Origin of the sequence: Microterricola viridarii, assembly GCF_900104895.1 — a bacterium.
GTDB lineage: Bacteria > Actinomycetota > Actinomycetes > Actinomycetales > Microbacteriaceae > Microterricola > Microterricola viridarii.
Window position 1 is genome coordinate 112988 of record NZ_LT629742.1, and the last position, 113476, is coordinate 226463.

A 113476-nucleotide genomic window follows, 5' to 3' on the forward strand; every position below is an offset into this window, starting at 1 on the left:
TCTCGATCTCGCTCGCCGGATGGTGGAGCGACAAGATCGGGCGCCGCAAGGTCTTCATCTACGCCGCCACCGTCATCATGGTCATCTCCCTGGCCTTCCCGCTGCTCATGCCCACCGTCACCGGCATGCTCATCATGAACATCGTCAGCGGCTTCGGCTTCGGCTTCTACATGGCCTGCGACGCGGCCCTGATGACCGAGGTGCTCCCGGGCGGCGGTACCGCGGCCGGCAAGGACCTCGGCATCCTGAACGTCGCCACCAACATCCCGCAGGCGCTCAGCCCGGCCGTCGCCGGACTCATCATCACCTTCGCCGGCGGCTACCAGGCCCTGTTCGTCTTCGCCATGATCGCGGTCACACTGGCCGCGATCGTCCTGGCGCCCATCAAGAGCGTTCGCTAGGAGAACCAGATGACCACCACATCCCCGCTCGTCCAGACCACTGCCGGTGTCGTGCGCGGCTTCTGGCGCGAGCCAACGGATGCCGCGGGCGTCCCCTCCGCGGCGTTCCTCGGCATCCCGTTCGCCGAGCCGCCCGTCGGCGAGCTGCGCTTCGCCGCCCCTGTGCCGCACCAGGCCTGGGAGGGCGTGCGCGACGCCGTCGAGTTCGGTGCCACCCCGCACCGCGAGGTGCAGGGGGAGATCACGCTGATCCCCGAGCCCGCCTTCCCCGGCGACTCGACGCTGAACGTCAACGTGTTCACACCGGCCCCGCTCGCCCCCGGCACGGACGCGGCGGAATCCGCCGGTCTGCCCGTGCTCGTCTACATCCACGGCGGCGGCTACGTCAGCGGCTCCCCGTCGAGCCCCTGGTACGACGGCGCCCCCTTCAACCGCGACGGCGTCATCGTCGTGTCCGTCTCGTACCGCCTCGGCTTCCACGGCTTCGGCTACATCGAGGATGCCCCGATGAACCGCGGCGTGCTCGACTGGCTGCTCGCCCTCGAGTGGGTGCAGGACAACATCGCGGCCTTCGGCGGCGACCCGCGGCAGGTCACCCTCGCCGGCCAGTCTGCCGGCGGCGGCGCCGTGCTCACGCTGCTCGGCATGCCGAGCGCGCAACACCTATTCCGCGGCGTCTACTCGATCTCGGGCGTGCCCACCAAGGGCGGCATGGCCGAAGAGGCGGAGGCCGTCGGCCGCAAGCTCGCCGAACTCGGCGGCGTCCCGCCCACCCGCGCCGGACTCGGCACGCTGTCCGAGGCGCGCATCCTCGAGCTGCAGGCCGCGGCCTCCCCGATGAGCATGGAGGGTGACCCGAACGACCCGATCGCCGGCCTCGTCGGCCTGGTCAACGGCGGCCTCGTGCTCGGCCCGGTCGTCGACGGCGAGCTCATCCCGCTCTCGAGCCGGGACGCCTACGCCGCGGGCATTGGCGCCGACAAGGCGCTGATCCTCGGAGCCACCGACCAGGAGTTCAACATGATCCTGGCGGGCGCGAAGGAGGCCCTCGCAGCTGTTCCGCCCGCCGCCCTGCTCAGCCGCCTGGTCAGCTCGCCCGAGACGATCGAGGCCTACCTCGCCAGCCACGAGGGCCTCGACACCGCCGATGTCGTCGGCCAGTACCTGACGGACGTGATGTTCCGTGCCCCGAACGTTGAGGTTGTCGAGGCACGCACCGCGTACGCCGCGGGTGACGCAACCGCGGCCGGAACCTGGGTCTACCGCTTCTCCTGGGCCTCGCCGACCATCGGCAGCTCCTGCCACTGCCTCGACGTGCCGTTCTTCTTCGACCAGCTGGGCGCGGACCGCGTGGCCGATGTCGCCGGCGGCTCGCCCTCGCAGCTGCTGGCCGACGAGGTGCACGGCGGCGCGCTGGCGCTGATCAAGGACGCCGCGGGCAACTGGCCGGCGTGGAACAGCGCCGACCGCCAGGCGCGCGTCTACGACGACCCCGCCTCCTCTGTGGAGACCAATGCCTTCGCCGAGCTGCGGATGCTGCTGACCGAGAACGTGCCCGCCGCGTAACGAGTGGGAACATTGCCACCGGGTGAGCCCGTCGAGGTCCCGTGCGGATCTCGACGGGCTCGCTCGGCGGTAGTGCAGAATCAACACCAACTGAATCAGCAGTGAGCCAGAGGAAGCAGCCATGACTGAGCAAACCGATTTCGACATCACCGTCGCCCCCGAGGTGCGCACCACGGCCGGAACCGTGCGCGGCCTCTGGCGCGCCCCGCGTGGCGGCACCGGGCTGGCATCCGCGGCTTTCCTGGGCATTCCGTTCGCCGAGGCACCGGTCGGCCCGTTGCGCTTCGCTGCCCCCGTGCCGCACACGGCCTGGGAGGGCGTGCGCGACGCGCTGGAGATGGCACCGACCCCGCAGCGGCAGACCCTCTCCGAGATCACGCTCATCCCCGAGCCGTCGATCGAGGGCGAGTCCACCCTGAACCTCAACGTGTTCACCCCCGCGCCGGCCGCCGCGGCATCCGCCGGCCTGCCGGTGATGGTCTACATCCACGGCGGCGGCTACACGGCCGGCTCGCCGGCCAGCCCCTGGTACGACGGTGCGGCGTTCAACCGCGACGGCGTCGTCACCGTGTCGATCTCGTATCGGCTCGGCTTCGACGGCTTCGGCTGCATCGACGACGCCCCCGACAACCGCGGCGTGCTCGACTGGCTGCTCGCCCTGGAGTGGGTGCAGCAGAACATCGCCGCGTTCGGCGGCGACCCCGCCCGCGTCACGATCGCCGGCCAGTCGGCCGGCGGCGGCGCCGTGCTCACCCTGCTCGGCATGGAGGCGGCCCAGCACCTGTTCAGCGGCGTCTACTGCATCTCCGGCGCCGTCGGCGATGTCGAGCGCCCCCGCGCGCAGCAGCTGGCCCGCCGCCTGGCCGAGCTCGCCGGCGTGCCGGCGACCCGCGAGGGCTTCGCCAGCCTCAGCGAGGAGCGCATCCTCGAACTGCAGCAGAAGGCGCAGGAACCGGCCGATGGCCCCGGCAACCCGCTCGACATGCTGGGCCGGATGATCGCGGAGGGCCTCGCGCTCGGCCCGATGATCGACGGGGCGCTCATCCAGCGGCCGACCCTGGAGTCGTTCAGCCGCGGCGTCGGCGCCGACAAGCCCCTGGTGCTGGGCGCCACCGACGACGAGTTCTCGATGGCGCTGGACGAGGCCAAGGGCAAGCTGCGCTTCATCCCGAAGAGCTTCATGCTCGGCAAGGCCGGACTCGGCAAGGTCAAGCGCAAGGCCTACTTCGCAGCGAACCCGGATGTCGCCAAGCGCGACACCGCGGGAGCCGTCGGGCGCTACATGACCGACGCGATGTTCCGCACCGCCGTGCTGAAGGTGACAGAGGCGCGCGAGTCCGGCGCGGCCACCGGCACGAGCGCGGCATCCGCCCCCACCTGGGTGTACCGCTTCTCGTGGCCCTCCCCCGTGTTCAAGTACGCCATGCACTGCCTCGACGTGCCGTTCTTCTTCGACTGCCTCGACAGCGTGCGGATCGACGCCCTCGCCGGCGCCAACCCGCCGCAGGCGCTGGCCGACGAGCTGCACGCGGAGGCCGTGGCCTTCGTGAGCACCGGCGTCGCCCCGTGGCCGAAATACACCGAGAACGCCCGCGCCACCCGGGTCTTCGACCTGCCGTCGTCGGTCATCGCCGACGGTTACGGCGGCGTGCGCCCGCTGCTCGCCCAGCCAGCGCGGGAGACGGTCTCCGCCTAGCCGCGGCCCCGCCGCCGCACAGCCCCGCGCGCCCCGGCCCTACACTGGGGCGCGCGGGCGCTCGGGAGGGTTTCCCGTTGGCTCCCTCTCCCGTTGGCTCGAGGGAGCGCCAGCGACCGAAGCCAATGACGTGCACCGACCCGACCGCGGAGCATGGCACAGTGGAACCATGTTTGTGAAGATCTGCGGCCTGCGTGAGCCCGCGACCCTCGCCGCAGCGGTGCAGGCCGGGGCGGATGCCGTTGGCTTCGTGTTCGCGCCGGGCAGCCCGCGCACGGTCGACGCCGACACGGTACGGCAGCTGATCACGGCTGTTCCGCACAGCATCGAGACGGTCGGCGTGTTCCGGGGGCAGCCGCTCGACGAGGTCCTGCTGACCGCCACGGCGGCCGGAGTGAGCACGGTGCAGCTGCACGGCGGCGAGCCGGTGGCCGAGCTCGACCGGGTGAAGTCGGCGGGCTTCGGCACGATCCGGGCGCTCTCGCTGGACGAGTACCTGCAGCAGCTGGAGCGGGACCCGTCGGGGCTCCGCCGCCACCGGCTGCTGCTGGACGCCCCCGTTCCAGGAGCCGGCGAGCCCTTCGACACGAGCGCGCTGCACGCCCAACCGCCGCACGGCGGCTGGCTGCTGGCCGGCGGGCTCACCCCCGGCAATGTTCGGGAGCTGCTGGACGCGCTCGGCGGAGTGGGCTCTGCGGCCTCGCCCGCCGGGGTCGACGTGTCCAGCGGTGTCGAGAGCAGCCGCGGCCAGAAGGATGCTGCCCTGATCGAGGCGTTCGTGGCGGCGGCCCGCGCGCTCTAGTCGCGCCGGCGCCGACGTCTCGCCACACCCGCTGGTCGAGTAGCGAGGAACGAGCGTATCGAGACCCCGCACCAGACACAGCTCCCCGCCAGAAACCGGGTCTCGATACGGCCCTGGCGGGCCTACTCGACCACCGGGAGGGCGGCAGCCAGCGAAATCCGCCTGCACAGCGCCAACCGCGCGAGCGGGCGCGCGGCGTTGTTGGCTTCGGTCGCTGGCGCTCCCTCGAGCCAACGTGCATCTGCACGGCTGCTGCGGACTGCGCCCGCCGAAATCCCCGCCGCGCCGCGCCACACCCGCTGGTCGAGTAGCGAGGAACGAGCGTATCGAGACCCCGCACCAGACACAGCTCCCCGCCAGCAACCGGGTCTCGACACGGCCCGAGCGGGCCCACTCGACCACCGCGAGGGCGACAGCCTGCGACATCCGCCCGCGCGGCGCTGTTGGCTTCGGTCGCTGGCGCTCCCTCGAGCCAACGGAAGGGTCGCAACCCACCCGCTGGTCGAGTAGCGAGGAACGAGCGTATCGAGACCCCGCACCAGACACAGCTCCCCGCCAGAAACCGGGTCTCGACACGGCCCGAGCGGGCCCACTCGACCACCGCGAGGGCGACAGCCTGCGACATCCGCCCGCGCGGCGCTGTTGGCTTCGGTCGCTGGCGCTCCCTCGAGCCAACGGAAGGGTCGCAACCCACCCGCTGGTCGAGTAGCGAGGAACGAGCGTATCGAGACCCCGCACCAGACACAGCTCCCCGCTGGAAACCGGGTCTCGATACGGCCCTAGCGGGCCTACTCGACCACCGGGAGGGCGGCAGCCTGCGACATCCGCCTGCGCGGCGCTGTTGGCTTCGGTCGCTGGCGCTCCCTCGAGCCAACGGAAGGGTCGCAACCCACCCGCTGGTCGAGTAGCGAGGAACGAGCGTATCGAGACCCCGCACCAGACACAGCTCCCCGCTGGAAACCGGGTCTCGATACGGCCCTAGCGGGCCTACTCGACCACCGGGAGGGCGGCAGCCTGCGACATCCGCCTGCGCGGCGCTGTTGGCTTCGGTCGCTGGCGCTCCCTCGAGCCAACGGAAGGGTCGCAACCCACCCGCTGGTCGAGTAGCGAGGAACGAGCGTATCGAGACCCCGCACCAGACACAGCTCCCCGCCAGAAACCGGGTCTCGACACGGCCCGAGCGGGCCCACTCGACCACCGCGAGGGCGACAGCCTGCGACATCCGCCCGCGCGGCGCTGTTGGCTTCGGTCGCTGGCGCTCCCTCGAGCCAACGTGCATCTGCACGCCGGCTCGAGGGGGCCGCGCCGCGACGAAGGAGCAGCGCAGCCCCCGAAGCCCGGGAGCCAACGCACGGAGCGGCGCCGGCACACTGAGTGAAGCCCTGAGCGTCTCCGTGGAGACGCTCAGGGCTTCGCTCGTTCCTCGCTCAGCCGACGGAGAGGGGACTCAGCCGACGGGGACGGGCGACAGGGTCGCCGCGAACGGGTCCCAGTCCTCGGCGACGAGCGGCACGGCGTCGATCGAGCTCTCCACCGTGACGACTTGCTTGGTGTTGACGGCATCCTCGATCGCGGCCAGCGTGTCGAAAACGTGGTAGCCGACGTCGCCGGTGGCAATGTGGGCGCCGCCGGAGCGGATCGCCCGCGCCATGTCGAGCACGCCGAGCCCGCGCCCGGTGAGCACGCCGCCGAGCGGGATCGACTGCCATTCGGGCTCGCCGAACCCGGCACGTGTGATCAGCACCTCGCCGCCGAAGGTGTTCGGGTCGGGGATCAGCATGGTCGCCTCGGTGCCCGTGATCTCGACGTAGCCGGTCTTGGCCAGCGGTGAGTCGAAGCTGAGCACGCTCTGGGCGACGCCGCCCTCCTCAAACTCGGCGATCGCGCTGATGTGCGTCGGAACCTCGACCGGGAACGTGGTTCCCGCGCGGCCTCCAGTGGCGATGGTGCGCTCCGTGCGGCCCTGCGAGCCGAATGCGGCCACCCGGGCCACGGAGCCGAACACGTGCACCAGGGTGGTCACGTAGTACGGGCCCATGTCGAAGAGCGGGCCGGCGCCGTGGTCGAAGAGGAACTCGGGGTCCGGGTGGAACACGTCCGGGCCGATGTACTGCATGACCGTCTGCCCCGACAGCGGGGTGCCGATGTAGCCGCGGGCGATGGCCCGCCTGGCCGTCTGCACGCCCGGGCCGAGCACGGTGTCCGGCGCGACGCCGACGCGGAGCCCGGCGGCAGCCGCCCGCTCCAGCAGCTCGCGACCGCTGGCCCGGTCGATGCTGATCGGCTTCTCCGTCCAGACGTGCTTGCCGGCGGCGATCGCCTGCAGGCTGATCTCGGCGTGCACGGCGGGGATCGTCAGGTTCACGACGATCTCGACGTCCGGGTGGGCCAGCACATCGGCGGCCGAGCCCGACAGGGCGACGCCGTGCTTGGCGGCCTGCGCCGCCGCCCGCTCCTCGATCAGGTCGCCGAGGATGACGACACGGATGTCGGGGAAGCTGTTCAGGTTCTCCAGGTAGGTGTCGCTGATCATGCCGGTGCCGATGAAGCCGACGCCGACGGGCCCCTGCCCGGCCATCAGCGGATGCCGTTCTCGGCGAAGAATTTCACGCCGGTCTCGATGCCCTCGAAGATGTCTCCCTTGTACGCGTCGAACTCGATGATCGCGTAACGGACAGACGGCGCCGCCGCCAGCGAGGCCAGAATCGGGACCTCGCCGAGGCCGGCCGGGCGCTGGTCGAGCGCGGCCGGGTCGAACTCGGCCGCACCGGGGATGAAGGGGTTCACGCCCGGGACGCCGTCCTTGGCGTGCACGGCCACGACCCGCTCGCCGAGGCGGGAGAGCAGTGCGGGCACGTCTTGGCCGGCGGTCGCCGCCCAGAACAGGTCCACCTCGAGAACGACCGCGTCGTCCAGCTGGTCGGCGAAGTGCTCGAAGGCCGAACGGCCGCCGAAGCTGGCCACGAACTCCTGTGAGTGGTTGTGGTAGCCGACGCGCAGGCCGTGCTCGGCCGCGCTGCGGGCGGCGGCGTTCAGACGGGTGGCGATGTCGGCAACGCCCTCCTCGGTCTGCCAGCGCTCCAGCGGGATGAAGGCGTCGATGACGGTCTCGACACCGAGCGTCTTCGCCGCGGCGAAGATCGTCTCGTGGCTGTCAACCGGGTACACGAGCTCCCCGAGGCGGATCTCGTCGGAGAGCATGGTGGCGTGGCCGGTCGGTGAGCTCAACCCGTGCTTGGCGAACGCCTCGGCCAGTTCAGCGGGGCGGCGCACGAAGTCGAATGCCTCGACGCGGCGGAGGCCCATGCCGGCGAGGCGGCCCAGCGTGCCGTCAAGATCGGCGTCGAGTTGCTCCCTGACCGTGTACAGCTGAACGGAGAGTTCCGGTGTCGTCATGCAAGTGCTCCTTTGCGATTGCTTCTGCGTGCAGTCACGCTAACATGAAAACAGACAAGAGTGTCGGTTTTCGCTACTTCGATCGGCGCAGAGTCCACAGACGGGGCGGGCTAGGTCAGAATGGACGCGATGCACACATCGGATGACGGCCACGCCCCCCAGGGGCCAGCTGGCGCGAACACGCAGGCACGCGGCGCCTATGCCGCTGGGCGCGCCCGCAAGGCGGTCATCGTGCAGACCGCGACGGAGCTCTTCGGCAGCACCGGCTTCCACTCCGTCTCGATGCTCGACGTCGCCGCCGCCTGCGGCATCTCCCGCGCCGGACTGCTGCACCACTTCCCGAGCAAGGAGCTGCTGCTCACGGCCGTCCTGGCCGAGCGCGATGCTGCCGACGAGGCGCTGTTCCGCTGGAGCAACGCGGATGACGCGGACGGCCGCCCCTGGCTGGCCCGGCTGGTCGAGCTCGTCGAGTTCAACGCCACCCGCCCCGAGCTGATCCGCCTGTTCGCCGTGCTCTCGGCCGAGGCGACGGCCCCGCAGCATCCGGCCCACGACTACTTCGTCGGGCGCTACCAGGGCACGAGGCGCGGGGGCCGAGATGCCTTCCGCCGCGCGCAGCAGGCCGGGGTGCTTGCCGCCGGCGCAGACCCCGAGCGGCTCGCCATCGAGCTGATCGCGCTGATGGACGGGCTGCAGGTGCAGTGGCTGCTCGAGCCGGAGCGCGTCGACATGGCGGCCACCATCCGCGGCTGGCTTGACGGCGTGCTGACCGCGCCGCTCCCCTCGTCCGCATCCATGCCATCACCCTCGGAACAGAGGACACCATGAGCGCAGCAGAGCAGGAACCGCAGGGCGAGCAGGGGGGCTGTGGCTGCGGCTGCCAGCCGCCCAGCCGGGGGCCGCAGCCCGTGCAGCTCGGCGCCCTTCCGCCGGTTGAGCCTGTCGAAACCTTTCAACCACCCGTAACTGCCCAAGGGATTCCTGGGCATGGGCTGCCGCCTTTCGCGACGCTGCGCGTCGCGCACTCCATCGATCAGTCCGCCGTGCCCGCCCAGACGTTCCAGATGGGCGACCCGTTCCGCGACGGCAAGCCGGCCGACGGCGAGCACTACCTGCACGACGTCACGCTCGACGCCTTCGTGATCGACGCGACATCCGTCACCAACGCCGACTTCGCCGCCTTCGTGGACGCCACCGGCTACCGCACCGAGGCGGAGACGTTCGAGTTCTCGGCCGTGTTCCACCTGGCCATCGCGGCGCCGCAGAACGACCTGCTCTCCCGGGCCCCCGGCACCCCGTGGTGGATCGGCGTGCGCGGGGCCGACTGGCGGCACCCGGGCGGCAGCCTCTCCGGCCTGGACGGCCTGGCCGACCACCCCGTCGTGCACGTCAGCTGGAACGACGCCCTGGCCTACTGCCGGTGGGCCGGCCGCCGCCTGCCCACCGAGGCGGAGTGGGAGTGCGCCGCCCGCGGCGGGGCGCACGGCGAGCGCTTCCCGTGGGGCAACGAGCTGATGAGCGAGCAGGGCGACTGGCAGTGCAACATCTGGCAGGGCAGCTTCCCCCGGCACAACACGCTCGAGGACGGCTGGCTGACGACCGCCCCGGTGCGCAGCTTCACCCCGAACGGCTATGGGCTGTGGCAGTCCGTCGGCAACGTCTGGGAGTGGTGCTCCGACTGGTTCGGGGCGGACGCCTACCTCTCCGGAGAGAACACGAACCCGCAGGGCCCGCCCCGCGGCGGCGCCCGGGTGCTCCGCGGCGGCTCGTTCCTCTGCCACGACTCCTACTGCAACCGCTACCGCAGCGCGGCCCGCTCCTCCAACACCGCCGACTCGTCGATGTCGAACGCGGGGTTCCGCACCGTCGCGCTCACCGCGGGCTGAGCGCTGCGGCATCCGCCGGGGTGCGCGCAGAGAAATGGCCCGGGATCGCGTGATCCCGGGCCATTGCTGCGCGCTGCGCTGGGCGGCGTCGGCGGCTAGCGCACGCCGGCCATGAGCTTCAGCACGGGCTTCGTCAGCAGGGCGAGCAGGGCGCCGAGCACGATGGCGATGCCACCGAGGATGCCGAAGTACGCCGCCTCCGTCTCCGGCTGGTACAGCCCGGCCAGCTGGCCGGAGATCGCGGTGCCGAGGGCCACGGAGAGGAAGAACAGGGCGACCATCTGGGTGTGGAAGGCCTTCGGGGCCAGCTTGGTGGCCACCGAGAGGCCCACCGGCGAGAGCAGCAGCTCGGCGATGGTGAAGACCAGCAGGATGCCGATGATCGCCAGCAACGGGGTGCTGTTGGCCGCGCCGCCGGCGAACGGCAGGAACAGCAGGAAGCCGACACCCATCACCGCGGTGCCGAGGGCGAACTTGACCGGGGTGGACGGCTGCCGGGTGCCCATCTTCGTCCAGATCGCCGCGAACACGCCGGAGAGGATGATGATGAACACCGGGTTGATCGACTGCACCCAGGAGATCGGCATCTCCCAGCCGAGGATGCTGCGGTTCAGCTGCTTGTCGGAGTAGATCGTGAGCACCGTGAACTGCTGCTGGTAGAGCGACCAGAACGCGACGCTGGCGACGAACAGCGGGATGAAGCCGAGCACCCGGGAACGCTCCGTCTTGGTGATCTTGCGGCTGGAGAGGATGACGGAGAAGTAGGCGATCGTCGACGCGATTGTCAGGCCGATCACCAGGGCGGCCAGGTTCTCGGCCCGGATGAGGCCGGCGAAGATCAGCGCGAGCACCAGCAGCACGGCGGCCACGGCGATGCCGATGACGAGCGGGCGGCGAGCCCGAGGCAGCGGGTTCGCCACGGTGTGCGCGGCGGCCGGCAGGCGCTTGCGGCCGAAGGAGTACTGGGTGAGCCCGATCGCCATGCCGAAGGCGGCGAGCGCGAAGCCCCAGTGGAAGCCGACCGTGCTCTGCAGCAGGCCGGTGAGCAGGGCGCCGAAGAAGGCGCCGAGGTTGATGCCGAGGTAGAACAGCGAGAAGCCGGCGTCGCGGCGCGGGTCACTCTCCGAGTAGAGCGTGCCGACGACGCTCGTGGCGTTGGCCTTCAGGCCGCCCGATCCGACGGCGATCATGATGAGGCCGACGATGACACCGGCGAAGCCGGGCAGCAGGGCCAGCGAGAGGTGGCCGAACATGATCACGATGGCGCTGACGAAGAGCACCCGCTCCGAGCCGAACAGGCGGTCGGCCAGCCAGGCGCCGAGGATGGTGGAGAGGTAGACGGCGCCGCCGTAGGCGCCGACGATGCCGGCCGCGGTCGCCTGCGGCATCCCGAGGCCGCCCTGCGTTGCCGAGAAGTACAGGTAGATCAGCAAGATGCCCTGCATGCCGTAGAAGCTGAAGCGCTCCCACATCTCGACACCGAAGAGGGTGGCGAGGGCCCGCGGTTGGCCGAAGAATCTCCGATCGTCGGAGGATGTGGCTTCGGGGTGCGCGGCGGGATCGGGCATTGCGACGCCCTCCTGATGACTACTCATCTTTCAAGTGTGTCACTGCCGGGGGGCGCCGGCATAATATTGCCTCCGAGCTTTCAGCCGCAAGCCCCCACTCCGAGCTCCAGCCCCGCGCCATCCCTGCGCCAGTTCGCGGCCCTCTGCGCCCGTTGATGTGGCGCGGAGGCCCACGAACTGGCGCAGCGCACGGGCGACAGCGGGCGCGGACGCGGACGCGGGCGGGCCACGGCCGCCGGGAGGGCGGCGGCCGTGCGGTGGCGGGCTAGCCGGCGAGCTCCTCGAGCACGGCGCGCAGCTGCTCCACCGCCCAGTCGAGGTCGTCGCCGGAGACGACGATCGGCGGGGCCAGCCGGATCGTGGACCCGTGGGTGTCCTTGGCGAGCACGCCGCGCTCCATCAGCGCCTCGCAGACGGCGCGGCCACTGGCCAGTTCCGGGTCGATGTCGATGCCGGCCCAGAGGCCCGCCCCACGCACCGCCACCACGCCATGCCCGATCAACTCGGAGAGGCCAGCCTGCAGGCGGTCGCCGAGCAGGGCGGCGCGCTCCTGCATCTCGCCCGTGGCCAGCAGCCGCACCACGGCGAGGCCGACGGCGGCCGCGAGCGGGTTGCCGCCGAAGGTGGAGCCGTGCTGGCCGGGTTCCAGCACGCCGAGCACGTCGCGGTTGCCGACGACGGCCGAGACGGGCACGATGCCGCCGCCGAGCGCCTTGCCGAGCAGGTACAGGTCGGGCACGACGCCGACCAGGTCGCAGGCGAACGTCGCCCCGGTGCGGCCGAGGCCGGACTGGATCTCGTCGGCGATGAACAGCACGTCGTGTCGCGCCGTGATCTCGCGCACGGCGGGCAGGTAGCCGGCCGGCGGCACGATGATGCCCGCCTCACCCTGGATCGGCTCGAGCAGCACGGCGACCGTGTTCTCGTCGATGGCGGCCTCGAGCGCCGCCGCGTCGCCGTAGGGCACGGTGCAGAAGCCCGGCGTGAACGGGCCGAAGTCGGCGCGGGCGTCCTCGTCATCGCTGAAGCTGATGATGGTGGTGGTGCGGCCGTGGAAGTTGCCGGCCATCACGATGATGTTGGCGGCATCCGGGGCGACGCCCTTGACCCGGTAGCCCCAGGCGCGGGCGACCTTGATGCCGGACTCGACGGCCTCGGCGCCCGTGTTCATCGGCAGCACCATGTCTTTGCGGGCGAGGGCGGCGAGCTCGGTGACGAACGGGCCGAGCTGGTCGTTGTGGAAGGCGCGGCTGGTGAGCGTGATGCGGCCGAGCTGGGCGCGCGCGGCGTCCAGCAGCAGCGGGTTGGAGTGCCCGAAGTTCACGGCAGAGTAGGCGGCCAGGCAGTCCAGGTAGCGCCGGCCGTCGATGTCGGTCACCCAGGCGCCATCACCGGATGCCACCACGACGGGCAGCGGGTGGTAGTTGTGGGCGGCGTGCTCTTCTTCGAGCTCGATCGCGGCGGCCTGCCGCGGGGTCGTTGGCATCGTTGCGTTCGTCATCGTCGCAGCTCCAGGGTGCAGCACTTGACGCCGCCGCCGCCGAGCAGCAGCTCGGAGAGGTCGACGCCGATGGGGTTGTAGCCGTGCTCGATCAGCTGGCGCTCGAAGTCCTTGGCGCGGTTGGCGATCACGACGTTGAGGCCGTCACTGTAGGAGTTCAGGCCGAGGATGGCGGCATCCGTCTCGGTGACGATGATGGCGTCCGGGTAGCGCTCGGCCAGGATGGCGAGGCTGGCCTCGTCGAAGGCGCTCGGCAGGTAGGCGATGTGCTCCTGGCCGGGGGTCGAGTCGAGCACGGCGAGCGCGGTGTCGAGGTGGTAGAAGCTCGGGTTGATGAGCGTGAGGGTGACGACCTCGCGGTTGTAGACGCGGGCGATCTCCTGGTGCGAGCGGGAGTCGCTGCGGAAGCCGGTGCCGGCCAGGATCGTGTCGCCGACGAGCAGGAAGTCGCCCTCGCCCTCGTTGATCTCCTCGGGCACGGCCACCTCGAAGCCGTTGTCGGCGAACCACTCCATGTAGGCGGGGCCCTCCGGCTGGCGCTCCGGGTAGGTGAAGCTGGCGCCGTAGGCGATGCCGTCGATGACCATGCCGCCGTTGGCCGCGTAGACCATGTCGGGCAGACCGTCGATCGGGTCGATCAGCTGCACGTCGAAGCCGAGGCTGATGTAGACGTCGTAGAGGGTCTGCCACTGGCGCACCGCGAGGCTGGTGTCGGTGGGCAGCGCCGGGTCCATCCACGGGTTGATGCGGTAGACGACGGTGAAGTACTCCGGCTTGCACATGAGCACGGAGCGGGCGATGGCCTTGCGCTGCACGACGGCAGCGCTGGTGTCGCGAGCGGTGACGGATGCCGGTGCGGTGTCTATCGGCGTTGTGGCGGTTTCGGGCATTGGGGGCCTCCCTGTTCAACGGTGAGCAGAGCCCGCGGTGCGCGAAACGGCCACCGCGAGATCCGCAAGATTTTACGGATGGCGGACCAGGTCACTCGTTGAGCCTGCGGCGATCGACCGGGGTCGCTCGCTCCAGACGCCACCCTCAGTTTCACACGGCGTGAAGCTGCGATACTCGCTGCATTGCGCTGAATTTCTGCGCATATCTGCCGGTCAGCGCAATGAATCGGCGTAGAGTGACGGGATGGACAATCTGGACCGCGGCATCCTCGATCTCCTCCGCCAGAACGCCCGAGCGGGCTACGGCGACATCGGATCGGTCGTCGGGCTGTCGGCATCCGCCGTCAAACGCCGCGTCGACCGCCTCGTCGCCGACGGCACGATCCGCGCCTTCACCATCCAGGTCGACCCGGCCGTCGACGGCATGAGCACCGAGGCCTATGTGGAGCTGTTCTGCCGCGGAACGGTGGCCCCCGACGAGCTGCGCCGAATCCTCTCCGCCGTGCCGGAGGTCGTCGACGCCGGCACCGTCACGGGCAGCGCCGACGCCATCGTGCACCTGCGCTCCCGTGACATCCCGAGCCTCGAGGACGCCCTGGAGCGCCTGCGCATCGCCCCCAACGTCGACCACACCCGCAGCGCCATCGTGCTCTCGCGGTTGGTGCAGCGCAGCGGCGACTAGCCCGCAGCGCCACCCCGCGCGCCTCCCTCGCGGAACCACAACGCGCCCTAGCCGTCAGCGGCCGGTCGGCGCAGACTGGTGGAACCGTGTTCCCGAGGGAAGGTAAGTGCAGAGATGTATTACAGCAACGGAAACTACGAGGCGTTCGCCAGGCCCAAGAAGCCGGACGGCGTCGACAGCAAGTCCGCCTACCTCGTGGGGGCCGGCCTCTCCTCGCTCGCCGCGGCGGCGTTCCTGATCCGGGACGGCCAGATGAAGGGCGAACGCATCACCGTGCTCGAGGCCTCCTCGGTCGACGGCGGAGCGCTCGACGGGGCGGGCAACGCCGAGACGGGCTGGCTGATTCGCGGCGGCCGCGAGATGGAGGACCACTTCGAGTGCCTGTGGGACCTCTACCGCTCGATCCCGTCGCTCGAGGTCGACGGCTCGGTGCTCGACGAGTTCTACTGGCTGAACAAGGAGGACCCGAACTTCTCGCTGCAGCGTGCGACGATCAACCAGGGCCAGGACGCCCAGACCGGCATGAACTTCACGCTCGGCGCCCGGGCGACCAAGGAGCTGACCGACCTCGTGCTGGCCACGCACGAGCAGCTCTACGACAAGCGCATCAACGAGGTGATGGGCCAGCAGTTCTTCGACTCGAACTTCTGGCTGTACTGGCGCACGATGTTCGCCTTCGAGGAGTGGCACAGCGCGCTCGAGATGAAGCTCTACGTCGAGCGGTTCATCCACCACATCGACGGGCTGCCCGACTTCAGCGCCCTCAAGTTCACCAAGTACAACCAGTACGAATCCCTCGTGATGCCGCTGGTCGCCTGGCTGCGCGGGCAGGGGGTGAAGCTGCAGAACAACACCAGGGTCATGGATGTCACCTTCGACATCTCCGGCGCGGCGAATGACGCGAAGAAGGTGGCCAAGCGCATCGTCTGGATCAGGGACGGCGTCGAGGGCGGGCTGGACCTCACCGAGGACGACCTGGTCTTCGTCACCAACGGCTCCCTCGTCGAGAACTCGCAGTGGGGCGACCACAAGACCGCGGCGGCCTTCGACCCGGTCGTGCACGACGGCGGCAGCTGGCACCTCTGGCGCAACATCGCCGCACAGCACCCCTCCTTCGGTCGGCCAGACAAGTTCTGCACCAGCCCGGAGGAGTCGCAGTGGGAGTCGGCGAGCATCACGACGCTCGACGAGCGCATCCCCGCCTACATCGAGAAGATCGCCAAGCGGCCCACCCGCTCCGGCAAGGTCGTCACGGGCGGCATCGTCTCGGTCCGCGACTCCGCCTGGCTGCTGTCCTGGACGGTGAACCGGCAGCCGCACTTCAAGGCGCAGCCGGACGACCAGACCGTTGTCTGGTTCTACGGGCTCTTCACCGACGTCGACGGCGACTACGTGAAGAAGCCGATGCGGGACTGCACCGGCGAGGAGATCACCAGGGAGTGGCTCTTCCACCTCGGCGTTCCCGTCGACCAGATCGACGAGCTGGCCGCGACCGGCGCCATCACGAGGCCGTGCATGATGCCGTTCATCACCGCGTTCTTCCTGCCCCGCACCGCGGGCGACCGTCCGGAGGTGGTGCCGGAGGGCGTGGTCAACTTTGCCTTCATCGGCCAGTTCGCCGAGTCGACGCGCGACTGCATCTTCACGACCGAGTACTCGGTGCGCACCGGGATGGAGGCGGTCTACCAACTGCTCGGCGTCGACCGGGGCGTGCCGGAGGTGTTCGGCTCGATCTACGACGTGCGCCAGGTCATGAAGTCGGTGCATTACCTGCGCGACGGCAAGAACGTCCCGGTGCCCGGCTTCGCCAAGCACTATGTCGAGAAGACGATGATTGGCCAGCTGCTGGAGCAGTACAAGGTGATCTGACCCGCTCAGCTCCGGTGCGGCACCGGCTTCTGCCGCACCGGGCCGAGCGCGCTCACCAGGGTGACGGCGACGATCGCCCCGGCGGCCAGCACGGAGGCCAGCACGACGATCTGGAAGCGGCCGGCCTCCAGCGGGGAGAGCCCACCGAAGATGGCGCCGACGAAGGCGCCGGGCAGCGTGACCAGGCCGGTCGTCTTGGTCTGGTCGATCGAGGGCACCAGGGCGAAGTGGGCGGCCCGCCTGGCCAGCGTCAGGGTGGACTGCCGGGGCGTCGCCCCCAGCGCCAGCCAGCCCTCGACCTCCTCCCAGTGATCGATCACCGCCTCGCCGAAGCGTCGCCCGGTGAGCGTGGCCACGGTCATCGCGTTGCCGATGACAATGCCGCCGACGGCGAAGACGTAGCGCGGGGTGAACTCGATCGCCCCCGTCGCGAAGACCACGACGAGCGCGGTGGCGACGCCGATCCCCATGGCCAGGCCGACGTCGGCGAGGTGCCGCCGGGTGAAGCCGATGCGCCGGGTGCTGGTGGCCACGGCGGCGATGAACATGACGGCGAGGCCGGCCGCCACCCAGAGCGGGTTGCCGATCACGCCGGTGAGGATGAGGCTGACGGCGGCCAACTGGGCGGCGCCGCGCAGCACGGCCAGCACGGGGGCGAACGGGGCTGGCAGGCGGAAGCGCCACGCCACCACGGTGGTGATCAACACGAGCAGCCCGACGCCGAGCAGCGTCGGGGCAAGCTCCCTCAACCAGTCCACGCACCGAGCGTAGCCGGGGTGCGGGCGTTCGCGCCGGTAGCCTTGGCCTGAACGCGCCGCAGGCGCCCGAGCAAGGAGCCGCGATGGAGCTGCCGCTGAAGATCGACAAGGCCGGATCGACGCCGCCGTTCGAGCAGCTGCGGATGCAGCTTCTCGCCGCGGTGCAGAACGGAGCACTGCCGGCCGGCACCCGCCTGCCCACCGTGCGCGCCCTGGCCGGCCAGCTCGAGCTCGCCGTGAACACAGTCGCCTCGAGCTACCGCGCGCTCGAGAAGGACGGCGTGATCGAGACCCGCGGACGCTCCGGCAGCTTCGTCGCGGCCACCGGTGACCCGACCACGGCGCAACTGCAGCTGGCCGCGCGGGCCTTCGCCGAGCGCGCCGGGCAGTTGGGCGTCGCCCCGCGCGACGCGCTGGCGGCCGTGCGCGCCGCCCTCGACGCCGGCTGAGTCCGCGCACCGGCACAAAAACAGGATGAGAGCGGTGCGGGCCCTCCCTACAGGGCCCGCACCACTCTCATCCTGGGTTTTCTCCAGCGAACAGCTTAGATGACGCCCTCGCTGAGGGTGCTCGGGTTGCCGAAGCGGTGCGCGGTGATCGAGATCGCCTGCTCGCGCAGGAACGGCAGCAGCTCGACCCGACCGGCCTGGGTGACCTCGTGGTCGTAGATCGCGACGTCGGGGCTGCCGCCGAGTGCGGCGGAGAGGGCCGCGGAGGCGCCGCCGCCGATCGCGTCGACGAGGCGCACCCGCTCGGTGCCGATGCCGGCGGATGCCGCGCGCTCCAGCCAGGCGGCATCCGACTCGACCGCCACCGTCACGCTGCGCGACTCCAGCAGGGTGAGCACGCCGGCCGGCAGCGCGTGCGCCGTCGATACCTCGAAGCGCGAGCGGGAGAGGACGCCGGCCGCGATGACGCGCAGGGCGTGGCCGAGGCTGGCGGCCTCCGAGACGCGCACCGTGATGGGCAGTGCCCGGTAGCGGAACACGTTGCGCTCCAGCCCGAGCGCCGAGACGTCCTTCGCCGTGCCGAACTCGTCGGCCCAGGCGATCGCGTCGCTGAGCGCGGCGCGGCGCAGCACGTCGAACTCCTCGTAGCCGAGCACGGGCTGCGAGGCCTCGATGAGGGTGGTCACCCACTGGTCCAGCCCGCGCAGGTGCAGCGTCTGGCTGGTCGTGCCCGGGTCGTTGACCCAGGTGCCGAGCCCGAACAGGTAGTTCGGGCCGCCGGCCTTGGTGCCGGCGCCAACCGAGGAGCGCTTCCAGCCGCCGAACGGCTGGCGCTGCACGATCGCCCCGGTGATGCCGCGGTTCACGTACAGGTTGCCGGCCTCGACGGTGTCGAGCCAGATCGCGAGCTCCTCGGCGTCCAGGGAGTGCAGGCCGGCGGTCAGGCCGTAGTCGACGGCGTTCTGCATCCGGATCGCCTCCTCCAGCGTGCGGGCGTGCATCACGCCGAGCACCGGGCCGAAGAACTCTGTGAGGTGGAAGTAGGAGCCGGCCGCGACGCCGGTGCGGATGCCGGGCGACCAGAGCTGGCCGCTGTCGTCGAGCTGCTTGGGCTCGACCAGCCAGCTCTCGTCGGCGCCGAGCTGGGTCAGCGCGTGCAGCAGCTTGCCGGACGCCGGCTCGATGATCGGCCCCATCTGGGTCTCCGGGTTCGAGGGGTAGCCGACCTGCAGCGAGCTGGCGGCATCCACCAGCTGGCTCTCGAAGCGGCGCGAGCGGGCGACGGAGCCGACCACGATCACGAGGCTCGCGGCCGAGCACTTCTGGCCGGCGTGGCCGAAGGCGCTCTTGATGACATCGGACGCCGCGAGGTCGAGGTCGGCGCTCGGGGTGACGATCACGGCGTTCTTGCCGCTGGTCTCGGCCAGCAGCGGCAGGTCGGGGCGGAAGGAGCGGAACAGCTGCGCGGTCTCGTAGCCGCCGGTCAGGATGACGCGGTCGACGGACGGGTGCGACACCAGCTGGCGGCCGAGCTCGTGCCGGGCCTCGCCGGCGAAGTCGACGAGGGCGAGCAGCTCGCGCGGCACACCGGCCTGCCAGAGCGCCTCGACCATGATCGCGCCGGAGCGGCGGGCCAGCTTGGCCGGCTTGATGATGACGCCGGAGCCGGAGGCGAGCGCGGAGAGCACCGAGCCGGCCGGGATGGCGACGGGGAAGTTCCACGGCGGGGTGACCACCGTGAGCTTGGACGGCACGAAGCGCGCGCCCTGCACGGCGTCGAGCTCCTTGGCGCGCTCGGCGTAGTAGTGGGCGAAGTCGATCGCCTCGCTGATCTCGGGGTCGGCCTCCGCGATCGTCTTGCCGGTCTCGGATGCCATCACCTCGATGAGGCGGCCGCGGTTGGCGGCCAGCGCCAGCCCGGCCCGGTGCAGCACGGCTGCGCGCTCGGCGCCGCTGCGCTTGCCCCACTCGGCGCCGGTGTGGGCGACGGTGTCGATCACGCGCTCGAGCACGGCGGGGTCGCCGATCTGGGCGGCGTCGATGACGTCGGTGCCGAGGGTCGAGCCCTCGACCCTCGTCAGGATCGCGCGGCCCCAGGCCCGGTTGGCCGGCAGGGCCGGGTCGGTGTCCGGCTCGTTGCGGAAGCCGGTGTGCGCGGCGGCTTCCGGGGCAACGGCGGCGGCGACGGCGTGCGCGGCGGCCGTGACGGCCTCCGGCTCGTACGCGTCGATGGCCGCGGCCATCTCGCCCCGGCTGAGGCCGAGCACGACCTCGGTCAGGTTCGGGTCGGCGGACTCGCCGGGCTCGACGTTGGCGGGCGGGCGCAGCGCGTCGACCAGCTCGTAGCCGGCGAGGCCGGCCTTCTCGGCGGCGCGGTTCTGCAGGCGGTTCGGGCCGGGCACGACGGTGTCGAGCTCGGCCAGCGACGCCTGGAAGCGCGCGGTCTCGCGCTGTAGCAGCGCGGCGGAGGTGTTCAGCTCGAACACGGCCGACATGAAGTTCTCCTGGCTGGCGTTCTCCTCCAGGCGGCGGATCAGGTAGGCGATCGCCACGTCGAACTCGGCCGGGTTCACGACGGGCGTGTAGAGCAGCAGCTCGCCGACGTCCTTCTTCACGGCCTCGGCCTGGCCGGTGGCCATGCCGAGAAGCATCTCGAACTCAATGTTGCTCTGCACGCCGCGCTGGCCGGCCAGCAGCCAGGCGAAGGCGACGTCGAACAGGTTGTGCCCGGCGACACCGATGCGCACGGCATCCGTGTTCTCGTAGGTGAGCGCCCAGTTGAGCACGCGCTTGTAGTTGGTGTCGCTGTCCTGCTTGGTGGAGTACGTGGCGAGCGGCCACTCGTGCACGGCGGCGTCGACGTGCTCCATGGCCAGGTTGGCGCCCTTGACCAGGCGCACCTTGATCGGGGCGCCGCCGCGGGCCCGGCGGCGCTTGGACCACTCGGTCAGGCCCTGCAGGGCGCGGAGCGCGTCGGGCAGGTAGGCCTGCAGCACGATGCCGGCCTCGAGCTCCAGCAGCTGGGGCTGGTCGAGGATGCGCTCGAACACCGCGATGGTGAGGTCGAGGTCGCGGTACTCCTCCATGTCGAGGTTGATGAACTTGGTGCGGCCGTTGACCGGCGCCGAGTTCGCCGCCAGCTCGTAGAGCGGGGTGAGCCGCTCGACGGTGCGCTCGACCTCCTCGTCGAATGACCACATGGAGAGCTGGCTGGAGACCGCGCTGACCTTGATCGAGACGTAGTCGACGTCGGGGCGGGCCAGCAGCTCGCGGGTGCCCGCGAGGCGGCGGTCGGCCTCCTTCTGGCCGAGAACGGCCTCGCCGAGCAGGTTGAGGTTGAGGCGGTTGCCGCCGGAGCGCAGCTGCTCGATCACGGGGCCGAGCTTCTCCGGCGTCGCGTCGACGACGAGGTGGCCGACCATCTCGCGGAGCACGCGGCGAGCGGCGGGGATGACGACCCAGGGCAGCACAGGGCCGAGGATGCCGCCGAGGCCGACGGCGCCCCGCATGTACCAGGGCAGGAAGCGCGGTGTCTTGCCTGCGACGGCCTGCAGGTTGTGCCCGGCGACCATGAGGTCCTCCGGCCGCATCACGCCGTCGACGAAGCCGACCGTGAAGTCGAGGCCGTTGGGGTCTTTCAGCACGCCGGCCAGGCGCTCGGCGGCCGGGTCGGCCGGGGCGTTGGCGCTGTCGGCCAGCCACTTCTTCACGAGCGCGATGGTCGCCGTCTCGAGTTCGCGGGCGTCGGGGCCATCAGCCTGGAGTTCGGTGCTGGAGGAGTGCGGCATGGTCACGAGACTAGTTCTTTCGACGAAGGGTCAGAGCGGGCGCTGGGGCGCGCTGGCTGCAGATCTGCTGCGGGTTTCTCCAGTGTGAGGCCACGAAACACTTCGGTAAAGCAAATGTTTCTGACGGTTATCAGTAAGTAGAATCGAATCATTGAACGGATGTCGCGGCATCCGCCCAGCGCCTGCCCAACACCCGCCCAACGACTGCCCAGTTGCCGAATTTCGGGGGTGCGGCGGCCGGCGCACCCCCGAAATTCGGCAACTGGGGAGGCGGGGCGCGGGACGAGAGGAGAGCGCATGCTGGACGTGAGGCGGCTGCGGCTGCTGCGGGAAGTGAAGTTGCGGGGAACGCTCGCGGCCGTGGCCGAGGCGCTCGCCTACAGCCCGTCCTCGGTGTCACAGCAGCTCACCCTGCTCGAGAAGGAGGTCGGCATTCCGCTGCTGGCCAAGGCCGGGCGGCGCGTGCTGCTCACCCCGCAGGCCGAGCTGCTCGTCGCCCGCGCGGCGGAGGTGCTCGACACGCTGGAGCGGGCCGAGGGCGAGCTCGCCGCCTCGCTCACCACGGTCAGCGGCACGGTGCGCCTGGCCGTGTTCCAGTCGGCCGCCCATGCCGTGATCCCCGAGGCGCTCACGATCCTGGCGGCCGAGTACCCCGAGCTGCGGGTGGAGGTGACCGAGCGCGAACCGGATGCCGGCCTGTTCGACGTCTCCGCGCGCGACTTCGACCTCGTCGTCGCCGAGCAGTACCCGGGCCACACCCGCGAGCACCGGCCGGACCTGGACCGGGTGCACCTCGTCACCGACGTCATCCGGCTGGCGACCGGTCCGGCGGCGTCCCCCGGCCCGCTCAGTGATGCCGTGCCGGGCGGGCCTGCCGAGACCCGCATCGCGACGTTGGCGGACGCCGCGTCGCGGCCGTGGGTGATGGAGCCGAAGGGCACCGCCGCCCGGCTCTGGGCAACCCAGCTCTGCCGGGCGGCCGGTTTCGAGCCGGATGTGCGCTTCGAGACGGCCGACCTGATGACGCACATCCGGCTGATCCGCTCCGGCAACGCGGTCGGGCTGCTGCCGGACCTCGTCTGGGCCGGGGAGGCGCCGAGCGTCGAGCTGGTGGAGCTGGCCGGCAACCCGCACCGCGACGTGTTCACCTCCGCGCGCCGTTCCAGCGCCGGCCGGCCGGGCGTCGCCGCCTGCCGCGCGGCGCTCGCCCGCGCGATCGCCGGCACCGCTCACCCCTGAGCCCGCGCTCCTGCGCATCGCGCGGGAGGCGGAGGCGGATCGGGAGGCAAACGGGAGATCGGGCGGCAGCTGCCCGCTGATTCCGGCCTCCCGATCCGCCGTCGGCCTCCGAAACGGATGCCGGGGCCGGGGGCGCGGCCGGGATCCGCGGCCGGGTTCCGCGGCCGGAGTCCGCGGCCGGAGTCCGCGCTAGCCGATCGGCAGCGCCGAGGCGTTGCGCTTCTTCTCGACGCCCTTCTTCAGGAAGACCATCGGCAGGAAGAAGGTGGCCAGTGCGGTGACCATCCACACCAGCACGGGTGCCAGGACCCAGGTGCGCCAACCGTCGATGGTGAGGCCGCCGGGGAAGAGCGACGCCACGAACAAGGCGACGAAGGTCGAGACGATGCCGATCCCGCCGAGGAAGGCGGGCGCGTTGCGGGCCGCCACCTTGAGCAGGAACGGGCTGATCACGCTCTGGATGACGGCGAACACCAGCACCGCCACGATGCCGCCGCTCCAGCTCAGGTTGAACTCGGGCAGCAGCCACATGGCCACGAGCAGACCGAGCGCGGCGGAGACGACGAAGATACCGGACCGAATCAGAAAGCGGATCATGTGCTCATCGTAGGGGCGCCGCCGCGGCATCCGGGTCACTAACGCGCAACGAAATGCCCGGCCGCGGCTCGGAACGGCCAGATCGGCTCAGAACGGCCAGATCAGCGGCACGTAGAAGGTCGCGACGGCCAGGAAGAAGACGAGCAGCGGCAGGCCGAGCTTCCAGTAGTCGGTGAACCTGAAGCCACCCGGCCCCATCACCATCATGTTCGCCGGGGTGGCGATCGGGGTGAGGAAGGAGGCGGCGCCGGCGACCGTCAGCGCCATCAGGAACGGCAGCACCGAGACGTCTTTCGTCGCGGCCACCGAGACGGCCACCGGGATGACGATCAGCACCGTGGCCGTGTTGCTGATGAGCTGGCCGAGCACGACGGTGATCAGGCAGAGCGCGAACAGCGCCACCTGCGGGCCCGCGTCGCCGACCATGCCGAGCAGCCCGTCGGCGATGAGGTCGGCCGCGCCGGTCTGCATGAACGCGGTCGAGAGCGGGATCATGCCGGCCACGAGCACGACCGTCGTCCACGAGATGCTGCGGTAGGCCTGCGTCACCGACACGGCGCGGGTGAGCACCATGGCCATCGCCGCCACGAGGCCAGCGATGACCGCCGGCACGAGGCCCGTCGCCAGCGCGGCGATCATGGCGGCCAGGATGCCGATGGCCCAGCCGGCGCGCGGGCCGAGCGGCACCGTGCGGCGCAGCACATCCGGCGGGTCGACGACGAGGACATCGGGGTCGGCGGTGTGCTCGTCGAGCGCATCCCAGCTGCCCTCGAGCAGCAGGGTGTCGCCGGCGGCCAGCGTCGCATCCGGCCCCTCGACCTGCTCGCCCCCGCGCTGCACGGCCAGGATGACCAGAGAGCCGCTCGGCGTGCACATGCCAGGGAAGACCTTGAGCCCGATCAGGCTGGACCGCGGCGGGATGACGACCTCGGCGATGCCGCCCTCGGCGCCGATCAGCTCGTTCGGCGGCGTGGCGAGCTCGTACTGCGAGCGCAGCACGCGGGCGTGGTCACTCAGGTCGCGCGGCATGACGCTGGCCGCGCGCACGGGGACGAGCCTGCTGCCGAGGAGCATCGTGATCAGCAGCGTGCCGACGACAAGCGGCACCCCGACGAGGCCGAACTCGAAGAATCCGAACGCGCGATCGCCGGCCTCGACGGCCGCCTCGGAGACGATGATGTTGACCGGGGTTCCGGTGAGGGCGAGCAGCGAGCCCGCGTGCGCGGCGAAGGCCAACGGCAGCAGCAGCCGCGAGGGGGCGAGGCCGGCGCGCACCGCGACGACCACGACGACGGGCAGCAGCGCGGCGACGGCGCCGTTCACGCTGATCAGCGCGGTGAGCACCGCGACCAGCAGCATGATGTAGACGAGCAGCTTGCGGGTGCTCGTGCCCGCCGCGCCGATCACCTTCTGGCCGGCCCAAGCGGTCACACCGGTCGCGTCCAGTCCCTCGCTCACCACGAACAGCGAGGCGATGAACAACACCGTCGGGTCGGCGAAGCCGGCGAGCGCCTGACCCAGGGTGAGGATGCCCGTCGCCCAGAGCGAGATGGCCACGGCGAGGGCGACGATCCCGACCGGAACCCTGTTCGACACGAAGGCGATGACAGCAACCAGCAGGATGGCCAGCGTGATCGCGATGGGGTCCATGGCTCGAGAGTAGTGCTGGCGCTAACGTTTTGATCCCATTGCTCGCATACCCGCTGCGCACGGGCTACCGTGGAGCGCATCGGGCCCGGCCACGGCCGGCACACATCGCGAACGGACGCCACAGATGACGAGTACCCTCCCCCGCCACAGTTCAGGCCGACGGACCGTTGGCGCCCGCGCCGGCCGCACCCGCGCGGCGGTTGTCATCGCCGTCGCGGCTGTCGCGGCCCTCGGGCTCTCCGGTTGCGCGAACAGCGGCGCCGGCACGCCCGGCGGCCCGGACCCGGTCGGCACCTGGGGCACCGTCGACACGACGGGCGTTCCGTTCCTGACCTTCTCGGATGACGGCAGCTTCACCGGCTCCGACGGCTGCAACACCTTGAACGGCGGATGGCAGCTGGACGGCACCACGATCGACTTCGAGAACGTCGCGACGACACTGAAGGCCTGCGAGGGCGTCGACACCTGGCTGTCCGCGCTGAACACGGCGACGATCGAGGGCACGACGATGACGGTCTTCAACGACGCGGACGCCGAGATCGGAACCCTGGACAACGCCGACTCCAGCAACGGCGGATACTGAGCCGTCCGGGGCCGGGCTGGGGCGGCATCCGCAGCCTCTAGGCTCGATCCATGACTGAAGCTACTCACGACGTTGTGATTGTCGGCGGCGGGCACAACGGACTCGTTGCGGCCGCCTACCTCGCCAAGGCTGGCAAGAGCGTGCTCCTGCTCGAGCGCGAGGAGCGGCTGGGCGGCGCGGCCGTCTCGGCCGCGCCGTTCGAGGGCGTCAACGCCCGGCTCTCGCGTTACTCGTACCTGGTGAGCCTGCTGCCGAAGCGCATCATCGACGAGCTCGGCCTCGACATCCGCCTGGCCCACCGCCGCTTCAGCTCGTACACCCCGAACCCGGCCGATACCGAGACCGGCCTGCTCGTGGACAACAGCAACCGCCGGGCTACCCGCGCCTCCTTCGCCCGGGTCGGCGCCGCCGGCGACTTCGCCGCCTGGAACGATTTCTACGCCGACACCGCGCGCGTGGCGGAGGCCCTGTTCCCGACCGTGTGCGAGCCGCTGCCGACGCGCAGCGAGGTGCGCCGCCTGGTCGACGACGACGCGCTCTGGGCCAGCTTCTTCGAGCGCCCGCTCGGCCAGGTGATCACCGAGCGCTTCGACAGCGACCTCGTGCGCGGTGTCGTCGCCACCGACGGGCTGATCGGCACCTTCACCTCAAGCGACGACCCCTCCCTGGACGCCAACCGGTGCTTCCTCTACCACGTGATCGGCAACGAGACCGGGGACTGGCACGTGCCGATCGGCGGCATGGGCGCCGTCTCGGGCGAGATCGAGCGCGCCGCCCGACTCGCCGGGGCGCGGATCGTCACCGGCGCCGATGTGGTCAGCGTCACCGCCGACGGCGCCGTGCGCTACCTGCGCAACGGCCACGAGCGGGTCGCGGTCGGCACCACGGTGCTCGCGAACATCTCCCCCTACGTGCTGGACCAGCTGCTGGCCGCCGGCGGGGCATCGAGCGCCCGCGTCGGGGTGCCGGCCAACGCCCCGGAGGATGCCGTCGCCGCCCGCCCGGAAGGTGCGCAGGTCAAGGTGAACCTCATGCTGAAGCGGCTGCCGAAGCTGCGCGACACCACCGTCACGCCCGAGGCAGCCTTCGGCGGCACCTTCCACATCAACGAGCTGTACAGCCAGCTGGAGGGCACATACGCCGAGGCCGCGCGCGGCGAGATCCCCGACATCCTGCCGTGCGAGATCTACTGCCACACGCTGGCCGACCCGACGATCCTCGGGCCGGAGCTCGCGGAGTCCGGAGCGCACACGCTCACCATCTTCGCCCTGCACGCGCCGGACCGCTGGCTGACGGAGGAGAACAACGACGCCACCCGCGAGCGCCTGCAGGCGGCCGTGCTGGCCTCGCTGAACTCAGTGCTGGCCGAACCGATCGAGGACGTCGTCATGCTGGATGCCGCCGGCAACCCATGCATCGAGACGAAGACGACGCTCGACCTCGAGCACGCGCTGAACCTCTCAGGCGGCAACATCTTCCACGGCCCGCTGTCCTGGCCGTTCCTGGAGGACGACGCGCCCCGCGACACGGCGGCGGAGCGCTGGGGCGTCGCGACGGCGCACCCGCGCGTGCTGATCTGCGGCTCCGGCGCGGTGCGCGGCGGGGCAGTCAGCGGGCTGGGCGGGCACAATGCCGCCATGGCCGTGTTGGAGGAGTCGCTCTAGCTGCTCCTGCTGCGTGGGTGTGGGTGTCGGGCGATGTTGGCTTCGGTCGCTGGCGCTCCCTCGAGCCAACGGGAGGATCGCACCCCACCGCTGGTCGAGTAGCGAGGAACGAGCGTATCGAGACCCCGCACTCGACACAGTTTCACGCCCTGCCAGGGCCTCGATACGGCCCTAGCGGGCCTACTCGACCAACGGGAGCGGCGCTGTTGGCTTCGGTCGCTGGCGCTCCCTCGAGCCAACAGGAGGGTCGCACCCCACCGCTGGTCGAGTAGCGAGGAACGAGCGTATCGAGACCCCGCACCCGACACAGCCCCCCGCTGAAAACCGGGTCTCGATACGGCCCTGGCGGGCCTACTCGACCAACGGGAGCGACGCTGGCTTCGGTCGCTGGCGCTCCCTCGAGCCAACGGGAGAGAGGCCCCACCCCGCTGGTCGAGTAGCGAGGAACGAGCGTATCGAGACCCCGCACCCGACACAGTTTCACGCCCTGCCAGGGTCTCGATACGGCCCTAGCGGGCCTACTCGACCAACGGGGGCGGTGTTGGCTTCGGTCGCTGGCGCTCCCTCGAGCCAACGTGCAGATGCACGTCGGCTGGAGGGAGCCGCGCCGCGACGAAGGAGCAGCGCAGCCCCTGAAGCCCGGGAGCCAACGTGGGCGGGCGCCCCTACTGAACGCGCGTGAAGTTCAGCGCGAAGTCGGCGAGCAGGCGTGCGCCGTAGCCGGTCGCCCCGGCCGAGCGCCACGCGTCGTCGGAGTCGGACTGCATCGTGCCGGCGATGTCCAGGTGCGCCCAGGGCAGCCCGTCCACGAACTCGTTGAGGAACAGTGCGGCGGTCGTCGCGCCGGCGAAGCGGCCGCCGATGTTGCCGAGGTCGGCGATGTCGGAGTCCAGCTGCTTGCGGTACTTCTTCTCCAGCGGCAGCTGCCAGGCCGGCTCGTCGACGGTGGCCGCCGCATCCAGCAGCTGGTCGACGACGTCCTGGTTGTTGCCGATCACGCCGGCCGTCGCCTGGCCGAGTGCCATCAGCACGGCGCCGGTGAGCGTGGCGATGTCGACGATCGCGTCGGGCTTCTCCTCCGCGGCGAGCGCGAGGGCATCCATCATGACCAGGCGGCCCTCGGCATCCGTGTTCTTCACCTCGACGGTGGTGCCGTTGCGGGCGATCAGCACGTCGCCGAGCTTGGTCGCCGTGCCGGAGGGCATGTTGTCGGTGCACATCAGGAAGCCGGTGACCTCGGTCTCCACGCCGAGGTCGCGGAGCGCGGTGAACGCGCCGAGCACGGCCGCCGCGCCGCCCATGTCCATCTTCATCAGCAGGTGCATGGGGTCGGAGGGCTTGAGGCTGATTCCGCCCGAGTCGTACATGATGCCCTTGCCGACGAGGGCCAGGTGGCCGCGCTCGGCGGGGGCACCGGATGCCGGCGTGTAGTGCAGCTTGACCATGCGCGGCTCTTCGTGGCTGCCGGCGTTGACGCCGAGCAGGCCGCCGCAGCCGAGCTCGATGAGCGCCTGCTTGTCGAACACCTCGGCACTGAAGCCGTGCTGGGCGGCCAGCTCGACGGCGAGGTCGGCGATGTTCGTGGCGGTCAGGTGGCCGGGAGGGTTGTTGCAGAGGTCGCGCGCGACGTTGGCGGCGCGGGCGCCGATCACGGCGTGGCGCACGGCCTCGGCGGCGCCGTCGATGTGGGCAGCGCCGCGCAGCTCGAGCGTCTCCAGCGCGGTGCCCTTCGGCTTCGCCTTGAGGGCGTTGAAGCGGTAGCGGGCCAGCAGCACGCCCTCGACGAGTGCGTCGACGCCGGCCGCGTCGAGCGCGGCAGAGGATCCGAGCGCGCTGATGGAGGCGAGGTCCAGCCCGATGCGGGCGTGGCTGGCCGCGGCGCGCGCGAAGGCGGCGCCGGCGTCGCGCAGGGCGTTCGCGGCGGCATCCGCTGCGTCGGCGTCGACCTGCTCACCCTCCAGCGCGGCCAGCTCGAGGCTGCCGAGCCCGACCGCGATCGCCAGGGCGCCGGATGCCGTGAGCACGGTCTGCGTCTGGCCGGCCTTGCCCTCGAAGCCGAGCGTCGCCAGCTGCTCGCGCGTGGCGCCGAGCTGCGGGGCGACGTCGCCTTCTGCGGCGACAAAGTAGCCCGTGGCGTCCAGCTCCGGCGAGAACTCGTCGACGAAGACCACCGTGGCGGGCGCCGCCTGGGAGGGCAGCCGGGCGAAGTCGCCCGGGATGAGGGTGTGGTCGAGTTCGGGCATTGGCGTCTCCTCGGTTCGGCGCGGTTCTTCTGCGCGGTTGTTCGGCGCAATTGTTCAGCGCTGTTCAGCGCAGTTGTTGAGCGCAATTGTTCAGCGCGGTGTCTCAGTGTGGTTCCTGCGGGCGGAGGCGTGAGCGTGGCCCGTACTCCTCAGGCTAACGCTGCGGCTAGCGCGCGTCGGCTTCGGCCGCGGCGATCTCCGCGTCGTCCCGCTCCTCGTCGCCGCGCCGCGGGTTGGTCTCCAGCAGCTCGGGCAGGTCGCCGGGCAGGCGGTTCGGCATCCGCCCCGCCGGCACGATCGCGAGCAGCGCGATGCCGGCCAGGCCGAGCAGCGAGATCTGCAGAGCGCGCAGGCGCGCCTCGGCGTTGATCTCGAACGCGGCATCCGCCTGGACCTGGTCCGCGGTCGTCGCATCGAGCACAACGGCCAGCTGCTCGTTGGTGAGGAAGTTGACGTTGTTCATGTCGACCTGCTCGATTAGCGAGGAGGGGATCTCCGGGTGGTCGTCGGCGGCGGTCTGGATGAGCGTGCCGAGCAGGGTCACGGCGAAGACGCTCGCGACGGCGATGCCGACGGAGCCGGACATGTTGTGCACGAGACCGCGCCAGGCGCCGACGTCGCCGGCGAGGCGCTTGGGGGCGGCGGAGAGCAGCGTGTTGAAGACGAGGGCGACGATCGAGCCCTGGCCAAGGCCGAGCGTGATGAGGCCGATCACCACGAACGCCTGGCCCCAGCCGTACTGGATGGTGAAGGCGAGCAGGATCAGTCCGAAGGCCACGACGACGAAGCCGGCGCGGGCGATCTGCCGCGGCGGGAAGCGCTTGTACAGGCTGGCGACGAAGGTGCTGGCCAGGAAGATGGACAGCGTGTAGGGGATGATCGCGAGCGAGGTCTCGAAGCTGGTGCGGCCCTGCACCACCTGCAGGTACAGCGGGATGAGGAAGTTCGCGGCGGTGCCGACGAAGAGCATCATCGCCATGCAGGCGGTGATCGCCTTCTCCTTGCTGCTCTTCAGCACGGCCAGGTCGAAGATGCGCGGCTTGCCGGCCTTCTGCTGCTTGCGGATCCAGGAGAAGAACAGCTGGCCGACGATGATGCCGGCCACGATCAGGACCGGGGCCGGCGAGACCCCGAGAATGTTGAACGGCGCGTCATCCGTCGCCAGAACGGCGCCCCAGCTGGCCAGGCCGCTGAAGCCGAAGCTGAGCAGGATCACCGACACGGCGGCGTAGAGCGCGCCCACCCAGTCGATGAGCAGGTCCTTCTGCGGCTCGATCCTCTTCAGCCGGAAGCTGAGGGCGAGGTTGATGACGGCGAGGCCGACGATGAGCGCGAACGACCAGCGCCAGCCGATCGTCGACGCGAAGGCGCCGGCGATGAGCAGCGCGAGCACGCCGGCCGCCGGGATGGCGGCGGCGAGCAGGCCGATCGAGCGGGCCTGCTGCTCGCCCTTGAAGTTGCTGGCGATGAACACGGTGAGGGCGGGCGCGATCAGGGCGATCACGGCACCGGATGCCGCCTGCGCCACGAACAGCATCGCCGGCGTCTGGGCGAGCGCCACGACCGCCATCGCCAGTCCGTGGATGACGACGGCGATCTGGAACACCAGGCGGGTGCCGAAGCGGGCGCCGATCTTGGCGCCGAGCAGGATGAACGCCGCCATGGCGAAGGTGCCCGCCGTGATCGCGGTGCCGACCGACGTGGCCGGCGTGTCCAGGTCGCTCGTGATGCCGGCCATCGACACGGTGAGCGCGTTCACGGCGAAGGACGCCTGGATCTGGGTGAGGACGACGACGATCAGGGGTAGCCACGAGGCTTTCGCCGCCACGTTGACGGCTGCACTGGACTTCGTGGACATTCGTTCCCCTCACTCATGGACGGTGCGCCGTGACCGTGCACCGGAGCATCGCTGCCCCCTGATTACTCGCGATGCTAGCGCAGACGACACGCCGCGCCCCGCACGCCCCGCCGCGCCCCGCAGGCCGTTCTTAGACGAGCCAGAGCACCCCGACGGCCAGTGCGAAGACGGCGAGCACGCCGTTGATCGGCAGCGAGGAGAACTCCCGGCGGCGCACGTGCACGACGGCGGCCACGATCTGCACGAGGACGAGTGCGAAGGCGGCGACGACCGTGAGCCACGGCAGGATCCCGGTTGCCTGCGGCAGGACGAGGCCCAGGCCGCCGAGGACCTCGAGCACGCCGATGGTCTTCACCTGGCTCGGCTTGAAGCTGTTCACCCACGGCATCTTCGTGCCGATCGTCTCGTAGGGCGTCGTGGCCTTCATGAACCCGGCCAGCAGGTAGAGGGCGGCGAGGACGCCGGTGGCGATCCAGAGTGCGATGGTCATGTGTTCTCCCAGAGTCGGTGGATGCGGGCATCCGATGGTTACGATTAGTGAGTAACGCACGGACAGTCAGTCATCATTCCGCACTGGGGCCCTGCACTTCTCGGTGCGTCACGCACCTGAAGGTAAGTAATGGAGGCGTTCGACATGGCTGAGACAGGCATCGATGGGACCCTGGAGGACCGGGGGCCGTGCAGCGCCGGCCATTCGGGCAGCGGCCTGATCAAGGACGTGCTGGCCCGCATCGGCGACAAGTGGAGCCTGCTCGTCATCGGCATGCTCGACGCCGGCCCGCAGCGCTTCACCGCGCTTCACCGCAACGTGACCGGCATCTCGCACCGCATGCTCACCCACACCCTGCGCCAGCTACAGCGCGACGGGCTCGTCTCGCGCACCAGCTACCCCGAGATTCCGCCGCGCGTCGAGTACGAGGTCACGCCGCTCGGGCGCACCCTGATCGAGCCGGTGCTCGGCCTCGTGCGCTGGGCGGATGCCCACCACGACGAGATCCAGCAGAGCAGGGCGGCGTACGACGCGGAGCTCTGAGAGCTCGCCCCGCGCCGGGCGAATTATTCCTTGCCCTTCGCCAGCATCGTGGGGGTAGCCTGAAGCAAAGAATGACTCGGTGGGGTGTTGTTCCCCCGGGCCTGGCAACTGCAGCACGCGGAGGTCGACATGTCACCCAAGCCCACCGGACGATTCGCCCACCGCGATGACGGCCTCTACCTGCTGCTGGACCGGCTCTTCGCCGCACCGATCGCGGACGTCTGGTTCAGCCTGACGAATCCGCACGAGATGGAGAAGTGGATCGGCACCTACACCGGGCAGCCGTACACGGGCGGGGTCAAGTTCCGCATGACCAGCGAGCCGGAGGCCGAGTGGGAGTACGTGAGCATCCTGGAGTGCCACGCCCCGCACAGCTTCCTGGCCGAGTCGCGGGAGGGGCCGGACAAGATGCGCGTGTTCTGCCACCTCACCGAGGCCGGCGGCCTGACCACGCTGACCCTCGGCCAGCGCCTGCACAACCCCACTGAGGCCGCGACCATGGGCCCCGGCTGGGACTACTACCTCGACCGGCTGATCGCCGCCCGTGCGGGCAAGACGCTGCCGGAGTGGGAGCACTACTACCCCGCGCACGCCAGCTATTACAAGGAGCTGGTGGTTCCCGGCAAGAGCGCGTAGGCGCGTCAACGCGGCATCCGCTCCCCCGGCAGGACATACTGTTGGCAACGAGTCGGTCGCCACGAGGCTGCCACAACGAGGGGGCCACCCATGCCACGCGGAACGATCGTGCACCGCGCACGCGCAGAGCAGCACAACCCGAAGCCGAGCATGTTCCACGAGCACCCGCTGCGCTGGGGCTTCACGGTGACGATCGGCGTGCTCATCGCGCTGGTGCTCGCGCTCACGCTGTTCAACCTCAGCTCGGTGCTGATCTCGGTTTTCGCCGCGCTGTTCATCGCCCTCGGGCTCGACCCACTGCTGCGTTGGTTCCAGAAGCTCGGGCTGCCGCGGGGCTGGGCGATCGTCACCGTGATCGCGCTCATCGTCGGGCTGATCGCCACGATCCTGCTCATCGTGATCCCGTTCCTGGTCGGTCAGATCCAGGAATTCGTGCGCACAGTGCCCGCGCAGTTCGCTGCGCTGGAGTCGAGCGGCTGGTTCGCCCAGCTCGACGAACGCACCGGCGGCGTCATCGGCAACATCACCGACTGGGCCCAGAAGACGATCTCCGACCCGAAGTTCTGGGCGACGATCGGCGGCGGGGCGCTGCAGGTGGGCGTCGCCGTGACGGATGCCGTGAGCAGCGCCTTCTTCGTCGCGGTGCTCACCATCTGGTTCGTGGCGGGCCTCGACACCATGAAGATCGCCGCCTACTCGCTCGTCGCGGCATCCCACCGTGAGGTGTTCAGCGGGTACGCCAACAGGATCTTGGACTCGGTCGGACGCTACCTGAGCGGCATGGTCGTGCTGGCGTTCATCAACTCGGTGTTCAGCGTGATCGTGCTCAGCCTGGTCGGCGTGAGCTTCGCGTTCATCGTCGGCGTCATCGTGTTCTTCATCACGCTGATCCCGCTCATCGGTACGGTCATCACGACGGCGTTCATGACGGTCATCGCGCTCTTCGTCTCGCCGACGGCGGCACTGATCACCCTGATCTCGATGCTGATCTACATGCAGGTGGAGGCGTACATCCTCACCCCGCGCGTGATGAGCAAGGCGGTGCAGGTGCCCGGCTCGATCGTGCTGATCTCGGCCCTCGCCGGCGGCACGCTGGCCGGCCTCGGCGGCGCGCTCGTGGCGATCCCGATCTCGGCCGGCATCATCCTGCTGATCCGCGAGGTGCTGATCCCGGCGAAGGCCCGCAGCTAGGGGATCCCGCGGCTCCCCTCCCCACGTCGACTCCCCTCCCCACGTCGGCTGAGGGAGCGAGGAACGAGCGACCGAAGCCCCGGAGCCAACCCGAACCGCTGGTCGAGTAGCGAGGAACGAGCGTATCGAGACCCCGCACGAGAGACGGTCTCCCGCCGGAAACCGGGTCTCGATACGGCCCTAGCGGGCCTACTCGACCACCGGGAGATCTGCACGTCGGCTCGAGGGCGCCGGTCTCGCGCGGTTGGCTTCGGTCGCTGGCGCTCCCTCGAGCCAACGGGACTGGGTCGACCCGCGCCGCCCCTCCGCTCCCCACGTCGGCTGGAGGGCGCCGCGCCGCGACGAAGGAGCAGCGCAGCGCCCGAAGCCCCGAGCGGATCCACGGACACCGCAGCCTGCGGCATCCGCGCGATCAGGCGACCGGCGCGCGCTGCCCGCGCACGGCCGGGGCGAGGCGCGCGGGGTCGAGGTTGATGCGGCGCAGCAGCTGGGCGTTCAGCGCGACGACGATCGTCGAGAGCGACATCAGCACGGCTCCTGCCGCGGGCGAGAGCACGAAGCCGACCCCGGCCAGCACTCCGGCGGCCAGCGGCACCGAGATGACGTTGTAGCCGGCCGCCCAGACCAGGTTCTGGATCATCTTGCGGTAGCTCGCGTGCGAGAGCTCGATGATCGAGAGCACGGCCCGCGGGTCGTTGGCGGCCAGCACGACGCCGGCCGACTCGACGGCCACGTCGGTTCCGGCTCCGATCGCGATGCCGACGTCGGCGCGGGCCAGCGCGGGGGCGTCGTTCACGCCGTCGCCGACCATCGCCACCGTGAGTCCGCGCGCCTGCAGCTCGGCCACCTGCGCGGCCTTGTCGCCGGGCAGCACCTCGGCGAACACCTCGTCGATGTCGAGGTCGGCGCCGACCGCATCCGCCACCTGCTTGGCGTCACCCGTGATCATGGCGACCCGGATGCCGCGCGCGTGCAGTGCCGCGATGGCCGCGCGCGACTCGGCGCGCACCTCGTCCTGCAGGGCGAAGGCGCCCAGCACAGCGGCCGCGGGCACGGCTGCCGCGGGCACGGCTGCCGCGGGCACGGCTGCCGCGGCGGAGCCGGCGCGCACCAGGTACAGCACGGAGGCGCCGCGGGCCTTCCACCCGTCGACCTCCTGCTGCATTTCGGCCGGCACCTCGAGGTTCTCGTCCGCGAGCAGGCGCGGGCCGCCGACCGCGTACTCGGCGCCGTCGACGACGGCGCGCACGCCGATGCCGGTGAGGGAACGGAAGTCGGCGACGTGGCCGAAGCGCGCCTCGTCCTCTGGCGCGGCGGCATCCGCACGCTGGGCGGCCTCGGCGAGCGCGGCGGCCACGATGGCGCGGGCCACCGGGTGCTCGCTCGACTGCTCGGTCGCGGCGGCCAGGCGCAGCACCTCGCCGCGCTGCTGACCGCCGGCGACGGCGACATCCGTCACCGCGTGCTCGCCCTTGGTGAGGGTGCCGGTCTTGTCGAACAGCACGACCTCGACGTGGCGCATGCGCTCGAGGGCGAGGCGGTTCTTCACGAGCACGCCGGCGCGGGCCGCGCGCTCGGTCGAGATCGCGATGACCAGCGGGATCGCCAGGCCGAGGGCGTGCGGGCAGGCGATCACGAGCACCGTGACGGTGCGGGTGATGGCGTCGTCGACGCTGCCGAGCAGCATCCAGGCGATGAAGGTGAGGACGCCGGCCCCGGCGGCGAAGTAGAACAGCAGCGCCGCGGCGCGGTCGGCGAGCGCCTGGGCGCGCGAGCTGGAGGCCTGGGCCTCGGCGACGAGGCGCTGGATGCCGGCGAGCGCGGTCTGGTCGCCGACGGCGGTCACCCGCACCCGGATGGCGCTGTCGGTGGCGACGGTGCCGGCCACGACCGTGTCGCCGACGGCGCGCGGCACGGCGGCGGACTCCCCCGTGATCATCGACTCGTCGAGTTCGGCGGCGCCGTCGACGATCACGCCGTCGGCCGGGACGCGGGCACCGGAGCGCACGAGCACGACGTCGCCGGCGGCGAGCTCGCCGATGGCCACCTCGGTGATGTCGTTGCTGGTGGCGGCGCCGTTGACTCTCTCGGCGGTGTCCGGCAGCAGGGCCGCGAGGGCGTCGAGGGCCCCGGATGCCGCGCCGAGTGCCCGCATCTCGATCCAGTGGCCGAGCAGCATGATGACGATGAGGAGCGCGAGCTCCCACCAGAAGTCGAGGTCGAGCCCCCAGCCGAGGCTCGTCGCCCAGGAGGCGATGAAGGCGACCGAGATCGCCATCGAGATGAGCGTCATCATGCCGGGCTGGCGGCTCTTGAGCTCGCGCACCGCGCCCTGCAGGAAGGGCAGGCCGCCGTAGAAGAAGATGACGGTGCCGAGCACCGGGGCGATCCAGGTGGATCCGGGGAACTCGGGCAGGTGGTAGCCGAGCAGGTGCGCGACCATCGGGCTGAAGATCACGACGGGGATGGAGAGCACCAGGCTCCACCAGAACTTGTCGCGGAACATCGCGACGCTGTGCCCGGCGTGCTCGCCATGCGAGTGCACGGCGTGGTCGTCCATGTCGTGGCCGGCGTGGCCGCTCATGTCGTGGCCGGCGTGCTCGTGGGCGGCCATGTCGTGGGCACCGTGCTCGTGCGAGCCCGGGTAGTGGCCGGTCATCTCGTGGCTGGCATGGCTCGTGTGCGCGTCATCCGCCCCGTGTCGTGTCTCGTTCTGCATGGCGCATTCCCTCCGTCAGACGATTCAACCATATACCCCCTAGGGGTATTCCGGGCTGGTTGGGCGGCGCGGTGGGCCGGAACGGTCGCAGAGCGGATGCCGCTCAGCCGCGTCGCGGTCCGAGCGCACGGGCCCGGTTCAGCAGCAGGGCGCGGTCTCGCTCGTTGCCGGCGAGCGCCGCCGCGCGCTCGTACTCCTCCCGAGCTTCCTCCCGCCGACCCAGTTTCTGCAAGAGGTCGGCGCGCACGCTCGGCAGCAGGTGGTAGCCGGCGAGCCGGCCCTCGGCGACGAGCGCGTCCACCAGCACGAGCCCGACGGCCGGCCCGCGCGCCATCGCGAGCGCGACCGCGCGGTTGAGGTCGACGACGGGCGAGGGCACCCGCCGGGCCAGCCGCGCATAGATGTCGGCGATCTGCGCCCAGTCGGTGGCATCCGCCGTCAGCGCGCGGGCATGGCAGGCGGCGATCTCGGCCTGCAGCTGGTAGCCCCCGGGCTCGGTCCCGCGGGCGGCCGCGCAGCGCTCCGCCCGCTCGAGGGCGGCGAGGCCGCGCCGGATCAGCAGCTGGTTCCAGCGGCCGCGGTCCTGTTCGAGCAGCAGGATCGGCTCGCCCTCCCGCGTGGTGCGCGCGCCCAGCCGCGAGGACTGGATCTCCATCAGGGCGACGAGCCCGTGCACCTCGGGCTCCCGCGGCAGCAGCTCGGCGAGCACGCGGCCGAGCCGCAGAGCCTCCCGGCAGAGCTCCGGCCGCATCCAGTCGTCGCCGGAGCTGGCCGAGTAGCCCTCGTTGTAGATCAGGTAGACCACGGCGAGCACCGAGTCGAGCCGGGCGGCGAACTCGGCCCGCTCCGGCACCTCGAACGGCACCCCGGCGGCGGTCAGCGCCTTCTTGGCGCGCACGATGCGCTGCTGAATGGTCGCGGTCGGCACGACGAAGGCCCGGGCGATCTGCTCGGCCGTGAGCCCGCCGAGCAGGCGCAGGGTGAGCGCGACCCGGGCGTCGCGGCCGAGCACCGGGTGGCAGGCGATGAAGATCAGCCGCAGCAGCTCGTCGTCGATCGGCTGCAGCACGGCGAGGTCCGGTCGGGTCTGCACCGACAGCGGGGCCCCGGCCAGCGCGCTCGCGGCGGCGGCGGCCGGCGCGGTTCCGGATGCCGCGGCGGCCGCCTCGGCCGCGGCATCCGCGACCCGCAGCTCCTCGGCGAGCGCCGCGGCCCGGTGCTCGAACGCGGCCTGCCGGCGCCACTGGTCGATCGCCCGGCGCTTGGCGACGGTGGTGAGCCAGGCCCCCGGGTTGCGTGGGACGCCGGAGCGCGGCCACTGCTCGAGCGCGTCGACGAGGGCGTCCTGGGCCAGTTCCTCGGCCTGGCCGACGTCACCGGCAAAGCGCACCAGCGTGGCGATCAGGCGGCCGGACTCGATCCGCCACACGGCCTCGACGGCGCGGCGCGCGGATGCCGCGGCCTGCGCAGCGTCCGGCGCGTCCGCGGCGGCGCCCGTCATCCGGCACCCCTGCTGCTGTGCACGCGCATGCCGCCGTGCGCCAGTTCGCAGGCCTCCGCGCCACATGGTGTGGCGCGGAGCACCACGAACTGGCGCAGGGCGGCGGCGTGGCTCACGCGGTGCGCGACGTGCCCATCTCCTCGCGCCAGGCCTTCTCCTTCTGCACGTACTCGTTGCTCTGGTCGAAGTCGGCGAGCTCGAACACCTGGCGCACCTCCACCTGGCCCTCCGGCAGCGGGATGCGCTTGGCCCACTCGATCGCCTCCTCCTTGGAGGCGACGTCGATGATCCAGAAGCCGGCCAGCAGCTCCTTCGACTCGGTGAACGGGCCGTCGACCACGGTGCGGTCGTCGCCGTCATAGGTCAGGCGCACGCCCTCCGACGTCGGGTGCAGGCCCTCGCCGGCCAGGATCACGCCGGCCTTGAGGAGCTCCTCGTTGTACGCGCCCATCCGGTTGAGCGCCTCCTCCTCCGGGCCGTTGGTGACGGAGTTGGACTCGTCGGACTGCAGCAGCATCATGAACTTCATGGTCATACCCTCTCGATCGGTGTGAGGCAGAACCGCCTCACACCCAGACGTCGAACGGGCGGGGCCCGGATCGACACGGCATCCGAAATTCTCCGAAAAGTTTTCGGTTGGCTCCACAGTACGAGCCCGGATGCCGCCGCGACAGTGCCCCGGCTACTCCCCGCGCCGCTCTGCACCCGCCTCGGCGGGTGCAGCGGCCTCCGCGGCGGCCTTGATCGAGGCGAGCCGCTCATCCCAGCCGCTGGCCACCCGCTCGAGCCGCCGTGCGGCCTCGCCGAGCGCGGCGCCGACGGCCCGGTAGCGCAGCTCGCGGCCGTGCCGCTCGGCCTCGACCAGGCCGGCTCCGCGCAGCACCTCGAGCTGCTTGGCGAGGGCCTGCCTGCTGATCGGGAACTCCGTGCTCAGTGCCGACGCTGAGGCCGGCTCCGCGCCCAGTCGCACCAGGATCTGCCATCGGGTGTCGTCGCCGAGGGCGGCGAAGACGGCGGTCAGCGGGGCCGGCCGGGCCCCAGACGGCGCAGCACTCATACCGCGGCCGCTTCGAGGTGGGCCTTGGCCGCGTCGAGCTCGACCTCCCAGCCCTCCGTGTTGTTCTCGAGGGCGGCGCGGCGCTTGGCCGCGTCGACGGGGAGCGCGGCGAACCCGGTCTCCAGCACGCGCAGGGTGACGCCGCCCGGCCGCTCGCTGATCCAGAACTCGACGAGGGTCGTCGCCTCCGTGGCATCCGAGCCCGAGCGGTCGACGCCCTCGAGGTTGAACCATCGGAAGGCGGCGTAGCGCGGGGGCTCGAGGGCGACGGTGCGCAGCGGGAACTCGCCGTACGTCGGGTCAATCACCACGACGTAGCCGTCCTCCTGGCGGATCTCGTGCTCGACGACGGTGCCGGTGTTGATGTACCAGCCCGGCTCCGCGATCAGCGCCCAGACCCTCTCGGCACTGGCGTCAATCTCGATGCTGCGCTCGATGCTGTCCAGCTCGTCGCGCTCCACTGTCTCGGTCATGGTGAATCCCTTCCTCGACCTGCAACCACATAATTGCACGACGAAACGCGTCCTGCAACCGTTTGTTTGCACGTCTGTGTGCGGCGGCATCCGTCGGGCCGGCGCGCTGCCGCTGCCACCGCCACCGCCGCTAGGCTCTGGCCATGAGCGCGCAGGAGGATCTGTTCGACGGCCCGGCCGTGCCAATGCCGGAGCCCGGTGGCGGCAGCTTCGGCTGGGCGATCTTTAGCGCGGAGGCGGATGCCGCACCCGTCGCCGTCCCGGCCCCGGTTCGCCACGTCGAGGGCTACACCCCCTTCCTCGCCTTCGCGCGGGAACACGGGGTCAGCCCCGCCGGTCTCGCCGGCGACCCGCTCGCCCTGCTGCGCTTCGCCCAGAGGCACAGCGCCGCGCTGAACGAGGACCCGCGGCTGCGCGCGGCGGCGACGGTCTTCCTCGGCAACACCATCGCCGCACTGCGGACAGATGCGAACTGGCGCGCGATCGGGGTGGGGCGGCCGGGCGAGGTCGGTGCCGGGCGGATGAGCTTTGACGTCGGGAGCATTCTCGATGCGATCACCGCGATACCGCCGAACAGCGCCGGCACGGTCGCGGGCTCCGACACACCGCCGCCAGAGGGCGCCGCCGCGATGCTCGCTGAGTGGGCCGCCGCAGAACAGGACGACGCACGCGACGCCGCCGCGCAGGAGCGCCGGCTTGAGCGACTGCGCGCCTGGTCGGCGCCGCAGCCCGCGCCATCCGGGGCTCCGCGCTACACCCGGCCGATCCTGCCCGCAACCGACTACTCCGATACCGCTGGGCAGCCGATCCCCTATGGCAACCGCTGGGGCGCGGACGGCCCGGACCCCGACAGCTACAGCCGGGTCAGCCACCCCGAGCGCTTCGCCGGGCTGCACACCGTCACGAACGCCCTGATCGACTATCTCCAGCAGGCCTACGCGGTGAGCGTGCGGCGCGAGAGCGCGGTGCCCGACGCCCCCGGCGGCGGCTTCGACCCGCCGCTGCTGCACGCGCAGGACGACGTGGTCGAGGTCGTGCGGGTCGTCCCGGAGAGCCCGGATGCCGCGCCGCTCAGCTTCGCGTTCACCGCGTTCCCCGGCGTCTTCGTCGAGGCCGGCGTGCTGCACACCTTCCCGCACCCGATCTGCGGCTGCGACGCCTGCGACGACACCGTCGAGGCGCAGGCCGAGGAGCTCGAGGAGCTCGTGCTGGCGGTGGTGAACGGCGCCTACGCGGAGGAGCTGGGCTCCGGGCCGGGCGCCGAGGTGAGCCACAGCCTCGTGTTCTTCGACGAGGACGGGGCACAGACCGGCTCCCGCAGCGGCAGCGGGGGCGCCCCGACGACGGTGTCGGCCGAGCGGCTGGCTGCGGCATCCGCCACCCTGGCCGCACTGCCCCACGGCTGGCGGGCCTGGCCGCGGCGCGGCTGAACCCTCCTACGCCAGTTCAGCACGGAGTGCGCCAGCTCAGCTGGCGCACTCCGTGCTGAACTGGCGTGGGTGGCCGGCACGCGACGGCCGCGACGAGCCGCGCGGACCGCGGCGGCCGCCTAGGCGGCCGGCTCCGCGCGCTCCAGCCCGGCGGGCACCGGCTGGCTGTGGTGCGGCTCGTCGCCGAGTGACGCCTGCAACTGCCACAACTGCACGGTCAGCTCGTCGATCACGTGCGCGTACTCGGCCGAGTGGTAGACGTTCACCAGCTCCTCGGGATCGAGCTGCATGTCGTAGAGCTCCCACTCCGGCGGGTAGACGTGCTCGGAGCTGCCGGGCAGCCCCATTCCGTCGTTGTAGAAGTAGATCAGCTTGTACCGCTCGGTGCGGATGCCGTAGTGCGCCAGCGCGTGGTGGTGCTGGTCGTCGTTCTCGTAGTACCGGTAGTACACGCCGTCCCGGGTGGGCGCGTCCGGCGAGTGCGTCAGCTGCGGCCAGAAGCTCACCCCCTGCATTCGCTCGGCCGGCTCCACTCCGGCCGCCTCCAGGATCGTCTGGGCGAAGTCGACGTTCGTCACCATCTGCTCCAGCGGCTCGCCCGGCTCGATCGCGTTCGGGTAGCTCAGCACCAGCGGCATCAGGATCGACTCCTCGTACATGAACCGCTTGTCGAACCAGCCGTGGTCGCCGAGGAAGAAGCCCTGGTCCGAGGTGTACATCAGCAGGGTGTCGTCGAAGTCGCCGCGCTCCCGCAGCCAGTCGGTGACCCGGCCGACGTTGTCGTCGACCGAGGCCACGCAGGCCAGGTAGTCCTCCATATAGCGCTGGTACTTCCACAGCCCCAGCTCCTCCGGGGTGAGCCCCTCCGGCGGCGCGACCTTGAGGTCTTTCATGGTCAGGTATTCGGCGACCCGCATCGTCGCGTGCTTGGCGGCGCTGGAACGGCCGGCGTAGTCGTCGTCGAACGTGGCCGGCACCGGGATCCGCTGGCCGGCGTACATGCCCTGGTGCTTCTCGTCCGGCTCCCAGGAGCGGTGCGGCGCCTTGTGGTGGATGAGCAGGCACCACGGCTCCTCCCCCTCTAGGGAGTTGACCCAGTCCATCGACAGGTCGGTGATGATGTCCGTGGCGTAGCCCGGCTCGATCCGGATGCCGTCGGCGCTGAGGATCTGCGGATTGAAGTACTCGCCCTGCTCGCGCAGCACCGCCCAGTAGTCGAAGTCCTGCGGGTCGTGCCCCTCGCCCTCGCCCATGTGCCACTTGCCGACGATGCCCGTGCGGTAGCCCTGCGCCTTCAGCAGCGACACGAACGTCGTCTGCGAGGCGTCGATCGGGGTGTCCAGCGTCGTCACACCGTTGACGTGACTGTGCGTGCCGGTCAGGATCGACGCCCGGCTCGGCGTGCACAACGCGTTGGTGCAGTAGCAGTGGTCGATGCGACGCCCCAACGCGGCGATCTCATCGATGCGCGGGGTCTGGTTGACCACCGAGCCGTACGCGCTGATCGCGTGCGCGGCGTGGTCGTCGGTCAGGATCAGCACAATGTTGGGGCGCTTGCTGGGTGTCTTCATCGGTTCTCGTCCTGTTGTGAAGCGGTGTTGCGGTGTGGTGGTGACGGCGTGAGCGCGGGTGCCGCGGCGCCAGTGCGTACTGGCGCCGCGGCATCCGGTGCCCGCCGGGGCGGGCGGGTGCTGCGTTACTTCGTGCCGGCGGCGAGGAACAGCTCGCTGGTGAAGTACGTGGCGGGGTCGGCCGGGTCGGTGACCTTGCCTGCGCCCACGAAGTAGTTGTTCATGCCGGTGAGCCAGCTGTGAACGGTGCCGTCCTCGATCAGGGCGTCGAGCTCAGCCGAGTCGAAGTAGGTGACGTTGCCCGCGTCGGTCTTGACGACCTCGGGGTCGAGCTTCATCATCTTCGCGGTGAGCGCGATGACCTCGTCGAGGTTGGCCTTGCGGTAGTCGAGGGCCTCGCGCACGACCTGCAGCACCTTGGTGGTGGCCTCGGGGTTCTCGGCGACGAAGTCGTTGGCGCCGACGAAGCCGGAGGCGAACGCGACGGTGTCCTTGAAATCCTCGTTGGAGGCGAGGATGTTGAGGTCGGGAACCTGCGTCTCGATGGTGCTGATCAGCGGGTACCAGAGGCCGGCGGCGTCGACCTGGCCGGAGGCGAAGGCGGCGACGGCCGTGGCCGGGTCCATGACGACCTTCTCGACGTCGGCGATGGTCATGCCCGCCGACTCGAGGGCGAGGTTGAGGATCATGTCGCCAGAGGTGCCCTCCGGCACGGCGACCGTCTTGCCCTTGAGGTCCTTGATCGACTCGATGCCGGGCTGCGCGATCACGCGGTCGCCGTTGCCGGTGGCGTTGACGGAGATGACCTGGGCCTGGCCGGAGGCGGGCAGCCACATGGCGCCCGGGCCGACGTAGCCGAAGTCGAGGTCGCCGGTGCCGAGGGCCTGGATCTGCAGCGGGCCGTTGGTGAAGACGGGGGTCTCTGCCTTGAGGCCGTACTTCTCCCACAGGCCGAGCTCCGCGGCGATGGCGTGGACGCTGGCGCCGTTGAAGTCGGCGATGTAGCCGAAGGTGATCTCGATGGGCTCCTCGGCGGGAGCGGCGCTCTCGGCACCGCCGCTGCGGGGGTGTCGCCGGCGGCGCAGCCGGTGAGAACGAGGGCGGCTGCCGCGAACGCTGCGACCATTCCGCGCTTGAGTGCAGTGTGCTTCATTGCTTCTCCTGTGGTTCGGGCCGTCGCTGTTGACGGCGCGGTGGTGGGCGGATGCCGGCAGACGCTGTTGTCTGCCGCGCCCGTCGGTGCTGCTGGGGTGGTGGGGTTAGTGGTTGCCGTCCTGGTGGTACACCGCGTGCCAAACCCGGTTGCGCAAGGCGGTGAACTCGGGGCTGAGGCGCATGTCCTCCGTGCGCGGGTAGGGCAGGTCGACGTCGATGATCTCGTGGATGCGGCCGGGGCGGGCCGCCATCACGACGACGCGGTTGGCGAGGTAGACGGCCTCGTCGACGTCGTGGGTGATGAACACGACGGTGCGCTTCTCCTGGCTCCACGTCTCGAGCAGCTGCTCCTGCAGCTTGACCCGGGTGAGGGCGTCGAGGGCGCCGAACGGCTCGTCCATCAACAGGATCGAGGGGTTCACGGCGTAGGCGCGGGCGATGGCGCAGCGCTGCTTCATGCCGCCGGAGAGCATCTTCGGCAGGGCGTCGGCGAACTGGCTGAGCCCGACCAGGTTGATGAAGTGCTCTGCCCGCTCCCGGCGCTCCGCGCGCGGGACCTTGGCGGTCTTCAGCCCGAACTCGACGTTCTTGCGCACGGTGAGCCAGGGGAAGAGCGCGTACTGCTGGAAGATCACGCCGCGCTCCGGGCCGGGGCCGTCGACGGCGACGCCGTCGACGAGGGCCTGGCCGGTGCTGACCGTCTCGAGGCCGGCGAGCACGTTCATCATGGTGGACTTGCCGCAGCCGGAAGGCCCGACGATCGTGACGAACTCGTTGTCGGCGACGTCGAGCGACACGTTGTCGAGGGCGGTGAACACCTCGTTGCCGAGGGGGAACGTCTTGGTGACGCCGCGCACGGAGATCTTGGCGGCAGCCGTTGCGGGCTGAAGGGTGCTGGTGGTCATCGACGTTCCTGCCATCCGGTGAGCTTGATTTCGGCGAACAGCAGGATGCGGTCCATGAGGAGGCCGAAGATTCCAATGGTGATCAGCCCGACGAAGATCGTGGGCAGGTCGTAGTACATCTGCGCGGCCTGCATGCGGGCACCGAGGCCGACCTGGGCGGCGATGAGCTCAGCCGCGACGACCGTTGCCCACGCGGCTCCGAGGCCGACGCGCATGCCCACCAGGATGAACGGGGTGGATGCCGGCACGACGACGCGGACGAAGATCGCCGGGTCCTTTGCGCCCAGAACCCTGGCCGCGTTGATGAGGGTGCGGTCGACGCTCACGACGCCCTGGTAGGTCGAGATCACGCTGGAGAGGAACGCGGCGAGGAAGATCACGAAGATCTTGGGCTGCTCGCCGATGCCCATCAGCACGATCACGAGCGGGATGATCGCGAGCGGCGGGATGGTGCGGAAGAACTGGATCCACGGCTCCATCAGCCCGCGCGCGACCCAGTACCAGCCCATGAGGAAGCCGACCGGGATGGCCAGGGCGGTGCCGAGGGCGAAGCCGGCGAGCACGCGGCCGAGGCTGGCCCCGGCATCCACGAACAGGGTGCCGTCGATGGTCAGCTGGATGGCGCGCTCGAGCACCTGCGGCGGCGTCGGCAGGCGGAAGCCCGAGACCGAGAGCACCCACCAGATGCCGATGCCGGCCACGACGGAGAACACGTTGAGGGCGAGCATCTTGCCCGAGCGCTGCGAGCGGCGCTTCTTCTCGGCTCGCACACCCTGGGGCGAGACGGTCGCCGTCAGGGTGGTCGCCGTTTCGGGCGCCTGGTGTTTGCCGGGCGTAGCCGTGCCAGCGGCGGCTGTAGCCGTCATCGCGCGCACCTCGCCCTCTGCTCTGCTCGGGGTGCGTTGCGGCCGATCATGTGGTGCTCCTTTGCAATGAAACTGGCGACTGAAAATCTGTGGGGGCGGATGCCGGGGCGCTCTGATAGCGCTCGAGCAGCGACGACCGGCGCAGCACCGCTGCGACGGCGCCGCGGGCCCCGTCGTCGGAGCCGAGGGTCGCCGCGCGCACGACCGGCTCCGCCTGCGGGATGGGGAGAAGCTCGTAGGCGATGGAGGCGCGCGCCTGGTCGACGATCATCGGTGCGGCGAGCGCGAGCGGGCCACCGATCACGATCTCGGCCGGGTCGAGCGCGGTGGCGAGGCCGCCCAGCACGCGGCCGACGGCGACGCCAACCTCTCGCAACACGGCGGTGACGATGGGGTCGCCGTTCTCGGCTGCGCCCTGCAGGGCGTCCAAGTCGGGGAGGGTGGCCCCGCGGCGGGCGCACTCGGCGAGCACGGCGGGGATCGAGGCGATGGTCTCCAGGCAGCCGCGCTTGCCGCAGCGGCAGTCCAGGCCGTCGACGGCGACCGTGATGTGGCCGATCTCGCCGGCGTAGCCGGACGCGCCCGTCTCCAGGGTGCCGCCGAGCACCAGGCCGCCGCCGAGGCCCTGCGAGAGGCGCAGGTAGAGCAGGCTGGACGAGGGCGTCTGGCCGCCCCAGATCGCCTCGGCGAGGCCGGCGAGGCGGGCGTTGTTGTCGATGTGCACGGGGGCGGCGAAGCGCTCGGTGAAGCACTGCAGCAGCTCGCGGGCGCCGTCCACCGCGGAGGTGTCGCGGCGGTCGCGGCCGAGGGCGAGGCGGGCGCCGTTGGCCGAGAAGGGGCCGGGGAAGCCGAGGCCGATGCCCTGGAGGGCGCCGTAGTGCACCTCGTGCTGGGACTTCAGCCGGTCGAGCAGGGCGAAGGCGATCTCGGCGCGCTCGGTCCAGGCGGAGCCGGTGCCGTAGTCGGCGACGCCGGCGGCGATGATCTGCTGGCTCGCGTCGACGACGACGGCGTACACGCGGCCGTGGCTGAAGTCGATGCCGATGACCTGGCCGGCCCCGGGGTCGAGCACGAGGCGCTCGGCGGGGCGTCCGCGGCCGGCGCGCTCCGCGGCATCCGGGGCCACGACGACGATCGCGCGGCGCTGGATGAGCTCGGCCGTGATCTCGGAGGTGGTGGTGCGGGAGAGGCCGACGCGCTCGGAGATCTCGGCCCGACTGAGGGCGCCGAGCTCGCGCAGGGCACGCAGAACTCGCTCCTCGTGGGTCCTCCTCACGAGGGCATGCGCACCTTCGAGCTCAGCCATGCCTGAAACCCTAAGTGAGCTTATTTTTTCCGTAAACACTCCGGCAAAATTACACGGTGTTTTTGTTACTCATTCGTCATAATTGCCGGCGGAGAACGGCAGGTTGCGCCAGTTCGGCCGGGTCTGCGCCAGCTCAGCTGGCGCAGGCCCGGCCGAACTGGCGTGGACGCATCGGAACGGGGTTCGCCTAGCTCCAGACGGAGGGCGCCTCGGCACGGGTGGCCGGCAGAGCGACATCCGGGGCCCAGCGCAGCAGCCACTCGGGCAGCTCCATCTCATCCGGCACGGCACCGACGGCCTCGAGCAGCTCCTCGATCGGCACGACGCCGCCGCTGCGCTTGAGGAAGCGCCCGCGGATGAAGCCCTGGGCGTAGATCTCGGGGTTGCCGTCGGCATCGGGGCGCACGAAGCGCTGCTCGACGTAGACGGCCTTGTCGTCGAAGCCGAGGATGCGCGACTCGATCGTGAAGCGCTGCCACGGCTCGAGCGACTTGCGGAAGCTGATCGTCTCGGCGACGACGACCGGGTACCAGCCGCGCTCCTTGAAGATCGCCCAGACGCCGTTGCGCACGAGCATGTCGAAGCGGGCGACGTCCATGATCGACAGGTAGACGCCGTTGTTCATGTGGTTCAGGATGTCGAGGTCGGTCGGCAGCACCCGGAAGTTGGTGTGGGCGACGTCGTAGTGGCCGAGGCGCGGCTTGCGCCGCGAGAACACCAGCATGTGCATCATCGTGCGGAAGAACATGTGCATGCGCCTCACGCTATCTGCGAGGTGCAGATTCACCGGAATCTGTTGTGCGAATCCTCAAAGCCCGCGCGCCTCCGATCTGAGGCGAGAGCCTCACGCCCTGCGCCACCGCACTCGCCATCCGGCCCGCCGGCGATGCGGCCTCCCCGTCATTCGGAAATCTTCACCAATGGAGCCTTGCGGAGAAGTAGCCTCTTCACCCCCGTGGCATCGAATCGGACCGACGCTATCCGGTTGAGCTCTGTGCCATCCACTTTAAGAACCGTTCCTACCCCGAGGGTGTCGTGCCGCACCAAGTCGCCATGTGCCAGCTGGATCGTTTCCAACTCGTAGCGTCCAGGATTCGGAGCGACTCGCCGCTCCTCGTGCCACTCAAAGCTGCTCTGTTGGTCAACTTTTGCGATAGACGGCGGAAACTTTGAGAACAGAGGAGAAAGCAGCATCGCTGGGTACACGACGAGGATGAAGACGATCCCAAACCCTCCAACTATGAGGTTTACGATCCGCACGCCCTCAGCGTTTTGATTGGAGCGCGCTTCAAGCCCAACCACCTGTCCGAGGTCAATGTCTAGAAACGGTAGGACTGCTGGTCCGAGGATCATGAGCCCAGAAAGCAGCAACATCGCCAGCAGCCATCGGCGGCCCTGATAGACATCGCCGAATCGAGCCTTCATCGGCATTTGAGCCCGCGCACGCGCACGAGCGCTAAGGCTGATTCCAGTCACCTCACGCAAATCGCCACCTTTGAGAGTGCCGGTAAGTATTGGTGGCGAATTCTCCTCATGCAGGATTTCGACGATGAACCCATCCTTGGGGTCGAGGAAATCGAAGCCGAGAGTTGCAACGTTCTTGGAAGCCCCCTGATTCACTCGAACCGAGGGTTGAATCTGCGAGCGACTCATTGCCACGACACGTGCAGAAAGCACCGAATCTCCCAGTGAGAGTTCGATTCTCAATGGATCCACGGCAGTCAAGTCGCTCTGCCGGACAGTGTCGCCTCGCTTTTGCCAAACGCCGACGTATGTGCGACAGAGGCGCTGCAATTTGGCACCTCGAAACGTCAGCCCAAGCCCTCCGCTGACGAGTGAGTCTTCGGGCGCGATCAACTCCTCTTGGTCTATCGCGAAGCGCAAGTCCGGGCGCTGCTTGTTCCGTCTACCGAGTATCCATGCCACTGGTATGCCAACCACGAACAGCACGATTGTTAGCCACTCTGCAAACCCCATTAAGTACCCCCAAACACGCAACCAATGCGCATGATTGGAGCTTAGTGGCGACTCCAGGAGCAGCCCGGAGATGTGACTCGAGCCCAGCTCCGCAGTGTCCGGCCGATACGCTCGTTCCTCGCTACCCGACCAGCGGAGGTGGAGCCAGCTACGCCGGCAGCTCCCGCTGGTCGACGCCGTTGTACACCGACAGCGGCCGGATCAGCGCGTTGGACGCGAGCTGCTCCATCACGTGCGCCGTCCAGCCGACGACGCGGGCGGCCACGAAGATCGGCGTGAACGTCTCGGTGTCGAAGCCCATCAGGTGGTAGGTCGGGCCGGCCGGGTAGTCGAGGTTCGGCTTGATGTTCTTGCGCGACACCATGGCGGTCTCCAGCGCCTCGTAGAGCTCGAGCATGTCCGGCCGCTCGTAGTGCGCGGCCATCGCCTCCAGCGCGGTGCGCATCGTCGGGACGCGCGAGTCGCCGTTCTTGTAGACGCGGTGCCCGAAGCCCATGATCTTGGCCTTGCGGGCGAGGGCCTCCTCAAGCCACGCCTCGGCCTTGTCGGCGGAGCCGATCTCGTCGAAGGTGTGCATGACGGCCTCGTTCGCCCCGCCGTGCAGCGGGCCCTTGAGCGCGCCGATCGCGCCGGTCACGGCCGAGTAGATGTCGGAGAGCGTCGAGGCGATCACGCGCGCCGTGAAGGTGGAGGCGTTGAACGAGTGCTCGGCGTAGAGCACCAGCGACACCCGGAACGCATCGACGACGGCCGGGTCGGCCTCCTCGCCGAACGTCATCCAGAGGAAGTTCTGCGAGTAGTCGAGGTCGGCGCGCGGCTCGACGAGTCCCTGCCCGTGGCGGCGGCGCTGGTCGTACGCGACGATCGCCGGAAGCTGGGCGAACAGGTGCTTCGCCTTGCGCAGGTTCTGCTCCGGCGCGTTGTCCTCGGCATCCGGGTCATTGGCCCCGATGATGCTGACGGCGGTGCGGCAGACGTCCATCGGGTGCGTGCTGAGCGGCAGGTCGTCGATCGCGCGGCGCACGTTCGGGGCGAGCGCGCGCGACGCCCGCTCCTCCGCCATGAAGCCGTCCAGCTCGGCACGGGTGGGCAGCTCGCCGTACCAGAGCAGCCAGGCGACCTCCTCGTAGCTGCACATGGAGGCCAGCTCCTGCACCGGGTAGCCGCGGTAGAGCAGCGAGTTGGTGTCCGGGTTCACCTTGGAGATCGCGGTGAAGTCCACAGGCACCCCGGCCAGGCCCTTGAAGATGGTGGGAGTCTCGTCAGTCATCGTCGTCTGATTCCTTTGCTCGTGGTGCGGGGGTGGTGCGGATGTCGCGGCCGGATTCACGCCGGCCCGCAACACACTATTTCGTGACAGTGAAGTTGAACACTCCGGAGTCGAAGTGGTTGTAGCCCTCGTAGTCGATCAGCTCGTAGAGGTCTGCCCGGTGCTGCATCTCGCCGAGCAGGGGCTCGAGCGTGCCGGCATCCGTCAGCGAGTCGAGGCCGCGCGCGGTGGCTCCCATCGCCAGGCGCAGCATCGACACCGGCCAGATGACCATGTTCATGCCGATGCCCTGCAGCTGCTCGACGGTGAAGAGCTCGCTCTTGCCGAACTCGGTCATGTTGGCCAGCAGCGGCACGTCCACGGCCGCGCGCATCGCCGCGAACTCCTCGAGCGAGCGCATCGCCTCGGGGAAGATGGCGTCGGCGCCGGCGTCGACGAGGCGCTTGGCCCGGTCGATCGCGGCGTCCAGGCCGTCAACCGCGGCGATGTCGGTGCGCGCCATGATGAGGAAGTTCGGGTCGCGGCGGGCGTCGACGGCGGCGCGGATGCGCTTGATCGCCGTGTCGGAGTCGACGACCTGCTTGCCGTCGAGGTGGCCGCAGCGCTTCGGGTTGATCTGGTCCTCGATGTGCATGCCGGCCAGGCCGGCATCCTCCATCTCCTGCACGGTGCGGGCGACGTTCATCGGCTCGCCGAAGCCGGTGTCGGCGTCGACGATCGCGGGCAGCTCGGTCATCCGGGCGATCTGTTTGGCCCGGCCGGCCACCTCGGTGAGCGTGGTCAGGCCGATGTCGGGCAGCCCGAGGTCGGCGCTCAGCACGGCGCCGGAGATGTAGACGCCGTCGAAGCCCTTCTTCTCGATCAGCCGGGCCGAGAGCGGGTTGAACGCGCCGGGGAAGCGCAGCAGCTCGCCGCTGGCGAGGCCGGCGCGGAACGCGACGCGCTTCTCGGCCGGGGTGGTCTGGGCGTACAGCATTAGAAGATCCCCTCTGGGGTGGCGACGGAGGAGAGCACACCGGGGGTCGCCTGGAAGGTGAGCCCGCCGAGCTCGGCCGGGCTGAGCTCCGGCAGGCGCTCGGCCAGGGCGATGAAGCGGTCGATCTCGGCGCCGGAGAGCACCGGCTCGGCCAGCATCCGGAACTTGTTGATGTAGTCGGCGCGGGCGAAGGGGCGGGCGCCGAGCGGGTGGGCGTCGGCGACGGCGATCTCGTCGACGATGGTGCTGCCGTCGGTCAGGGTGATGACGACCTTGCCGCCGAAGGCCTTCTCGTTCACGTCGAGCGAGTGGTAGCGGCGGGTCCACTCCGGGTCCTCGACGGTGCTGAACTTGTTCCACAGCGCGACCGTGTCCGGGCGCTGGGCGCGGGCCGGGGCGTAGGAGTCGACGTGGTGCCAGCTGCCGTCCTGCAGGGCGACGGTGAAGATGTACGGGATCGAGTGGTCCAGCGTCTCGCGGCTGGCCGTCGGGTCGTACTTCTGCGGGTCGTTCGCGCCGGAGCCGATCACGTAGTGCGTGTGGTGCGAGGTGTGCAGCACGACGCTTGCGATGTTCTCGACGTGGTCGAGGATCAGCGGGTAGTTGTTGTGCAGGCGGCGGGCCAGGTCGATGATGGCCTGTGCCTGGTACTCGGCCGAGTGCTCCTTGGTGTAGCTGTCGAGGATGGCGCGCTTGGCCTCGCCGCGCTCGGGCAGAGACACCTCGTATGCGGCATCCGGGCCGTCGAGCAGCCAGGCGATCACGCCGTCCTCGCCCTCGTAGATCGGGGTCGGGCTTGTCTCGCCGCGCATCGCCCGGTCGACGGCCTCGACGGCCATCTTGCCGGCGAAGGCCGGGGCGTGCGCCTTCCAGGAGGAGATCTCGCCCTTCCGCGACTGGCGGGTGGCTGTCGTGGTGTGCAGCGCCTGGCCGATGGACTGGAAGATCGTGTTGACGTCGAGGCCGAGCAGGGTGCCGATGCCGGCGGCGGCGCTCGGGCCGAGGTGGGCGACGTGGTCGATCTTGTGCTTGTGCAGGCTGATCGCCTTGACCAGGTCGATCTGGATCTCGTAGCCGGTGGCGATGCCGCGCACCAGCTCGCGGCCGCTCAGCTCGCGCTTCTCGGCGAGGTGCTGGGCGACGGCGAGGATCGCCGGGATGTTGTCGCCGGGGTGCGAGTACTCGGCGGCCAGGAAGGTGTCGTGGTAGTCGAGCTCGCGCACGGCGACGCCGTTGGCCCAGGCGGCCCACTCTGGGCTGGTGCGCCGGGCCGGGTCGAGGCCGAAGACGTTGGCGCCGGCGCCGTGCACCGAGACGGGGTGCGAGGTGGCCTGCGAACGGGCCGACACGACGGGCGCGCGGGTGAGGGATGCCGCGGCGACGGCGGCGTTGTCGATCACGCGGTTGATCACCATCTCGGTGACCTCCTCGCTCACCTCGACGGGGTCGGCGGCGAGCTCGGCGAGCTTGTAGGCCAGCTGGTTCTCGCGGGCGAGGTTCTCGTCGCTGCGGTGCACTCGAAGGTGGTGAGTCTGCACGGATGGTCCTTTCGTCGTGCTGCCGCTGGGCGGCGGGGCTAGTGGGTGGCGCTGAGGACGCCGGCGGCATCGCCGGCGTCGCTCGTCTCGCTCGCCGAGCTGGCGAGGGCGTTGGTCAGGCTCTTGTGCAGGTGCACGTGGGTGGCGTGGCTGGCGAGCGAGGCGTCGCCGGCCAGGATCGCCTCGACAATCAGGAGGTGCTCGGACGCCGCCTGGCGGAGGCGCTCGTGGTCGTGACTGGCAAGCCGGCGGATGCGGCTGGAGTGCAGCCGCACGCTCTGCAGCGCGGCCACGAGGTAGTCGTTGTCGACGGCGTCGTCTATGGCCTGGTCAATGTCGTCGACGAGGGCGAAGTACTGGCGCAGGCCCTCGTCGCCCTTCTCGAGGAGTGTCGGGGCGCTGCCGAGGCGCTCGCGCAGCCGGCGGAAGGCCACGTCGTCGCGGCGGCGGGCCGCCAGCATGGCGGCCTGGCCCTCCAGCGCCTGGCGCAGCTCGTAGAGCCCGACGATGTTGTCCGGCGAGATCTCGCTGACGACGAGGCCGCGGCCGGAGAGCGCCGTGACGAGCCGGTCGGCGGTCAACCGGGTGAGGGCCTCGCGCACCGGGGTGCGGGAGACGCCGAGCCGGGTGGACTGCTCCACCTCGGCGAGCACGGTGCCCGGGCGCAGCACGCCGTCGAGGATCTCGCTGCGGAGCGTCTCATACGCCCGATCTCCAGCGCGCATGTCGCCCCCTCTCCGATTCCACGTTCTGCGGCCTCGAGTGCCGCTGTGTATACATAGTAAGCAGATATCGCCGACACGCGCCACTCACGCAGCGAGATGGCACTGAAATGTATACACGACACGCCGCGTGCTCCCGACGAATCCCACACCCTCCCCCGCCTTCCCGACGGCGCGCCAGTTGAGGCCGCAACGCCCGAATCGCTACTCTCGGGAACGGCCGCACCACTTCTGCTCGCACGGAACGGAGCCAAAATGCCCGACGCTGCATCGATGTCCCCCTGGAAGCGCTTCTGGGAGCGGGGCGGCGGGTGGAAGGCCCTCCTCCTCGTCGTCGTCTACTACGCGCTGTACCAGGGCGGCGGGTTCGTCTTCCTGCCGCTCCTGCAGCAGGTGGACCCGCAGAGCGCGGCATTCGTCCTCGTCGGAACCGCCCTGCCCGTGCTCCTCGGCTGCGTCCTGCTCCTGGTGTTCGGCCTGTCACTCGGGTGGCTGCGCGAGCTCTTCGGCCCGCAGCCGATCCGCGGGAGCTGGTGGATGTGGATCGCCGTCGCCGCGGTGCTCCTGTTCAACATCCTGCGCTTCGCCACCATTGACTACGCGGAGGCCGGCTTCGACGTCGTGGCCACGTGGCTGCTGGCCGGCCTGTTCATCGGCTTCGCCGAGGAGGTGCTCACCCGCGGCTACGTCGTGAACCTCATGCGCAAGGCCGGGCACCCCGAAATCCTGGTCGCGGTCGTCTCCGCCGCGCTCTTCGCCGGCCTGCACTCCGGAAACCTCTTGACCGGCCAGCCGCTCTTCGCGACCCTCATTCAGGTGGGCTACACCTTCGGCTTCGGCATCTGCATGTACCTCGCGCTGCGCGTCACGGGCAACATCATCTGGCCGATCCTGCTGCACGCCACCACCGACCCGAGCATCTTCCTGCAGACCGCCTACCCGGCCGACGGTGCCCTCACCTCGATCGCGGGGCTCGGCAACATCGTCGTGATCATCGTGGGCCTCGTGCTGCTCATCTTCATCCGCGGCCGCATCACCGCCCGCGAGGGCGACCCCGCCCTCGCTTCGCAGCCGGTGCCGCCGATCACGAACGCCGGCGTGTGAGCTCCCCGGCCCGGGCGGCGGCCCCGGCGGCGGATGCCAGGCCGCAGCCCCGAATCCCGCAGCGGTTCTGGATCGGGCTCGTCGCGGTCATCGCCTACGTCGCTCTCGCGGCCGGGGTCAGCAGCCTCCTGGTCGACTGGCTGGCGCCGGAGGGTGAGCTCGCGGAGTTCGCTCTCAGCCACATACCCGTTCTCCTCCCGCTGATCATCGCCGGGCTCGTCTTCGCCCGGCGCTCCGGGTGGGCCGAGATCTGGCGCACCCCGGCCGCCTACGAGACGCGACCGCGGCGCTGGTGGATGCTGGCGATCCCGCTGCTGATGCTCGCGCAGTCGGCCATCATGCTCACGCTCACCCCGTGGAGGAACTGGGACATTCTCGGCATCGCGCTCGTCGCGCTTGTCACGGCGATGGTCGGGTTGGGTGAGGAGCTGTACTTCCGCGGGATCCTCCGCAGCAGCCTCCGCGCCCACCACGGCGAGACGCTCACGCTCCTCGTCACCGCGCTGCTGTTCGGCGCAGCCCACTCCTTCGGCAGCGCCATCCACGGCGAACCGGCGGGAGCGATCGCCTTCCAGGTGGGCGTCACGATGCTCGACGGCGCACTGTTCTACGCGGCGTTCCGCGCCACCGGGCGGCTCTGGGTCGCCATCGCCCTGCACGCACTCAGCGACTTCACGCTCTACCTCTCGAGCACCGACCTGGCCGATCAGACTGCGATCGACGTGTCCACCGTTCCGGCGAACATCGTGATCCAGGTGGCCCTGTGGGCGCTCGTCGCCGTGCTGTTCGTCAGCGCCATCCGCCAGGACCTCGCGGCGCGGCGGAGCCAGAGGGGCGAGGCGCAAGCCGACTAGGCCCGCGCCACCGGGAGGTGTGGGCCGCTACCAGAGCGGCTCGGCCGGGCGGTGCGCGAGGGCGGACGCCGCGGCATCCGCCGGCAGCGCGGCGAGGGTCGCCGGCTGCCACCGGGGGCGGCGGTCCTTGTCGATCAGCTGGGCGCGCACCCCTTCCGCGAAGTCGGGCTGCTCGAGCAGCCAGGCGCCGACGCGGTACTCCTGCTCGAGGGCCGCGCGCAGGCTCGGCAGCCGGCGCGCAGCGCGCAGCGCGGCCAGGGTCACGCTGAGTGCCGTTGGTGAGAGCTGCTCCAGCTCATCGGCCGCCCGGTGCGCCGCCGCCTCCGGTCGCGCGCGCAGGCACCCCAGGATGCCGGGGACCGAGTCGGCCGAGTAGCAGGCGTCGATCCACTCGCGGCGCGCGCGCAGGGACTGCACAGTCTCGGTGTCGGCGGTCAGCGGCTCCGGCGTCTCGTCGAAGAGCATCACGATCTCCGCCGGCGAGCCCGGGTCCGCGCGCTCGGCGAGCGCCTGCAACAAGTGCGGCAGCAGCGCGCTGGGCAGATAGAAGTCGGCGAAACCGCTGTCGACGGCATCCGCCGCCGCCATGCTCGCGGAGTTCAGCGCGAGGTAGGTGCCCAGCTCGCCCGGGGCGCGGGAGAGCAGCCACGTGCCGCCGACGTCCGGGCAGAATCCGATGCGGGTCTCGGGCATGGCCAGGTGGGAACGCTCGGTGACGATGCGGATCGAGGCGTGACCGGCCAGGCCGATGCCACCGCCCATGGTGATGCCGTCCATCAGCGCGACGACAGGCTTGGGGTATTCGGCGATGAGGGCGTTCAGGGCGTACTCGGCGCGGAAGAAGGCGCGGGCGTGCTCGTGCTGCCCGGCCCGGCTGTGCTCGGCCAGCTCGCGAATGTCGCCGCCGGCGCAGAAGCCGCGCTCGCCCGCGCCGTCGAGCACGACCACGGACACCTCGCTGTCGGTGGCCCAGGCCGTCAGCGTCGTGGTCAGCGTCTCGACCATGGCCGCGTTCAGCGCGTTGAGCACCCGCGGCCGGTTGAGGGTGAGCCGGCCGACCCCGTCGGCAACCCTGACCAGTACCTGCGGCTCTTCACTCATCCCCACACGCTATCGCCCCAGCCCCCCCCCCCGATTCCGCGGAGAGCGGTCACATGGCCGGACAACGGGCCCGGAAGCGGCCAGTTGACGGCCCTCGACGGACGCACCGGGCGGGGCAGGAGTAGCATTCCGGCATGGTTCCGTGGCCCAACCTGCTCGCCTTCGCGCTGGCGTCGATCGCGCTCATCGCCCTGCCCGGCCCGAGCGTGCTGTTCGTCATCGGCCGCACGCTGACCCTCGGCCGCACCGGCGGCCTGCTCAGCGTGCTCGGCAACTCGCTCGGCGCCCTGCCCGCCCTCGTGCTCGTCGCGCTCGGCGTCGGCACCATCGTGGCGCAATCGGCGACGCTGTTCACGGTCATCAAGTTCGCCGGCGCCGGCTACCTCGTCTACCTCGGCGTGCAGGCGATCCGGCACCGCAAGGATGCCGCCGGCTCTGCCTCCGCAGAGGAGACGCCGTCCGGCATCACGCCGTCCGAGGCGCCGCAGAGCCGCGGCGCCCGCTTCGGCCGCGCGTTCCGGCACCCCACCACCCGCATCCTCGGCGAGGCGTTCCTCGTCGGCCTCACCAACCCGAAGACGATCGTGTTCTTCGTGGCCGTGCTGCCCCAGTTCGTCGACTACGGCGCGGGCATGATCCCGTTGCAGCTGGCCGAGCTCGGCCTGGTCTTCATCGCGCTCGCCCTCATCGGCGACAGCCTGTGGGCGCTCACCGCCGGCGCCGCCCGCGACTGGTTCGCGCAGAGCCCGAAGCGACTCGAGCGCCTCGCCGGCGCCGGCGGAGCCATGATGATCGGCCTCGGCGGTGTGCTCGCCCTCACCGGCAACAAGAGCTGACGGCATCCGCGACCACCGGCGGATGCCGCCTAGTCGGTCGTCGCGGTTCCGGTGAGCGTGCCGCGGGCCAGCGTGTGGAAGTGCAGGTTGAAGCCGAGGGTCGCCGGGGTTGACTGCGGGTCGAGCTCGAGCCTGGCCACATCGACCGCGTGCACGGCGAAGATGTAGCGGTGCACGCCCGTCGTCGGCGGCGGGCCGGCGCCGACGAAGGAGGTGAGCCGGCGCTCGTTCGGCAGGGTGAGGCTGCCGGCCGGCAGCAGCGCGCCGCCCGGCGCCCCGGCGTTCTCGGCCAGCGACGTGACGCTCGCCGGGATGTTGCAGACCGCCCAGTGCCAGAAGCCGGAGCCGGTCGGGGCGTCCGGGTCGAAGCAGGTGACGGCGTAGCTCAGCGTGCCGGCCGGGCCCGCGCTCCAGCTCAGCTGCGGCGACGTGTCGCTGCCCGCACCGCCGGGGCCGCCGCCCGCGCCCCACTGGGCGGGCGCCAACGGTTGGCCGTCGCGCAGCTGCTCGCTCGTGACGGTGAGCGGCGCGAACTGCTTGAGCGTGGCCAACTCGGCGTAGGGGTCGTAGCTGAACATCGTCGTTCTCCATTCAGGGCGGGGCGGCTGCGCCGCGACATCCGGATGCCGCCAGCCTACGTCGCCGCGGGCGGCGGCACCCGGTGGGCACCCGGGCTTCGCTCGTTTCCCGCTCAGGCGTCGTGGAGGGCGCAGTCCGTAAACTTGGCTCGTGGCCACAGCCAAAATCCTCCTCTATTACGCATTCACGCCCCTCGCCGACCCCGAGGCCGTGCGCCTCTGGCAGCGCGACCTCGCCGAGTCGCTGGGCCTGCGCGGCCGCATCCTGCTCTCCGAGCACGGCATCAACGGCACCCTCGGCGGCGACATGGCTGCGCTCAAGCGCTACGTCCGCAAGACCAAGGACTACGCGCCGTTCAAGGGCATCGACTTCAAGTGGAGCGAGGGCACCGGCCTCGACGAGACCGGTGCGAGCCTCGACTTCCCGCGGCTCAGCGTGAAGGTGCGCGACGAGATCGTCAGCTTCGGCGCGCCCGGCGAGCTCGCGGTGGACGCCGACGGCGTGGTCGGCGGCGGCACCAAGCTGGCACCGCGCGAGCTGAACGCCCTGGTCGCCGAGCATGCGGCATCCGGCACCGAGGTCGTCTTCTTCGACGGCCGCAACGCCTTCGAGGCCGAGATCGGGCGCTTCAAGAATGCGATCGTGCCGGATGTCGCCACCACCCGCGACTTCGTCAGTGAGCTGGACAGCGGCAAGTACGACCACCTCAAGGACACGCCGATCGTCACCTACTGCACGGGCGGCATCCGCTGCGAGGTGCTCTCCGGCCTGATGAAGAGCCGCGGCTTCGAGAACGTCTACCAGCTCGACGGCGGCATCGTGCGCTACGGCGAGGCCTTCGGCGACTCCGGCCTCTGGGACGGCTCGCTCTACGTCTTCGACCAGCGCGGCTCGGTCGACTTCGGCGCGAACACGGCCGTCATCGGCGCCTGCGTGCGCTGCGGCGCGGCCAGCAAGCGCATGCAGAACTGCAACGACCTCTCCTGCCGCGAGCAGATGGTGGTCTGCGCCGACTGCGCCGCCGAGTCGGAGACCTTCTGCGGGGAGCACGCCCTCACCGCCCAGTAGCTCGCACCCGCCCCCACACCCCCACCCAGTTGCCACAAATCGGGGGTGGGCGCCCCCCGCACCCGTGATTTTCGGCAACTGGGTGGGGTTAGGGGGCGAGGGCGGGCGCGGGGTCGTTGCGCCGCGCGAACGCGCGCGCGGCCCGACTGGAGAGCGCCAACAGGATCAAGATGTCGAGCGCCAGGCTGAGCAGCGTCGTGCGCAGGGTGATCTCCAGACCGGACTGCCACCACTCGAAGAACGACACCAGAATGCTCACCGTGGCGAACAGCATGGCGGCGACGCGCGCCCAGTTGACCCCGCGCAGCACCAGCCAGGCCAGGACGAGGTAGAACAGCAGCCACGCGCCGTAGCCGATCATGAGCACGTCAACGAAGGCGCTGGCCGCGGCCCGCTCCTCGGCGGTCGCCTTGGCGCCCTCGAAGATGACGTCGTTGAGGAAGTCCTCTCTGTCGCCGAACGCGACCGCGATGACGAGCACGCCCGCGAGGGCCCGCAGGCACATGAGCACCGCCCCCATCGTGGTGGGCGCCGGCCGCTTCCGGCCGGACGCGGCGCTCACGACAGCCCCCGGAGCTCGGTCGTGCGCGGCTCGTCGCCGGCGGCCTCGCCGGCATCCGCGCCCGCGCCCTCGGTCGCGCCCTCGCCCTCGCCCTCGGCGAGCGCGACCCGGCGCAGGTCGATCACGGGCAGATCGCCGTCCGTGTGAATCGAGTCACCGCCGCCGTTGCGGGCGTGATAACCGGTCGAGAAGTCCCGGATGACGACGAAGCGCGCCTTCGGCTCGGCCTCGCGCACCGTCGCGACGATGTGGTCGCGCTCGATGTCGGTGTTCGCGTCGATCTTGTGAGTGACCTGCAGGGTGAACAGCGAGAAGCCGACGGCCCGGTCGAAGGTGCCGGCTGCCAGCCAGTCGACGCGGTGGCCTCCCGGCAGCATCCAGCCCTCCGGGCACCTCCAGAAGCGCACGTGGTGGCGCTTGGACGGGTTGCCCTCGACCTCCTGCTGGTAGGCGAAGTCCTGCTGCCGGCCGAAGAGGAACAGCGGGCTCACGGGCGCCTCGTCATAGCTCTGCCGCGTCAGCGTGGAGGTGATGATGCGCCAGCTCGACGCGCCCGTCACCTGGTCGGCGCGCGTCCAGCCCGCGGCGTCCATCGTCTGCTCCAGCTGTTCGGAATCCCCGAGCAGCGCCAGGTTGACCGGGTCGCCGAGCAGGCCGTCGCTCGTGCGGGCCCGCCCGATGAAGTAGTTGGGCACGTAGAGCTGGGTGAGGATGCGGTGCAGCCGCGGCAGAACCAGGTAGGCCAGCAGCAGCCAGAACGCCAGTGCGAACCAGATCGCGCCCCAGCCCCACTCCAGGCTGTCGGAGGCCAGCAACACGGCGAGCCACACGGCGGCGAGGCCACCGAAGACGAAGAAGAAGTTGTCGAGTGCCGCGCTCAGCGAGCGGCGCTTGGTGCGCGTCGGCCTCGTGTGCTGCGTCGCCGTGGCAGGCATGACGCCATGCTAACCGCTGGCCCCCTCGGCCGTCGGCAACGGCCGCTCAGCTGTAGTAGTAGCCGATGCGCTGGCCGGCGATCTCGCAGACGTCGATCGGCATGCCGTAGATGTTCGCGAGCACCGCGTTCTGCATGATGTCGTCGATGCCGCCGTGCGCGAGCACGCGCCCCTTCTGCATGGCGATGATCTCGTCGGAGTACACCGACGCGAAGTTGATGTCGTGCAGCACGATCACGACGCGCTTGTCCATCTCGTCGGCGACGCGGCGCAGCAGGCGCATGATCTCGACGGCATGGCGCAGGTCGAGGTTGTTCAGCGGCTCGTCGAGCAGCACGTACTTGGTGTCCTGGGCGAGCACCATGGCGATGAAGGCGCGCTGCCGCTGGCCACCGGAGAGCTCGTCCAGGTACCTGCCCTCGAGGCCGCCGAGGTCGAGGAACGCGAGGGCGTTCTCGATGTGCTCCCGGTCGAGAACCGTGAGCCGGCCCTTGGAGTGCGGGTAGCGCCCGAAGGCCACGAGCTCGCGCACGGTCAGGCGCGCGGCCAGGTGGTTGTCCTGGCGCAGCACCGCGATGCGGGTGGCGAGCTGCGAGCCGGCCGTCGTGACGACGTCGAGCCCGTCGATGGTGATGGTGCCGTCATCCATCGGCAGGAGCCGCGCAATCATCGACAGCAGGGTCGACTTGCCCGCGCCGTTCGGCCCGATCAACGAGGTGATGCCGGAGCCGCCGAGCTCGAGTGAGACGTCGTCGACGACGGCGGTGCGCCCATAGCGCTTGGTGACTCCGCTGATGCTGATCATCGAATGCCCTTTCTGAGAAGCAGGACGATAAAGAGGATGCCGCCGACGAACTCGATCACGACGCTGAGCACCGTGCCGAGGCCGAAGACCTGCTCGAGCACGAACTGGCCGCCGACGAGGCAGATCACGCCGAGGAAGATCGTGGCGGGCAGCACCAGCGCATGCCGGCTGTTGCCGACGATGAGGTACGCGAGATTGGCCACGATCAGCCCGAAGAAGGTGATGGGGCCCACCAGCGAGGTCGACACGGCCACCAGGATCGCGATCAGCACGAGCAGGATCGTGACGGTGCGCCGGTGGTTGACGCCCAGAGCGATGGCCTGCTCCTCGCCCAGGTTGAGCACATCGAGCACGGGCAGCAGGCGCAGCGCCACGACGCACACGGCGATGACGGCGATCGCCGAGAGCCAGAGCTGCGCCGGGTCGACCGCGTTGAACGTGGCGAAGAAGCTGTCCTGCAGCACGGCGAAGGCGGCGGGGTCGAGCATGCGCTGCATCATGCTGGCCAGGCTGCGGAAGAACACGCCGAAGACGATGCCGACCAGCACGAGGAGGTAGATGCTGCGCTTGGCGCCGACGAACAGCCAGCGGAACAGCAGCCCGGCGAACCCCACCATCAGCGCCACTTCGCCCAGCCAGACGAGGCGCGAGTCGACGCTGGTGAAGGCCGACGCCCCGAACACGAACATCAGCGTCGTCTGCACGAGCAGGTACAGCGCGTCAAACCCCATGATCGACGGCGTCAGGATGCGGTTGGCGGTGATCGTTTGGAACAGCACGGTCGACACGCCGATCGCCACGGCCACCAGCACCATGGCCGCCACCTTGCGCCCCCGGAACGGAATCGCGAAGTCCCAGCTGCCGGTGATGCCCACGAACAGGAACAGGGCGATGGATGCCAGGGCTGCCAGCGCCAGCAGTGCAACGCGCACGCGCGGCGAACGCAGCGCCGCGGCCAGAGACGCACGGGCGCGGGCGGCGCGCGATGACGCCGGCGACGCGGCATCCGCCCCGCGCCGAAGAAGTGGTGGGCTAGTGGGCATGGCTCGACCTTCTGAGCAGGAGGTAGAGGAAGAGGGCTGCGCCGACGACGCCCACGACGATGCCGAGCGGAATCTCGTAGGGGTAGCGCAGCACGCGACCCAGGATGTCGCAGGCCACCACGAAGATGGCGCCGATCAGCGCGACCCACGGCAGCGTGCGGCGCATGTTGTCGCCGAAGATGATGCTGACGACGTTGGGCACGACGAGGCCGAGGAACGGGATGACCCCGGCGGTCACCACGACGATGGCGGTCACGATCGAGACGATCACGAGGCCGAGCGTGAGGACGCGGCCGTAGTTGAGGCCGAGGTTCGTCGTGAACTCCTGGCCGAGCCCGGCGACGGTGAACCGGTCGGCGGCGAGCCAGGCGACCAGTGTCATCGCGAACGCCAGCCAGAGCAGCTCGTAGCGGCCGCGCAGCACGCCGGAGAAGTCGCCCGTCATCCACGTGTTGAGGCTCTGCAGCAGGTCAAGGCGGTAGGCGAAGAAGGTGGTGACCGCGGCGATGATTCCGCCGAGCATCATGCCGACGAGCGGCACCAAGACGATCGAGCGCACCGGGATGCGCCGCAGGATCAGCAGGAAGAGGCCGGTTCCGGCGAGCGCGAACACGGCCGCGACCCCCATCTTGCCGAGCAGGCCCATCGACGGGGCGAAGATCGTGACCACGAGCAGGCCGAGCATGGCCGACTCGGTGGTGCCCGCCGTGCTCGGCTCGACGAATTTGTTGCGCACGAGCAGCTGCATGAGCATGCCAACGATGGCCATCGACGCCCCGGTGAGAACGAGCGCCAGGGTGCGCGGCAGGCGGCTGGCCAACAGCAGCTGCATGGCCTCGCCGTCGATGCCGCCAGCCAGGAGCGACGCGGGGGTGACATCGCTGACGCCGATGAACGTGCTGACGACGGCGAGCAGCACGAGCAGGGTGCCGGCTCCGATCAGCAGCCACGGCGAGCGGGCGCGGTCGGCCGGGTGCGCCGCAGGCGGCCGCCCGCCCGCCGTCGGGGCGCGCAACACACCGCCCCGCGTGGCGCGGGGCGGTGTGTTGGCGGTGTCAGAGCTCACGATGCGGGGAGGGGGGACGGCCTAGGCCAGCGCGTCGGCAACCTCGTCGATCATCGTGTTGATGGCGGTGAGGCCGGAGATCACGATGTACCAGGCGGTGCCGTCGAGCTGCGTGACCTGGTCGCTCTGCCATGCGGTCGTGCCGGCGACAACCTCGTTGTCGAGCACGGTGAGCGCGGCGGCTCCACCGGACTCGCCGACGGCGACATCGCGGTCGACGACGAAGAGCCAGTCGGGGTTGGCCTCGCGGATGAACTCGAACGAGATCGGGTCGCCGTGCGTGGAGGCGTCGACGTCGGGCACGGCGGCCGTGAGGCCGAGTTCGGTGTGCAGCCAGCCAAAGCGCGAGCCCGGGCCGAAGGCGGTGACCTCACCGGCGTTGGTCATGACGATGAGGCCGGTCCCGGCATCCGGGGTCAGCTTCTGCACGGCGGCGATCTTCTCGTCGATGGCCGCGAAGGCGGTGTCGACCTCGTCCTGCTTCTCGAAGATCTCGCCCAGCGTCTCGGCGTTGGCGCGGAAGCTCTCGAGGTAGTCGGCCGGGTCGGTGCTGAGGTCGATGGTCGGCGCGATGGCGCTGAGCTCGGGAAGAGCGGATGCCGAGCGCTGCGCGACGATGATGAGATCGGGGGCGGCGGCGTTGACGGCCTCGTAATTGGGCTCCTTGAGCGAGCCGAGGTCAACGTAGTCGTCGCCCGCGTAGCTCGTGAGGTAGGTCGGCAGGTTCTGCTTGGGCACACCGGCAACATCGACATCGAGCGCGTCGAGGGTGTCGAGCACGCCGAAGTCGAGCACGAGGACGGTCTGCGGGTTGACCGGGACGACGGTCTCGCCCTGCGCGTGCGTGACGGTGATCTCGCTCGCAGCCTTCTCGGTTGCCTGCGGAGGCGTCCCGGCCTCGCCCTGCGGGTTGGCGCAGCCGGCGAAGAGCAGCGCGCCGGCCGCGGCGAGCGCGAGGGCGCCAAGAGGTCGAATCTGGGCGTGCGTCATGAGGGTGCTCCAATGCGGTGGGGTTTCTGGGGGCTGCAGTGCGCAACGCCGACGTGCCGCGGGGCGGGTGAACCAGGAGCGGGCCGAAGCCGTCGCCAGGCAATCCGAGACAACATTGGATAGGCTAACCTAACTTTCCTCTGGCTGTCGAACCGACTCGGCTCCTTCCATGGCTTTTACCCTACGCCGCCGGAGCGCTGAGCTGCGCGGCTTCGCCTCGGCCGGCGACGGTGAGGTCCGTTTCCCGCCGACCGCGCAGCAGGTGCCGCGGCTACGGTGAGGGGCATGACCGACATCGACACCACCGCCGCCCGCGCCACCGACCTCCTCCGCCTGCACGAGGCACCGGAGCTGTTGCAGCTCGTCAACGTCTGGGACGTGGTGAGCGCCCGCGCCGTCGCGGCCCTGCCGGAGACCCGCGCCCTGGCCACCGCGAGCCACTCGATCGCGGCGAGCTTCGGCTACCCGGACGGCGAGGCCATCCCCCGCGAGCTCATGCTGGACATGGTCGGCCGCATCGCGGCCAGCACCGAGCTGCCGCTGACCGCCGACCTCGAGGCCGGCTACGGCGACGCCGGTGACACCACCCGCCGCGCGATCGCCCTCGGCGTCGTCGGCGCGAACATCGAGGACGAGCTGAAGCCCCTCGCCGAGTCCGTCGCCGCCATGACCGCGGTGGTCGCCGCCGGCGCGGCCGAGGGCGTCCCGTTCGTGCTGAACGCCCGCACCGACGCGTTCCTGCGCGGCGGCGACCGCCCGCTCGAGGTGATCGTCGCCGACGCCATCGAGCGCGGCCGCGCCTACCTGGACGCCGGCGCCGCCTGCGTGTTCGTGCCGGGCAACTTCGGCGAGGACGTCGTTGCAGAGCTCGTCGAGGCCTTCGGCCCGCGCCGCCTCAGCGTGATCGGGCTGCCGCTGCTGCCCTCCCCCGCCCGCCTCGCCGAGCTGGGCGTCGCCCGCGTCTCCTACGGGCCGTACGTGCAGCGCGTCGCCCTGACCGCGCTGCAGGATGTCGCGGGCGCCCTCTACGCCGGCGGCGAGATCCCGGCCGACACCCGCGCCCTCAACTAGCCCGAGCGCCCGCCACCGCGCCGATGCCCGCTGCGGAGCGCGAGTAGGCTGGATGCTCGTGCTCAGAACCATGCTCAGCGGCAAGATCCACCGCGCGACCGTCACCCACGCCGACCTCGACTATGTCGGCTCGATCACGATCGACCGGGACCTGCTCGAGGCGGCCGGCATCCTGCCCGGCGAGCAGGTCGCCGTCGTCGACGTCACGAACGGCGCCCGGCTCGAGACGTACACGATCGCCGGCGAGCGCGGCAGCGGCGTCGTCGGCATCAACGGCGCGGCCGCTCACCTCGTGCACCCGGGCGATGTCGTCATCATCATCGCCTACGGACTGATGCCGAGCGACGAGGCAATCGCGTTCACCCCGCGCGTCGTGCACGTCGGCGCAGCCAACGAGATCATCCACCTGGGCACGGATGCCGCGGAGTCGGTCGTGGCCGGGCTGCAGCGCCCGCCGCACGCATAGCGCGACACGAAGCGCCGCGAAACGCGGCAGCCACCTCCACGGAAGCCGGTGGACAGCGACCGCTGCTTGGCGGGTTTCGACTGCCCCGCGCGTCCCACCGCGTGACTGCTCCACCCCGCTTCACGTCTGTAACGAAATGATCTCCGCTGCCGTGCATCGCCGGCGTCGTGACACGATCTCCACATGAAGCCTTTTCGATTTGGGACGGTTGCGGGCGCAGTGGCGGTGGTGGCCGGGCTGTTCACGCTCACGGGGTGCGCGACGGGCCTGCCCGGGCCAGGCGTCTTCGGCGATGGGTCGCACGCGGAGCGAGTCGAACGCGGAATCCCCGACGGCTGGGAGGGGCCGAATCCCGATCTTCTCGATGGTGTGCCCGTCGTCGGATGGGTGAGCGACACAGAGTTCGGGGTGGTCACGATGGGAAGCGGCAGTTGCCCGGCTGTCGCCGGTGAACTGCAGATCCTCGGCGACGACAGTGTGCGGATCGAGTTCGGCCAGTCGCCGCGCAACCCCTGCACGGCAGACTTGCGGGCGACCACGCACATCTATCAGTTGCCGTCGGAGGTGGCTGTGCGGCCGGTGACCGTGACTGTCTGGTACGACGACTTCGACACGGAGTACACGCTCGAACTCGGCTGATCGTGCGGCGTCTCCCCCGACCGGCCGAGCGGGTGACGGGCCTGGCGCAGAATCCCCCGCGCGACGGATGCAGCGGGCGCCGGGGCCTCAATAGGGTGGAGGCGTGGCGGGGGTCCCTGCCGAGCACAAGGCAGAGAGGATTCCATGCCCATCGGAGTGCCCATCGAGTTCGCCGGGGTGACGAAGCGCTTCGGCGCCGTCAACGCCGTCAACGACCTCTCCTTCACCGTGGAGCCGGGCCGGGTCACCGGCTTCCTCGGCCCGAACGGTGCAGGCAAGACCACGAGCCTGCGCATGCTGCTCGGCCTCGTGCGACCCACCAGCGGAACCGCCACCTTCGGCGGAGTTCCCTACCGCCAGCTGCCGAACCCGCTCACCGCGGTCGGCGCGGCGCTCGAGGCGGCCAGCTTCCACCCGGGGCGCACCGCCCGCAACCACCTCGGCGTCTACGCCGCCGCGGCCGGCCTCGACAAGACCAGGGCCGACATCGTGCTCGACAAGGTCGGGCTCAGCGAGTACGCCGATCGCCGCGTCGGCGGCTACTCGCTCGGCATGCGCCAGCGCCTCGGTCTGGCCGGCACCCTGCTCGGCGACCCGGGCGTGCTCGTGCTGGACGAGCCGATCAACGGCCTGGACCCTGAGGGCATCAAGTGGATCCGGCTGTTCCTGCGCGAGCTCGCGGCAGAGGGCCGCACCGTGCTGGTCAGCTCCCACCTGCTCAGCGAGGTGCAGCAGAGCGTCGACGACGTCGTCATCATCGCCAAGGGCCAGCTCGTGCACCGCGGCCCGCTCTCCAGCCTCGACACCGAAGCCACCCCGCACGTCATCGTCAACTCCCCCACCCCCGAGGCACTCGCCGCCGCGCTCACAGCGGCCGGCCTCAGCCACGCCCCGGCCAGGGCCGGGCTGCTCGTGGCGGCATCCGACCCCGCCCAGATCGGACACATCGCCTTCGCGGCCGGTGTTGAGATCAGCGTTCTGCACCGACAGGAGACCGGCTTGGAAGACTCCTTCCTCAGCTTGATCGCGGGAGGTGGCGAGCGATGACCTTCACCCGCGCCCTCTCGGCCGAGTTCCTCAAGTTGTTCAGCACCCGCCTCTGGTGGATCCTGGCGCTCGTCCTCTTCCTCTACGTCGGCGTCATGGCCGGCGGGCTCGGCGCACTGTTCGGCTGGGCCGCCAGCGGCGGCGACGCCTCCGCTGCCGGGGTCAGCCCGCTCCCGCCCGGGATGAACCTGCACGCCGTGATCTACAGCATGGCGTCCTCGATCGGCTACGTGTTCCCGGTGCTGCTCGGCGCCTTTGCCGTCACGGGCGAGTTCCGGCACCAGACGCTCACCCCGACGTTCCTGGCCACCCCGCGGCGCGGCATCGTGCTGGGTGCGAAGGTCGTCGCCATGCTGCTCGTCGGCGCCCTGTTCGGCGTCATCGCCTGGGCGTCGACGGTCGGCCTCGGTGCCGCGGCACTCGGTGCCTTCAACCTCGACACCGCGCTCGACAGTTCGGACACCTGGGCGATGGTCGGCCGCGGCGTGCTGGCGATGGCGCTCTGGGCGGCTGTCGGCGTCGGGCTCGGCGCGCTCGTGCCGAGCCAGGTCGCCGCGCTGATCATCGTGATCGCCTTCACCCAGTTCCTCGAGCCCGTGCTGCGCCTGGTCTCCTCCTTCAACGAGGTCACCGCCAACATCGCGCGCTTCCTGCCCGGCGCGGCGAGCGACTCCCTCGTCGGCGCGAGCTTCTACTCGGTCGCCATGCCCGGCGGCTCCGCCGAGACGCTGTTCTGGTGGCAGGGCGGCCTCGTGCTGCTGGCCATCGCCATCGTCACGACCGTCGCCGGCTATTTCACCAGCTGGCGCCGCGACGTCACGTGATCGGATCGCCCATGCCCCCGGCTTGAACCGGCCCCGCTGATTAGGCTGGGGGCATGAGCGATCAGTTCCGGGCCATCGTCGTCGATTCCGTGGCGGATGTCGCGGGCACGGGCCCCCGGCAGCGCGGCACGCTGCGCACTCTCGACCAGGATTTCCTCACCGCCGGCAGCGACGAGCACCCGGCCGCGATCACCCTCGAGAGCGGCGTCGCCCTCGACGTCGAGTACTCGGGCGTCAACTACAAGGACGGCCTGGCCGTCGCCGGGCGCCCGGGCGTCGTGCGGCGCACCCCGCTGATCGCCGGCATCGACGTCGTCGGCACGGTGCGCTCCAGCCCCGACGCGCGCTGGGCTGCGGGCGAGCGCGTCGTGCTGAATGGCGCCGGCCTCGGCGAGGGCCTGCACGGCGGGCTCAGTGAGCGCGCCCTCGTCAGCCCGCACTCCCTGGTGCGCCTGCCCAGCGCGATCAGCGCCCGCCGGGCCGCCGCCATCGGAACGGCCGGCTTCACCGCGATGCTCTCGCTGATGGCGCTGGAGAAGCAGGGCATCGGCCCGCGCTCCGGCGAGATCCTGGTCACCGGCGCGGCCGGCGGCGTCGGCTCGGTGGCCATCATGCTGCTGGCCCGCGCCGGGTACAGCGTGACGGCGGCATCCGGCCGGGCGGAGTCAGAGGGCGACTACCTCCGCGAGCTCGGCGCGAGCAGCGTCATCGACCGGGCAGAGCTCTCCGAGCCCGGCCGCCCGATGCAGAGCACCCGCTGGGCGGGCGCCATCGACTCCGTCGGCGGCACGATCCTCGCCAACGTGATCGCCCAGACCGGCTACGGCGGATCCGTCACCAGCTGCGGCCTGGCCGCCGGCGTCGAGCTGCCGAGCACGGTGCTGCCGTTCATCCTGCGCGGGGTGAACCTGCTCGGCGTGAACTCGGTCGACGCCCCGCTCGCCCTGCGCGAGGCGGCCTGGATGCGGCTGGCCGCCGAGACGCGCTTTGAGCTGCTCGACGAGCTCAGCACCGAGATCGGCCTCGCAGCCGTTCCGGAGGCGGCGGAGGCGATCCTCGCCGGCACCGTGCGCGGGCGCACCGTCGTCAACGTCCGCGCGTAGGGCCGGCCGCCGTGACCGCGCAGCTGAGCCGTAGCCAAGCCGTCGCGCACCGGATGAACAACCACGCCCTCTGGTCGCCGCGCGCCGGCCCGCCCGGCGAGCTGGTGCGCCGCTTCGTCGCCATGCAGGCACAGGAGTACAGCTACGCGCTCTGGGCGATCGCGCAGCGCCTGCGCGGCACGCCAGACGCGGCAGGCCTCGCCGTCGCCGCCGACCGCGGCGAGATCCTGCGCACCCATGTGCTGCGCCCGACCTGGCACTTCGTGACGCCCGCGGACGCCGACTGGCTGCTGCGGTTGACCGGGCCGCGCGTGCAGCGCATCAATGCGGCCTATCTGCGCCGCACCTCCGTCGACGCGACAACGCTCGACCGGGCGTTCGCGCTCATCCTCGCCGAGCTCGCCGGCGGGCGGCACCGCACCCGCCCCCAGCTTGCGGACGCACTCCGCGCCCACGGGCTCGATCTCGGCGGGCTGGCGCTCAGCCTCGTCATGATGGAGGCCGAACTGCAGCGCCTCGTGATCAGCGGCGCCTCCAGCGGCAAGCAGCGCGGGTATGCGCTCTTCGAGGAGCGCGTGCCGGATGCCGGCGGGCCGTTCGAACGGGAGCGGGCGCTGGCCGAGCTGCTCGCGCGCTTCATCGCCACCCGCGGGCCCGTCACCCTTAAGGACTTCGCGGTGTGGAGCGGGCTCACCCTGGGCGACGCGCGGGCGGGGCTGGCAATCGTGCGCGAGCAGGAGCCCGGCCGATTCGAGCCGGTGGCGGTCGAGGGCTTCGACTGCTGGTGGCAACCCCCGGCAGCAGTGCCGGTCGCCGCGCCGGCTGGTGAGAGCACGCTTCAGCCGCGCGTCGATCTCGTGCAGGGCTACGACGAGTACGTGATGTCGTACACGCCCAGCAAGGTGCTCATGCAGTTATCGGAATATGAATTCGCCGGCGGCACACTGCTGCACACCGTGCTGGTCGACGGCGTCATGGCCGCGCAATGGAAGCACGTGCTGCGGGCCCGCGACGCGACGGTCGTTGTCGACCGCCTGCGGGCGATGTCGTCCGCCGAGCGCGCCGCGGTCGAACGGTCGACGGAGGCCTACGGCCGCCACCTCGGCGTGCCGGTGCAGGTGGAGTGGTTGTGAGAACCCGGTCGTAACTGGTTCGACCAGTTACGCGTTCTCGGTGCCGTCGGCCACCGCGCTCTTCGCGTCGGCATCCGCCACCGCGGAGCTCGCAGGTTCGGAGCTCGCGTCGTCGGCGCTCTGCGCGGCAGTGCCCTGCGCGTCAGCGCTCTGCGCGGCAGTTCCCTGCGCATCGGGTGCCTTCGTCTTGGCGGCGCGGGCGAGGCGCGGCAGCCGCACGGCACGGGCCTTCGGGTCCTTCGTGGGCGCAGCCCCCTCGGCGCCCGCGCCGGCCGCTGCCTGCGCCGCGGCCGCGGCCAGGGCAGCTGTCTCGGCGTCGCCGGGGCTCACGTTCAGTGCCCGCACCAGCTCAGCCGCGTGGTTGGTGCTGACGATGTGGCGGGCATATTCCCCATCGGCAATATCAATGATGACGGCCTGGCGCTTGTTCTTGATGACGAGGAAATCCTTGCCGCCGTGAAACTTCCAGGTGCCGACGGCGAGCACCAGCGGAACGAGCGAACCGGGCGCCCGAATCCCACGGATCCAGATCCACGGGTCATCGGTGATTGTGACGGAGCGGATGGCAGACCGCGGCACCGAGATCTCGTCCCGGCGCAGCGCAAGCGCCTTCTCGGCGGGGGTGAGTTGAATCTCAAGCCGGTCGGGGTGCACACGCAATGAAGCCATGCCCCTAGTCTGCCAAGAGCTACCGACATTCGCCTTGTGCGAAACCTCACAATGCGGTGACGATGCACTGTGTGGCAGCGCCGTGTGGCAAAACTCAGGGGCAGCGCCGTCGGGCGCCGCCCCTGCTCCCCGGCTACTCCGGCTGCGCGGCGGCCGCCGCCTTGGCGGCATCCGGCAGCGCCTCGAGAATGCGCGCGATCACGGTGTCGTCGTGCGCAGCCGTGACAAACCAGGCCTCGAACACCGACGGCGGCAGCGAGATGCCGCTGGCCAGCATCGACTGGAAGAACGCCGGGTAGCGGTACGCCTCCTGGGTGAGCACCTCCGCGTAGGATCGGGCGCCGGATGCCAGGTGCGCGCCGAACACGAAGCTGAACAGGTTGCCCGCCCGCTGCACGTGGTGGGCGACGCCCTCCGCCGCGAGTGCGGCAGAGACGGCCTCCGAGATGAGCAGCGCACTCGCGTTGAGCTGGGCGTAGAGCGCGTCGTCGGCCAGGCGCAGGGTCTCCAGACCGGCGGCCACGGCGACCGGGTTGCCGGAGAGCGTGCCGGCTTGGTAGACCGGGCCGAGGGGGGCGAGGTAGTCCATCACCTCGGCGCGGCCGCCGAGCGCGGCGACGGGGAGGCCGCCGCCGATGACCTTGCCGAAGGTGAACAGGTCCGGCGCGTAGCTCTGGCCGTGCGCATTCTCCAGGCCCCAGTAGCCGGCCGAGCCGACGCGGAAGCCGGTGAGCACCTCGTCCATGATCAGCAGCGCGCCGTGGGCGTGCACGATGTCGGCGAGGGCCGCGTTGAAGCCGGGGTCGGGCGCGACGACGCCCATGTTGGCGGCGGCGGCCTCGGTGATGACGGCGGCGATGTTGTCGCCGTGCTCGGCGAATGCGGCGCGCACGGCGTCGAGGTCGTTGTAGGGCAGCACGAGTGTCTGCGCCGCCGTCGCTGCGGTCACCCCGGCGGAGCCCGGCAGCGCGAGCGTGGCGAGACCGGATCCGGCGGCGGCGAGCAGGCCGTCGGAGTGGCCGTGGTAGTGCCCGGCGAACTTCACCAGCAGCTCGCGGCCGGTGAACCCGCGGGCGAGGCGGATGGCGGTCATCGTCGCCTCGGTGCCGGTCGAGACCAGGCGCACCTTCTCGACGGGGGCGACGCGCTCGGCGATCAGCTCAGCCAGCTCGGTCTCGGCCGGCGTGCTGGCGCCGAAGGAGAGGCCGCGGGCTGCCGCGTCCTGCACCACACGGACTACCTGCGGGTGGGCGTGGCCGAGGATGGCGGGACCCCAGCTGGCGACGAGGTCGACGTAGCGGCGGCCGGCCGAGTCGGTGACGTAGGCCCCGGAGGCCTCGACGAGGAACAGCGGCGTGCCACCGACGGAGCGGAAGGCGCGCACCGGCGAGTTCACGCCGCCGGGGATGGCGGCCTGGGCGCGCTCGAAGAGGTTCTCGTTGGTGCTCATGCGAAGTCTCCATTGTTCAGCCAGCCGGCGAGTTCGGTGGCCCAGTACGTGAGCACGACGTCGGCGCCGGCCCGGTGAATGCCGAGCACCGATTCGTGCACGGCGCGCTTGCGGTCGATCCAGCCCTGCATGGCGGCGGCCTCAATCATCGAGTACTCGCCGGACACCTGATATGCCCAAACTGGAATATCACTGGCGGCTGCGACGTCGGCGAGCACGTCGAGGTAGCTGCCTGCCGGCTTCACCATGACGACGTCGGCACCCTCCTCGATATCGAGCATGGCCTCGCGCAGACCCTCCCGACGGTTGCCGGGGTCGAGCTGGTAGCTGCGGCGGTCGCCGTCCAGCGTCGACTCGACGGCATCGCGGAACGGACCGTAGAACGCCGAGGCGTACTTGGCCGAGTAGGCGAGGATGGCGGTGTCGACGAACCCGGCTCCGTCGAGCGTCTCGCGCACGGCGGCCACCTGGCCGTCCATCATGCCGGAGAGGCCGAGCAGCGCCGAGCCGGATGCCGCCTGCACCAGCGCCATCTCGCGGTAGCGCTCGAGCGTCGCGTCGTTGTCGACCCGGCCGAGGGCGTCCAGCACCCCGCAGTGGCCGTGGTCGGTGAACTCGTCCAGGCAGAGGTCGGTCTGCACGACGAGTGCGTCGCCGACCTCGTCTGCGACCACCCGGGTGGCGCGGTTGAGGATGCCGTCCGGGTGCGTGGCGCCGCTGCCCGTCGCATCGCGCACGCTGGGCACGCCGAAGAGCATCACGCCGCCGATTCCGGCGGCCGCGGCGTCCTGAACCGCCCCCCTCACGCTGTCGAGCGTGTGTTGCACGACGCCCGGCATCGAGGCGATCGGCATCGGGCCACCCTCCTCACGAACGAAGAGCGGGAGCACCAGCTGGGCCGGGTGGAGGCGCGTCTCTGAGGCGAGGCGGCGGATCCCGGGATTGGCGCGCAGACGACGGGGGCGAATACGGGGGTTTGCGGTCACCCGAACAGACTACGTGTATCGACTGCGCTGAAGATGAGAAGGAGCGTCGCGAGGAACCCGACCGCGTAGTTGACCCAGAGGAAGTGCCGCCAGCCGCCCGTGGCCGCCGCCGAGTCGGCGTCGCTCACCGAGCGGTACGGCCAGGCCAGCACCAGGTAGGGCACGACGAGCAGGGCCGCGAGGGCGCCGGGCCAGCCGTAGCCCAGCGGAATCAGCAGGAGCAGCACCACCCCCGCCACCGCCCAGCAGGCCAGCGCCACGCGCACGGTGGCCGCCGCGCCGAGCGCCGTCGCGATCGAACCGATGCCCGCCGCCCTGTCTGGCTGCACGTCCTGCACGGCGCCGAAGGCGTGGCTCGCGACGCCCCAGAGGAAGAAGGCGAGCAGAACGATGACGGCCACCGGGCCGAACGGCGCGCCGGCGAGCACGATCCCGTAGACGGCGGGCGAGACGAAGTGGGTGCTCGAGGTGAGCGAGTCCAGAACCGGGATCTCCTTGAAGCGCAGCCCGGGCACCGAATAGGCGGCCACCGCGAACAGGCTCACCGCGAGCACCAGCCAGGAGGCCGGCGAGCCGAGCAGCACCAGCGCCAGCACGAACGGGGCGCAGAGCAGCACGGCGGCCAGCAGCGTCGCCCGGTGCAGCCGAGGCGCCAGCAGTGCGCCGTGTGCGCCGCCCTTGCGTGGGTTGGCCACGTCGGAGGCGTAGTCGAACACGTCGTTCACGCCGTACATGGCCAGGTTGTACGGCACCAGGAAGAACAGCGTGCCAATGACGAGGGCCGCGTCGATCCGGCCAGTGCTCAACAGGTAGGCCGCGGCAAAAGGGAACGCCGTGTTGATCCAGCTCAGCGGCCGCGAGGCCAGCAGCAGCTGGCGGGGCAGGCTCTGGCTGGGCGGGCTCTGCCTCGTGCTGCTCTCAGCCGACATCCGCGCTCTCCTTGACTGTGACCGGGCGGCGCGCCGGGCCGAGCAGCGCCCAAAGCGATGGCAGCAGGATGACGGCCGCCAGCGGGTAGGCGAAGTCCTCGATCGGGGCCAGGCCGATCGACCAGCCAAGCAGGTGTTCCCCGCTGTACTCCATCAGCCCGCCGGCGATCATCAGGCTGTCGAACAGCGCCGTCAGCACGAACAGCGCCGCGGCCGTGACGCCCGCGGACGCGAGGGCCGTGCCGAGCCGGGCCGGCCGCCGCAGCAGCAGGGCGGATGCCGCGACCAGCAGCACCACGGCGAGCATCACCAGGTTCAGCACCGTGTACGTCATGCCGGCCTCCTCGCGGTGAGCAACCGCTGCGTTCCCCGGAACAGCACCATGCTCAGGTAACAGAGGAAGACGAGGAAGACGAGTTCCTCGACCGGAAAGTGCGGCCCGAGCAGCAGGCCGGTCGAGATCTCGTTCTGCCCGCGCAGGAAGATGCCGAGGGCGATCCCCGCGATGTCCCAGAGCACGAAGAAGAGGGTCCCGAGCGCGAGCACCAGGGCAGCACGGCGCGGCTCGCTCCAGAAGAACAGCGTGAAGCGGCGGTCCAGCACCACCATGCAGCCGAGCGAGGCCAGCAGTAACGCGAGGTAGAGCAGGCTCATCGCGGGGCCGCCCCGGCCGCGGTGCGCGCCGCGTGCGCGGAGAGCGGCGCGGCCAGCGGCGCACCGCTCCGGTCGCCGCGCAGCTTCTTGATGACGAGTTCCGCGCTGATCAGGCACATCGGCAGCCCGATGCCGGGGATGGTGCTGCCGCCGACGTAGTAGAGCCCGTCGACAAAGGTGGAGCTGTTCCGGCCGCGGAAGAAGGCGCTCTGCCGCAGGGTGTGCGCGGGGCCGAGCGCACCGCCGCGCCAGGAGTTCAGGTCCTCGGCGAAGTCTGCCGGGCCCACGGTGCGGCGCAGCACGATGCGCTGTGCCAGATCGGGGATTCCGGCCCACTGTGCGATCTGCTGGATCGCCGCGTCCGCGGCCCGCTCAACGCGCGCGGAGCCGCTGCGGCCGAGCCCTCCCGACCCGATCTCCGGGTCGGCCGGCACGGGCACCAGCACGAACAGGTTCTCGTGGTTGGGCGGTGCCGCACCGGGGTCTGTGGCGCTGGGCCGGCAGACGTAGATGGATGCCGGTTCCGGGACGAAGCTCGGGTTGCCGTAGATCGCCGAGAAGTTGTCCTCCCAGTTGTCGACGAAGAACAGGTTGTGGTGCTCGAGCTCCGGCAGCGCGCCGCGCACGCCGAGCATCACGAGCACGGCCCCCGGACCCGGATTGCGCTGCTCCCACCACTCCTCTGGGTAGCTCCGCAGTTCCGGCGACAACAGCGCCGTCTCGGTGAAGTGGAGGTCGGCGGCCGAGACCACGATGTCGCTCTGGATCTCGTGCTCCGCACCCTGTGCGTCCCGGTAGCGCACCCCTGTCGCGGCGGCGCGTGGGCGGCGCCGGCGCCGGCCGTGCTTGGCGCGCCGTGCGGCGGCACTGCCGCCAGCCGTGCTGCCGGCATCCGTCGTGATCTCGGTGGCCTGCGCCCCGGTGAGCACACGAACACCCGCCGACTCGGCCAGCCCCGCGATGCTGTCAATGATCGTGCTGAAGCCGCCCTGCGGGTAGTAGACGCCGTCGCCGAAGTCGAGATGGCTCATCAGGTGGTAGAGGCTCGGCACCTCGAACGGAGAGGAGCCGAGGAACACGGCCGGGTAGCCCAGCACCTGCTGCAGACGCGGGTCGCGCACGTGCTTCTGGATCAGGCCGTGGAGCGAGCGGGCGCCCAGACCCGCGAGCGCGGGCGCGCGGCGCAGTACCTCGGGCCCGATCAGGCTGCGCGGGTCGTCAAAGGTGTTGTAGAGGAAGCGGCCGAGTGCCAGCTCGTAGGCGTCAGAGGCCGAGGCGACGTAGCGGCGCAGCTCGGCTCCCGCGCCGGGCTCGATCGACTCGAACAGGGCGACGTTGGCCTCGAAGTCGGCCACGATGTCGATCGGCGCAGCGCCGGTCTCGGCGAAGACGCGGTAGCCGGGGTCCAGCCGTTCCAACGCGAGCTGCTCGCCTGCGGAGGTGCCGAGCAGGGAGTAGAAGTGCTCGAAGACCTCGGGCATCAGGTACCACGACGGCCCGGTGTCGAAGCGGTAGCCGTCGGCCTCCCACAGCCCGGCCCGGCCGCCCAGCACGCCGCGTGCTTCGAGCAGCGTGACGTCGTAGCCGTCTGCTGCCAGCAGCGCGGCCGTCGCCAGCCCGGCGATGCCGCCGCCGATCACGCTGGCGGTTGGCGCGCTCATCGTGACCTCAGCAGCACGCCGGCCAGGATGCGCACCTTCTGCGGCCCCGGGACGCGCACCCGTTGGCCGGCAAGCGCGGCCGCTGGCGTCGCGTCGACGCGGTCGGTGAGCTCTGCGAAGAATGCGGATGCCGCGCGGATCGCCCTCCGGCAGCTGGCGGGCAGCCGCGGGATCACCGCATCGGCCGCGAACAGGTCGGCCCGGATGCCGGCGACGATGTTCGCCTTCTGCTCCTCGGTGATGGCCAGCGGGTCGACGCCGGGAAAGTAGCGGCGGCCGAGGGCGGTGAAGTCGGCCGAGATGTCGCGCAGGAAGTTGATCTTCTGGAACGCGGCACCGAGCCGACGGGCGCCGTGCTCCAACCGCCTGCGCTCGTTGTCGTTGATGTACTCCCCGTTCAGAAACACCCGCAGGCACATCAGGCCGATCACCTCGGCGGAGCCGTAGATGTAGTCGCGCAGTTCCTCCGCGCCGAACGGCGCCGGATCGAGGTCGCGGCGCATCGAGGCGAAGAAGGGGCTGAGCAGCTCCGCGGTGATGCCGGCGCGTCGCGCGCTCAGCGCGAAGGCGTGCACGACGAGGTCGCTGCTGTAGCCGCGCTGCAGTGCACGAACGGTCTCGGCCTCCATGGCGTCGAGGCACTCCCGCTGCTGGGCGATGCTCAACCCGGCGGCGGCGGCGGTGCCGTCGACGATCTCGTCGGCCACCCGCACCAGGGCGTAGATGTTCTCGATCTCGGGCCGGATCTGCGGGGCGAGCAGCCGGCTGGCCAAGCCGAAAGAGGTCGAATACTCCCGGATGACGACGGCGGCCCCCCGGTGCGCCGCGCGCTCGTAGAGCGCCAGTTCGCGGGCGCCGGCGAGTGCGGGCACGCTCCCCCGCTCCAGTGGCCTGGTCATGAGACGCGCACCGCCGCCCGGTGGGCGAGCTCCGCGAGCTCGGCCCGGAGCCCCGCCGGCACGAGCGGCTGCTCGAGCAGCGCGAGCGCCTCCGCGACGAGGTCGGCGATCAACCGTTCCGCGTAGCCGAGTGCACCGGAGTCGACCAGCAGCACGCGCACCCGATCGATGTCGCCCGGCCCGCCCGGCCCGATCAGCAGTCGCAACTCGGCCCAGCTGGCCGTGGTTCGGGCAAAAGCCATCATCGCCGTCATCTTCCCCTCTCTGGCATCGCCGATCGTGCTCTTGCCGGTCAGCTGCTCGTCGCCGAAGACGCCGAGCACGTCGTCGCGCAGCTGGAAGGCCGTGCCGATGAGACCGCCGAACTGCTCCAGCAGCAGCCCCAGCTCTGCGGGCGCGCCGGCCAACACCGCTCCGGCCCGAAGCGGCGCCGCGAACGAGTAGGGGGCCGTCTTCCATCTCGTCATGTCCAGGACCGCCGGCACCTCGGGGCTCACGGCGCCGGCACTCAGCCCCACGTCGCTCAGCTCGCCTGCCGCGGAGGCGAAGACTGCGGCGTCGAGCAGGTCGAGCAGCCCGAGTCGCACGGGCTCGGGCACGGCGAGACGCGCCACCATCGACTGCGCATCGTGGATCAGCAGGTCGCCGGCGAGAATGGCGGATGCCTGGGCCCAGCGTGCCGCGTTTGCCGCGCCGAGCCCCGCGGCCACGCCCTCGTCGAAGCGTTCGCCGGCGAGATTGCTCTGGCCGCGGCGAACGAAATCGTTGTCGATGACGTCATCGTGCAGCAGGAAGGCGGTGTGCAGCAGTTCGAAGGCGGCGGCCAGCTCGACCGCGGCGCCCCGGAGCGGCGCGGCGTCGACGCTGAGCTCCTCATACGCGCAGAGCACGAGAGCGGGCCGCAGCAGCTTGCCACCGTGGGCCGACCGCTCGATCGCCGCCCAGAGCCGGGAGTAGTCCTCGCCGAAGGCCTCGGCCGCCGCGCGGCGCTTCTGCCAGTGCCCGGCCAGCACGCCCTCGATCCGGGCGGCATCCTCGGCGGTCACGAAGCGACTCATGACGATGGTCATGGCCGCATTCTCCCTTCGAGTGCGGCTGTCTGCAAGACCAGCCAGGGGCTGAACGCCCACGGGGTGCTGGCGATGGATGTCGCCAGCGACTCCGGCGCCACCCACGCCAGCTCCATCACCTCGGCGGGGTTCGGTGTCGGGATCTCGTCGGTCATGGCCGTGTAGACGGGGCAGATCTCGTTCTCGACGATCCCCGCGGGGTCAACGGCCCGGTAGCGAAAGTCGGGGAGCTCGAGCGTCAGCTGGTGGCGGACCGGGTCCAGCTGCAACCCGAGCTCGCTCCGGCCATGGCGCACGAGCGCGGCCTCGATGCTCTCGCCCGGTGCGGGGTGGCCGCAGAAGGAGTTGGTCCAGACGCCGGGCCAGCTGCGCTTGCCCAGAGCCCGGCGGGTGACGAGCAGCTCGCCGGCTGAGTTCGCGATGTGGCAGGAGAAGGCCAGGTGCAGGGGCGTCTCGGCCGTGTGCAGTGCCTCTTTGGCCGCCGTGCCCGATGCCTGCCCGTTCTCGTCCAGCAGCACGACGTACTCACCCGATGTGTCAGGAACAGGTGACGCGATCAGACCACTCATTGAGACTCCCCACAAAATTACCTAACTAAGTTAGCTACTAGCTAAGCATGACACACTCTGCGCAAGTACACTGATGCCATGTCCAAGGCGAATTCCACGCGCTGGGATCCGGCTGCCTCCATGCTGGATCCGCGCATCGTCGACCCGACGGGCAGTTATGTGCGCTATGCCGGACTGCCCCCGGAGGAGTTGGACCAGGTCGTCGCCGTGCTCACCGCCATCAAGGCGTGGCGGGAGTCAGAGGATCGCACCAGCCTGCAGTCACGCAGCTACATGCGGCTGAACGAGACGGATATGCGAGCGCTGCGATTCGTGATCGCCGCGAAGAATGCCGGCGTGCTTGTCACGGCCGGAATGCTCGCCGGTCACCTCCAGATCTCGACGGCATCCATCACCAAGATGCTGGACCGGCTCGAGAAGGCGGGACACATCACCCGCACGCCGCACCCCGACGACCGACGTGCCGTGGTGATTGCCGTGACACCGGCCACCCACGCAGACGCACGCGCCACGATCGGGCGCAAGCACGCGCGGCGCTTCGACGTCGCCGCGGCGCTCTCCCCGGCCGAGCGCGAGGTCGTCATCGGCTTCCTGAACAGCCTGGCGGCGCTCGAAGAAGAAGCCGAGCCGATTGACGAAGAAGGGTCGGCCGAGCCGACCTCAGCGCAGACCGACTGATCTGCAGCGGCCAGACGCCGCGCGCCACTCAGGCGCTGCGCTTGGCCTCGGCGGCCCGCACCAGCACCTCGATGAGCGACTCCGCGGTGCGCTCGTCGGCGACCGCGTCGACGCGCAGGCCGATCGCGCCGGCATCCTTGGCGGTCTGCGGCCCGATGCAGACGACGAGCGTGCTCTCCGGGATCGGCCCCAGCTGGTTCTGCACCTGCTCTGCGACGCTCCCCGAGGTCACGAGGACGGCCTGGAAGCGACCCTCGGCCACCTCGGCCACGATGGACTCCTCGACGGGCACTCCGACGGTGCGGTAGGCGACGACGGCCTCGACGTGGTGGCCGATGCGAGCCAGGCCGACGCTGAGCAGCGGCTTCGCGATGGCGGAGCGCAGCGCGAGGACGCGCAGCGGAATGGCGCCGTCCGTGGCCGCCGTCCACTCCTCGAGCAGGCCCCGGGCGGAGTTGTCCTCCGCGGGGACGAGGGCGACCTGGTAGCCGGCGGCGATGAGCGCCGCCGCGGTGGTCTCGCCGACGGCGGCGACCTTCGTCGTCGGCGGCACGACCGCCTGGTGCGAGAACAGCACGTCGACGGTGGTGGCGCTGGTGACGGTGAGCCAGTCGAACTCGCCGGCGGCGAGGCGCTGGAGGGCGCCCTCCAGTGCGGCGGCGTCATCCGTTGGAGCAAAGTTGATCATCGGCGCCACCTTGGGCGACGCTCCGCGGGAGCGCAGGTTTGCCGCAACCCGGTCTCCCCATGGGCCGCCCCGCGGAACGAGCACGCGCCAGCCGGCGAGGGGTTTGTCGGCCTTCTCTGCCTTGCCGGCGGGGATCGAGGTCATGGCTTTCCCTTCAACACAGCAAGGTCTGCGGCGCCATTGCCCAGAAGTTCTTCGACAACACGGGATGCCACGTCGCGGGCGGCGTCGGCCAGGTGCTCGGCCCCGTGCCCCTCCGGGGTGGCGGCGTGGGAGCTGGTCAGCGACCGCTCGCCGTCCAGGCTGTAAACCGTCGCGGTCAGGAACAGCAGCTCGCTGTCCACCTCGGCCATCGCGGCGACGGGCGCGGAGCACCCGGCCTCGAGGCCGGCCAACACCAGGCGCTCCGCCAGCGTCGTCGCCGCCGTCGTGCCGTGGTTCACGGTTTCCAGCGCCGCGCGCACGGCCCGGTCCAGCGGCTCTCCGACGCCGTCTTCGCGCACCTCGATCGCGAGTGCGCCCTGCCCGGGCGCCGTCGGCCAGCCGGAGAGGTCCAGGTACTCGCTCACGTGGTCGAGCTTGCCCAGTCGGCCGAGCCCGGCGGCAGCGAGCAGGATCGCGTCCAGGCGCTGCGGGTCGTCAGCGTCGAGCTCGTCGCTGACGCGGGCCAGGCGGGAGTCGATGTTGCCGCGGATGTCGAGGATCTCGAGGTCGGGGCGGCGCTTGCGCAGTTGCGCGATGCGGCGCGGCGAGCCGGTGCCGATGCGGGCGCCCTCCGGCAGCGTGTCCAGGGTGTGCCCGTCACGGGAGCAGAGGGTGTCGCGGGCGTCGGCGCGCTTGGGCGTCGCGGCCAGGCGCAGCCCGGGGTAGCCGGCCGTCGGCAGGTCCTTCAGCGAGTGCACGATGATGTCGCACTCGCCGGCCAGCAGCGACTCGCGCAGCGCGGAGGCGAAGACCCCGGTGCCGCCGATCGTGGCCAGCGACTCCCGCGAGGTGTCGCCGTGGGTGGTGACCGAGACGATCTCGATCTCGGCCTTCGCCGCACTGCCGATGCGGGCGGCGATGGCCTTCGTCTGCGCCATCGCCAGTGCGCTGCCGCGGGTGCCGACGCGGATCACCGTGCTCATGCGACACCACCGGGGTTGTCGAGGGTCGCCTCTGAGGCGCCGACCCTGGCGTGGTCCGGCCACGGGCCGAGGGTGGTCTCGTGCGGGCGCTCGGCATCCGGCACGTCGTTCAGTCGCTCGACGACGAGGTCGATGAGCCCGGAGACGAAGGCGGGGTGCACGCCGGGGGTCGGCACGCGCACCGCGGCCATTCCATGACCCTGTGCGGTGGCGACGGCCTCGTTGTCGAGGTCCCAGAGCACCTCCATGTGGTCGCTGACGAAGCCGAACGGCACGATCACGACGGCCTTGACCGAGCCGGCGACGGCGAGCTCGTCGATGGCGTCGTTGATGTCAGGCTCGAGCCAGGGCGTGCGGGGGTCGCCGGAGCGCGACTGGTAGACCAGCGACCAGGCCACGCCCGGTGCCGCCTGCTCCTGCACGCGCGCCGCGACGGCCAGGTGCTGGGCCACGTAGGCGCCGCCCGGGCCGAATTCGGGGCCGGATGCCTCGGCAGCCGTGTTCGGGATGGAGTGCGTGGCGAACAGGACGTGCACCGCGTCGCTGGGGATGCCCTCGGCCTTCAGCTGCTCCATGGCAGCGCCGACGCCCTCAACGAACGGGGTGACGAATCCGGGGTGGTCGAAGAACTCGCGGATGCGGTCGATCGCGACCTCGTCGCCGAGGCCGGTCGTCTCCAGCGCCCGTTCGAAGTCCTCGCGGTACTGCTCGACGCCCGAGTAGGAGGTGTACGCGCTGGTCACCAGGCCGAGCAGGCGACGGTCGCCGGCGGCGTGCGCCTCGCGGACGGTGTCGGCGAAGAACGGCGCCGTGTTGCGGTTGCCCCAGTACACCGGCATGTCGATGCCGCGCGCGGCCAGCTCGGTCTCGAGCGCCGCCTTGAGCGCGCGGTTCTGCGCGTTGATGGGGCTCACGCCGTTGAAGTGGCGGTAGTGCGTTGCGACTTCCTCCAACCGCTCGTCGGGGATGCCTCGGCCGGCGGTGACGTTGCGCAGGAACGGGATGACCTCGTCCTGGCCCTCCGGACCTCCGAAGCTCGAGAGCAGGATCGCGTCGTACTGGGCCACTACTGCAGCACCTCCACAAGTTCAGCTGTTTCAATTCGGCGGCCCGTGTAGAACGGGACCTCCTCGCGTACGTGCATGCGGGCGTCGGTCGCGCGCAGCTCGCGCATCAGGTCGACGAGCTCGGTCAGCTCGTCGCTCTCGATCGGCAGCAGCCATTCGTAGTCGCCGAGCGCGAACGAGGCGACCGTGTTGGCGATGGCCCCGCGGAACGCGGCGCCCTTGCGGCCGTGGTCGGCGAGCATGGCGGAGCGCTCCTCCTCCGGCAGCAGGTACCACTCGTAGCTGCGCACGAACGGGTAGACCGTCATCCAACCCTTGGGCTCGATGCCGCGCAGGAAGCCGGGAACGTGGTTCTTGTTGAACTCTGCGTCACGGTGCACACCCATGGCGTTCCAGGTGGGCAGCAGGCTCTTGAGCATGCGGGAGCGGCGCAGCTCGCGCAGCGCCCACTGCAGGCCCTCGGCGTCGGGGCCGTGGATCCAGAGCATCACGTCGGCGTCGGCGCGGAAGCCGGACACGTCGTAGATGCCGCGCAGGGTCACGCCCTGCTCCTCGACGAGCGCGATGATGTCGTCGAGCTCGTTCACGAAGTGCGGCACGTCGTGACCGTCGAAGTCGTCCGGATTGGCCGGGTCGCGGCGAAGGACGGCGAACAAGGTGAAGCCCTGTGGCGCCGCCTCGTCCGCGGATGGATCGGATGCCGCCGCGCGAGCTGTCGGGTCAGTCATGCCCCTAGTCTCCTCCGCTTTGCCCTCGCGGGCAAAAGCGGGTGGGGCGCACGGCCGAATCGGCGGCGCCCCGCGCGCTCAGCGCCTGACGGCGCGGACGATGCCCCAGACGCCGAGCCCGACGACCGCGGCGACGCCGAGGGCGATCGCGCCGAGGGCGATGGGGTTCTCCGCCGCGAGTCTGCGCACGCGCTCAGTGCCGCGCTCAGCGGCGAGCCCGATCTGCTTGGGAACGTTGAGCTTGTCCTCGATGGCGTCCAGCGTTGCGGCTAGATCGGCGCGGGCACGCAGCGTGTCCTGCTGCAGCTCGGCTCGGCTCCGCTTGGGCGCCGGGGCCGGCTTCTCCGCTGGCACGGCTGGCGGCGCGTTCTTGGCGACGGCCGCGCGCTTGGCTGCTGCGGCGTCCCTGGCGGCCTCGGCATTCTTGGCGGCTGCCGCGGCGTACTTGGCAGTGTCAGGCGCGTCGGTCATAGGAACCCTCTCCCTTGAAAGCGTCGAGGTCGCGGCGCAGGTCAACGTCGAGCTCGCTCTTTGCCAGGCCGGCCTGGATGCGGCCCCGGCCGATCAGGATCAGCAGCACCGCCAGCACGAACAGCAGGGCGGCCACGATCAGCGCGGCCAGCCAGGCGGGCAGCACGAGTGCGAGCGCGAGCACGGCAACCGCCACGAGCACGGCCAGGCCGAAGAAGGCGAAGACCGCCGCAACGATGATGAGCCCGACCCCCAGGCCGATCCGCTGGCCCTTCTCGCTGAGCTCGGCCTTGAACTGCTGGAGTTCTGCGCGCAGGAGGTCGACGATGAGCCGGGGAAGATCGCCGACCAGGGCGAAGAGCGAACGGCGGCGCGCTGCGTTCAGGGGATTCGTGTCGTGTTCTGACATGTCGCACCCACCTTTCTAGCGATCTGGCGAGATCAGTCGTTGCTGTTGGGCGTGCTCGGCTCCGTGCTCGCCGACTTCGTGGCCGACGGCTTCGTGGCCGCCGGCTTCGTGGTCGCCGGAGTGGGGCTCGCCGCGCTCGTGCCGGCCGGGGCCGTGCGAGTCGGGGTCTGCTGCTGCGGCGTGGAGGCGCCCTGCTTGGCGGCGGCGTTGACGAGCTTCTTGGCTCCGTCGAAGACGGCATCCGAGACGATGCTGACGCGTGCGAGCGCGAAGCCCTTGGCTTGGTCGACGCTCTGCTGGACCGTCGGCGTGTTCCAGATCCCCGAAGCCGCCTCCTTGATCTGCTCGTAGCGCTTGCGCCCGGCGCGCGTGCCGAGCACGTAGCCGACTGCCGCTCCGGTAACGAAGAGAAGCTTGCCCTTCATGAGACCCCGATCTGTGTTGTCGATCCGCTGCGTTGTGACGTTCTACCGCAGGGAAGGCTCTGTTTAGAGTAGCCCCGTTTCGGGTTCGCGGAAGAGGGGTTGTCTTAATATTCCATTTTTGTTATGCGTCGTCGTCGCCGCGGGCCGCAGGCGCCGGGCCCCGGCTAGAGGTGCACGAAGTGGCGGCGGATGCCGCCGGCGGCCTCCGTGGCATCCGGAATCACCGAGGCGAGGCCGGTGCCGCCGAGCCAGGATCCGGTGACGGCGAGCGTCGGCTCCTCCTCGAGGCGGGCGCGCAGCGCCGCCACCCTGTCCTTCTGCCCGAGTGCGGCGTGCGAGAGCGCGTCGCGCCACGGCGTGCGCGCGGAGCCCACGAGCTGCGCGGCGTCCAGCTGAACGCCGAGGATGGCGCTCGCATCGCGCAGCGCGAGCACGGTGAGCTCGTCGTCGCCGAGCGCGGCGCTCGGGTTGGCCTCGCCGATGCGGCCGTAGGAGAGCCGCACGACGTGGCGCCCGGGGCCGGCGGCCTCGGCGAGCCAGGCCCACTTCGCGGTGGAGTGGGTGAGCGCCTTCGCCGTCGTGCCCGGGGTTCCCGCGCCGACGAGCACCCCGGTGCCGCGCGGTGCGCTGTCCAGGGCCGGCGCGTCGAGCACGAGGGTGACGATCTCGACCGAGGATCCGGCGGCCCAGTCGCCGTCGGCCTCGTCCCAGTCGGGGCGGGCGTCGGCGAGCAGGCCGAGCGCCGCGGTGGACGGCGTGGCCACGACCACGGCGCGGGCCGCGATCTGCAGCACTGCGGTCTCGGCGGCTCCCTCGGTGCCGGCCGATTCGGCGCCGGCTGATTCGGTGCTGACCAACCAGGAGCCGTTGGGCTCCTCACGCAGACCGACGGCCCGGGTGCCGAGGCGCACCTCGGCGCCGTAGTGGGCCAGTTCGGCCAGCAGGGCGTCGACGAGGCGGTGCATCCCGCCCCGGATGCCGCGCACCCCGGCGCCCGGCTTCGCCTCCGTCTTCAGCAGGCTCACAGCCCCGGAGAGGGACCCGGCCCGGGTGAACGCGGCGTTCAGGCCGGGCGCGACGGCGTCGACCTCGAGCATGCGCGGGTCGGCGGAGTACACGCCGCCGGAGATCGGGGCGACGAGGCGGTCGAGCACCGCGCTGCCCATGCGCTTCTCCACCAGCTCGCCGAGGTTCTTCTCTGTGCCGATCGTGAGCACCGGGCGGAGCCGGTCCAGGTAGGCGCGGATGGCGGCCTTCCAGCCGATCGCGGCGACGACGTCGCTGGCCAGCGGGGAGCCGGGGATGCCGAGGAGGGAGAGCTTGGGCATCGGCACGGTGAGCGCCCCGTGGCCGTGCAGCGCGGGCAGGCGGAGCCACGCTCCGGCCGGGTTGGGATCGACGATGTCGCCGCCCAGGCCGAGCTCGCCGAGCAGCGTCGCCACGGCGTCGTTGCGGGTGGCGAATCCCTCCGCCCCGGTGTCGAGGCTGAGGCCGGCGATCTCGGTGCGGCCGACGCAGCCGCCCGCGGCATCCGAGGCCTCGAGGACGAGCACCGAGAGGCCGAGCCGCGCGCAGGCGCGGGCGGCGACGAGGCCGGCGACGCCCGCGCCGATCACGACGACGTCGTGGCGGCCGTCGGCGCTGTTGCCCTGGACGCTCATCGGCCGTGCACCAGTTCGACGATGCGGCTGAGCACGTCGGGGTCGGTGTCGGGCGGCACGCCGTGGCCGAGGTTGAGCACGTGCGAGGGCGCGGCGTCGCCGCGGCGGAGCACGTCGAGCACGTGGGCCTGCAGCACCGACCAGGGGGCGCCGAGCAGCGCAGGGTCGACGTTGCCCTGCACGGGCACCGTGCCGCCGAGGCGGCGGATGCCCTCGTCCAGCGCGAGCCGGTAGTCCACGCCCACGACGTCGGCCCCGACCCCGTGCATGGCCGCCAGCAGCTCGCTCGTGCCGACGCCGAAGTGCACGATCGGCACGCTGCGCCACACCGTCTGCGGGTCGGCCGCGGCATCCGTCGTCTTCTCCCAGTAGCCGAGGTCGCGCACGAAGCTCAGCGCGTGCGCCGAGGCGGGGGCGACGTACTCCGCGTAGTCCTCGAGCGAGAGCGCGCCGGCCCAGGAGTCGAAGAGCTGGGCGGCGCTGGCGCCGGCCAGGATCTGGGCGCGGAGGAAACGGCCGGTGACCTCGGCGGTCCAGCGCATCAGCGCGGCCCACGCCTCCGGCTCGGAGTGCATGAGCGCCCGGGCGGCCAGGTGGTCCTTGGAGGGTCCGCCCTCGACGAGGTAGGCGGCGAGGGTGAACGGCGCCCCGGCGAATCCGATCAGCGGGGTGACGGATGCCGGCTCGCCGGCCACCCGGTGGCGCGGCGCGATCTCGGCGAGCGCCGCGACTGTGCGGGCGACGGCGTCCGAGATGGGTGCGAGCGCGGTGTCCAGGACGGCCGGGTCGAGCGCGGTGAGCTCGGCGACGTCGGCGGCGGTGCGCACAGCCTTGCCCATGACCGGGCCGCGGCCGGCCACGATCTCGACCTCGACGCCGACCAACTTGAGGGGCACGACGATGTCGCTGAAGAAGATGCCGGCGTCGACGCCGTGCCGGCGCACGGGCTGCAGGGTGATCTCGCTGGCGAGCGCCGGGTCGAGGCAGGCGTCGAGCATCTTCGTGCCGACGCGCAGCTCGCGGTATTCGGGCAGCGAGCGCCCGGCCTGGCGCATGAACCACACCGGCGTCACCTCGGGGCGGTCCCCGCGGTAGGCGCGGACGAGGCGCGACTGGCCGGTGAGGCCGGAGGCGAGCGGGTGCTGGGGCGGCAGGGTCTGGCGTGCGTCGTGGTTCACGGGCCCATTCTCCCCCACGCGGCTCCGCGTCTGCCCGGTGAGCGTATGGGAACGCATCGGCATACATCAAGCTGTAGAATTCTCAGGTGCTCATCTGCCTCTCTGCGAGTCACAAGAACTCACACTTTGACCTCCTCGAACAGCTCTCCGTCGACTCTGCCTCCATGGGCGAGCGCATCGTGCAGGAACACCGCGCCCTGAGCGGCGGCCCCGCCCTGGCCGGCGCCGTCGTCGTCGCCACCTGCAACCGTTTCGAGACCTACCTCGACCTCAACGCCCCGTTCGGCGTCTCGCCGCTGCCGACGGTGTTCGCCGCGATCGAGGCCGTCAGCGCGAGCACGGGCGTCGACGCCCAGACGCTGCGCGAGAGCCTCGACCTCGTGCACGGCAACGGCGTCGCCGAGCACCTCTTCGCCGTCTCCTCCGGCCTGGAGTCCGTCGTGGTCGGCGAGGGCGAGATCGCCGGGCAGGTGCGCCGCTCGCTGGAGCAGGCCCGCTCGGTCGGCACGACGAGCCCCGAGCTCGAGCGGCTGTTCCAGCGCGCCTCGCAGACCTCGCGCGGCGTCAAGAACCGCACCGGCATTGGCTCGGCCGGCCGCTCGCTGGTGCGGCTCTCCCTCGAGCTCGCCGAGAGCCGGATCAGCGACTGGTCGGCGACCAGCGTGCTGCTCGTGGGCACCGGGCGCTACGCCGGGGCCTCGCTCGCCGCGCTCCGCGACCGCGGCGCCGAGGACATCCGCGTCTACTCCCCCTCCGGCCGGGCCGCCCGCTTCGCCGCCAACCACGACATCGCCGCGGTGCAGGCGGCCGACTACGCCGCCGTGGCGGCATCCGTCGACGTCGTCGTCACCTGCACCACCGCCGAGACCCACGTCATCGACGCCGCGCTGCTCGGCGCGGGCCGCGAGGTGCTCGGCGCGGAGGCCGCCGGCCGCCAGCTGCTGATCGACCTCGGCCTGCCGCGCAACATCGACCCCGACGTCGCCGGGGTCGAGGGCGTTGAGCTGCTCGACCTCGAGACGATCCGCATCCACGCCCCGCTGGAGGAGCTGAACGCCACCCACGAGGCGCGCGCAATGGTCGGCCAGGCCGCCCGCTCCTTCAGCGCCGCCACCGAGGAGCAGTCGCTCGCCCCCGCCGTCGTGGCGCTGCGCAGCCACATCTTCGGGCTGCTCGACGCCGAGATCGAGCGCGCCCGCGTCAAGGGCGACCCGGACGGCCGCATCGAGCAGTCGCTGCGCCACCTCGCCGGCGTGCTCCTGCACACGCCGATGACGCGCTCCCGCGAGCTGGCCCGCGCCGGCGAGCAACAGGCCTGGCTCGACGGGCTGGAGGCCGTGTTCGGCCTGCAGGTCAAGGCCCCGGACGCCGCGGCAGGCGGATGCCCGATCACCGGCCGCGGAGCGGCCACGGCATGAGCGGCGCAGCGATGGACGAGCCGGTGACGCCGCCGCCCGGCTACTTCGCCGGATTCCCCTTCGACAGCGCCCCGCTCGCCCTCGCCCCGATCCAGACCGAGCGGCTGATCCTTCGCCCCCTCGCCGAGAGCGACATCGACGACGTCTGGCAGTACCAGCGCATCGACGAGGTGCTCCGCTACATCCCGTGGCCCAAGCGCGACTTCGAGGCGGCCGCCGCGCACACCACTCGCCGCGCGGCGCTGCACACCCTCGATGCCGATGGCAGCGCGATCTTCCTGGCCTGCGTGCTGGCCCCGAGCCCGGATGCCGGCAACAACGCCGGCCGGGTGATCGGCGACGTCATGCTGCGCCTCAGCAGCGTCGAGACGGCCGAACTCGAGATCGGCTGGGTGTTCCACCCCGACTTCCACGGCCGCGGCTACGCGACCGAGGCTGCGGCGGCCATGCAGCGACTCGCCTTCGACGGCATCGGCGCGCACCGGCTCGTCGCCCACCTGGACCCGCGCAACGAGGCATCCGCCCGGGTCTGCGCCAAGCTCGGCCTGGCCCACGAGGGCACGCTGCGCGAGTCGTTCTATGACAAGGGTGAGTGGAGCGACGCCGGCCTGTACGCCATGATCGCCCGCGACTGGCGCGCCCTCGAGGACACCCCGGCCCCGCACACGCCCTAGCCGGGGGTCGGCCTCGGTCGCCCGCGCCAACGCGACAGCTGCCCGCTCCTCCCCCGCTCCTCCCCTGCTGGTCGAGTAGGCCCGCCAGGGCCGTATCGAGACCCGGTTTCCAGCGAGAAACCGTGCCCCGTGCGAGGTCTCGATACGCTCGTTCCTCGCTACTCGACCAACGGGATTGGGCAGGCTTCTGTCGCCCGCTCCCCCCGGGCCACCGTGGTGATCCCAACGGGATCGGGCAGGCGTCGGTCGCACGCTCCTCGCGCCAACGCGGCCGGTGCCCGCCCCTCCCGCTGGTCGAGTAGGCCCGCCAGGGCCGTATCGAGACCCGGCATCCCGCGAGAAACCGTGCCGCGTACGAGGTCTCGATACGCTCGTTCCTCGCTACTCGACCAACGGGATTGGGCAGGCCTCTGTCGCCCGCTGACCCCGCGCCACTGTGGTGATCCCAACGGGATCGGGCAGGCAGCGGAGGCTAGGCGAGCGGCTCCAGCCGCACCTCGTGCAGCACCGCGCCGGAGAGGTCGCGCATGGTCAGCACCAGCTCGCCGGCGTTCGCCACGCCCTCGACCCAGGTCGCCGCCTCCTTCGAGCGGGCGCTGGCTTCCGGCCCCCCGCTGACGAGCTGGGCGTAGCCGAACTCGTCGCTCGGCGGGATCGAGGCCGTCTCGTGCATGTGCCCGGACACCACGATCTGGGCGCCCCACGCGCTGAGCGCGTCGTGCCACTCGTCGCGGCTCATCTTGCTGAAGCTGTCGTAGCCGCCGTGCTCGTAGTCGACCTCGTGCTCGTCCACCCAGCGCAGCGGGATGTGGCAGAACACCACCCGGTACGGGGCGTCGCGGATCTCGGGGCGGGCGGTCGCCTCGCGGAGCCACTGCGCCTGCTCGGCGCGGAGCGCCTCGAACGCGACCCGGCCCTTGAAGCTCGGATGCCCGTCAGGCTTGTCCTCGCCGGTGTGCAACACGATGCCGGCGACCGGGCCCACGCGGAACGCCGTGTACGGCCGCCCCTCCGGCGTGGCCACGTACTCCTGCAGCTGGTACGCCCAGGTGCCGCGCACGTCGTGGTTGCCGAGCGAGATGGTGAGTGGCCGTCCGCGGCTCACATCGCAGCCGGCCGGGTCCAGCACGGTGTCGACGAAGGTCGACGGGTGCTTCCAGTCGTTGCAGAGGTCGCCGTTCCAGATCAGCATGTCGACCTCGGGCGTCGCGGCGTGCAGCGCCCTCAGGGTCTTCTTGTGGCGGTGCGTGTCGTTCCACACGGCGAAGTGCGCGCTGCCCGCCGCCGGGTCGAGCGTGCGCACCGTCTTCCACTCGCTCTCGTGGCGCTCGGCCGCGCCCTTCACGCCCCTGCCGGTGACGGCCTCGGTCACGGCGCGCACGCGCACCTCGGCGCCGGCCGGCATCCCGTTCAGGCGCACCCGCAGAACGCGGTCGCTCTGCGGCACCATGCCGAAGGCGTCGGAGTAGGCCACGCCGGCCTCCTCGCCCGTGGCCCACTCCAGCCGCCCGCGGCTCAGCCGGCTGACGCCCCAGACCACCTCGAAGCCGTCGGCGCGGGGGGCCATCACGACGGCGGGGCTGGTCACGAGTGGCTTCTTCATCGCTTCTCCTCGGCGTTGCTGTGGAGCTCGAGCACGAATCGCGAGCGCAGGTCGTCGTCGAACCACATGGTGAAGTTTGTTCCCCAGACATTGTTGTGCAGGTTGACGTGGAATCCGGCATCCGGGTCGGGGACCGCGTTGTCGAAGCGGAAGAGTTTCGGCTCGCCGACGGCGACGAGCGGCGAGTCGAGCGGCTGCAGGCTGAGGCCGCCCGCGGCGCCCTCGCCTCGGTGTCGCACCGCGCCCACGGCGTGCAGGGCGTGCCCGCCGTTCCGCACGACGTCCTGTGGGTCGACGGCCGTGCCGAGCTTGTCGAGCCGCCACTCGCCCGCGCCGGTGCGGGGCCGGAAGCCGAGCCAGCCGGCCTCTGGCAGCCGGGAGGCGTCCTTGCCCGCGAGGTCGAGCGTGATCTGGATCGGGCCGGGCCGGTGCGGGAAGCGGTAGGACAGCCGGATGTCGCGCGCGCCGCCCCAGTGCTCGCACGCCTCGGCCGGAAGCTCGAGGCGCAGCGCCAGGGTCGTGGCGTCACCGTCGTCGTGCCGCGAGGCGGAGGCGACCCGCGGTGCGAACACCGTGGCCGGCAGCGTCTCGGCGATGGCCAGGCCCGGCTTCGAGAAGTCGGGGATCGCCCACATGCCGGTGGCCTCCCGATCGCGGTTGTACTCCCCCATCCAGCGCTGCTCGTCGCGCTCGTCGAAGGTCTGATAACGGTAGGCGGCGAGCGGGTGGCCGGGGTCGGCCCACTCGACGCCCTGGCCATCGACGAGCGACACGAGCGCGCCGTCCTCTCCAATGCGCACAGTGTACGCGCCGGCGCGGTGCGCCGCCGCCGGGTCGACCTCGCTCCACGCCTCCCCCGCGAGCGCCAGCCCGTCGGGCCGGCAGCTCTCCAGCGCGGCGACGGCCTGTGCGCGCCGCGCGGGTGCCAGCGCCGCCAGGGCGCGGTCGATGTGTGCCCGTTGCTCGGCCCAGGAGGCCTCGAAGGCGGAGTAGCTGAGCCCTTCCGGCCGCGGGTGCTCCGTGTAGGCCCAGGCAAAGGCGTCGAACTCGGCCGGATTCTGGCTGGGGTCGATCCGGTCGGCGGCCCGGGCCCGGGCGAAGTCGGCCTTCTCGTAGTTCACGTAATCGGCCAGGTGGGTCTTCAGGTCTTCCCCCCAGGTGTGCTCGGGCACGAGCAGCAGGCCGTCGCTGAAGGCGTCGCACTCCGGCGTGCCGGGAACCAGCTGGCCGGAGGCGACCCAGTGGCTGCGCAGCCGCAGCAGCTCGCGCAGGCGCGCGGTCAGCACCGGGTCGCTGCCGGCGCCGTGGATCCACGAGTCGCCGATCTCCTGCTCGAGCACCGGCAGCCGGTCGCGCGCCGCGAGCACCGCCTCGGCGAAGGAGTCCAGCGTGGACGCGATGATGCGCGCGCCCGGGTAGGCGGCGGCGAGGCCGACGAACAGCTCCTCCACGCTCTCGGCGGAGGGCGGCCCGAAGTTGTCGCCGGTGTGGGCGAGGTGCATGGCGTCCTCGCCGCCGGGCACAACGGCCACGCCGAACTCCGTGGCGGCGCCGTAGCTCTGCGCGTAGTTGACGACGACCTCGCTGCCATCCGGCGCCCGCCAGACGAAGAACTCCGGCACCTCGGGCACGGCGGATGCCCCGTTCACCCCGAGGTGGAGGTACTCCAGCCCCGCGCGCTGCAGGAACGGGACGAGCCCGATCGTGTGGCCGGGCACGTCCGTCATCTTCGCCGCGATGGTGTGCGTGCCGAAGCGGGCGTCGAGGGCGCGGCCGATGGAGATGCCGTGCTCCAGCAGGCCGGCGTCCATCAGCTCGGTGTGCGTCGTCATCGGCAGGCCGTGCCAGCGCACCTGGCCGGCGCGGATCGCCGCTTCGAGGGCAGCCTGTTCCGAGGCGCTGCCGAGCCGCAGCGCCTCGTGGATGAGCCACGAGCCGGTCGTCCAGACGAAGCGGGCTGCTCCCCCGCGGCGGTCCAGCTCGGCGGCGAGCTCGATCGCGCGCGGCAGGAACTCGTGCACGTAGCGGTCGGTGACGTTCTTGGCCGTGTCCGTGAAACCCAAGTCGAGGTGGGTTTTGAAGATAACGTGGACGGTAGTGATCATGAGTGCATCCAAACAGCGGTGTTGGGGGAAAGGGTACGGTCGTGGATCGGTGCGCTCGCAAGCAGGATCTCGCCAGCGGGGAGCGCGGCGGCGGACTCCCCCATGTTCACGAGCACGGTGACGCCGGCAGAGCGGAACGCCAGCACGCCGTCGGGGTGGCCATCCACCCACTCCAGCTGCCCGGCCCCGAGCGCGTGCTCACGGCGCAGGGCGATGGCCGCCTGGTAGAGGCTCAGCACGGATTCCGGGTCGCCCTGCTGGCGGTCACGCGCGAGCCGCGCCCAGCGCTCGGGCTGCGGCAGCCAGGATGCCGGCCCCGGGCCGAAGCCGTACGACGGGGCCTCGGCCTCCCACGGGATCGGCACCCGGCATCCGTCACGGCCGTACTGCTCGCCCTGTGTCCGGAAGAACGTCGGATCCTGCCGGAGCTCGTCGGGAATCTCGGTCACCTCTGGCAAGCCGAGCTCCTCGCCCTGGTAGACGTAGGCGCCTCCGGGAAGCCCGAGATTGAGGAGCGCCTGCGCCCGAGCCCGGGGCAGGCAGTCGTCGTAGTCCGGCACGTCAGGCGTGCGCGGCCCGATGCCACCGTACGGCGCATCCGGGAACGAGAGCGAGGTCGCGTGCCGCACCGAGTCGTGGTTGGATGCGACCCAGCTCGCCGGGGCGCCGACCGCCGAGAATGCGGCGAGGGTCGCATCGATGCGCGCGCGCAGCGCCGGGGCGTCCCACACGTCGAAGAGGTCATTGAACGCCTGGTGCATCTCGTCGGGGCGCACCCACTCCGCCCGGCGGCTGAGCGGCTGCACCCAGGCCTCGGCCACGAGAATGCGGTCTCCGGGGTAGCCCTCGAGCAGGGCACGCCAGTCGCGGAAGATCTCATGCACGCCGGGCTGGCCGCTGTGCGGCTCGTACTGCGGGTCGGCGTCCGGGTCAATGTCGGGGAGGCCGTCGGCCTTGACGAGGCTGCTCGCCACGTCCACCCGGAAGCCGTCCAGCCCGCGGTCGAGCCAGAAGCGCAGCACCCGGCGGAACTCCTCGCGCACCTCCTCACTGGACCAGTCGAAGTCGGGCTGGGAGCTGTCGAAGAGGTGGAGGTACCACTGGCCGGGCTGGCCGTCATCGCCACCGAGCCGGGTCCACGCGGGACCGCCGAACCACGACTGCCAGTTGTTCGGTGGCTCGTTCCCGCCCACGCCGCGCCCGTCGCGGAAGTGGTAGCGCGCCCGCTCGGGGCTGCCGGGGCCCGCGGCCAGTGCCGCCTGGAACCACGGATGCCGGTCACTGGAGTGGTTGGGAACCAGGTCGGCGATCACGCGCATGCCCCGGGCGTGCGCCTCGGCCAGCAATGCGTCGAAGTCGGCGAGTGTGCCGAACAGCGGGTCGACGTCGCAATAGTCGGACACGTCGTACCCCCCGTCTCGCTGCGGGGACGGGTAGAAGGGAGAGATCCACACCGCGTCGACCCCGAGCGCCTGCAATGCGCCGAGCCGCGCGGTGATTCCGGGCAGATCACCGATGCCATCGCCATCAGAGTCGGCGAACGAGCGCGGGTAGACCTGATAGATGACGGCGGTGCGCCACCACTCGGATCCGGCGCGCGACTCCGCGAGCGAGAAGGGGGACAGATCCCCTGATTCTCGGGGCTGCGAGGGGGTTGACAGCAAGCGTAACTCCTTCGTTACTTTCGAATGTGCAAATTCTGTTTGCGTAAACATGAAGTTAGCCCGTACAGTCATGTCAACGCAAACATTCACGAAGGAGTGAGGGGAATGACGAAGTCGTCACCCGCCCAGAGCGCATGCGAGACTCTCGCATGACGACGGGCTCGTTAAATACTGAACTGGTCGTCACCGGCGCCCCGAAGGCCGGCGCGAAGCTCATGCCGCGCACCGCGCACCGTCGCCGCGATTGGTCGGGCTGGCTGTTCGTCGGCCCGTTCATGGCGATCTTCCTGCTCGTGCTGATCGCGCCGCTCATCTACGCGATCTTCCTCAGCCTGTTCCGCGAGACCCTGGTCGGAGGCAACTCCTTCGTCGGTCTGGAGAACTACGCGCAGGCCCTGACGGACCCGAAGTTCTGGGACGGCCTGCTGCGCGTCACGATCTTCCTCTTCGTGCAGGTGCCGATCATGCTGGGCCTCTCACTGTTCGCGGCGCTCGCCCTGGACAGCGCGCGACTGCGGTGGGTGCCGCTGTTCCGGCTCTCGATCTTCCTGCCGTACGCCATTCCCGGCGTCGTGGCCGTGATGATCTGGGGCTACATGTATGGCTCGCAGTTCGGTCTGGTCGCGGACCTCAACGACCTCCTCGGATTCAAGCTGCCCGAACCGCTCTCGAACAGCTACCTCATGGCAGCGATAGGAAACATCGTGACCTGGGAGTTCGTCGGCTACAACATGCTGATCTTCTTCTCCGGCCTCAAGGCCATTCCGCAGGAGCTCTACGAGGCGGCGGAGATTGACGGCGCCGGCCCTTTCCGCACCATCTTCAGCATCAAGCTGCCCAGCATCCGCGGCGCCCTGGTCATCGCGACGCTGTTCTCGATCATTGGCAGCTTCCAGCTCTTCAATGAGCCGACGATGCTGCGCGCGATCGCCCCGAACCTGATCTCGAGCTACTTCACCCCGAACATCTACGCGTTCAACCTCTCGTTCTCCGGCTCCATGTTCAACTACGCCGCCGCGATCGCGATCCTCTCGGGCATCATCACGATGATCGTCGCCTTCATCGCCCAGAACCCCGAGGGTTTCAACTTCAAGAAGAAGTCCAAGAAGGAGGAGCAGGCATGACCGCCGCAGAAAGCGTGACGCGCACGGCACGCACACCCAGCCGCCTGGCGAGCGGGCAGCTGCCGGCCGCCGCCCGCACGCCAAAGCGCAAGCCCGGCGGTTCGCGGCATCGGCGGGCATCCGTCTCGCTGACGATCTTGATGACGCTGATGCTCCTGTACTGCCTGGTGCCGCTGTTCTGGCTGATCGCAAACGCGAGCAAGAGCCGCGAGAACCTCTACAACTCGTTCTCGCTCTGGTTCGCCGGGGACTTCGCACTCTTCGAGAACATCGGCAGGGTCTTGACCTATCACGACGGAATCTTCGTGCGCTGGTTCGGCAACACGATCCTGTACGTCGTCGTCGGTGCCGGCGGCGCAACGCTGCTGGCCACCCTGGCTGGCTACGGGCTCGCGAAGTACCGCTTCCCCGGGCGCCGGGCCGTGCTCGCCATCATCCTCGGCGCCATCGCCGTTCCCAACACGGCGCTCGCTGTGCCGCAGTTCTTGCTGTTCAGCAAGCTCCAGCTGACCAACACCCCCTGGGCCGTGATCATCCCCTCACTCGTGAGCGCCTTCGGCCTCTACTTGGTCTGGGTCTACGCGGCAGAGGCGATACCCGACGAGCTGCTTGAGGCCGCCCGGCTCGACGGAGCCGGCGAGCTGCGCATCTTCTTCTCCATCTCCCTGCGCCAGCTTGCACCCGCTCTGATCACCGTGCTGATGTTCTCGGTGGTCGCGACCTGGAACAACTACTTCCTCCCGCTGATCATGTTGAGCGACCAGAACTGGTATCCGCTCACGGTCGGCCTGAGCCAGTGGGCCTCCGCCTCCAGCTCCATCGGCGGCGAGGCGATCCCCGAACTGGTCATCACCGCCTCGCTGCTCACCGTCATCCCGATCGCCGGCGCCTTCCTCTATCTGCAGCGCTACTGGCAGTCCGGGCTGACCAGCGGCGCCGTGAAGTAACGCCAGACCCTGAACTTCTCCACCCGCATTCGCACCACCCCAACACCACGAGAGGAAACACAATGAAGAACTCCCACAGCAACTGGATGAGGATTGGTGCCGTTCTCGGCGCCAGCGCCCTCCTCCTCGGCACGATGTCTGGCTGCGCCGCCGACGGCGGTTCAGCAGGCGGAAGCAAAGAGGACGTCGACGCGGCTCTCGATGTCGAGACCACACTGACGTGGTGGACCTGGGGCGACGACACCCAGGAGATGGCCGACGCCTTCACCAAGGAGAACCCGAAGATCAAGATCGACGTCGTCAAGATGGACAACCCGGACGCCGTCGTCACCAAGCTGCAGAACGCGGTCAAGGCGGGCACCGGCGCCCCCGACCTCGTTCCGGCCGAGTACCAGACCATCCCGCAGCTCACCATGGGCGGCGCACTGGCCGACATGAGCGAGTACGGCATCGACGACTTCGCAGCCGACTTCACCGAGTCGACCTGGAACGCCATGAACTTCGGCGGCAAGCAGACCGGCATCCCGATGGACTCCGGCCCCATGGTCATGATCTACAACCAGGAGCTCTTCAACGCGGCCGGCATCACCGAGGCGCCGAAGACGTGGGACGAGTACGCCACCGCCGCCGCCGCCATCAACGCCCACGACCCGGAGGCCTACATCGCCAACAGCGGTGACGCCGGCTTCATCACCAGCATGTTCTGGGCTTCGGGCGGCCGTCCGTTCCAGGTCGAGGGCGAGAACGTCACCATCGACCTGCAGGATGCCGGCACCAAGAAGTTCGCCGACTACTGGGGCACGCTCCTCACGGCCAACCAGCTCTCCCCGCTCTCGACGTGGTCGGACGAGTGGAGCAAGGCACTCGAGCAGAACAAGCTCGGATCGCTGCTGATGGGCTCCTGGATGATCTCGGGCATGGACGACTACAGCCCCAACGGCACCTGGCGCGTCGCGCAGATCCCCTCGTGGGACGGCAAGTCCGCATCCGCCCAGAACGGCGGCAGTGGTCTCGCGGTCACCGAGCAGAGCAAGAACAAGGCCGCTGCCGCTGCCGTGCTCGAGTTCATGGCTACCGGCACCGGTCGCGACATCCAGAACACCAAGGGCTTCCCGGGCACCACCGCCATCATGGAGGACCCGGCCTGGCTCGACTTCGAGTTCCCCGCCTACGGCGGCCAGAAGGCCAACCAGGAGGGCAAGACCGCCTCGGAGAACGTGGTTGACGGATGGCAGTATCTGCCGTTCCAGGGCTACGCGAACAACATCTTCGGCGACACCGTCGGCAAGGCACTCGGCGAGAAGGGCGACATCAACGCCGGACTCGTGGCGTGGCAGGCCGACCTCGTCGAGTATGGCAACGCACAGGGCTTCACGGTCAACAAGTAACCCGCACCACGCACCTAGAGATACGCAACAACGAGCGCGGGGGTCTGCTGCTCAGCAGGCCCCCGCGGTCATTCCCCCTCCTCCTCTGCACAGACCAGGACAGCCATGCCCACTTTCGCCATCGGTGCCACAGACTTCCTTCTCGATGGCGCGCCGTTCCGAGTTCTCTCCGGCGCGCTGCACTACTTCCGTGTGCACCCCGAGCACTGGGCAGACCGCATCCACAAGGCCAAGCTGATGGGCCTGAACACCATCGAGACCTACGTTCCCTGGAACGAGCACTCCCCCAGCCGCGGCGAGTTCCTCACGACCCCGCAGCTCGACCTCGCCCGCTTCCTCGACCTCGTGCACGAGGCGGGAATGCACGCCATCGTGCGGCCCGGGCCCTATATCTGCGCCGAGTGGACCGACGGCGGGCTCCCCGCCTGGCTGACCGCCGACCAGTCGATGACGCTCCGCACGAACGACCCCACCTACGTCGCCGCCGTCTCCGAGTACCTCGAGGACGTCTACGCGATCGTCCGCCCGCGCCAGATCCAGCACGGCGGCCCCGTCATCCTCGTGCAGATCGAGAATGAGTACGGCGCCTATGCCTCCGACAAGGACTACCTGAGGGCCTTGACGGCGCTGACCCGCGCGGCCGGGATCGACGTGCCGCTGACGACTGTGGACCAGCCGAACGACGACATGCTCGAGAACGGAAGCCTCGACGAGCTGCACAAGACCGGCTCCTTCGGCTCCCGCGCGAGCGAGCGCCTGGCCACCCTGCGCCGGCACCAGCCGACCGGCCCGCTGATGTGCTCCGAGTTCTGGTGCGGCTGGTTCGATGCCTGGGGCGCGCCGCACCGCGTCGCACCCGACTCGGCCCGCGAGCTCGACGAGCTGCTGGCGGCCGGGGCATCCGTGAACATCTACATGTTCCACGGAGGCACGAACTTCGGCTTCACCAACGGAGCGGACGACAAGGGCACGTACCGCCCGACGATCACCTCCTATGACTACGACGCGCCGCTGGCCGAGGACGGCACGCCGACCGAGAAGTACTGGCAGTTCCGCGAGGTGCTCGCCAAGTACGCCCCCGTGCCGGACGAGGCCCCGGCTGAGCGCACCGACGCCCCCGTCTTCGAGGTGGCACTGAACCGCGGCATTCCGCTCTGGCAGGCGGGGCTGATCGCGGAGGGCAGCTTCGCCCACCTGCCCACTAGCAGCGAGTTCGCTGCGGCGCGCGGCTTCTCCTCCTACTCCACCGAGATCGAGCACGGCGGCCTGCTCGCCTTCGCCGAGGTGCGCGACCGCGCCCAGGTGTTCCTGAACGGCTCACCCGTCGGCACGCTGAGCCGCGACCACCACGAGCGCGTGGTGCCGCTGCCTGCCGATGCCCGCGGCACGCTGACGGTGCTCGTCGAGAACCTCGGCGGCGTGAACTACGGCCCCCGGATCGGCGAGCCGAAGGGCCTCATCGGCCCGGCCACGCTGAACGGGCGGCCTCTGACGCGCTGGAGCGCCGGTGCCGTGCTGCTGGACGACGCCGAGGCGATCCGGGAGGCGCTGGGTTCCGCGGTGGCCACGGTGGATGCGGCGGATGCGGCGGATGCGGCCCCCGGCCCACTCTGCGGCCCCGCTCTCGCGAGTGGGCGGTTCGAGCTTGCCGCCCCGGTCGACCTGCACCTGGACACCAGCGGCTGGGGCAAGGGCGTCGTCTGGGTGAATGGATTCAACCTCGGCCGTTACTGGAGCCGCGGGCCGCTCGCCACCCTCTACGTGCCGGGGCCGGTGCTGCACGCCGGCAGCAACGAGATCATCGTCTTCGAGACGATCGGCGCCGAGCGCGCCGCGGCCCGCTTCGTCGCGCGGCCAGTGCTCGGCTCCTCCGAGCCGTGAGCAGCGCCGCCGTGCACGGCCGGGCTGCGCCCACCCCTCGGCTAGCTCGTGCGGGCAGGGGCGGTGCTGTCGCGCACGACCAGGTGGGTCTGCACGAGCGCGTTCTGCGGCGCCGGCTCCCCGTCGATCAGCGAGATGAGCAGGCTCGTCGCCCGCTGTCCGACCTCGTCGAAGTTCTGGTGCACGGTGGTGAGGGCCGGCCAGTACGCCTCGGCGTCGTCAGAATCGTCGAAGCCGACCACGCTGATCTGCTCCGGGACCTTCCACCCGCGCTCGTGGAATGCGTGCAAGACTCCGAGCGCCATCTGGTCGTTCGCGACGAACACGGCGGTCGGCGGGTGCTCGGACGCCGCGATCTCGCGCCCGCGGGCCAGGCCCGACGCCGCGGTCCAGTCCCCGACGAGCGTCGGCGGGACGGTCAGCCCGGCCTCGGTCAGCACGCTGCGGTACGCCTCGGCGCGGCGTCTGGCCGAGTACGAGGACGCCGGGCCGGTGACGTGCGCGATCTCACGGTGGCCGAGGTCGATCAGGTGCTGCGTGGCCAGCCGGGCGCCCTGCTCCTGGTCGGTGTCGACGATCGTGTACGGCTGGGTCGCGTCGGAGTCGACGATGACCAGCGGCAGCCCGGCCGTGAGCCGCAACTCCTCCGGGGAGCCAATCTCGGCGGACATGATCAGGATGATGCCGTCGACGGCCTGCTCCTGCAGCCTGCCGAATGCACCGGCAACCTCGCTCTGGGTGGGGTCGGCGACCGGCAGCAGGATCGTCGTGTATCCGGCGGCGGACGCCGATTCGGCCACGGCGTTGAGGGTGCGCTCGTTGCCGAGCGTCGTCATGTTGAACGTGACCAGGCCGATGCTGCGGAAACGACCGGCCTTGAGGTTGCGAGCGGCGCTGTTCGGGCGGTAGCTGAGCTCGTTCATGGCGGCAAGCACGCGCTCCCGGGTGGCCGGCCGCACATTGTTCATTCCGTTCGCAACCCGCGACACGGTCTGCGCCGACACGCCCGCCCGCCGTGCGACATCATTGATCGACGCACGGTCCCGCGGGGGCACGGCAAGCTCCATCGAAGTCTCTGATTCACGCGTCATGATAACGCAAACACTACCTGAGAGGACCTCTTCATGGCCACCCATCCCGCACTCGGCGTCACACTTCGCTCCGCCGGCACCGCGCTCGTGCTCGACCTCAGCGACGGGCAGATCCCGGCGGTCCTGCACTGGGGGGCCGACTGCGGCGAGCTCTCGGCAGCCGGCTACCTCGCACTGCGGGACGCTGGCGAGCTGCCGCTCGCGCCCAGCGAGCCCGACGTGCCGGTGCGGGTGTCGCTGCTCCCCGAGCACGGCGCGGGCTGGTTCGGCCGCCCGGGGCTGAGCGGCTCCCGCTCCGGCACCGCGTGGTCTCCGCACTGGCAGACCACTCTCCTCACGCTGGACGGTGTGGCGCTGGACCCGGCATCCGCCGGGACAGTCCTCAACCACGGCGCGGGCACCCTCATCGCCACCGCCGAGGACGCGGCGGGCGGGCTGGGGCTGACGCTCACTGTCGAGCTCACCGCGGCGGGGGTGGTGCGCACCCGCGCCGCCGTGCAGAACCTCGGCGATGGGGAGTACCAGCTCGACGAGCTGCTGCTCTGCCTGCCGACCCCGATCACCGCCAGCGAGGTGCTCGACTTCGCCGGGCGCTGGGGCCAGGAGCGCGCGCCGCAGCGCCACGCGATGACGGTCGGCACGCACCGCCGCGAGGGTCGCCTGGGCCGCACCGGGCTCGACGCGGCGACGATCCTGCACGCCGGCACCCCCGGCTTTGGCTTCGCGCGCGGCGAGGTCTGGGGCATCCACACGGCATGGTCTGGCAACCACGTGCACCAGCTCGAACGGGTGCTGAGCGGCGTGCAGCTGCTCGGCGGCGGCGAGCTGCTGCTGCCCGGCGAGGTGCGGCTCGCCCGCGGCGAGAGCTACGAGAGCCCGTGGGTGTACGGCATCTACGGAGACGGGCTCGACGAGTCGGCGCGCCGCATGCACCGGCAGCTGCGCGCCCGGCCGGGGCACGCGGCGGGCGAGCGCCCGGTCACCCTGAACACCTGGGAGGCCGTCTACTTCGACCACGATCTCGACACCCTGCGCGAACTCGCCGACACAGCCGCCGAGCTGGGCTTCGAGCGCTTCGTGCTCGACGACGGCTGGTTCGGCAGCCGCCGCGACGACCACTCCGGGCTGGGCGACTGGTTCGTCTCGCCGGACGCCTGGCCGAACGGGCTGCACCCGCTGATCGACCACGTGCGCGGCCTCGGCATGCAGTTCGGGATCTGGTTCGAGCCGGAGATGATCAACGTCGACTCCGAGCTGGCCCGGGCGCACCCCGAGTGGATCATGGCCACCGGCGCCCGGCTGCCGATCGAGGCCAGGCACCAGCAGGCCCTGAACCTCGGAATCCCGGAGTGCTACGCGCACATCCTGGGCGCGATGTGCGCCGTCCTCGACGAGTACGAGATCTCCTACATCAAGTGGGACCACAACCGGAACCTCGTGGATGCCGGCACGCTGCCGAGCGGCCGGCCGGGTGTGCACGCGCAGACCCTCGCCTTCTACCGGCTCGTCGCCGAGCTGAAGTCGCGCTACCCCGGCCTCGAGATCGAGTCCTGTTCGTCCGGCGGCGGCCGGATCGACATGGGCGCACTGGAGAACACCGACCGCGTCTGGGTCTCCGACAACAACGACCCGCTCGACCGCCAGCGGATCAACCGCTGGACCAGCCAGCTGGTGCCGCCGGAGATGATGGGCACCCACATCGCCTCGCAGACCTCGCACACGACCGGGCGCACGCACACACTGTCGTTCCGCGCGCTGACCGCCGTGTTCGGCCACCTCGGCGTCGAGTGGGACTTCCGCCGCTCCACCGCGGAGGAGCTGGCCGAGCTGCGGGAGTGGATCGCGCTGTACAAGCAGAGCCGGGCGCTGCTGCACGACGGCGACATCGTGCGGCTGGACCACTCCGACGAGACGGTGGCGGTGCACGGCGTCGTCGCGCGCGACCGGTCGGCCGCCCTGTTCTCGCTCGCCTCGCTGGCGGCATCCGCCGTCTCGAATCCCGGTCGGATCCGCTTCCCAGGGCTCGACCCGGCTGCCGGCTACCGCGTGGAGCCGCTGCCGGTCGGATCGACGCTGCAGAGCCTGGTGCCCGCCCCGTGGTGGGCCGACGCCCCGCTCGAGCTGAGCGGCGCCGCGCTCGGCACCGTCGGGCTCGCCGCCCCGCTGCTGCGACCGGAGCAGGGCGTGCTGTTCCGGGTCACCCGCGTCGGCTGACCCGGCCCCGGCCGCAGCCGCAGCCGGTTCGCGGATACGGCCGGTTCGCGGATACAGCCGGTTCGCGGATGCAGGCGGCCCGCCCGTGGCCGGTTCGCGGATGCGAGCCCGGGAATGCCCCGAAAGCAGCAGTTTTCGGGGCATCTCGGCGCCCGCATCCGCCGACCGGCTACGGGGCCCGACGGGGAACTCAGCCCGCGACGGCGGGGGCCGCCGGCACCCGCTTCGCCCACAGCACCAGCAGCATCACCGCGGCGACGAGGCAGAGCGCGATGCCGGCGGCCCCGACCGCCCACTGGATGCCGATCCACGCGCCGAGCACGCCGATCGTCACGCCGCTGCCGGCCCGCAGGCCCATGCTGGCCATGCCGTAGAGCCCGATCACCCGGCCGCGCTCTTCCGGTGGCGCCTCCAGCTGCACGATCGTCTGCGCCGTCGACGACGACACCAGATTCACGACGCCGCCGACGAGCAGGGCAAGCAGCGAGAGCAGGTAGTTGTGCGAGAGTGCGAACACGACAATGACGAGCCCGTAGGCCAGCGTCGCCACCGCCGCCACCCGCACCGTCGGCCGGAACCGGCGCGACGACTCCAGCAGCACGCCGCCGAGCACGGCCCCGGCCGCCGTGGCCGCCATCAGCAGGCTGTAGGCGGCTCCGGCGTTCGCCCCGCCGAGCTGTGCGGCGAAGTCGGGCATGAGCGGGGCCAGCGCGACGCCGATCAGCAGCGAGGTCGAGCCGGAGAGCACGATCATGCTCATGATCGGCACGTTGTGCCGCACCCGGGCGATCTCGGCGAAGGCCTCGCCGAGGCGCAGCCGCACCTTCGGGGCCGCAGCCACCCGGGTGTGGCCGGTGTACGGCATCCGGATCAACACGATCACCATCGGCAGGAAGCAGAGCACGTTGAGGAACATGCCGAGGTTCGGGCCGACGGTCAGCAGCAGGGTCGCGCCGACGAGCGGGCCGAGCAGCATGCCGACGTTGCGCCCGGTGGAGTTCAGCCGCACCGCACTCGGAAGTTCCTTCGGGCCGACGATGTCGTAGAGCATCATCTGGTCGGCCGGGTGCCAGATGGCGCTGGCCAGGCCGTGGATCACGAGCAGCACGCAGCAGTGCCAGGGCTCGAGGATGCCGGCGACGAAGAGCACGCCCCAGCCGAGGGAGGCCGTGATGAACGCCGCCTGCGCGATCTGGATGATGCGCCGGCAGTCGTACTTGTCTGCCAGCCCGCCGAACCAGACCGAGAGGAAGAGGTGCGGCAGCCAATGGCTGACGACGGCGAAGCCGGCCAGCAGCGGCGAGTGGAACAGCTGCCACATCACCCAGTAGCTGATGACGTGCTCGATGTTGTCGCCCATCATGGCGACGGTTCCGCTCAGGATGAAGCGGCGGGCGTGCGGATGCCGGAACGCGGCGAAGCGGGCCTTCTGGTCGCCGGCCGGAAGCACTGTTTCGGCGGTGTCGGGTGTCGTGGCATCCGTCATCGTTGCCGCCCTCCTCCGCTGCGCCGGATTGCGCACTCTCCCAGTTGGCTTCGGTCGCCGGCTCCCTCGAGCCAACGAAATCACGTTGGCTTGAGGGAGCGCCAGCATTCTCACGTTGGCTCGAGGGAGCGCCAGCGACCGAAGCCAGGCTACGCGAAACCGTTCGAGGTGGTTACGCGGTCGCGTCGCGTCCTCGCGGCTTCCTTGGTTCGGGCTGCCGCCTTTCGCCTGACGGCGAATTGATCCACTGGATCAATTCGCCGTTAGGCGCCCTTCAGTCGCTCGGCCAGGTACACGTACAGTGTGTCGAGCGGCACGCGCTCCTGCTGCATGGTGTCGCGGTCGCGCACGGTGACGGCACGGTCGTCGAGCGAGTCGAAGTCGACCGTGATGCAGAACGGGGTGCCGATCTCGTCTTGGCGGCGGTAGCGGCGGCCGATGGCGCCGGCGTCGTCGAAGTCGATGTTCCAGCTCTGGCGCAGCTCGGCGGCCAGCTCGCGGGCCATCGGAGAGAGGCGCTCGTTGCGCGACAGCGGCAGGATGGCGGCCTTGATCGGCGCGAGGCGCGGGTCGAGCTTGAGCACGGTGCGGGTGTCGACGCCGCCCTTCGCGTTCGGCACCTCCTCCTCGTGGTACGCGTCGACCAGGAACGCCATCAGCGAGCGGGTGAGGCCGGCCGCGGGCTCGATCACGTACGGCGTCCAGCGCTCGTTCTTGGTCTGGTCGAAGAAGGAGAGGTCCTTGCCGGACTTCTCGGAGTGCGTCTTCAGGTCGAAGTCGGTGCGGTTGGCGATGCCCTCGAGCTCGCCGAACTCGCTGCCGGTGAAGCCGAAGCGGTACTCGATGTCGACGGTGCGCTTGGAGTAGTGGCTGAGCTTCTCCTGCGGGTGCTCGTAGAAGCGCAGGTTCTCCGGGTCGATGCCGAGACCGGTGTACCAGCTCATCCGCTGCTCCATCCAGTACTCCTGCCACTGCTCGTCGGTGCCGGGCTCGACGAAGAACTCCATCTCCATCTGCTCGAACTCGCGGGTGCGGAAGATGAAGTTTCCGGGTGTGATCTCGTTGCGGAAGCTCTTGCCGATCTGGCCGATTCCGAACGGGGGCTTCAGGCGCGAGGCCTGCAGCACGTTGGCGAAGTTCACGAAGATGCCCTGGGCCGTCTCGGGGCGCAGGTAGTGCATGCCGGACTCGTCGTCGACCGGGCCGAGGAAGGTCTTCAGCAGGCCGGAGAAGGCGCGCGGCTCTGTCCAGGTGTGGCGGTTGCCGCAGTTGGGGCAGGCGATGTCGTCGAGGCCGTTCTCGGGCGCGCGGCCCTTCTTCTCCTCGAACTCCTCTTCCAGGTGGTCGGCGCGGAAGCGCTTGTGGCAGCTCTGGCACTCGACCAGCGGGTCGCTGAAGACCTCGACGTGGCCGGATGCCTCCCACACCTGCTTGGGCAGGATGACGCTGGAGTCCAGGCCGACGACGTCCTCGCGGCTCTGCACCATGAAGCGCCACCACTGGCGCTTGATGTTCTCCTTGAGCTCGGTGCCGAGCGGCCCGTAGTCCCAGGCCGAACGCGAACCTCCGTAGATCTCACCAGCCTGGAAAACGAATCCGCGGTGGCGGGCGAGGGCAATGACGGCGTCGAGACGGCTGGGTGCGGCCATGGTGGCTCCAATGGGGCGTGATCAGGGCTCAAAGGCCCGAGCGAACAGTCCGTCCAGTTTAGCCGCGCGCCGCTGGGTGCCGAATCGGGCAGCCCCGCACGATGCGGCTGCTTGAATGGGACGGTGACTTCCCCGCTGGATCCCGCCGCCCTGTCCGACATCCACGTGGCCGCCGTCGCCCTGATCCGCGACCGCCGGGTGCTCATGGTGACCGCCAGGGGGCGCGACGTGTTCTTCATGCCGGGCGGCAAGATCGACCCGGGCGAGACGGTTCGGGATGCCGCGGCGCGCGAGGCCCGCGAGGAGGTCTCGATCGAGCTGCCGACGAGCGCGCTCAGCGAGCTGTTCGTGGTGACCACGCAGGCACACGGCGAGCCGGAGGGTCGGCTCGTGCGGATGCACGTGTTCGGGGTGGACGCCGCCGTCGCGGCATCCGTCAGCCCGGAGCCGTCGGCTGAGGTGAGCGCCCTGCACTGGGTGACCGCGGCGGCGGTCGACCGCTGCCCGCCGGCCGGCGCCGACGTGCTGCAACGGCTGGCCGCCCTCGGGCTGATCGACTGATCCCAGCCCGCCGATAGGCCCGGCCCGCCGGTTGACCCTGTCGAAACCCTTCACGCATCGGTCGCGGTCCAGAGGATTCCTTGGACTGGGCTGCCGCCCTTCGCGACGCTGCGCGTCGCGCTCAGTGCACGTACTCCAGCAGGTCCAGGCCGACCTGGCGCATGCCGTCGAGCACCTCGAGCCGAGCCGCGAGCGTGGTGTCGGCGAACTGCATCGACACCATGTAGCTGACGCCGGCGCGCGGGCCGCGCAGCACGCCGACCTCGCTGCGGATGCCGGCGGCGGTGCCCGTCATGTTCACCAGCAGCAGGCCGTGGTCGCTCGCGCGGTGCGCGAGCGGCACCAGGCCGAAGGCGCTGGCGACCATGGAGAGGTCGGAGTGCAGCGAGAGCCAGCCGACGACCCGCTGCGAGACTTCCGGGCTGACGACTTCACCGCGGGCGAGCGCGGTGAACAGGGCGGCGAGCTCGCCGGCCGAGCCGACCGAGAGCTGCGGGGCGTCATCCGGCCCACGCCGGTCGCGCACGATGTCCAACAGCGCGGTGCGGCTGAGCCCGAGCGACTCGGCCCGGGTGCGCACGGCGTCGAGGCCGACGACCCGCAGCAGCACATTGCTGGCCAGGTTGTCGCCGGATGCCCCCACCAGGGCGGCCAGGTCGGCAACCGGCAGCGACGGCGCCTGCAGGTGCTGCCACAGGCCCTCCGCACCGACGGCGTCGCCGGCCGCACGGTCCAGGATCGCCAGCCCGCCGGCCATCGCCGGCTCGAAATCGGGGTCGCTCATCTGGGCGGCTACCTCGATGAGCAGCAGCACCTTGCCGATGCCGGCGGTGGGCACAGAGACGTGGTCGTCGACGGAGAAGAGCACGCGCCCGGTGGCGAGGTCGCTGGCGCGGGCCGTCAACTGCACGCCGTTGACAGCGAGATCGGCGAGTGCCGAGAAGCCGCGGCCGAAGTTGTCGTTCGCCTCGCCGCCCTGGTGCCGGCCCCGATCGAGCGCAGCCTGGCGCACGCGGCGTTCCGACTGCGGGGCAGGGCTGGTCAAGCGGCATCCTTCAGCTTGTATGGGCGGAGTGTCTCTGCGATTCGCCCGGCTCCCCTGGCCCGGCGGAAGTATCACCCGAAACAGGCACTGTCGCGGGTCATCACAGAGTGTAGCTGCCGAGGCTGAAAGCGCTGCGCTCCGCGCCCCACGTTGGCTCGAGGGAGCGCCAGCGACCGAAGCCAAGACCCGCGCAACCCGCTCCACACCCGCTGGTCGAGTAGGCCCGCCAGGGCCGTATCGAGACCCGGTTTTCGGCGGGGGACTCTGTGCGGTGCGAGGTCTCGATACGCTCGTTCCTCGCTACTCGACCAGCGAGGCTGGGCTGGACCGCGGAGCGCCAGCGACCGAAGCCACACGCGGTCCCGTTGACTCCCGGGCTTCGGGCGCTGCGCTGCTCCTTCGTCGCGGCGCGGCACCCTCCAGCCGACGTGAATTCCCCGTTGGCCCGAGGGAGCGCCAGCGACCGCAGCCAACACCCGCGCAGCCCGCTCCACACCGCTGGTCGAGTAGGCCCGCCAGGGCCGTATCGAGACCCAGTTTCCGGCGGGAAACCGTCACCCGTGCGGGGTCTCGATACGCTCGTCCCTCGCTACTCGACCAGCGAGACTGGGCCGGACCACGGGAGCGCCAGCGACCCAAGCCACACGCGATCCCGTTGACTCCCGGGCTTCGGGCGCTGCGCTGCTCCTTCGTCGCGGCGCGGCACCCTCCAGCCGACGTGAATTACCCGTTGGCTCGAGGGAGCGCCAGCGACCGAGGCCGACACCCGCGCAGCCCGCGAGCATCACCAGATCGTGACGCGCTCCTCGGGCGGCAGCCAGGCGGCATCCGCCTCTGTCACGTCGAAGGCGCTGTAGAACTCGTCGATGTTGCGCACGATCTGGTTGCAGCGGAACTCGTTCGGCGAGTGCGGGTCGATCGCGAGCAGGCGGATGACCTCCTCGTCGCGTCCCTTCATCTGCCAGGCCTGCGCCCAGCTGAGGAAGAAGCGCTGAGCGCCGGTCAGGCCGTCGATGACGGGCGGCTCCGCGCCGTCGAGCGAGATCAGGTAGGCCTTCCAGGCGATGGCGAGCCCGCCGAGGTCGCCGATGTTCTCGCCGATGGTGAGGGCGCCGTTGACGTGGTGGTCCGGCACCTGGGCGGGCGCGAGGGCGTCGTACTGGGCGATGAGGGAGGCCGTGCGCTGCTCGAACGCGGCCCGGTCGGCCTCCGTCCACCAGTCGGTGAGGCGTCCGTCGCCGTCGTACTTGGAGCCCTGGTCGTCGAAGCCGTGCCCGATCTCGTGGCCGATCACGGCGCCGATCGCGCCGTAGTTGGCCGCGGCGTCCCTGTCCTCGTCGAAGAACGGCGGCTGCAGGATGGCGGCCGGGAAGACGATCTCGTTGAAGCCGGGGTTGTAATAGGCGTTGATCGTCTGCGGGGTCATGAACCACTCGTCGCGGTCGATCGGCTTGCCGATCTTGCCCAGCTCGCGGTTGAACTCGAACTCGCTGACCGCGCGCACGTTGCCGATCAGGTCGGTCGGGTCGATGCTGAGCGCCGAGTAGTCGCGCCACTTCACCGGGTAGCCGATCTTCGGCGTGAACTTGTCGAGCTTGTCGAGGGCCCGCTCGCGGGTCTCCGCGCTCATCCAGTCCAGCGTGGTGATCGACTGCCGGTAGGCCTCGACGAGGTTGGCGACCAGGCCGTCCATCGCGGTCTTCGCCGACTCGGGGAAGTGCTTGTCGACGTAGATGTGGCCGACGGCCTCGCCGAGCGCGCCCTCGACGAGGGAGACGCCGCGCTTCCAGCGCTCGCGCATCTCGGGGGTGCCGGTGAGGGTGCGGCCGTAGAAGTCGAAGTTCGCCTCGACGATCTCGGCGGTCAGGTAGGCGGCCGCGCCGCGGATCACCTGCCAGGACATCCAGTCGCGCCACTCGTCGAGGCGCTCCTCGACGAGCAGCTCGCTGAGCCCGCCGGTGAAGCTCGGCTGGCGCAGCACGAGCTCGTTGAACACGCCCGTCGGGGCGCCCATGGCGTCGCGCCAGATGGCGAGGTCGGCCTGGACGAGGCTCGCGGCATCCGCCCAGCTCATCAGGTTGTAGGTCTTCTCGCTGTCGCGGCTGGCGACGTTGTCCCAGTGCCGGCCGGCGATCGCGGTCTCCAGCGCGAAGACGCGCTCTGCACGCTCGGCGGGCTCGCTCAGGCCGGCCAGGCGGAACATGCGCTCGAGGTGGGCCAGGTAGGCGGTGCGGATGTCGGCGAACTTCTCCTCGCGGAAGTAGCTCTCGTCCGGCAGGCCGATGCCGCCCTGCTCGGCGAACACGAGGTAGCGCTCCGGGTCGCCCGGGTCGTTGTCGACGAAGAGCTGGTAGAAGCCGCTGACGCCGGCGCGCTCCAGCTCGCCGAGGGCGGCGAGGAACTGCGGGATGGAGCTGACGGACGCCGCGACGGCCAGCTGGCCGGCGATCGGCGCGACGCCGAGGTGCTCGATGCGCTCCTCGTCCATGAAGCTCGCGAACAGGTCGCCGATCTTGCGCGCCTCAGTGTCTGCCGGTGCGCCCTGCGACTCGTTGATGATGTCGCGCACGGCCTTCTCGGCCTCTTCGTGCAGCACGTAGAACGAGCCGTAGCGGGCCTTGTCGGAGGGGATCTCGGTGCGCGCGATCCACTTGCCGTTGACGTGGCGGAACAGATCGTCTTGCGGGCGCACGCCCGGGTCGAGTTCGTCGAGCACAATTCCGGAAGCAGTCGTCGCAGCGGTCATGGCCTCAGCCTATTGGGCAGGCCGCTCCGAACCGGGGGGATTCCGCCAGTGGCGAAGTGTCGGCAGCGGCCGATGCGTGCGAAGCCGGGCCAGAACTGCTTCACTGGGAGAACTATGAAGACGCTGCTCAACATCATCTGGCTCGTGCTCAGCGGCTTCTGGCTGTTCCTCGGCTACATGCTGGCCGGCATCGTCTGCTGCATCCTGATCGTCACGATCCCCTGGGGCATCGCCTCGTTCCGCATCGGTGTGTACGCCCTCTGGCCGTTCGGCAAGACCGTCGTGAACAAGCCGACCTCCGGCGTCTGGTCGTTCCTCGGCAACGTGGTGTGGGTCATCGTCGCCGGGCTTTGGCTCGCGATCGGCCACATCGCCTCCGGCATCGCGCTCTGCATCACGATCATCGGCATCCCGCTCGGCATCGCCAACTTCAAGATGGTGCCCGTCTCGCTCGCCCCGCTGGGCAAGGAGATCGTCGACGTCTAGGGCGCGGCTGCCGTGCACTCTGACGGCGGATGCCGCGGGTGCCGCGGGTGCAACTCGGTGCGCGGCCCGGTGCGGCTTGGGGGCGAACCCCGACGACTGCGGCATCCGGCACACATAACGTTTTCTCTCGGTGCGGCTGACAATCGTTTCGCATCGACTCGGTTCAGGGATTCTTGCGCCTCTCCTCCCGCCTCCTGCGACGGGACCAGGCCCCCTCCGGTCGCACCTCCTCCGAGAAGAAAGTCACCATGTCCATCGCAGAATCGCCCGTATTCACCACGCTCGTCCCGCTGCACCCCGCCGCGTACGCCGAGTTGGCCGCCCGCATCGACGGCGTCGTCACGACGCCGAGCGACGCCGACTGGAACACCGCCAGACTCGCCTGGAACCTGAGCGCCGACCAACGCCCCGACGCCGTCGTGGCCCCCCTGCACGCGGAAGACGTCCGCACCACGCTGCTCTTCGCCCACGACCACCAGCTGCGCGTCGTCCCGCAGGGCACCGGCCACCTGGCCAGCCCGCTCGGCGATCTGGCCGGCAGCATCCTGCTCCGCACCGGCGGCCTCCTCGGCATCGACATCGACACCAAGGAACTCACCGTGCGGGTGGGCGCCGGCGTGCTCTGGGGCGACGTCACCGCGGCCCTGGCCGAGCGCGGGCTGATGGCCCTGGCCGGCTCCTCCCCCGATGTCGGCGTCGTCGGCTACCTGCTCGGCGGCGGCATCAGCTGGTTCGCCCGGAGCATGGGCCTGGCCACCTCGCACGTGACCGCGATCGAGGCGGTCAGCGGCGATGGGCGGCTGTTGCGCGCGACGGCCGAGGAGGAGGGCGAGCTGTTCTACGCGCTCCGCGGCGGCGGCGGCAACTACGCCGTGGTCACCTCCATCACCTTCCGCGTCTTCGCCGTGCGCGACGCCTACGCCGGCATGATGATGTTCCCGATGGAACGGGCCGACGAGCTGCTCAGCGCCTGGGAGCGCTGGACCAGGGAGCTCGACGAGAGCGCGATGACCTGCTTCCGGCTGATGCGGGTGCCCGACCTGCCCGAGCTGCCCGAGTTCCTGCGCGGGCAGAACCTCGTCATCATCGACGGGGTCGTTGCCATCGAGCAGGCGGAGGACGGCGACCCGACGGCGCCCACCGGGCGCACAGCGGATGCCGGGCGCACGGCGGATGCCGAGGCGCTCCTGGCCCCGCTGCGCGCGCTCGGCCCCTTCCTCGACACCTTCGGCGTCATGCCCGTCAGCAGGCTCGGCGAGCTGCACATGGACCCTCCGGGGCCGGTGCCGGGAACCGGCGACGGCGTGAACCTCGACGAGCTGCCGCGCGCCGCCATCGACGCGCTGCTCGGGCTGACCGGGCCCGACGCCCAGACCCCGCTGATGGTGGTCGACATCCGCCACATCGGCGGGCAGCTCGCCGTCGCCGCGCCGGACG

General features: G+C 70.6%; 101 protein-coding genes (2 of these 101 cut by a window edge). 38 read left to right on the forward strand and 63 right to left on the reverse strand.

What is annotated here, in order from left to right; translation table 11 throughout:
* The 4 genes from BLT62_RS00510 to BLT62_RS00525 form a co-directional block, all read left to right on the forward strand.
* Positions 1-401, forward strand: the final stretch of a protein-coding gene (locus BLT62_RS00510) for an MFS transporter (RefSeq protein ID WP_231919293.1). 895 nt of this gene lie to the left of the window's left edge; the window shows 401 of its 1296 coding nt (coding positions 896-1296); the start codon falls outside the window, past its left edge; the stop codon is at positions 399-401.
* Positions 402-410: 9 nt separating this feature from the next.
* Positions 411-1967, forward strand: coding sequence for a carboxylesterase/lipase family protein (locus BLT62_RS00515; protein WP_083362296.1), 1557 nt, complete (start codon positions 411-413; stop codon positions 1965-1967).
* A gap of 121 nt (positions 1968-2088) precedes the next feature.
* Positions 2089-3663, forward strand: a complete 1575-nt coding sequence (locus tag BLT62_RS00520) for a carboxylesterase/lipase family protein (protein ID WP_083362297.1) — start codon at positions 2089-2091, stop codon at positions 3661-3663.
* A 169-nt stretch (positions 3664-3832) separates the two neighbouring features.
* Positions 3833-4465, forward strand: coding sequence for a phosphoribosylanthranilate isomerase (locus BLT62_RS00525; protein WP_083362298.1), 633 nt, complete (start codon positions 3833-3835; stop codon positions 4463-4465).
* A 1447-nt stretch (positions 4466-5912) separates the two neighbouring features.
* On the opposite strand, the gene BLT62_RS00530 is transcribed toward BLT62_RS00525, so the two are convergent.
* Positions 5913-7043 carry a Gfo/Idh/MocA family protein gene (locus BLT62_RS00530; protein ID WP_083362299.1) on the reverse strand — a complete coding sequence of 377 codons (1131 nt, stop codon included), beginning with the start codon at positions 7041-7043 and terminating at the stop codon, positions 5913-5915.
* The gene (locus BLT62_RS00535; RefSeq protein WP_083362300.1) at positions 7043-7861 is read right to left on the reverse strand and encodes a sugar phosphate isomerase/epimerase family protein; all 819 of its coding nucleotides are present in this window, start codon (positions 7859-7861) and stop codon (positions 7043-7045) included. Before BLT62_RS00535 ends, BLT62_RS00530 begins: the two co-directional genes overlap by 1 nt.
* Before the next feature lie 129 nt (positions 7862-7990).
* Between BLT62_RS00535 and BLT62_RS00540 the strand changes: the two genes are divergently transcribed.
* Both BLT62_RS00540 and BLT62_RS00545 read left to right on the forward strand, forming a co-directional pair.
* Positions 7991-8689: a TetR/AcrR family transcriptional regulator gene (locus tag BLT62_RS00540; protein WP_083362301.1), complete on the forward strand. Its 699-nt coding sequence runs from the start codon at positions 7991-7993 to the stop codon at positions 8687-8689.
* Entirely contained in the window at positions 8686-9747 is a 1062-nt protein-coding gene (locus tag BLT62_RS00545) for a formylglycine-generating enzyme family protein (RefSeq protein ID WP_156786200.1), read from the forward strand. Before BLT62_RS00540 ends, BLT62_RS00545 begins: the two co-directional genes overlap by 4 nt.
* Positions 9748-9842: 95 nt before the next feature.
* On the opposite strand, the gene BLT62_RS00550 is transcribed toward BLT62_RS00545, so the two are convergent.
* The 3 genes from BLT62_RS00550 to ddaH all read right to left on the reverse strand — a co-directional run bounded on the left by BLT62_RS00550 (position 9843) and on the right by ddaH (position 13706).
* On the reverse strand, positions 9843-11315 hold the full coding sequence (locus BLT62_RS00550; protein WP_083362303.1) for a peptide MFS transporter: 1473 nt from the start codon (positions 11313-11315) through the stop codon (positions 9843-9845).
* Between the two features lie 265 nt (positions 11316-11580).
* The gene (gene rocD / locus BLT62_RS00555) at positions 11581-12816 is read right to left on the reverse strand and encodes an ornithine--oxo-acid transaminase (RefSeq protein ID WP_083362304.1); all 1236 of its coding nucleotides are present in this window, start codon (positions 12814-12816) and stop codon (positions 11581-11583) included.
* A complete protein-coding gene (ddaH, locus tag BLT62_RS00560; protein ID WP_083362305.1) occupies positions 12813-13706 on the reverse strand; it encodes a dimethylargininase in 894 nt (297 codons plus the stop codon). Before ddaH ends, rocD begins: the two co-directional genes overlap by 4 nt.
* Before the next feature lie 244 nt (positions 13707-13950).
* Between ddaH and BLT62_RS00565 the strand changes: the two genes are divergently transcribed.
* Together BLT62_RS00565 and BLT62_RS00570 are read left to right on the forward strand one after the other, a co-directional pair.
* The gene (locus BLT62_RS00565; RefSeq protein WP_083362306.1) at positions 13951-14388 is read left to right on the forward strand and encodes an Lrp/AsnC family transcriptional regulator; all 438 of its coding nucleotides are present in this window, start codon (positions 13951-13953) and stop codon (positions 14386-14388) included.
* 114 nt (positions 14389-14502) lie between these two features.
* On the forward strand, positions 14503-16257 hold the full coding sequence (locus BLT62_RS00570) for an oleate hydratase (protein ID WP_083362307.1): 1755 nt from the start codon (positions 14503-14505) through the stop codon (positions 16255-16257).
* Between the two features lie 5 nt (positions 16258-16262).
* Here BLT62_RS00570 and BLT62_RS00575 read toward each other — a convergent pair whose 3' ends face one another.
* Positions 16263-17015 (reverse strand): ABC transporter permease, encoded by a 753-nt coding sequence (locus BLT62_RS00575; RefSeq protein ID WP_083362308.1) that lies wholly within the window; start codon positions 17013-17015, stop codon positions 16263-16265.
* Between the two features lie 83 nt (positions 17016-17098).
* Here BLT62_RS00575 and BLT62_RS00580 point away from each other — a divergent pair, with 83 nt between their 5' ends.
* Entirely contained in the window at positions 17099-17464 is a 366-nt protein-coding gene (locus BLT62_RS00580; protein WP_083362309.1) for a GntR family transcriptional regulator, read from the forward strand.
* Positions 17465-17559: 95 nt separating this feature from the next.
* On the opposite strand, the gene BLT62_RS00585 is transcribed toward BLT62_RS00580, so the two are convergent.
* Positions 17560-21252, reverse strand: coding sequence for a bifunctional proline dehydrogenase/L-glutamate gamma-semialdehyde dehydrogenase (locus BLT62_RS00585; RefSeq protein WP_083365230.1), 3693 nt, complete (start codon positions 21250-21252; stop codon positions 17560-17562).
* Between the two features lie 297 nt (positions 21253-21549).
* Here BLT62_RS00585 and BLT62_RS00590 point away from each other — a divergent pair, with 297 nt between their 5' ends.
* On the forward strand, positions 21550-22491 hold the full coding sequence (locus tag BLT62_RS00590) for a LysR substrate-binding domain-containing protein (protein ID WP_083362310.1): 942 nt from the start codon (positions 21550-21552) through the stop codon (positions 22489-22491).
* 189 nt (positions 22492-22680) lie between these two features.
* On the opposite strand, the gene BLT62_RS00600 is transcribed toward BLT62_RS00590, so the two are convergent.
* On the reverse strand, positions 22681-23088 hold the full coding sequence (locus tag BLT62_RS00600) for a phage holin family protein (RefSeq protein WP_083362312.1): 408 nt from the start codon (positions 23086-23088) through the stop codon (positions 22681-22683).
* Between the two features lie 87 nt (positions 23089-23175).
* Complete coding sequence (locus tag BLT62_RS00605) at positions 23176-24738, reverse strand: SLC13 family permease (protein ID WP_083362313.1); 1563 nt, start codon at positions 24736-24738, stop codon at positions 23176-23178.
* 124 nt (positions 24739-24862) lie between these two features.
* Between BLT62_RS00605 and BLT62_RS00610 the strand changes: the two genes are divergently transcribed.
* Both BLT62_RS00610 and BLT62_RS00615 read left to right on the forward strand, forming a co-directional pair.
* Positions 24863-25321 carry an META domain-containing protein gene (locus tag BLT62_RS00610; RefSeq protein WP_083362314.1) on the forward strand — a complete coding sequence of 153 codons (459 nt, stop codon included), beginning with the start codon at positions 24863-24865 and terminating at the stop codon, positions 25319-25321.
* A gap of 50 nt (positions 25322-25371) precedes the next feature.
* Positions 25372-26985 carry a phytoene desaturase family protein gene (locus BLT62_RS00615; RefSeq protein ID WP_083362315.1) on the forward strand — a complete coding sequence of 538 codons (1614 nt, stop codon included), beginning with the start codon at positions 25372-25374 and terminating at the stop codon, positions 26983-26985.
* A 665-nt stretch (positions 26986-27650) separates the two neighbouring features.
* Here the strand turns inward: BLT62_RS00615 and BLT62_RS00620 are convergent.
* From BLT62_RS00620 to BLT62_RS00630, 3 genes are all read right to left on the reverse strand, one after another.
* Complete coding sequence (locus BLT62_RS00620) at positions 27651-29228, reverse strand: leucyl aminopeptidase (RefSeq protein WP_083362316.1); 1578 nt, start codon at positions 29226-29228, stop codon at positions 27651-27653.
* Positions 29229-29394: 166 nt separating this feature from the next.
* Entirely contained in the window at positions 29395-31086 is a 1692-nt protein-coding gene (locus BLT62_RS00625; RefSeq protein ID WP_083362317.1) for an MFS transporter, read from the reverse strand.
* 130 nt (positions 31087-31216) lie between these two features.
* Complete coding sequence (locus BLT62_RS00630; protein WP_083362318.1) at positions 31217-31576, reverse strand: DoxX family protein; 360 nt, start codon at positions 31574-31576, stop codon at positions 31217-31219.
* A 144-nt stretch (positions 31577-31720) separates the two neighbouring features.
* On the opposite strand from BLT62_RS00630, the gene BLT62_RS00635 reads away from it, so the two are divergent.
* The 3 genes from BLT62_RS00635 (at position 31721) to BLT62_RS00645 (ending at position 33946) form a co-directional block, all read left to right on the forward strand.
* Positions 31721-32119: a winged helix-turn-helix transcriptional regulator gene (locus tag BLT62_RS00635; RefSeq protein ID WP_083365231.1), complete on the forward strand. Its 399-nt coding sequence runs from the start codon at positions 31721-31723 to the stop codon at positions 32117-32119.
* A 129-nt stretch (positions 32120-32248) separates the two neighbouring features.
* Positions 32249-32755 (forward strand): SRPBCC domain-containing protein, encoded by a 507-nt coding sequence (locus BLT62_RS00640; protein WP_156786201.1) that lies wholly within the window; start codon positions 32249-32251, stop codon positions 32753-32755.
* A 90-nt stretch (positions 32756-32845) separates the two neighbouring features.
* The gene (locus tag BLT62_RS00645) at positions 32846-33946 is read left to right on the forward strand and encodes an AI-2E family transporter (protein WP_083362320.1); all 1101 of its coding nucleotides are present in this window, start codon (positions 32846-32848) and stop codon (positions 33944-33946) included.
* A 412-nt stretch (positions 33947-34358) separates the two neighbouring features.
* On the opposite strand, the gene BLT62_RS00650 is transcribed toward BLT62_RS00645, so the two are convergent.
* From BLT62_RS00650 to BLT62_RS00670, 5 genes are all read right to left on the reverse strand, one after another.
* On the reverse strand, positions 34359-36665 hold the full coding sequence (locus tag BLT62_RS00650) for a heavy metal translocating P-type ATPase (RefSeq protein ID WP_083362321.1): 2307 nt from the start codon (positions 36663-36665) through the stop codon (positions 34359-34361).
* 103 nt (positions 36666-36768) lie between these two features.
* The gene (locus tag BLT62_RS00655; protein WP_083362322.1) at positions 36769-38166 is read right to left on the reverse strand and encodes an RNA polymerase sigma factor; all 1398 of its coding nucleotides are present in this window, start codon (positions 38164-38166) and stop codon (positions 36769-36771) included.
* Positions 38167-38278: 112 nt separating this feature from the next.
* On the reverse strand, positions 38279-38695 hold the full coding sequence (locus BLT62_RS00660) for a YciI family protein (protein ID WP_083365232.1): 417 nt from the start codon (positions 38693-38695) through the stop codon (positions 38279-38281).
* A 153-nt stretch (positions 38696-38848) separates the two neighbouring features.
* Positions 38849-39223 (reverse strand): ArsR/SmtB family transcription factor, encoded by a 375-nt coding sequence (locus BLT62_RS00665; RefSeq protein WP_083362323.1) that lies wholly within the window; start codon positions 39221-39223, stop codon positions 38849-38851.
* Positions 39220-39696: an SRPBCC domain-containing protein gene (locus BLT62_RS00670; RefSeq protein ID WP_083362324.1), complete on the reverse strand. Its 477-nt coding sequence runs from the start codon at positions 39694-39696 to the stop codon at positions 39220-39222. Before BLT62_RS00670 ends, BLT62_RS00665 begins: the two co-directional genes overlap by 4 nt.
* 143 nt (positions 39697-39839) lie before the next feature.
* Between BLT62_RS00670 and BLT62_RS00675 the strand changes: the two genes are divergently transcribed.
* Positions 39840-41126, forward strand: a complete 1287-nt coding sequence (locus BLT62_RS00675) for a DUF6226 family protein (RefSeq protein ID WP_083362325.1) — start codon at positions 39840-39842, stop codon at positions 41124-41126.
* A gap of 119 nt (positions 41127-41245) precedes the next feature.
* On the opposite strand, the gene BLT62_RS00680 is transcribed toward BLT62_RS00675, so the two are convergent.
* The 11 genes from BLT62_RS00680 to BLT62_RS00725 all read right to left on the reverse strand — a co-directional run bounded on the left by BLT62_RS00680 (position 41246) and on the right by BLT62_RS00725 (position 53415).
* Positions 41246-42697, reverse strand: coding sequence for a sulfatase family protein (locus BLT62_RS00680; RefSeq protein WP_083362326.1), 1452 nt, complete (start codon positions 42695-42697; stop codon positions 41246-41248).
* A 125-nt stretch (positions 42698-42822) separates the two neighbouring features.
* Positions 42823-43911 carry an aliphatic sulfonate ABC transporter substrate-binding protein gene (locus tag BLT62_RS00685; protein WP_331710524.1) on the reverse strand — a complete coding sequence of 363 codons (1089 nt, stop codon included), beginning with the start codon at positions 43909-43911 and terminating at the stop codon, positions 42823-42825.
* A gap of 45 nt (positions 43912-43956) precedes the next feature.
* Entirely contained in the window at positions 43957-44757 is an 801-nt protein-coding gene (locus BLT62_RS00690; protein ID WP_083362328.1) for an ABC transporter ATP-binding protein, read from the reverse strand.
* Entirely contained in the window at positions 44754-45623 is an 870-nt protein-coding gene (locus BLT62_RS00695) for an ABC transporter permease (RefSeq protein ID WP_083362329.1), read from the reverse strand. Before BLT62_RS00695 ends, BLT62_RS00690 begins: the two co-directional genes overlap by 4 nt.
* 46 nt (positions 45624-45669) lie before the next feature.
* Positions 45670-46929 carry an ROK family transcriptional regulator gene (locus tag BLT62_RS00700; RefSeq protein WP_083362330.1) on the reverse strand — a complete coding sequence of 420 codons (1260 nt, stop codon included), beginning with the start codon at positions 46927-46929 and terminating at the stop codon, positions 45670-45672.
* A gap of 187 nt (positions 46930-47116) precedes the next feature.
* Complete coding sequence (locus BLT62_RS00705) at positions 47117-47683, reverse strand: thioesterase family protein (RefSeq protein WP_083362331.1); 567 nt, start codon at positions 47681-47683, stop codon at positions 47117-47119.
* Positions 47684-47829: 146 nt separating this feature from the next.
* Positions 47830-48879, reverse strand: coding sequence for a hypothetical protein (locus BLT62_RS17565; protein WP_172829594.1), 1050 nt, complete (start codon positions 48877-48879; stop codon positions 47830-47832).
* Positions 48880-49054: 175 nt separating this feature from the next.
* Entirely contained in the window at positions 49055-50176 is a 1122-nt protein-coding gene (locus tag BLT62_RS00710; protein WP_083362332.1) for a bifunctional 2-methylcitrate synthase/citrate synthase, read from the reverse strand.
* Positions 50177-50252: 76 nt separating this feature from the next.
* Complete coding sequence (prpB, locus tag BLT62_RS00715; RefSeq protein WP_083362333.1) at positions 50253-51152, reverse strand: methylisocitrate lyase; 900 nt, start codon at positions 51150-51152, stop codon at positions 50253-50255.
* A complete protein-coding gene (locus tag BLT62_RS00720) occupies positions 51152-52690 on the reverse strand; it encodes an MmgE/PrpD family protein (protein ID WP_083362334.1) in 1539 nt (512 codons plus the stop codon). Before BLT62_RS00720 ends, prpB begins: the two co-directional genes overlap by 1 nt.
* A gap of 38 nt (positions 52691-52728) precedes the next feature.
* Positions 52729-53415, reverse strand: a complete 687-nt coding sequence (locus BLT62_RS00725; RefSeq protein WP_083362335.1) for a GntR family transcriptional regulator — start codon at positions 53413-53415, stop codon at positions 52729-52731.
* 252 nt (positions 53416-53667) lie between these two features.
* Here BLT62_RS00725 and BLT62_RS00730 point away from each other — a divergent pair, with 252 nt between their 5' ends.
* Complete coding sequence (locus BLT62_RS00730; protein ID WP_083362336.1) at positions 53668-54516, forward strand: CPBP family intramembrane glutamic endopeptidase; 849 nt, start codon at positions 53668-53670, stop codon at positions 54514-54516.
* Entirely contained in the window at positions 54513-55370 is an 858-nt protein-coding gene (locus tag BLT62_RS00735) for a CPBP family intramembrane glutamic endopeptidase (RefSeq protein WP_083362337.1), read from the forward strand. The genes BLT62_RS00730 and BLT62_RS00735 overlap by 4 nt, the downstream gene beginning before the upstream one ends.
* A gap of 27 nt (positions 55371-55397) precedes the next feature.
* Here BLT62_RS00735 and BLT62_RS00740 read toward each other — a convergent pair whose 3' ends face one another.
* Positions 55398-56471, reverse strand: coding sequence for an enoyl-CoA hydratase/isomerase family protein (locus tag BLT62_RS00740; RefSeq protein ID WP_083362338.1), 1074 nt, complete (start codon positions 56469-56471; stop codon positions 55398-55400).
* A gap of 134 nt (positions 56472-56605) precedes the next feature.
* Between BLT62_RS00740 and BLT62_RS00745 the strand changes: the two genes are divergently transcribed.
* Positions 56606-57307 carry a LysE family translocator gene (locus BLT62_RS00745; protein WP_083362339.1) on the forward strand — a complete coding sequence of 234 codons (702 nt, stop codon included), beginning with the start codon at positions 56606-56608 and terminating at the stop codon, positions 57305-57307.
* A gap of 29 nt (positions 57308-57336) precedes the next feature.
* On the opposite strand, the gene BLT62_RS00750 is transcribed toward BLT62_RS00745, so the two are convergent.
* The gene (locus BLT62_RS00750) at positions 57337-57885 is read right to left on the reverse strand and encodes a YbhB/YbcL family Raf kinase inhibitor-like protein (protein ID WP_083362340.1); all 549 of its coding nucleotides are present in this window, start codon (positions 57883-57885) and stop codon (positions 57337-57339) included.
* Positions 57886-58036: 151 nt separating this feature from the next.
* Here BLT62_RS00750 and trhO point away from each other — a divergent pair, with 151 nt between their 5' ends.
* Positions 58037-58954: an oxygen-dependent tRNA uridine(34) hydroxylase TrhO gene (gene trhO, locus BLT62_RS00755; protein WP_083362341.1), complete on the forward strand. Its 918-nt coding sequence runs from the start codon at positions 58037-58039 to the stop codon at positions 58952-58954.
* A gap of 88 nt (positions 58955-59042) precedes the next feature.
* Here trhO and BLT62_RS00760 read toward each other — a convergent pair whose 3' ends face one another.
* The 6 genes from BLT62_RS00760 to BLT62_RS00785 are packed head-to-tail and all read right to left on the reverse strand — an operon-like array spanning position 59043 to position 64355.
* Positions 59043-59516, reverse strand: coding sequence for a hypothetical protein (locus BLT62_RS00760; protein ID WP_156786204.1), 474 nt, complete (start codon positions 59514-59516; stop codon positions 59043-59045).
* Complete coding sequence (locus BLT62_RS00765; RefSeq protein WP_083362343.1) at positions 59513-60451, reverse strand: LssY C-terminal domain-containing protein; 939 nt, start codon at positions 60449-60451, stop codon at positions 59513-59515. Before BLT62_RS00765 ends, BLT62_RS00760 begins: the two co-directional genes overlap by 4 nt.
* 46 nt (positions 60452-60497) lie before the next feature.
* On the reverse strand, positions 60498-61256 hold the full coding sequence (locus BLT62_RS00770) for an iron ABC transporter ATP-binding protein (protein WP_083362344.1): 759 nt from the start codon (positions 61254-61256) through the stop codon (positions 60498-60500).
* A complete protein-coding gene (locus BLT62_RS00775; protein WP_083362345.1) occupies positions 61253-62299 on the reverse strand; it encodes an iron chelate uptake ABC transporter family permease subunit in 1047 nt (348 codons plus the stop codon). The genes BLT62_RS00770 and BLT62_RS00775 overlap by 4 nt, the downstream gene beginning before the upstream one ends.
* Positions 62289-63365 carry an ABC transporter permease gene (locus tag BLT62_RS00780; protein ID WP_231919294.1) on the reverse strand — a complete coding sequence of 359 codons (1077 nt, stop codon included), beginning with the start codon at positions 63363-63365 and terminating at the stop codon, positions 62289-62291. Before BLT62_RS00780 ends, BLT62_RS00775 begins: the two co-directional genes overlap by 11 nt.
* A 21-nt stretch (positions 63366-63386) precedes the next feature.
* The gene (locus tag BLT62_RS00785) at positions 63387-64355 is read right to left on the reverse strand and encodes a siderophore ABC transporter substrate-binding protein (RefSeq protein WP_156786205.1); all 969 of its coding nucleotides are present in this window, start codon (positions 64353-64355) and stop codon (positions 63387-63389) included.
* Between the two features lie 285 nt (positions 64356-64640).
* On the opposite strand from BLT62_RS00785, the gene BLT62_RS00790 reads away from it, so the two are divergent.
* The 7 genes from BLT62_RS00790 (at position 64641) to BLT62_RS00820 (ending at position 70638) form a co-directional block, all read left to right on the forward strand.
* On the forward strand, positions 64641-65426 hold the full coding sequence (locus BLT62_RS00790) for an isocitrate lyase/PEP mutase family protein (protein ID WP_083362346.1): 786 nt from the start codon (positions 64641-64643) through the stop codon (positions 65424-65426).
* 58 nt (positions 65427-65484) lie between these two features.
* Positions 65485-65892: an aspartate 1-decarboxylase gene (gene panD, locus BLT62_RS00795; protein ID WP_083365235.1), complete on the forward strand. Its 408-nt coding sequence runs from the start codon at positions 65485-65487 to the stop codon at positions 65890-65892.
* A gap of 183 nt (positions 65893-66075) precedes the next feature.
* Entirely contained in the window at positions 66076-66531 is a 456-nt protein-coding gene (locus BLT62_RS00800; RefSeq protein WP_156786206.1) for a hypothetical protein, read from the forward strand.
* Between the two features lie 144 nt (positions 66532-66675).
* Positions 66676-67578 carry an ABC transporter ATP-binding protein gene (locus tag BLT62_RS00805; RefSeq protein WP_083362348.1) on the forward strand — a complete coding sequence of 301 codons (903 nt, stop codon included), beginning with the start codon at positions 66676-66678 and terminating at the stop codon, positions 67576-67578.
* The gene (locus BLT62_RS00810; protein WP_083362349.1) at positions 67575-68402 is read left to right on the forward strand and encodes an ABC transporter permease; all 828 of its coding nucleotides are present in this window, start codon (positions 67575-67577) and stop codon (positions 68400-68402) included. The genes BLT62_RS00805 and BLT62_RS00810 overlap by 4 nt, the downstream gene beginning before the upstream one ends.
* 53 nt (positions 68403-68455) lie before the next feature.
* Positions 68456-69505 carry an MDR family oxidoreductase gene (locus tag BLT62_RS00815; protein ID WP_083362350.1) on the forward strand — a complete coding sequence of 350 codons (1050 nt, stop codon included), beginning with the start codon at positions 68456-68458 and terminating at the stop codon, positions 69503-69505.
* An 11-nt stretch (positions 69506-69516) separates the two neighbouring features.
* Positions 69517-70638, forward strand: a complete 1122-nt coding sequence (locus BLT62_RS00820) for a winged helix DNA-binding domain-containing protein (protein ID WP_156786207.1) — start codon at positions 69517-69519, stop codon at positions 70636-70638.
* A 27-nt stretch (positions 70639-70665) separates the two neighbouring features.
* Here BLT62_RS00820 and BLT62_RS17950 read toward each other — a convergent pair whose 3' ends face one another.
* From BLT62_RS17950 to idi, 10 genes are all read right to left on the reverse strand, one after another.
* Positions 70666-71307, reverse strand: a complete 642-nt coding sequence (locus BLT62_RS17950; protein WP_197675154.1) for a hypothetical protein — start codon at positions 71305-71307, stop codon at positions 70666-70668.
* Positions 71308-71440: 133 nt separating this feature from the next.
* On the reverse strand, positions 71441-72757 hold the full coding sequence (gene hemL / locus BLT62_RS00830; protein WP_083362352.1) for a glutamate-1-semialdehyde 2,1-aminomutase: 1317 nt from the start codon (positions 72755-72757) through the stop codon (positions 71441-71443).
* Entirely contained in the window at positions 72754-73743 is a 990-nt protein-coding gene (gene hemB / locus BLT62_RS00835) for a porphobilinogen synthase (RefSeq protein ID WP_083362353.1), read from the reverse strand. The genes hemL and hemB overlap by 4 nt, the downstream gene beginning before the upstream one ends.
* A complete protein-coding gene (locus BLT62_RS00840; protein WP_083362354.1) occupies positions 73740-74672 on the reverse strand; it encodes a prenyltransferase in 933 nt (310 codons plus the stop codon). The genes hemB and BLT62_RS00840 overlap by 4 nt, the downstream gene beginning before the upstream one ends.
* The gene (locus BLT62_RS00845) at positions 74662-75006 is read right to left on the reverse strand and encodes a lycopene cyclase domain-containing protein (RefSeq protein WP_083362355.1); all 345 of its coding nucleotides are present in this window, start codon (positions 75004-75006) and stop codon (positions 74662-74664) included. Before BLT62_RS00845 ends, BLT62_RS00840 begins: the two co-directional genes overlap by 11 nt.
* The gene (locus tag BLT62_RS00850; RefSeq protein WP_083362356.1) at positions 75003-75326 is read right to left on the reverse strand and encodes a lycopene cyclase domain-containing protein; all 324 of its coding nucleotides are present in this window, start codon (positions 75324-75326) and stop codon (positions 75003-75005) included. The genes BLT62_RS00845 and BLT62_RS00850 overlap by 4 nt, the downstream gene beginning before the upstream one ends.
* Positions 75323-76987, reverse strand: a complete 1665-nt coding sequence (crtI, locus tag BLT62_RS00855; RefSeq protein ID WP_083362357.1) for a phytoene desaturase family protein — start codon at positions 76985-76987, stop codon at positions 75323-75325. Before crtI ends, BLT62_RS00850 begins: the two co-directional genes overlap by 4 nt.
* Positions 76984-77886: a phytoene/squalene synthase family protein gene (locus BLT62_RS00860; protein ID WP_083362358.1), complete on the reverse strand. Its 903-nt coding sequence runs from the start codon at positions 77884-77886 to the stop codon at positions 76984-76986. The genes crtI and BLT62_RS00860 overlap by 4 nt, the downstream gene beginning before the upstream one ends.
* Positions 77883-78956 carry a polyprenyl synthetase family protein gene (locus BLT62_RS00865; protein WP_083362359.1) on the reverse strand — a complete coding sequence of 358 codons (1074 nt, stop codon included), beginning with the start codon at positions 78954-78956 and terminating at the stop codon, positions 77883-77885. The genes BLT62_RS00860 and BLT62_RS00865 overlap by 4 nt, the downstream gene beginning before the upstream one ends.
* Positions 78953-79525, reverse strand: a complete 573-nt coding sequence (idi, locus tag BLT62_RS00870; RefSeq protein ID WP_083362360.1) for an isopentenyl-diphosphate Delta-isomerase — start codon at positions 79523-79525, stop codon at positions 78953-78955. Before idi ends, BLT62_RS00865 begins: the two co-directional genes overlap by 4 nt.
* 78 nt (positions 79526-79603) lie before the next feature.
* On the opposite strand from idi, the gene BLT62_RS00875 reads away from it, so the two are divergent.
* Positions 79604-80203 (forward strand): MarR family winged helix-turn-helix transcriptional regulator, encoded by a 600-nt coding sequence (locus BLT62_RS00875; protein WP_231919295.1) that lies wholly within the window; start codon positions 79604-79606, stop codon positions 80201-80203.
* 28 nt (positions 80204-80231) lie between these two features.
* On the opposite strand, the gene BLT62_RS00880 is transcribed toward BLT62_RS00875, so the two are convergent.
* The 9 genes from BLT62_RS00880 to hemE form a co-directional block, all read right to left on the reverse strand.
* Positions 80232-81035, reverse strand: a complete 804-nt coding sequence (locus BLT62_RS00880) for a uroporphyrinogen-III synthase (RefSeq protein WP_083362361.1) — start codon at positions 81033-81035, stop codon at positions 80232-80234.
* Entirely contained in the window at positions 81032-82018 is a 987-nt protein-coding gene (gene hemC / locus BLT62_RS00885) for a hydroxymethylbilane synthase (protein WP_083362362.1), read from the reverse strand. The genes BLT62_RS00880 and hemC overlap by 4 nt, the downstream gene beginning before the upstream one ends.
* Complete coding sequence (locus BLT62_RS00890) at positions 82015-83085, reverse strand: ferrochelatase (RefSeq protein WP_083362363.1); 1071 nt, start codon at positions 83083-83085, stop codon at positions 82015-82017. Before BLT62_RS00890 ends, hemC begins: the two co-directional genes overlap by 4 nt.
* Entirely contained in the window at positions 83085-83813 is a 729-nt protein-coding gene (gene hemQ, locus BLT62_RS00895; RefSeq protein WP_083362364.1) for a hydrogen peroxide-dependent heme synthase, read from the reverse strand. The genes BLT62_RS00890 and hemQ overlap by 1 nt, the downstream gene beginning before the upstream one ends.
* A 78-nt stretch (positions 83814-83891) precedes the next feature.
* Positions 83892-84284 (reverse strand): DUF3618 domain-containing protein, encoded by a 393-nt coding sequence (locus BLT62_RS00900; protein ID WP_083362365.1) that lies wholly within the window; start codon positions 84282-84284, stop codon positions 83892-83894.
* Positions 84268-84693, reverse strand: a complete 426-nt coding sequence (locus BLT62_RS00905; protein WP_083362366.1) for a phage holin family protein — start codon at positions 84691-84693, stop codon at positions 84268-84270. The genes BLT62_RS00900 and BLT62_RS00905 overlap by 17 nt, the downstream gene beginning before the upstream one ends.
* A 32-nt stretch (positions 84694-84725) precedes the next feature.
* Positions 84726-85118: a hypothetical protein gene (locus tag BLT62_RS00910; protein ID WP_083362367.1), complete on the reverse strand. Its 393-nt coding sequence runs from the start codon at positions 85116-85118 to the stop codon at positions 84726-84728.
* Positions 85119-85282: 164 nt separating this feature from the next.
* Entirely contained in the window at positions 85283-86779 is a 1497-nt protein-coding gene (locus BLT62_RS00915; RefSeq protein ID WP_083362368.1) for a protoporphyrinogen/coproporphyrinogen oxidase, read from the reverse strand.
* Positions 86776-87957, reverse strand: a complete 1182-nt coding sequence (hemE, locus tag BLT62_RS00920; RefSeq protein ID WP_231919296.1) for a uroporphyrinogen decarboxylase — start codon at positions 87955-87957, stop codon at positions 86776-86778. The genes BLT62_RS00915 and hemE overlap by 4 nt, the downstream gene beginning before the upstream one ends.
* 86 nt (positions 87958-88043) lie before the next feature.
* Here hemE and BLT62_RS00925 point away from each other — a divergent pair, with 86 nt between their 5' ends.
* Both BLT62_RS00925 and BLT62_RS00930 read left to right on the forward strand, forming a co-directional pair.
* Positions 88044-89375: a glutamyl-tRNA reductase gene (locus tag BLT62_RS00925; protein WP_083362370.1), complete on the forward strand. Its 1332-nt coding sequence runs from the start codon at positions 88044-88046 to the stop codon at positions 89373-89375.
* Positions 89372-90049, forward strand: a complete 678-nt coding sequence (locus BLT62_RS00930; RefSeq protein WP_172829595.1) for a GNAT family N-acetyltransferase — start codon at positions 89372-89374, stop codon at positions 90047-90049. The genes BLT62_RS00925 and BLT62_RS00930 overlap by 4 nt, the downstream gene beginning before the upstream one ends.
* A 472-nt stretch (positions 90050-90521) precedes the next feature.
* Here BLT62_RS00930 and BLT62_RS00935 read toward each other — a convergent pair whose 3' ends face one another.
* Genes BLT62_RS00935 through BLT62_RS00945 form a run of 3 tightly spaced genes read right to left on the reverse strand, consistent with a single transcriptional unit; the run spans position 90522 to position 95421 of the window.
* Positions 90522-91652 carry a metallophosphoesterase family protein gene (locus BLT62_RS00935; protein ID WP_083362372.1) on the reverse strand — a complete coding sequence of 377 codons (1131 nt, stop codon included), beginning with the start codon at positions 91650-91652 and terminating at the stop codon, positions 90522-90524.
* A complete protein-coding gene (locus BLT62_RS00940) occupies positions 91649-93757 on the reverse strand; it encodes a DUF5054 domain-containing protein (RefSeq protein ID WP_083362373.1) in 2109 nt (702 codons plus the stop codon). The genes BLT62_RS00935 and BLT62_RS00940 overlap by 4 nt, the downstream gene beginning before the upstream one ends.
* Entirely contained in the window at positions 93754-95421 is a 1668-nt protein-coding gene (locus BLT62_RS00945) for a glycoside hydrolase family 13 protein (RefSeq protein WP_083362374.1), read from the reverse strand. The genes BLT62_RS00940 and BLT62_RS00945 overlap by 4 nt, the downstream gene beginning before the upstream one ends.
* Before the next feature lie 149 nt (positions 95422-95570).
* On the opposite strand from BLT62_RS00945, the gene BLT62_RS00950 reads away from it, so the two are divergent.
* The 4 genes from BLT62_RS00950 (at position 95571) to BLT62_RS00965 (ending at position 100761) form a co-directional block, all read left to right on the forward strand.
* Positions 95571-96545 carry a carbohydrate ABC transporter permease gene (locus tag BLT62_RS00950; protein WP_083362375.1) on the forward strand — a complete coding sequence of 325 codons (975 nt, stop codon included), beginning with the start codon at positions 95571-95573 and terminating at the stop codon, positions 96543-96545.
* A complete protein-coding gene (locus BLT62_RS00955) occupies positions 96542-97492 on the forward strand; it encodes a carbohydrate ABC transporter permease (RefSeq protein WP_083362376.1) in 951 nt (316 codons plus the stop codon). The genes BLT62_RS00950 and BLT62_RS00955 overlap by 4 nt, the downstream gene beginning before the upstream one ends.
* Positions 97493-97554: 62 nt before the next feature.
* On the forward strand, positions 97555-98880 hold the full coding sequence (locus BLT62_RS00960; RefSeq protein ID WP_083362377.1) for an ABC transporter substrate-binding protein: 1326 nt from the start codon (positions 97555-97557) through the stop codon (positions 98878-98880).
* A gap of 105 nt (positions 98881-98985) precedes the next feature.
* Positions 98986-100761, forward strand: coding sequence for a glycoside hydrolase family 35 protein (locus BLT62_RS00965; RefSeq protein ID WP_083362378.1), 1776 nt, complete (start codon positions 98986-98988; stop codon positions 100759-100761).
* Positions 100762-100802: 41 nt separating this feature from the next.
* On the opposite strand, the gene BLT62_RS00970 is transcribed toward BLT62_RS00965, so the two are convergent.
* Positions 100803-101852 (reverse strand): LacI family DNA-binding transcriptional regulator, encoded by a 1050-nt coding sequence (locus BLT62_RS00970; RefSeq protein WP_083362379.1) that lies wholly within the window; start codon positions 101850-101852, stop codon positions 100803-100805.
* 33 nt (positions 101853-101885) lie between these two features.
* Between BLT62_RS00970 and BLT62_RS00975 the strand changes: the two genes are divergently transcribed.
* On the forward strand, positions 101886-104066 hold the full coding sequence (locus tag BLT62_RS00975; protein WP_083362380.1) for an alpha-galactosidase: 2181 nt from the start codon (positions 101886-101888) through the stop codon (positions 104064-104066).
* Between the two features lie 190 nt (positions 104067-104256).
* On the opposite strand, the gene BLT62_RS00980 is transcribed toward BLT62_RS00975, so the two are convergent.
* Both BLT62_RS00980 and BLT62_RS00985 read right to left on the reverse strand, forming a co-directional pair.
* Positions 104257-105552: an MFS transporter gene (locus tag BLT62_RS00980; protein WP_083362381.1), complete on the reverse strand. Its 1296-nt coding sequence runs from the start codon at positions 105550-105552 to the stop codon at positions 104257-104259.
* 263 nt (positions 105553-105815) lie between these two features.
* Positions 105816-107201 (reverse strand): glycine--tRNA ligase, encoded by a 1386-nt coding sequence (locus BLT62_RS00985; RefSeq protein WP_083362382.1) that lies wholly within the window; start codon positions 107199-107201, stop codon positions 105816-105818.
* A gap of 123 nt (positions 107202-107324) precedes the next feature.
* Between BLT62_RS00985 and BLT62_RS00990 the strand changes: the two genes are divergently transcribed.
* A complete protein-coding gene (locus BLT62_RS00990; RefSeq protein ID WP_231919297.1) occupies positions 107325-107762 on the forward strand; it encodes an NUDIX hydrolase in 438 nt (145 codons plus the stop codon).
* A 121-nt stretch (positions 107763-107883) separates the two neighbouring features.
* Here the strand turns inward: BLT62_RS00990 and BLT62_RS00995 are convergent, their stop codons facing one another.
* Both BLT62_RS00995 and BLT62_RS01000 read right to left on the reverse strand, forming a co-directional pair.
* Positions 107884-108807 (reverse strand): serine hydrolase, encoded by a 924-nt coding sequence (locus BLT62_RS00995; protein ID WP_083362383.1) that lies wholly within the window; start codon positions 108805-108807, stop codon positions 107884-107886.
* Between the two features lie 784 nt (positions 108808-109591).
* Positions 109592-111553 carry a M13 family metallopeptidase gene (locus BLT62_RS01000; RefSeq protein WP_083362384.1) on the reverse strand — a complete coding sequence of 654 codons (1962 nt, stop codon included), beginning with the start codon at positions 111551-111553 and terminating at the stop codon, positions 109592-109594.
* Between the two features lie 114 nt (positions 111554-111667).
* Between BLT62_RS01000 and BLT62_RS01005 the strand changes: the two genes are divergently transcribed.
* A complete protein-coding gene (locus BLT62_RS01005) occupies positions 111668-112039 on the forward strand; it encodes a YccF domain-containing protein (RefSeq protein WP_083362385.1) in 372 nt (123 codons plus the stop codon).
* 248 nt (positions 112040-112287) lie between these two features.
* Positions 112288-113476: the 5' portion of an FAD-binding oxidoreductase gene (locus tag BLT62_RS01010; RefSeq protein ID WP_083362386.1), read on the forward strand. It continues 272 nt past the right edge of the window; only the first 1189 of its 1461 coding nucleotides appear in the window; it begins with the start codon at positions 112288-112290; its stop codon lies off the right edge, out of view.

Coding starts and splice junctions, on each gene's coding strand:
- BLT62_RS00515 (WP_083362296.1), top strand. CDS start 411: ATGACCACCACATCCCCGCTCGTCCAGACCACTGCCGGTGTCGTGCGC.
- BLT62_RS00520 (WP_083362297.1), top strand. CDS start 2,089: ATGACTGAGCAAACCGATTTCGACATCACCGTCGCCCCCGAGGTGCGC.
- BLT62_RS00525 (WP_083362298.1), top strand. CDS start 3,833: ATGTTTGTGAAGATCTGCGGCCTGCGTGAGCCCGCGACCCTCGCCGCA.
- BLT62_RS00530 (WP_083362299.1), bottom strand. CDS start 7,043: ATGGCCGGGCAGGGGCCCGTCGGCGTCGGCTTCATCGGCACCGGCATG.
- BLT62_RS00535 (WP_083362300.1), bottom strand. CDS start 7,861: ATGACGACACCGGAACTCTCCGTTCAGCTGTACACGGTCAGGGAGCAA.
- BLT62_RS00540 (WP_083362301.1), top strand. CDS start 7,991: ATGCACACATCGGATGACGGCCACGCCCCCCAGGGGCCAGCTGGCGCG.
- BLT62_RS00545 (WP_156786200.1), top strand. CDS start 8,686: ATGAGCGCAGCAGAGCAGGAACCGCAGGGCGAGCAGGGGGGCTGTGGC.
- BLT62_RS00550 (WP_083362303.1), bottom strand. CDS start 11,315: ATGCCCGATCCCGCCGCGCACCCCGAAGCCACATCCTCCGACGATCGG.
- rocD (WP_083362304.1), bottom strand. CDS start 12,816: ATGACGAACGCAACGATGCCAACGACCCCGCGGCAGGCCGCCGCGATC.
- ddaH (WP_083362305.1), bottom strand. CDS start 13,706: ATGCCCGAAACCGCCACAACGCCGATAGACACCGCACCGGCATCCGTC.
- BLT62_RS00565 (WP_083362306.1), top strand. CDS start 13,951: ATGGACAATCTGGACCGCGGCATCCTCGATCTCCTCCGCCAGAACGCC.
- BLT62_RS00570 (WP_083362307.1), top strand. CDS start 14,503: ATGTATTACAGCAACGGAAACTACGAGGCGTTCGCCAGGCCCAAGAAG.
- BLT62_RS00580 (WP_083362309.1), top strand. CDS start 17,099: ATGGAGCTGCCGCTGAAGATCGACAAGGCCGGATCGACGCCGCCGTTC.
- BLT62_RS00585 (WP_083365230.1), bottom strand. CDS start 21,252: ATGCCGCACTCCTCCAGCACCGAACTCCAGGCTGATGGCCCCGACGCC.
- BLT62_RS00590 (WP_083362310.1), top strand. CDS start 21,550: ATGCTGGACGTGAGGCGGCTGCGGCTGCTGCGGGAAGTGAAGTTGCGG.
- BLT62_RS00600 (WP_083362312.1), bottom strand. CDS start 23,088: ATGATCCGCTTTCTGATTCGGTCCGGTATCTTCGTCGTCTCCGCCGCG.
- BLT62_RS00605 (WP_083362313.1), bottom strand. CDS start 24,738: ATGGACCCCATCGCGATCACGCTGGCCATCCTGCTGGTTGCTGTCATC.
- BLT62_RS00610 (WP_083362314.1), top strand. CDS start 24,863: ATGACGAGTACCCTCCCCCGCCACAGTTCAGGCCGACGGACCGTTGGC.
- BLT62_RS00615 (WP_083362315.1), top strand. CDS start 25,372: ATGACTGAAGCTACTCACGACGTTGTGATTGTCGGCGGCGGGCACAAC.
- BLT62_RS00620 (WP_083362316.1), bottom strand. CDS start 29,228: ATGCCCGAACTCGACCACACCCTCATCCCGGGCGACTTCGCCCGGCTG.
- BLT62_RS00625 (WP_083362317.1), bottom strand. CDS start 31,086: ATGTCCACGAAGTCCAGTGCAGCCGTCAACGTGGCGGCGAAAGCCTCG.
- BLT62_RS00630 (WP_083362318.1), bottom strand. CDS start 31,576: ATGACCATCGCACTCTGGATCGCCACCGGCGTCCTCGCCGCCCTCTAC.
- BLT62_RS00635 (WP_083365231.1), top strand. CDS start 31,721: ATGGCTGAGACAGGCATCGATGGGACCCTGGAGGACCGGGGGCCGTGC.
- BLT62_RS00640 (WP_156786201.1), top strand. CDS start 32,249: ATGTCACCCAAGCCCACCGGACGATTCGCCCACCGCGATGACGGCCTC.
- BLT62_RS00645 (WP_083362320.1), top strand. CDS start 32,846: ATGCCACGCGGAACGATCGTGCACCGCGCACGCGCAGAGCAGCACAAC.
- BLT62_RS00650 (WP_083362321.1), bottom strand. CDS start 36,665: ATGCAGAACGAGACACGACACGGGGCGGATGACGCGCACACGAGCCAT.
- BLT62_RS00655 (WP_083362322.1), bottom strand. CDS start 38,166: ATGACGGGCGCCGCCGCGGACGCGCCGGACGCTGCGCAGGCCGCGGCA.
- BLT62_RS00660 (WP_083365232.1), bottom strand. CDS start 38,695: ATGAAGTTCATGATGCTGCTGCAGTCCGACGAGTCCAACTCCGTCACC.
- BLT62_RS00665 (WP_083362323.1), bottom strand. CDS start 39,223: ATGAGTGCTGCGCCGTCTGGGGCCCGGCCGGCCCCGCTGACCGCCGTC.
- BLT62_RS00670 (WP_083362324.1), bottom strand. CDS start 39,696: ATGACCGAGACAGTGGAGCGCGACGAGCTGGACAGCATCGAGCGCAGC.
- BLT62_RS00675 (WP_083362325.1), top strand. CDS start 39,840: ATGAGCGCGCAGGAGGATCTGTTCGACGGCCCGGCCGTGCCAATGCCG.
- BLT62_RS00680 (WP_083362326.1), bottom strand. CDS start 42,697: ATGAAGACACCCAGCAAGCGCCCCAACATTGTGCTGATCCTGACCGAC.
- BLT62_RS00690 (WP_083362328.1), bottom strand. CDS start 44,757: ATGACCACCAGCACCCTTCAGCCCGCAACGGCTGCCGCCAAGATCTCC.
- BLT62_RS00695 (WP_083362329.1), bottom strand. CDS start 45,623: ATGACGGCTACAGCCGCCGCTGGCACGGCTACGCCCGGCAAACACCAG.
- BLT62_RS00700 (WP_083362330.1), bottom strand. CDS start 46,929: ATGGCTGAGCTCGAAGGTGCGCATGCCCTCGTGAGGAGGACCCACGAG.
- BLT62_RS00705 (WP_083362331.1), bottom strand. CDS start 47,683: ATGCACATGTTCTTCCGCACGATGATGCACATGCTGGTGTTCTCGCGG.
- BLT62_RS00710 (WP_083362332.1), bottom strand. CDS start 50,176: ATGACTGACGAGACTCCCACCATCTTCAAGGGCCTGGCCGGGGTGCCT.
- prpB (WP_083362333.1), bottom strand. CDS start 51,152: ATGCTGTACGCCCAGACCACCCCGGCCGAGAAGCGCGTCGCGTTCCGC.
- BLT62_RS00725 (WP_083362335.1), bottom strand. CDS start 53,415: ATGCGCGCTGGAGATCGGGCGTATGAGACGCTCCGCAGCGAGATCCTC.
- BLT62_RS00730 (WP_083362336.1), top strand. CDS start 53,668: ATGCCCGACGCTGCATCGATGTCCCCCTGGAAGCGCTTCTGGGAGCGG.
- BLT62_RS00740 (WP_083362338.1), bottom strand. CDS start 56,471: ATGAGTGAAGAGCCGCAGGTACTGGTCAGGGTTGCCGACGGGGTCGGC.
- BLT62_RS00745 (WP_083362339.1), top strand. CDS start 56,606: ATGGTTCCGTGGCCCAACCTGCTCGCCTTCGCGCTGGCGTCGATCGCG.
- BLT62_RS00750 (WP_083362340.1), bottom strand. CDS start 57,885: ATGTTCAGCTACGACCCCTACGCCGAGTTGGCCACGCTCAAGCAGTTC.
- BLT62_RS00765 (WP_083362343.1), bottom strand. CDS start 60,451: ATGCCTGCCACGGCGACGCAGCACACGAGGCCGACGCGCACCAAGCGC.
- BLT62_RS00770 (WP_083362344.1), bottom strand. CDS start 61,256: ATGATCAGCATCAGCGGAGTCACCAAGCGCTATGGGCGCACCGCCGTC.
- BLT62_RS00775 (WP_083362345.1), bottom strand. CDS start 62,299: ATGCCCACTAGCCCACCACTTCTTCGGCGCGGGGCGGATGCCGCGTCG.
- BLT62_RS00785 (WP_156786205.1), bottom strand. CDS start 64,355: ATGACGCACGCCCAGATTCGACCTCTTGGCGCCCTCGCGCTCGCCGCG.
- BLT62_RS00790 (WP_083362346.1), top strand. CDS start 64,641: ATGACCGACATCGACACCACCGCCGCCCGCGCCACCGACCTCCTCCGC.
- BLT62_RS00800 (WP_156786206.1), top strand. CDS start 66,076: ATGAAGCCTTTTCGATTTGGGACGGTTGCGGGCGCAGTGGCGGTGGTG.
- BLT62_RS00805 (WP_083362348.1), top strand. CDS start 66,676: ATGCCCATCGGAGTGCCCATCGAGTTCGCCGGGGTGACGAAGCGCTTC.
- BLT62_RS00810 (WP_083362349.1), top strand. CDS start 67,575: ATGACCTTCACCCGCGCCCTCTCGGCCGAGTTCCTCAAGTTGTTCAGC.
- BLT62_RS00815 (WP_083362350.1), top strand. CDS start 68,456: ATGAGCGATCAGTTCCGGGCCATCGTCGTCGATTCCGTGGCGGATGTC.
- BLT62_RS17950 (WP_197675154.1), bottom strand. CDS start 71,307: ATGGCTTCATTGCGTGTGCACCCCGACCGGCTTGAGATTCAACTCACC.
- hemL (WP_083362352.1), bottom strand. CDS start 72,757: ATGAGCACCAACGAGAACCTCTTCGAGCGCGCCCAGGCCGCCATCCCC.
- BLT62_RS00840 (WP_083362354.1), bottom strand. CDS start 74,672: ATGTCGGCTGAGAGCAGCACGAGGCAGAGCCCGCCCAGCCAGAGCCTG.
- BLT62_RS00845 (WP_083362355.1), bottom strand. CDS start 75,006: ATGACGTACACGGTGCTGAACCTGGTGATGCTCGCCGTGGTGCTGCTG.
- BLT62_RS00850 (WP_083362356.1), bottom strand. CDS start 75,326: ATGAGCCTGCTCTACCTCGCGTTACTGCTGGCCTCGCTCGGCTGCATG.
- crtI (WP_083362357.1), bottom strand. CDS start 76,987: ATGAGCGCGCCAACCGCCAGCGTGATCGGCGGCGGCATCGCCGGGCTG.
- BLT62_RS00860 (WP_083362358.1), bottom strand. CDS start 77,886: ATGACCAGGCCACTGGAGCGGGGGAGCGTGCCCGCACTCGCCGGCGCC.
- BLT62_RS00865 (WP_083362359.1), bottom strand. CDS start 78,956: ATGACCATCGTCATGAGTCGCTTCGTGACCGCCGAGGATGCCGCCCGG.
- idi (WP_083362360.1), bottom strand. CDS start 79,525: ATGAGTGGTCTGATCGCGTCACCTGTTCCTGACACATCGGGTGAGTAC.
- BLT62_RS00875 (WP_231919295.1), top strand. CDS start 79,604: ATGTCCAAGGCGAATTCCACGCGCTGGGATCCGGCTGCCTCCATGCTG.
- BLT62_RS00880 (WP_083362361.1), bottom strand. CDS start 81,035: ATGACCTCGATCCCCGCCGGCAAGGCAGAGAAGGCCGACAAACCCCTC.
- hemC (WP_083362362.1), bottom strand. CDS start 82,018: ATGAGCACGGTGATCCGCGTCGGCACCCGCGGCAGCGCACTGGCGATG.
- hemQ (WP_083362364.1), bottom strand. CDS start 83,813: ATGACTGACCCGACAGCTCGCGCGGCGGCATCCGATCCATCCGCGGAC.
- BLT62_RS00900 (WP_083362365.1), bottom strand. CDS start 84,284: ATGACCGACGCGCCTGACACTGCCAAGTACGCCGCGGCAGCCGCCAAG.
- BLT62_RS00905 (WP_083362366.1), bottom strand. CDS start 84,693: ATGTCAGAACACGACACGAATCCCCTGAACGCAGCGCGCCGCCGTTCG.
- BLT62_RS00910 (WP_083362367.1), bottom strand. CDS start 85,118: ATGAAGGGCAAGCTTCTCTTCGTTACCGGAGCGGCAGTCGGCTACGTG.
- BLT62_RS00915 (WP_083362368.1), bottom strand. CDS start 86,779: ATGAGCGTCCAGGGCAACAGCGCCGACGGCCGCCACGACGTCGTCGTG.
- BLT62_RS00930 (WP_172829595.1), top strand. CDS start 89,372: ATGAGCGGCGCAGCGATGGACGAGCCGGTGACGCCGCCGCCCGGCTAC.
- BLT62_RS00935 (WP_083362372.1), bottom strand. CDS start 91,652: ATGAAGAAGCCACTCGTGACCAGCCCCGCCGTCGTGATGGCCCCCCGC.
- BLT62_RS00940 (WP_083362373.1), bottom strand. CDS start 93,757: ATGATCACTACCGTCCACGTTATCTTCAAAACCCACCTCGACTTGGGT.
- BLT62_RS00950 (WP_083362375.1), top strand. CDS start 95,571: ATGACGACGGGCTCGTTAAATACTGAACTGGTCGTCACCGGCGCCCCG.
- BLT62_RS00955 (WP_083362376.1), top strand. CDS start 96,542: ATGACCGCCGCAGAAAGCGTGACGCGCACGGCACGCACACCCAGCCGC.
- BLT62_RS00960 (WP_083362377.1), top strand. CDS start 97,555: ATGAAGAACTCCCACAGCAACTGGATGAGGATTGGTGCCGTTCTCGGC.
- BLT62_RS00965 (WP_083362378.1), top strand. CDS start 98,986: ATGCCCACTTTCGCCATCGGTGCCACAGACTTCCTTCTCGATGGCGCG.
- BLT62_RS00970 (WP_083362379.1), bottom strand. CDS start 101,852: ATGACGCGTGAATCAGAGACTTCGATGGAGCTTGCCGTGCCCCCGCGG.
- BLT62_RS00975 (WP_083362380.1), top strand. CDS start 101,886: ATGGCCACCCATCCCGCACTCGGCGTCACACTTCGCTCCGCCGGCACC.
- BLT62_RS00980 (WP_083362381.1), bottom strand. CDS start 105,552: ATGACGGATGCCACGACACCCGACACCGCCGAAACAGTGCTTCCGGCC.
- BLT62_RS00985 (WP_083362382.1), bottom strand. CDS start 107,201: ATGGCCGCACCCAGCCGTCTCGACGCCGTCATTGCCCTCGCCCGCCAC.
- BLT62_RS01000 (WP_083362384.1), bottom strand. CDS start 111,553: ATGACCGCTGCGACGACTGCTTCCGGAATTGTGCTCGACGAACTCGAC.
- BLT62_RS01005 (WP_083362385.1), top strand. CDS start 111,668: ATGAAGACGCTGCTCAACATCATCTGGCTCGTGCTCAGCGGCTTCTGG.